Raw genomic sequence first — 115343 nt, forward strand, 5'->3', positions numbered from 1 at the left:
GAGCGGATGGGAAGCGCCATCGTCCTCTGCTTCGACGAACGGCTCAATGGCGGCGTCGAGCGCCGTTACGGGATCGGAAAGGTCCATGATCGTCTTCCGGACAATGCCCTCTGTGGGCGGAAAGTAGCATGCCCCTGCCCTTGCCCTGTGACAGCGGCAAGATCAAGGAAAAAGGCTCATACGCTGCGTTTATCAAGCACCGAACACCGACCATCCCGTCCGGTTGGCCAGCATCTCCAGCGCTAGCGAACCCAGCAGCGAATTGCCGTTGTGATTGAGGCCTGGCGACCAGACGGCCACGGACGCTCGGCCGGGAGCGGCAACCAGAATGCCGCCGCCCACGCCACTCTTGCCGGGAAGACCGACCTTATAGGCAAACTCTCCCGAGCCGTCATAGTGGCCGCAGGTCAGCATCAGCGCGTTGATGCGCCGGGCCCGCTGGCGCGAGACGACCGAGTGTTTCGTCAGCGGATTGCTGCCACCGGCCGCGAGGAACAACCCCGCCTTGGCAAGCTGCCGGCAACTCAATGAAAGCGCGCACTGGTGAAAATAGACGCCCAGCACATGCTCGACTGGATGGTCAAGCTTCCCGAAGGAGCGCATGAAATTGGCCAGCGCGAAGTTCCGGTAACCAGTTGCGGCTTCCGAGCGGGCAACTTCGCCGTCTATGAGAATGTCTTCTTCGTCAGCGAGATAGCGCAGGAAACGCACGACCTCGCCGATCGCTTCTTTAGGCGTATGTCCCGCAAGCACGAGGTCGGTTATCGCGATGGCGCCGGCATTGATGAAGGGATTGCGCGGAATCCCGTGCTCGTGCTCGAGCTGGACAATGGAATTGAAGGCGGAGCCGGACGGCTCTCGCCCGACGCGCGTCCAGATATTCTCGCCATGCTTACCAAGCGCCAGCGTCAGCGTGAACACCTTCGATATGCTCTGGATGGAAAACGGAACGTCAGCATCGCCAACCATATGCACCGCGCCATCGACCGTCATGATCGCCATGCCGAACCGTTTGGGATCGACGCGGGCGAGCTGCGGGATGTAGTCGGCCACCTTGCCCTCGCCCAGCCGCGGCGTTAGTTCGCGGTAGATGTCATCGAGGACGGCTTGCAGATCCAACGGCTGCGTATCGGGCATGATCGTGTCGTCTCCGCAAGGCATTCGAACATAAGAAAAAAGCCGCCCATTTCTGAGCGGCTTTTCCAAATTTCACAAGACTTGAAGCCCTGATTAACGGGAATAGAATTCGACGACCAGGTTCGGTTCCATGATGACAGCGTAAGGAACGTCCGAGAGGGACGGAATACGTGCAAACGTGGCAACCATCTTGTTGTGATCAACTTCGATGTATTCCGGAACGTCGCGTTCAGCCAGCGAAATCGACTCGAGAACCGAAACGAGCTGCTTGGACTTTTCGCGAACTTCGATGACGTCGCCAGCCTTGCAGCGGTACGAACCGATGTTGACGCGAACGCCGTTGACCTTGACGTGGCCATGGTTGACGAACTGACGGGCAGCAAAGACCGTCGGTACGAACTTGGCGCGGTAGACGATCGCGTCGAGACGCGATTCGAGCAGACCGATCAGGTTTTCGGAAGTGTCACCCTTGCGACGGTTGGCTTCGTCGTAGATCGCGCGGAACTGCTTCTCGCGGATGTCGCCGTAGTAGCCCTTCAGCTTCTGCTTGGCGCGCAGCTGCACACCGAAGTCGGAAAGCTTGGACTTGCGGCGCTGGCCGTGCTGGCCCGGGCCGTATTCGCGGCGGTTCACCGGGGACTTCGGACGGCCCCAGATGTTCTCGCCCATACGGCGGTCAATTTTGTACTTGGACGATTCGCGCTTGCTCATCGCATTTCCTTTCAAAAAGTTGCACCGGTTTGTTTCCAAACCGGATGAAGGAAACACGCCCTCCTCTGAACCCGATTTTGCGAGCTCTGACAGGTTTCTCACATTACGCTAACGGAGAAGCCACGGGACATGTCAAATAAAACACCGGGCGTTTCGGCCCGGCGTTGTGGGCGTTGTTAAGGCCAATCGCCGGGAATGTCAATGCCAGACAAACGTATTTGTCCAAACCTTCACCGCGAGAGAAATATCTCGACACGCCGATTGAGGCGACGTGCATTCGTCAACTCGGCACCGGACAACCCCTTTTCCGCTACCAGCGGCTCGCTTACGCCGCGCCCCTCGGCCGAAATAGTCATAGGCTGCCCGCTGGGTTGCGCCAACATCCACGCCCTCACCGCGTCCGCCCGCTCGTGGGAAAGCTTTTGATTGTGATCTTCGCTACTTGTCTCGTCGGTATGGCCGACGATATGCACCCGTCGCGCATGAAACGCCCCAATTCTCCGGAATTCCGCTGCGAGAACCGAAAGCGCATCCGGACGCAATTTTGCGCTATCGACCTCAAATAGTACCGTCGAGCCGATTTCTATCCGCGCTTCCGCCTGTCCCACCTCTGTCGCCAACGCGGACAGACCGCCAACAAAGCCGATACTCATTACAAAATAGAGCGTGAGAAGAATCGCACTTGCAAGAAAGAGCGACATTCGCGTCCATACGAAAGGTTCATTGCCGCCCGATCCATTGAAAAAGTCCTCAGGCGATCGCGGCAGCGGCCCTTGCGGCATGCGCTCTTCAGGCAAGTCCGCGAGATCGCCCTTCAGGACCTTCTTCGACAGGGGATCCAGCCAGAGGCCCTTGATGTGCCGCTCGCCGTCAAGGCCGGTAAAGGTCATGAAGTAGCTGAGAGTGACGTAAACGACCAGTGTGGCGAAGGCCGCAAAACAGGTTGTCAGCGCGACTGGCGTCAAATCCATGCCAATAGGGTCGCGTTGGTGATAGAGATAGATGGCGACGACCACAATGACGGACGCAATCATTGCCCACCACTCCGCAAAGCGCCGCGCCTTCGCGTCAAATGGCGGACTGAAATTCCAGGCGCGGAAAAGAAGCGTGAAGAGCAGGATACCGGTCGCGATGACTGCAAGCACGGTCGTGACAACACTTCGGAATGGACCCACGCTGTTCAGCGCATTTCCAACGTCTCCAAGGATTCCGATAAGCCAGCCCAGCATCGTCGCTCCGCTAGAATAGAGTAGCCGCCGAGCTTGTTCGTTTCCAGGAAACTTCGTGTGTTCCGGTATCGACGACCGCCGGCGGCGTGGCCTTGCGAAAGGTCCAGTAACCGCAATCGAGATTCTGACTGATGCTTCCCGAGGCATCCGTGCGGCCAAGCACGGTCCAATGCGTGCGATGTTGGAAAGTGCCGTCAACGACCACGGACGCAGATGCTGTGCTGAGGGTAAAAAAGATGGACCTGCTGCCGCTGCCCGCCATTCGAAAGCTGGCCGCAGCCAGTTCCACAGACGCCCCGAACAACGAATAGACGCCGTATATGGCATCATCTATGTCCGCGACCAGAAACAGAAACGGGGATCGGTCGATGAGTGCGATCACTTCGGCCCGCCCGAGTTCGGCGGGAATGATCGCTTGGTTATCGAACAGCCAGGGTTGTGGCGCAGTAAAATCAAACAGCGGCCGACTACGACGGTATGTCTTTGGCGTGCCGTCGGGAACAAAAACAGGGACGCCATCAAGATCCCACTTGCGGCAGAGATCAAGAACAGCCTCGATCCGTGCGACTTCCGATATCAACCATGTCTTCAAGAATTCCGGGGCATTCTCCTCAATCGGAAGGTCCCGGGCCTCTTCAAATCCCAAAGAACGGTAGATCTCCCGTAACAAATCCTGGAGAACTTGCGGCAGTTGATCAAACGGCAAGTCGCGTGGCAATTGATCGATCGGCAAACGCCATCGCTCAGTCCCTAGCTTGCGCAGCCTTTGTCCAAGGTCTTCGGTGCCTGCCTCGACGAACATGCCTGCGCCCCCCCCCGAACGTTTTACAAACGGCCAGGATGACTTCGCCACAAAGTGGCCGCCTTGCCAAGGGTGCAACTGGGATATTTAAATGGATTTGCGACGCTTTATTCAGCATCCACTGAAATACCAACCGCATTCGGATCGCCCGGCGCGGTCTCGGCCTGAAGGTCGGGGAACGCGACGATGCGCTTGCCGGAAAAGTCGCTGTGAACGACAATCAGCCCCTGCTCCTCGAAATAGCCGAGCAGGCGACGGGCGCGACGGGCGGAATGGGTGCCATAGGCGCGGGCGATCATTGCGTCTGAGGGGCAGATGAGGCTGCGAAGGGCCGATTGCGCCACCAGCAGAAAAACGCCCTGGAGATCGTCTGTGACATTCCGCGACAGATCGAGCGCGGCTTTCCAGGCCTCGGTGGCGGCGGTCTCGCCATCCACGCCGGAGCGGGCAACAGCCATCTTGCGACGAAAAGCACTGAGCGAGAGCGGAGCACCAGGAACGCGACGGATGCGGCAACGGACGAGGAAGTCCTGGAACAATTCCGCATCTGCCCGGAAAGCTGCATTGGGATTTTCGAGAATTTCACCGAGCAGCCCGTCGAGAAGCGCCTCACGCTCTTCGGCAGGCATCTCCGGCACGGGCGCTCGTGGTTCGCTCGCCATCACCGGTTCCGGTCTCGGCCGCGAGAGCTCGGCGAGGATATCGGCCGCCGGACGCGGTTGCGCGCTCGGGCGTCGCACGATCGGACGAACCAATTCGTCCGGGTCCGGGGTGAAGATCAGATCTTCCACGTCGACCACCGCTTCCGGCAGCGGCGTCAGCTTCGGGCTTGTAGAGCGTGCGGAGGTCTCTACAGCGCCGATCGTCACCGGCAGCGGTCGGCGTGACAAAGCCGGCCCGAGTGCGACGAAGGACCCGCGCTTCAGATCGCGGAACATCTCCGCCGTGCGGCGATCCATACCGAGCAGGTCGGCGGCGCGCGCCATGTCGATGTCGAGGAAGGTGCGTCCCATCAGGAAATTGGAGGCTTCCGCCGCGACGTTCTTGGCAAGCTTGGCCAGACGTTGCGTCGCGATCACGCCCGCCAGCCCGCGTTTACGGCCACGGCACATCAGGTTCGTCATCGCACCGAGAGAGACCTTGCGCGCCTCTTCCGACACATCTCCGGCAACAGACGGCGCGAACATCTGCGCTTCGTCAACCACGACCAGAACCGGATACCAGAACTCGCGATCCGCATCGAACATAGCATTGAGGAAGATGCCGGCATTGCGCATCTGCAGCTCGACATCCAGCCCTTCGAGCGAGAGCACGCATGAAACCCGGTGCTGGCGGATCCGGTTGGCAATTCCGATCAGCTCGGCTTCGGTGCGCTCGCCGTCGATGACGACATGACCGAATTTGTCGGCAAGCGTAACGAAATCACCTTCGGGATCGATGATGCACTGCTGCACCCACGGGGCGGATTGTTCGAGAAGACGACGCAGGAGATGCGATTTTCCGGAGCCGGAATTGCCCTGGACCAGAAGGCGCGTCGCCAGAAGCTCTTCGATATCGAGGGGAACGTTGTCTCCATTGGAGGTCGTTCCCATGTCGATGCCGACTTTCATGTCTACCTCGTTCTGTAATGCCTGGAATCGAAAGGCGCCGCCACGCCTCGAAGGCGAGCCTTACCACGTTTTCTTGACCGTGCGCGGCGCAAGGCAAGAAACCCACAGGTTAGAAGCTCTTTGTTTACCGTACCGTCAGCCCGAAACCCTGCATCAACCGACGGGTTGAAAAATCCGGGGCGCCGGACGTGAAGATCGCCGGGTCCTCGCCGATCAACGGCTCGAAACCTTCCGTCCCCGGCACAAGCCGCCGTGCCTGCCGGGCAATCGCTTCAGCCGGGTCGAGCCAGTCGACCGGCCAGGGCGCAAGCCGGCGGAACACATTGGCCATAAATGGATAATGCGTGCAGGCCAGGACGACAATATCGGTCTTGGCGCCATCCTGCTCTGTGAAGCAGGGGCCGATTTCGGCAAGCACGTCCACATCTTCAACCGCTTCTCCACGAATATAGCTTTCCGCCATGCGCGCCAAATTCTGCGAGCCGACAAGCGTAACGTGACATTGCGAGGCGAAGGATTGAATGAGGTCGCGCGTATAGGCCCGCTTGACCGTGCCAGGGGTTGCCAGAACGGAAACGAGCCCGGAACGTGTCCGCTCGGCAGCTGGTTTTATGGCCGGCACCGTGCCGACGAAACGCATATCCGGGAACGCAGCCCGCAGATCGGCGCCAACCAGCGTAAAGGCCGTGTTGCAGGCGATCACGCAGATTTCGGGATCGTGCTCGGCAAGCAGCTTTGCAAACAGCGCGACGATCCGCTCCTTCAAAGCGGCCTCCTCCCAGCCGCCATAGGGGAAACCCGCATCATCGGCGACATAGATGAAATGCCGCTCGGGCATCAGCACACGCGCCTCGCGCAACACGGTCAGGCCGCCAATGCCGCTATCAAAGACGAGGATGGGTTTCAGGTCAGCTATCGTCACCGGGTTCTTCAATCTGCTGCTCGGTAGAGCGGACATTCTGGCGGGAATCGGCCGGTGCTCCCGCCCCGCGCGGCGCTTCGCGGGTAAACCGGTCGAGAGAGGATATGATGCCGCGAACCAGCCGGATCTCTGATCCCGTAAAGCTCGGCCGCGTCAGCACGGCACGCAGGTTGTCGATCAATTTCGGCTTTTTAGCGATGGGCCTGAAATAGCCGCGAGCCTCCAGCGCATCCTCGACATGGTCGAAGAGCCCCTGCAATTCATCCTTGGTGGCGGGCACCTGCGGCAGGGCTTGGAAGGATGTCTGCTCAAGCGATTCCATGCTTGTCTTCATCCACTCATAGGACATGAGCAGCACCGCCTGCGCCAGATTGAGCGAGGCAAAGGCAGGATTGACGGGAAAGGTCACGATCTCGTCGGCGAGTGCCACTTCCTCGTTGGTGAGGCCAGTGCGCTCGCGACCGAAAAGAATACCGGTGGCCTCACCAGCCTTGAAACGTGTCCGCAGGGTCTCCGTCGCCACGACTGGTGAGCGAACAGGCTTGTAGCCGTAGCGATCCCGCGCCGTCGTCGCATAGACGAAGTTGAGGTCGGCAATGGCTTCCTCTGTCGTATCGTAGACCTTGGCATTGTCAATCACATGATCGGCGCGGCTTGCGGCCGATTTCGCCTTTTCGCTCGGCCAACCATCCCGCGGATTGACGAGGCGCAGTTCGGAAAGCCCGAAATTGGCCATGGCGCGCGCCACCATGCCGATGTTCTCGCCGAGCTGGGGATGAACGAGAATGATCGCCGGTCCTTCGGTGATCAGTTCGCGCCCGCTGTGTGTGCCTGCCATTCCGTCTAGCCTTCAATCTGTGTTTCGCGCTTCCCTCGCATAAATGCGGCCTTTTTGAAAGCAGTTGAGCAAATACGTTACTGCCCGTCCTGTTCCGCGATCGCACGCAGCTCTTCTTTCACTGAACCGGCAGCGCGCGTAATATCATCGATAACCGGGTGGCCTCTTTCTTGCTTGACCATGAAATGCAGCTCCGTTGGCTTCCAATCCGCGTCGCGCTCGCCCAGGCAATGGGTGTTGTCGAAGGTGACGCGGACATCAGCCGTTCCATCAGTTTCGCCGGTAGGCTCCATCTTGAGATCGTTCAGCGTGCAGCTGTCCTGCCCGCTGACGATCACGTCGTAGTCGAACGGCGAATCACCCTCGTCATAAGCCGGAAACTTGGAGGCCGCCCGGTATATGCCGGCGAAATCGGCGCTGTAGATGCGATCGAGACGATCAACGTCGAAATAGTCCTTACCCTCGGTGGGGTTTTCGGACCACCCGTTGACCGCCTCGTCCATGATTTCGCGAACCGGTGGGAGCGGATCGAATGCATGCGCGGCAAAGGCGACCGAGAAGAACAGGGGCAGAAGGGTGCGGTGTTTCATTGATGTCTCCGAATGCGGCGCAAAGCACCGTTGTTGAAGGTGTCTTAGTCCTTTCCATGGCAAAGCGCGAGACGTCGCAACCGCCTCTCGCGAACCCTGCAATGTAGTATCCCGCTAACACCCGCCGGTCCCGGTGACATGGCATTCTTTCCCTGCACGCAACGCGATGGAGGAAACGATGAGCGGCAAGAAAATCCTGATGATCTGCGGCGACTTTGCCGAGGACTACGAAACCATGGTGCCCTTCCAGGCGCTTCTGGCCGTCGGCCACACCGTCCATGCCGTCTGCCCGGGCAAGAAGGCGGGCGACCATATCGCAACGGCGATCCATGACTTCGAGGGCGACCAGACCTATTCGGAAAAACGCGGCCATAATTTCGGGCTGAACGCCAGCTTTGATGAGGTCCACGTGGCGGACTACGACGCATTGGTGATTCCTGGCGGTCGCGCCCCTGAATATCTGCGGCTCAACAACGATGTCATCGCCGCCGTCCGACACTTCTTCGATGCCGGCAAGCCTGTTGCAGCCATCTGCCATGGCGCGCAGCTTCTGGCCGCCGCTGGCGTCCTGAAGGGCCGCACCTGCTCGGCTTATCCAGCCTGCCGCTACGACGTCGAACTCGGCGGCGGCACCTATGCCGAGATCGGCATCGATCAGGCCGTGACGGATGGCAATCTGGTGACGGCCCCGGCATGGCCTGCCCATCCGGCCTGGATCGGCCAGTTCCTGACTGTGCTCGGCACCCGTATCAGCCACGACGTACCGCTCGCTTCGGCGGCCTAAACACCGTCTTGCAAAACCGCACCGAAGGGCGGAGACTTTGCCAGGCAATCCGGGCATCGGACATTCTGGGAGGAATTGATGTGCAGACTGTTTATCGGCGCCGATTCGGCGCTCTGGCACGGTGTCACCCGTTCGGTGCGGATCGACGGCGTCTCGACCAGCATAAGGCTTGAAAGCTTCTTCTGGTCGATCATCGAGGACGTCGCCGATCGCGACCACATGTCGGTCGGCCGTCTGATCGGCCGGCTCTACGTGGAATCACTCGAAGAAGGCCACGCCCTCGAAAATTTCACCTCTTTCCTGCGGGTGTGCTGCGGCCGCTATCTGGCTTTGCAGCTCGATGGGCTGGTGCCGACCGACCGCGCGACAACGATCGCGTCGCTCGATGCGGAAAGCATTCTCGCCCGCGAGGGCCGGCAACGCGAAAAGCGTGCGGAACGCGAATATCCAAGGCTCGCCTCCGGCCATTGAACCGCATCCAAAGCCAAAGTTTCCGCTCAGCCGAAAGTTTAGCGCCGCGACGAACGGTTTCGGCGCTGCCGCGACTTTGCCTCGCGCCAACCGGATGCTATAGGGGCCCAACCCCGGTTCTTTCACCACCATCAAGAGGTTTCGTACATGGCAAAGATCAAGGTCGCCAATCCGGTCGTCGAGCTCGACGGCGACGAGATGACCCGCATCATCTGGCAGTTCATCAAGGAAAAGCTGATCCATCCCTATCTGGACGTTGATCTGGAATACTACGACCTCGGCATGGAAAACCGCGATGCCACCGACGACCAGGTGACCATCGATGCCGCCAACGCCATCAAGAAACACGGCGTCGGCGTCAAGTGCGCGACCATTACCCCGGACGAAGCCCGCGTCGAGGAATTCAAGCTGAAGAAGATGTGGAAGTCGCCGAACGGCACGATCCGCAATATACTCGGCGGTGTCATCTTCCGCGAGCCGATCATCGCCAAGAACGTGCCGCGCCTCGTTCCCGGCTGGACCAAGCCGATCATCGTCGGCCGTCACGCCTTTGGCGACCAGTACCGCGCCACCGACTTCAAGTTTCCCGGCAAAGGCAAGCTGACGATGAAGTTCGTCGGCGAAGACGGCAAGGAAATCGAATACGACGTGTTCGATGCGCCGTCTGCCGGCGTTGCCATGGGCATGTACAACCTCGACGATTCGATCACCGAATTCGCCCGCGCCTCGCTGAACTACGGTTTGCAGCGTAATGTTCCGGTCTATCTCTCGACCAAGAACACCATCCTCAAGGTCTATGATGGCCGCTTCAAGGACATCTTCCAGAAGGTCTATGAGGAAGAGTTCGCAGCCAAGTTCAAAGAAGCCAAGCTCTGGTACGAACACCGCCTGATCGACGACATGGTCGCCTCGGCGCTCAAGTGGTCCGGCGGCTACGTCTGGGCTTGCAAGAACTATGATGGCGACGTGCAGTCCGACATCGTTGCCCAGGGCTTCGGCTCGCTCGGCCTGATGACCTCGGTTCTGATGACCCCGGATGGCAAGACGGTTGAGGCAGAAGCTGCCCACGGTACTGTGACCCGTCACTACCGCCAGCACCAGAAGGGCGAGGAAACCTCGACCAATTCGATCGCCTCGATCTTCGCCTGGACCCGCGGCCTCGCGCACCGCGCCAAGCTCGACGACAACGCCGAGCTCGCCCGCTTTGCCGACACGCTGGAAAAGGTCTGCGTCGAAACTGTCGAATCAGGCTTCATGACCAAGGACCTCGCGCTCCTCATCGGCCCCGATCAGCCGTGGCTCTCCACCACCGGCTTCCTCGACAAGATCGACGAGAACCTGAAGAAGGCCATGGCTGCCTGAGCCACCTTTGACTTGCAGCAAACGGCGGGATTTTTCCCGCCGTTTTCATATCCGAAACCAGAAATGATGGGATGCCCCCGATGACGACCATCCGTCCGCTTGAAACCTCGGACTACGCAAACTGGCTACCGCTCTGGCTGGGTTATCAGCGTTTCTACGAGGTAGTGATCCCCGACGAGACGACGGCTGCGACCTGGGCACGCTTCCATGCCGAAGCCGAGCCGATGCACGCGCTGGGAGCGTTCGATAACGAAAACCAGCTCGTCGGAATCGTTCATGCAATTTTCCATCGTTCTACCTGGCTGCCTAAATGGACCTGCTACCTGCAGGATCTTTATGTGGAAGACAGCCAGCGCGGCCTTGGCGTCGGTGCAGCGCTGATAAATGCCGTCGCCGATCTCGCGCGTGAAAACGGTGCCGGTCGGCTCTACTGGATGACCCATGAAACCAATGCGACTGCGCGGCGGCTCTACGACCAGATCGCCGAACGATCCGGATTTATCCAGTATCGAAAGGCTTTGTAGGCCTCTCCAGCAGATGTGAATTTACAAAGACCGGCAGCCCGCCGGTTTTTTTGTGCACTGCGGAACAAACTCTACTGCGCTGCGTTCGAGAAATGGGAACATCTTTCGCGACCGTAATTTCTGTGCCGATCGATCGCCCTCATCCGATGAACCGACACATGAAGAGATGATGAGCACCAGCACCGAAGAACACCGTCTGCCCCGCATTGCGCTGATTTCAACCCATGGATATGTCGCGGCGGAACCGCCGCTCGGCGCCGCCGATACGGGCGGCCAGGTCGTTTACGTGATCGAGCTTGCTCGAAAACTCGCCCTACTTGGCCATGAGGTCGATGTCTACACGCGCCGTTTCGAGGATCAGCCGGAGTTTGATCAGGTCGATGATCGCGTGCGCGTCATCCGTATTCCCTGCGGTGGGCCTGATTTCATTCCCAAGGAATATCTCTACCAGCACCTGATGGAATGGTGCGAAAATGCCGTCCGCTTTATCCGCAAGAACAACTTCACTTACACGCTGATCAACAGCCACTACTGGGACGCCGGCATCGCCGGCCAGCGGGTTTCCGAGGCGCTGGGCGTCACGCACATCCACACGCCCCATTCACTCGGCCTCTGGAAGAAACGCCAGATGGAGACGGATTATCCAGACAAGGCCGATACATTCGACAAGGAGTTCAACTTCTCCGAACGCATCAAGCACGAACTGATCATCTACCGTTCCTGCAGTATGGTCATCGCCACGACGCCGATCCAGGTCGAGGTTCTGGTCAACGACTACAACCTGCCGCGCGACCGTGTGCACATGATCCCCCCGGGCTATGACGACAACCGTTTCTTCCCGGTCTCCAAGGCGACACGTGCCATGGCACGCCAGCGTTTCGGCTTCGAGGGCAAGGTGGTGATGGCCATGGGCCGCCTTGCGACCAACAAGGGTTACGACCTGCTGATCGACGGTTTTTCCGTTCTGGCCGAGCGCGAGCCTGAAGCGCGACTGCATCTGGCCGTCGGCGGCGAGAACATGGACGAGCAGGAAGCCGGTATCCTCAACGACCTGAAGGCTCGTGTGAAAACGCTCGGAATCGAAGACAAGGTTGTCTTCTCCGGCTTCGTCAGCGACGATGATCTGGCGGATTTCTACCGCGCTGCCGATCTCTTCGTGCTTTCCAGTCGTTACGAACCCTTCGGCATGGCCGCGATCGAGGCGATGGCCAGCGGCACGCCGACGATCATCACCATCCACGGCGGCCTCTTCCGTGCCGTCAGTTATGGCCGCCACGCGCTGTTTGCCGATCCGTTCGATAAATACGATCTTGGCATCACCATGATGAAGCCGCTGAAGCACGAACGGCTGTATGGTCGCTTGTCGCGCATGGGTGCTCACAAGGCGCGCAGCCTCTTTACCTGGACCGGCATTGCCCAGCAGCTCGTTGCCGTCGTTGAGAGACGGCCGATGCCCCAGGCGCTTGACGACAACGAATGGTCGGAACCCTGGACGGACGGCGACTGATGCCTATCCGCCTTCTCTGCTGCGATATCGACGGCACGGTCACAGGTGATGCGGCCGCGGAAGCGCGCTTTCGCGACGCGTGGCTCGGCCTTCCCGCCGATAAGCGACCGCTGTTCGTCGTCAACAGCGGCCGCCTGATCGAAGACCAGCAAGCTTTCCTGCGAACCACGAACCTTCCGGCGCCCGATATCATGATCGGTGGCGTCGGCACTATGTTCTGGGCTATGGACGATGGCGGCCACAGCGAAGCCTTTTCGAGTTTCGTCGGACAGGTTTTCGACACGAAAGCAATCGCAGCAACACTTGCCACGATCAAGGGCATGGAACGGCAGCCGGCGCGCTATCAGCATGCCCATAAGTCGAGCTGGTATCTTCGCAATGCCGAACCTTCCACGCTAAGTGACATCGAAGCGCTGCTGCAGGATGCAGGCCATGAGGTTCGTATCGTCTATTCCAGCGCGCGCGACCTCGATATTCTGCCGCAAGGTGTCGATAAGGGCGCGGCCCTTGCCTGGCTCTGCAAGCGGTTGGATATCGCGCTGAAAGACGTGGTCGTCGCCGGCGACACCGGCAACGACCTGGGCCTTTTCGAGCTGCCCGACGTACGTGGCATCGTCGTCGGCAATGCCCTGCCGGAGCTTAAGGCCATCACCGCGGGGACGCCGCGCTTCTACGCCGCTCGGCAGACTATGGCGGACGGCGTGCTCGAAGGCTTGCAGCATTTCGGTCTTGTCAACGGCTACTCAAGCGGCAGGTGAATGTCGGTAATCAGCTCCGTCGGTGATGTGTCGCGCGGGTTGTTGACGTAGTGCTCAAACATGACGGTGTCGCGCACCGCGCGGCCGGATGCCGGAAGCCAGGTGCCATAGAGCCATTGATAGGCGGCGTGCATGTCTGCATAGGGGCCTTTGTGACGCAATACGGCATAGGTGCCGCCGGCAAGATCGCGTCCTTCCAGGGGAGCTTCAAGCGGTATATCCGTAGCAAGCGTTACGCATGCGAAGGATCGCAGCTTCTCTTCCTCGATCAGATCCGGATCGTCGAGATAAACGCCGATCATCTCCATGTCCGGTCGCGCAAGGTTGCGCGCAAAAAGCGCTCCAAACAGGCTTTCGAAAGCCCGCCCGATTGCCATATAGGAGCCATGATGCGGCACACCCGCGAGCTTGCGGGGCTCCAAAGTCTTGATTGTCACGTCGTACATTGCCTTATCGTCCTTTGCTGTTGTCGATTGGAAGACGGTGTGGCTTCCCTTCTTGCGGTACCGGGCCGGCGGCAGGCCATAAGTCGCCTTGAACAACCGGTTGAAGGACTGGAGGTTGGGAAAGCCTGATCGCCTTGCGATCGACAGGACAGACAGGTCAGTGCGGACAAGATCGCCTGCCGCCCGATGCAGCCGCAAGCGCCGGACAGTCCCCGCCAGCGTCTCGCCATGCACCGCCCGGTAGATCCGGTGCCAGTGATGGGGCGAGAGACAGGCGATCTCCGACACGCGGTCGAGATCGAGGTCCCCATCGAGATGATCGTAGATGTAGGCGGAAACCCGCCGCAGGCGCTGTTCGTATTGGGCCCAGATTGCCTGTTCCGTCATGTCGATCCTCTTCAAGCCGAACGACGGCAGACAACCATACCAGCGTTTGACAAATCCTGCGGAATTGAGGCCCCGCCTGCAATGCCTGATGCCAGAAAGGAGGCGGGCAAAGAAAAACCCGCCGAAAACTCCGGCGGGTCCATGTTCCTCAGGCCAAAAAACGGCCTCGAAATCTCTGGCTTGTCAGCCAGCGATGGCGGCAGCAACAGCCTCGATGGCCGCTTCCGCCTTGTCGCCATCAGGGCCACCGGCCTGCGCCATGTCCGGACGGCCGCCGCCGCCCTTGCCGCCAAGCGCGGCGGAAGCGACACGAACGAGATCGACGGCGCTGTGCTTGGTCGTCAGATCATCGGTGACAGCAACAACGGCGCTCGCCTTACCATCGGCGGAGACACCGACGAAAGTGACGATGCCGGAACCGAGGCTCTGCTTGCCATCATCAGCGAGGCTCTTCAGGTCCTTCGGATCAACGTCGGTGACGACCTTGCCCAGGAACTTGATGCCACCGATATCGCGTGCGGCATCCGCAGATCCGGCCGGACCGCCTCCGCCAAGCGCGAGTTTCTTGCGGGCATCGGCCAGTTCGCGTTCCAGCTTGCGACGCTCATCCATGAGGGCTTCGACGCGGCCGAGAACATCGGCCGGCTGAACCTTCAGGGTGGAGGCAAGTGTCTTCACCCGCTCGTCCTGTTCAGCGAGATAGGCAAGTGCTGCCGGACCGGTCAGGGCCTCGACGCGACGGACGCCTGCACCGACCGCACTTTCGCCAACGACACGCACAAGGCCGATTTCGCCGGTCGCGCCGACATGGGTGCCGCCGCAAAGCTCGACCGAATATGGCCGATTGGCCTTCGATCCGTGTAGCCCCTGCCCCATGGATACGACGCGCACTTCATCGCCGTATTTCTCGCCGAACAGCGCCATTGCGCCCTCGGCGATCGCATCATCGACGCTCATCAAACGCGTCGTTACCGGCGTGTTCTGAACGATGATCTCGTTGGCCATGTCTTCGACAATCTTGAGTTCCGCAGCCGTCATCGGCTTCGGATGGGACACGTCGAAGCGAAGACGCTCCGGTGCTACAAGCGAGCCCTTCTGAGCCACATGGGTGCCGAGCACTTCACGCAACGCTTCGTGGAGCAGATGGGTTGCCGAGTGGTTGGCGCGCAAGCGCGAGCGGCGAGCATGATCGACGACGAGTGCTACGGCATCACCCTTGTTGATCGTGCCGTTTTCAACCACGGCGCTGTGAACGAACAATCCCTCGCCGCGCTTCTGCGTGTCGCTGACCTGGACGCGGGCATGATCGGTGGAGATGACGCCCGTATCGCCCATCTGGCCACCGGACTCGCCGTAGAACGGGGTCTGGTTGAGCACGAGCTGAACCTTGTCACCAGTTGCTGCGCTGTCGACCACCTTGCCATCGCGGACGATCGCCAGGACCACGCCTTCGGCGGTTTCCGTATCGTAACCCAGGAACTCGGTTGCGCCGAGCTTGTCTTTCAGCTCGTACCAGATGGTTTCGGTTGCGGCATCGCCGGAACCGGCCCAGCTCTTGCGCGCCTCCGCCTTCTGCCGCTCCATGGCATCGGTGAAGCTGGTGAGATCAACGCCGATGCCGCGGTTGCGCAGCGCATCCTGCGTCAGATCGAGTGGAAAGCCGTAGGTGTCGTAGAGCTTGAAAGCGGTCTCGCCGTCGAGCGTGTCGCCCTTGTCGAGATCGGCAGTCGCATCGGCGAGCAGGCCAAGACCACGCTCCAGCGTCTTGCGGAAGCGGGTTTCTTCAAGCTTCAGCGTTTCGGAAATCAGTGCTTCAGCGCGCACAAGTTCCGGATAGGCGCGGCCCATCTGGCTGACAAGCGCCGGAAGCAGCTTCCACATCAGCGGTTCACGAGCACCGAGCAGCTCAGCATGGCGCATTGCGCGGCGCATGATGCGGCGCAGGACATAACCACGGCCTTCATTCGACGGCAGCACGCCATCGGCAATCAGGAAAGCGGACGAGCGAAGGTGATCGGCAATGACCCGGTGGCTGGCGCGGCGATCACCCTCGGCCTTGACGCCGGTTGCCTCTTCCGAATCAGCAATGAGGGCACGGAACAGGTCGATATCGTAGTTGTCGTGCTTCCCCTGCAGCAGGGCCGCAACGCGCTCCAGGCCCATGCCGGTATCGATCGATGGGCGCGGCAGCGAAACGCGCTCTTCCTTGGTGATCTGCTCGTACTGCATGAAGACGAGGTTCCAGATCTCGATGAACCGGTCGCCATCCTCATCCGGTGAGCCCGGAGGGCCGCCCCAGATATGATCGCCATGGTCATAGAAGATTTCAGAACAGGGACCGCACGGGCCGGTATCGCCCATCGCCCAGAAGTTGTCGCTGGTCGGAATACGGATGATGCGGTCATCGCTGAAACCCGCGATCTTCTTCCAGAGATCAAAAGCCTCATCGTCCGTATGGTAGACGGTAACCAGCAGGCGTTTGGCATCGATACCGTATTCCTTGGTGATCAGGTTCCAGGCAAGCTCGATCGCCTGTTCCTTGAAATAATCGCCGAAGGAAAAGTTGCCGAGCATTTCGAAGAAGGTGTGGTGGCGGGCGGTGTAACCGACATTGTCGAGATCGTTGTGCTTGCCGCCGGCACGCACGCATTTCTGCGCTGTCGCTGCCGTCGAATAGGGGCGCTGTTCCAGGCCGGTGAAGACATTCTTGAACTGAACCATGCCGGCATTGGTGAACATCAATGTCGGATCGTTGCGCGGAACAAGCGGGCTAGACGCAACAACCTCGTGACCATTCTTCTTGAAGTAGTCGAGGAATGTCGACCGGATTTCGTTCACGCCGCTCATCTTGCGCCCTTTACCTTAGCATCAGCCTGTCCGCGGCCGTCTGGCCGATCCGCGAACCGGAAAACTGTTGAAATCGCGGACAACCGGACATGCCGCCGGTCCTCTACCGCCCTTTTGGAACAACGGCTTTTATCGTTCGCGCAAATCCCTGTCCAGACGGCAAAAGAAAACCGGCCGCCCAGATGAGGCGGCCGGCTGAAAACCATGATCAGGGCTCGATCAATCCGAGGCCTGACTGCTTATGCGAGAGCAGCACCGTCATCGCCATCATCGGATTCCGGTCCGCCATCCTCCAGGAACTTCTCGGCGATCAAGCCGGCATTCTGGCGCAACGACAGCTCGATCTCGCGGGCAGTATCAGGATTGTCGCGCAGGAAGCTCTTGGCATTCTCACGACCCTGACCGAGACGCTGCGAATTGTAGGAGAACCACGCACCGGACTTCTCGACAATGCCAGCCTTGACGCCAAGATCGACCAGTTCGCCCGTCTTGGAGACGCCTTCGCCATACATGATATCGAATTCGACCTGTTTGAAAGGAGGCGCCATCTTGTTCTTGACGACCTTGACGCGCGTCTGGTTGCCGACGACCTCGTCGCGCTCCTTGACCGAGCCGATGCGGCGAATGTCGAGACGCACTGAGGCATAGAACTTCAGCGCATTGCCGCCGGTCGTGGTTTCCGGCGAACCGAACATGACGCCGATCTTCATGCGGATCTGGTTGATGAAGATGACCATGCAGTTGGACTTGGAGATCGAAGCAGTCAGCTTGCGCAGTGCCTGGCTCATCAGGCGCGCCTGAAGGCCCGGCAGGCTGTCGCCCATCTCACCTTCGATTTCAGCGCGCGGGGTCAGGGCTGCAACCGAATCGATGACCAGAACGTCGATTGCGCCCGAGCGCACCAGCGTATCGGTAATTTCAAGTGCCTGTTCGCCCGTGTCCGGCTGAGAGATCAGGAGATTTTCGAGGTCGACGCCAAGCTTGCGCGCATAGACTGGATCAAGTGCATGCTCGGCATCGACGAAGGCGCAGATGCCACCCTTCTTCTGGGATTCGGCAATCGTCTGCAGGGCAAGCGTCGTCTTGCCCGAACTTTCAGGACCGTAGATTTCGATGACGCGGCCCTTGGGAAGGCCGCCGACGCCAAGCGCAATATCCAGGCCAAGAGAGCCCGTCGATACGGTCTCGATCTCGATAATACTGTCTTTTCCACCGAGCTTCATGATCGATCCCTTGCCGAACGACCGTTCGATCTGGGAAAGTGCCGCTTCAAGTGCCTTGCTTTTGTCCACTGATTTATCCTCTACGAGACGCAAAGAGTTTTGTGCCATTCGATCCACCTTTAGGTTATTGGGACTATAGAGGCAATCAAGCCGCCGATGAAAGATATGTACTCTTTTTGTTCTAATATTGCAAGAGACATGTAAGATGCTGTAAAAAAACAATAAAATTGCGAATGTTCTTTAGATGTTCCGCATTGTCGCCCGCGTGCGATTCAATACAGAAAAGACAGGAGACGGGCGCGAACGTCCATTCGAATCGCGACCGGAATGAAATCAGGAAAAAGCATGACATCCCATACCATCACCGTCTTTGGGGGCGCCCATATCGACCGGCGCGGCCGGATCTTTGGCGCAACGGCACCCGGAGCAAGCAATCCAGGCGCATGGTTCGAGGAAGCCGGCGGCGGCGGTTTCAATGCTGCGCGCAATCTTGCCCGCCTCGGCCTTGACGTGCGCATGGTCAGCCCGCGCGGTGGAGATACGGTGGGTGAGACGGTCGCGGCCGCGGCGCTTGCTGCTGGCGTCGATGATCGCCCTTTCATCTTCCTTGATCGCCGCACGCCAAGCTATACCGCGATCATCGAAAACGACGGCAATCTGGTCATCGCCCTTGCCGATATGGAACTCTACAACCTGTTTTCACCCCGCAGGCTGCAGCAGAAAGCATTGCGCGACGCCCTCGGGGAAAGCGATGTCATTCTCACCGACGCGAACCTGCCCGCCGAAACACTCTCAGCATTGACGTTCAAAGCACGAGATCTGGGCAAACTGGTCACCGCGATTGCAATTTCACCGGCAAAGGTCGTGCGCTTTGCACAAAGCCTTGGCCGTCTCGACTTCCTTTTCATGAATGAGGCGGAGGCACGTGCCCTGACCGGCGTTGACGTCAAAGGCGTTGCGGAGTGGCCTGTGCATCTCAAGGCAATAGGCTTGAACGGCGGTGTCATCACCCGCGGCGGACGTTCCGTTGTCGCCTTTGCGGAAAATGAAATCGTGGCGGTGGAACCGCCGCCTCTGGATGCCCTCGGTGATGTCACGGGCGCAGGCGATGCCCTGGCAGCCGGTTTTCTGTTCGGCAGACTGCAGGGAAAATCCCTTGGAGAAAGCCTTAGAACCGGTGTGGCCGCGGCTGGGATTACCGTGGCGTCACCGCTTGCTGTGTCGGAAAACATGACCGCCGACGCACTTCAGGCTGCAATGGGGCTTGTATCTCCCGCGGAAATCCTGTCATGAACCCGCTTTTCTGCGCCGACGCTCGTTTTCGAGTTCTCAGGTCTACCCCAAGCTTTTACGCTTTCGCCCCGGCAGCAGTATTTGAAGAAGCAGATTGCACAAAGGACATCCGATGACCAAGTCCCCTCTCCTGCCGTTGGAATATTCCGACGAAGTCGCGGCCGCAAAGGCTCGCAATGCCCCGATCGTCGCCCTTGAATCGACCATCATCACCCATGGCATGCCCTATCCAGGCAACCTGGAGATGGCACGTAGCGTCGAGGCGATCATTCGGCAAGAAGGCGCTGTTCCCGCGACCATCGCCGTCATTGATGGCGTTCTGCATATCGGGCTCAACGCCGACAAGCTGGAAGCTCTGGCAAAGACGTCAGGTGCAATGAAGGTCTCGCGCGCCGATATCGCCTTTGCGATCGCCGAGCGCCGAACGGGCGCGACCACCGTGGCAGCGACGATGATCGCCGCGGCGCGCGCCGGCATCCGTGTCTTCGCCACTGGCGGCATCGGCGGGGTGCACAGGAAAGCGGAAGAAACCTTTGACATTTCAGCCGATCTTGAAGAGCTTGGCCGCACCGGCGTTATCGTCGTCTGCGCCGGCGCAAAGGCGATCCTAGACATCCCGAAGACGCTTGAAGTTCTGGAAACCCGCGGCGTGCCGGTCGTGACCTATGACAGTGAAATCTTCCCCGCCTTCTGGTCGCGCGATTCGGGACTGAAGAGCCCGCTGATGCTCAACAGCCCCGCCGCCATCGCCAATTTCCAGAAGACGCGCGATTTGCTCGGCATCGATGGCGGCATGCTGATCGCCAATCCGGTGCCGGAGACAAATGAAATCGCCCGCGAGGAAATGGAGATCTACATCAAGCGCGCGCTGGACAATGCCGAGCGGGATGACATCACCGGCAAGGCCGTCACGCCGTACCTGCTCGACAGTATCTTTCATCTGACTGATGGCCGCAGCCTCGAAACCAATATTGCCCTGGTTGAGAACAACGCCCGCCTCGCTGCCGAGATTGCCGTCGCGATGGCATGACATCGACTGGAGCCGTCGGCACAAGCCGGCGGCTCCGGCAACATATCAGGAATCCAGCATCTCCCGCACGGCAACAGCCAGCTGCTTCAGCGAGAATGGTTTCGGAAGAAAGCCGAATTTCGCATCCGCCGGCAGGTTCTTGGCAAAGGCGTCTTCGGCATAGCCTGAAACGAAGATGAACTTCAGATCCGGATAGCTCTTGCGCAATTCGCGCAGCAGGCTGGGGCCGTCCATTTCCGGCATGACCACGTCCGAGACGACGATATCCACCGCCCCGTTCAGCTCTTCCATCACTTCCAGCGCTTCGACGCCGGAGCCTGCCTCGTAGACGGTATAGCCACGGGTCTCGAGCATGCGCTTGCCGCCGCGACGCACGGCCTCCTCGTCCTCCACCAGGAGCACGACAGCGGAATCGCCGGTAAGATCGGTCGGCTCCTGTCGTTCGGGTACGATAGCTGGTGCCGCCGGTGTCTCGTCACCCGCCGCTGCCGGCTCCTCGATATGACGCGGCAGGAGGATGCGGAAGGTCGTTCCCTTGCCGATTTCCGATTCCGGATAGATGTAGCCGCCTGATTGCTGGACGATACCGTAGACCATGGAAAGGCCGAGACCCGTGCCCTTGCCAACTTCCTTGGTCGTGAAGAACGGCTCGAAGATCTTGTCGAGGATTTCCGGCGGAATACCCGTTCCCTCGTCTGCCACTTCGACCATCACGTAGTCGGCCTCCGGCAGATCGCGCCGGTTAAGGGCGGCGATCTCCTCTGCCGGCAGATTGCGTGTGCGCAGGGTGATCTTGCCACCATGCGGCATCGCATCGCGCGCATTGACCGCAAGATTGAGCACGACCTGTTCGAACTGCCCAAGATCGGTCTTCACCGGCCATAGATCGCGCCCGTAGTCGACCTCGAGCTTCACGTTGGTGCCGGTCATCCGATCGACGAGCATGCGCAGATCACCGACCACATCGGTCATGTTCAGCACAGTCGGGCGCATCGTCTGCTTGCGCGAGAACGCCAGCAGCTGGCGCACGAGAACGGCCGCGCGGTTGGCGTTGCGCTTGATCTCCATCAGGTCGGCGAAACTTGCGTCAGATGGGCGCGCCGACAGAAGCAGGTGGTCGGAGGACAGCAGAATCGCCGTCAGTACGTTATTGAAGTCGTGGGCGATGCCGCCCGCCAGGGTGCCGACGGCATTCATCTTCTGCGTCTGGGCCATCTGGGTCTCGAGCGCCTTCTGCTCGGTGATCTCGACGGCATAGACGATTGCCGCCTCCTCAGGCGCCTGGTCACTCTGATCGATGACGGCGTTGACATAAATGCGGAAGTGGCGGGTTTCATCGGTCGGATGCAGTGCATCAATCGGCGCGATGTCGCTCTGGCGATCCTTGGCCGCGGCAAGTGCATCGCGCAAGCGCAGACGCTCGCCTTCGTGGACCACGGCCTCCAGAAGCGCGCCCCGTTCCATATCGTCCTGCGAGACGACGCCCGAGAAAAGCTTAAGGAATGGAGCGTTGGTCCGCAGGATCCGGCCATTGCCATCAACGGATGCGATAGCCATCGGGGTGTTGTTGAAGAAGCGGGTAAAGCGCATTGCGGCGATGGATGCGGATTGATCCGCTTCGTCATCGGTTGCCCGCGCCAGGACGATCGTGCGGCTTTCACCGGGAGCGCCGTCACGAGCGGAAGACACCCGATGCACCATGCGCACGGCGAAACTCTGGCCATTGGCCTTGCGAAGATCGAGATCCAGCGTCTTGGTTTTCTTGAGACCCGGCTCCGCCTGCACCGACTGAACCAGCGCCAGCCCCTCGCCGGCTACGAGATCGGCAATGCTCATCGAACCCGGCTGGAATTTGGTGAGATCAAGCCCGAGCCAATCGGCAAGCGTTGCATTTACATAGAATATCTCGCCCTTCTTGCCGGCTGAGAAAAAGCCCGCCGGCGCATGGTCGAGATAATCGATGGCGTTCTGCAGCTCCTTGAAGAACCGTTCCTGATCATCCCGCTCGGAGGTGATGTCGGAAATCTGCCAGATGTAGAGAGGGTTCTTATCGACGTCCTCTGTCGGCAACACCCGCGCTTTCAGGCGAAACCAGTGTGCGCCGGAACCGGACGGACCGCCACCCGCCTTCAGCGGCTTCATCAGGCGAAATTCCTCATGACCCGCCTTGCCTTCGTGCAGTCCGTTGGTCAGCCGGTAAATCGCTTCGGTTGCCTCACGGTTGCGCGACAGAATGGTTTCGAGCGATTGGATATCGGTAGATTTCGTGGCGCCCGTCAGTGCACCATAGGCCGCGTTGGCATAAACGATGCGGCCTTTGCGGTCGGTTACCAGCGTGCCATCCTGATGGCCGTCCAGGAAGGCGCGGGCCAGATCGTCGGGCCGCGACTGGGGCATTACCTCGATGAAGCCGATGATCGAGGACACCAGGAAGAAAATGCCGACCATCGCCAGCACGCCGAGAATGCCCAGAACGATCTCGTTTTCCAGCTGGTTCTTGAAGACAACGAAGGCTGCAGCGGACACTGTCAGCACGATAGCGAGCAGAATGATCCGCACCACCGTTCCCGGACGGGCACCCCGATCCACTATCGGCATATGATGCTCGCCTGCCTGCCGCAACTTCGTCATAAAAATCCTCATTTGCGCCGGTATCGATGCCGCTTGGAAAGGCGTAGAATCCAGCGCTTCCGTCGCACATTGCCGGTCAGCCGGTTTCAGCGTCCACAATATGCGTCAACGTGCCAGAATCATCTTTAACAGTCACGGCGAATACCACAAAGCGCCTGCGCGAAACCTGCGTGGATCATTCACAGGGAATATGTCGCGGCGAAAACAACCGTAGGCGAAAGACTGCGTGGGATTGCGCATTCAATTTTGGAGAATGGGCCAGCCGCGCTTGTGCCGACCGGAAAAAAGCCTTCAAATAGGTAAGCATGTTTTGAAGGCGTAAGGAGTATGGACATGATCGATGATATCGTTGGTAGCAACGGTAGCCGTTTCATCATTGCCGTGGGCGCGGTGGCCCTGGGGCTGCTTTGCCTTGTCGCGGTTCTCTGGTTCATCCGCAACCGTCCGTCATCCCCCTTCATTCGCGGCGGCAAGAACAGGCAGCCACGGCTTGCCGTCCTTGATGCCGCAGCGGTTGATACCCGCCGTCGGCTGGTGCTGGTGCGACGGGACGATGTCGAGCACCTGATCATGATCGGCGGTCCAACGGATATCGTCATCGAAAGTCGCATCGGCGCATCAGCACCGACGCCCGCGCCTGTTTCCGCGGCAGCGCCGGTCACGGTCGAGACGAGCATACCCGCCACACGCGCCGTTCCTGAACGGCGCCCCCCGGTCAGCCAGCCTGAGCAGAGGCCGCAACCCATAGTCCAGCAAACTCCGCCCCAGGTTTCGGCGATGGGCAGCGTTCTCTACGGTGAAAACTTCGACACACCATCGCAGCCAGTTGCAAGAGCCGCACAACCTGCCCCCCAGCGTCCCCGCGTGGAAACGCCCGTAACTCGCCCCATGCCGACAGCGGAACGTCCGGCGCAGCCCGCCCCCATCCAGCGCCCGCAGGCGACGACAACGGCTGCACCTGAGCTGTCGGTGCAGCATGCCCGAACACCCGAAGATATACTTGATGCAGCCCGCAACCGCGTGCTCTCAACAGGTCAATCGGCACCACAGCAGGCACCGCTCGCCTCTCCCACTCCGGAGAGGACACCGGTTGCCGATTTCGAAAGCATTCTCGACGCCGAAATCTCGGGCGATCTCAGCCGTTTGAGTGTCGGGGGCGACATGCGTGTTGATTCGGAGGTGAAGGGCAGTTCTGCGGCAGCGGCTCGGCAAGACCCGCGGTTCTCGCCAGGTCAACGGGCTGAACCGACGCTTGAAGAAGAAATGAACCGCATGCTTGGCGAGATGTCCGCCGGAGAGAAGCGCTGACCGCCTTAAACGAGCAACGGCGTCTTTCACGCGAAAGCAATCAAATTCGCTTTGGCTAAAACGGTTTGCGATTTAGAGTTTGCCAGGGAAAAGTGGAAACCGGTTTTCCCGAAAAGACGAACGGAAACAAAAGAAACTAGAGGATGTCTGGTTCGATCTGAACCAGACATCCTCTAGCCAGCTGGAAAAGAAAAAGGCGCGGAAAACCCGTGCCTTTAAATTTCGATTGTCCCCGGAGATCACTCGTCCTTGTAGACTTTCTCACGCCGTTCGTGTCGTTCCTGCGCTTCGATGGACAAGGTTGCGATTGGTCTTGCATCGAGGCGCTTGAGGCCGATGGGTTCGCCGGTTTCCTCGCAGTAACCGTATGTCCCTTCGTCCAGTCTTTGCAGAGCAGCGTCGATCTTGGAAATCAACTTCCGCTGACGGTCACGAGCACGAAGCTCGATGGCCCTGTCCGTTTCGGAAGATGCCCTATCGGCGAGATCTGGGTGGTTTGCACTTTCTTCCGCGAGGTGACCCAGGGTTTCCCTGGCCTCCCGAAGAATGTCGTTTTTCCAGGCATTCAACTTTGCTCTGAAATAAGCCCGCTGACTGCCATTCATGAATTCCTCGTCCTCGGAAAGAACGAAGGAACTAAGATCGATCTTCTCACTCAACGCGATTCTCCTGAAGAACATCTCATTGCCGCGGTGTATAGACCTATGAAGGCTCCGTTTCAAGCCTCCCGAAATCTGCATACCAGCTTTTTAATATTGCATAGAACGCAGGCTAACCGGCTAATATTTCAGCAAAATTACAACTGTGTCATTTTATGCGATGACATCGCTTGGGGCCTGCGGTTCCAGGGATCTGCGGTTGTCGACCACCTGTTCTCGCACTCGATTGGCCTTTCCTTGGAAGGGATAATGTCTGCACAAAAAACAGGCATAGCAGTGCGCGGCACGCAGATCAATTTTTTCGGGAATCGGCTATGTCAAAGATATTTCAGTAATATTTCATCTTTTGCAGGGAAAATCCGCCCGAACCCGGGAGGTAAATGCATGTTTCGTCGATTGAGGGCGTTTCTTGCTGTTGACGCAGAAAATCCTGAGCTGATCAGGGCCCAGCAGACAGCCTTTACCCGGCAGATACCGCTGCTCTACGTCATGCTGATGGTCAACGCTGTCGCACTTGCCGCCACGCATTTCCACTACGCCCCTCTTTATCTGACCGTTTATTCGCCTCTCCTGCTCTGCATAGGCTGCTGCATTCGCATTCACGGATGGTGGCTGTCGCGGAGAGAGACCGCAGACCACAATGAGGCGGTCAAACAGCTTCAGAGCATCGTCTATGTCGGCATGGCCATCGGTATCGGTTTCACCGTCTGGTCTCTCTCGCTGTTTCCCTACGGCGACGCCTATACGAAGACACACGTCGCCTTCTTCATGGCAATCACCGTGATCGGCTGCATCTTCTGCCTGATGCATCTGAGAACGGTCGCGCTCGTCATAACAGCAGTCGTGCTGCTGCCATTCACGCTCTTCTTTCTTTGGACAGGACATCCGGTCTTCATCGCGATCGCGACGAACATGGCAATTGTCACGATCCCGCTCGTCTACATCTTGCTGAAGCACTACGACGTTTTTACCGAGCTTATCGAATCCCAGAAGGCGCTTTTGAGCAAGCAGGCGGAAATGCAGGCGCTAAGCGATGAAAACCAGCGCCTGGCGAACATCGACAGCTTGACCGAGCTTCCCAATCGCCGGAATTTTCGCACTGAATTCGTCCGCCGCCTGCAGAATGCATCCGATCAGGGCCGTGGCCTCGCCGTCGGCATCGTCGATCTCGATGGGTTCAAACCGGTCAACGACGCCTTCGGTCATTCGATCGGCGACAAGTTGCTGATGGAAGCGGCCCGCCGCCTGATGGCCTTTTCCGAGTACGGCGTTTTTGCAGCGCGTCTCGGCGGGGATGAGTTCGGCCTTTTGATAGAGGGTGGCGAACGTGACATCGACCTGCGAACTCTTGCGGACCGCATTTGCTACGCACTCCACCAGCCCTATTACATCAAGGGCATCACCGCAAAAGTGTCCGCGTCCCTTGGTCTGGTGAGCTATCCTGAAGGTGGCGACAATGCCGTCCAACTGTTCGAATGCGCCGATTTCGCTCTCTACCATGCCAAGCAGAACGCCCGCGGTCAGGCCGTCATCTTCTCCACCGAACATGCCCATCAGATTACCCGCCGCAGCCGCATTGATCAGGAACTGAAGAATGCCGATCTGGAAAAGGAGCTTTCCGTCCTCTTCCAGCCTTTCGTGGACAGTGAGACGCTGACCATCATCGGCTTCGAGGCACTGGCGCGCTGGGACAACATTGCGCTTGGCCGCGTGACACCGGACATCTTCATTCCTGCCGCCGAACGCAATGGTCTGATGTCTCATCTGACGCTCATTCTGCTGGAGAAGGCGCTCGAGGCCGCCAAACTGTGGCCTGATGGCACACGCCTGTCCTTCAATCTTTCCGCCCGGGACATCGTTTCCCCCTCGACTGTCGATTCCCTCCTGTCGATTATCGCCAAGAGTGGTTTCAATCCCGCCAATCTCGACTTCGAGTTGACGGAGACCTCGGTCATGACCAGCTTCGATCTCGCCAGCACCAATCTGACGCGATTGATGAACAACGGAATAGGCATCGCACTCGATGATTTCGGGACAGGCCAATCGAGCCTCGGCTACGTTCATCGCCTGCCGTTGCGCAAGATCAAGGTGGATCGGAGCTTTATCACCGATATCGACACCAACGGCCTGAGCCGCAACATCATCCGCACCATCGTCGATCTCTGCCGCAATATCGATTGCGTCTGCGTCATCGAAGGCATGGAAACAGAGGAGCAGGTGACCATTCTGCGCACGCTCGGATGCGCGATCATGCAGGGCTATTACTTCGGCCGCCCCATGACCCTGGATGAAACCCTCGTTCGGCTTCAAGACCAGAGGAAAGCCGACGGCGGTAATTTTGCAGCCGCCGTGGCTTGATCTTTTTCAAGCGCCGGACGACAAGACAGCTCGACTGAACGAACCCCTCAGGAGTGTTGGATGCCAGCTGCCTTCCGTCTGTATCTCCTGCGACATGCCCGCGCCGCCTGGGCGCAGCCTGACCAGACGGATTTCGAGCGCACGCTCGACGATGTTGGCTATGCCGATGCCGAAATCGTGGCCGACAAGGCTGCTGACCGGGGTTTTGTACCCGCGCTCGTTCTCTGCTCCACGGCAGAACGCTGTCGCCAGACGATCGAACCGTTTCGCCGTACCATGGGCGAGGAACTCGACATCCAGTTTCTCGACACGCTCTATACCGGCGCCTTCGACGAGTATCACAGCCTGATTTCCGGCAATGGCAATGTCTCTTCATTGATGGTTGTCGGCCACAACCCGGCGATCCAGGAAGTATTCTTCTCGCTGGTTGGCACGACGACCGCCCAGGGCGCAGCTCCCAAAGGCTTTCTGCCAGGAATGCTCGCGATCATCGAATTCGACACTCCGCCGGAAACAACCACGTCGGGGAACGGCAAACTGGCCGCGCTTATTTCAGCCTCATCGTGATCGTACGCCGCAACGTCTTTTTTCGCCGGCATTGCCGTCCTATATCGCCAGGGTAATGTTGAAACTGCCGCAGGACGGCGCTTCCAGGATCGAAAAGCCATTGCCGTCATTTCTGACCCGCCTCGCAGACGATACCCGGATTGCCATCGACAATCTTTCCGACCGCGCCTCCGCTATGGTCAATCCGACCTTGCGACTGGGCGTCACCGGCCTTTCGCGCGCCGGCAAGACCGTCTTCATTACGTCGCTTGTGCACAATCTCCTGAATGGCGGCAGGCTTCCTGTCTTCGAGGCGGTGCGCTCTGGCCGCGTTTCGAAGATCCGGCTCGAGCCGCAGCCAGATGATGCTGTGCCGCGCTTCCAGTACGAGGATCACGTCGCCGCCCTCATCCGCGATCGCCTGTGGCCGGACTCCACCCGTGCGATATCGCAACTGCGCATCAGCCTCGATTATGAAAGTGCCAGCGGCTGGAACCGCATGTTCGGCACAGGCAGGCTGTCGATCGATATCGTCGATTACCCGGGTGAATGGCTGCTCGATCTACCCTTGCTGACCCAGGATTTCAGGGCTTTCAGTCGCAGGACCATGGAACGCGCAACAACCGGCATCCGCGCCGAGCTGTCTGCCGAGTGGCGTGCGCTTGCCGCGACGTTCAATGTCGCCTCATCGGCGCGGGAGGACGATGCGCGGCGACTTGCCGAAACCTTTACCACCTATCTCAGGGCCTGCAAGTCAGACGAGCGCTCGCTTTCCACCCTGCCTCCGGGTCGCTTCCTGATGCCCGGCGATCTGGAAGGTTCGCCGGCATTGACCTTCTCGCCGCTGCCCGATGTGCCGGACACCACCGCGCCGAAGGGGTCGCTGTTTGCGATGATGGAGCGCCGCTACGAGGCCTATCGCACCCATGTTGTCAAACCTTTCTTCCGTGAACATTTCGCGAGGCTCGATCGACAGATCGTGCTGATCGACACGCTGCAAGCGCTGAACCGCGGCCCCGAATCCCTTCTCGATCTGGAAGACGCACTCGGCGACGTGCTCGCCTGCTTCCGCCCCGGAGGAAACTCGTTCTTATCCTCTTTCGTAACCCGGCGGATCGACAAGGTCCTGATCGCCGCCACAAAGGCCGATCACCTGCATCACGAAAGTCACGACCGGTTGGAGCGCATCACCGCGCGGATTGTCGACCGGGCTGTCGAGCGTATCGGAATGTCGGGTGCAGGCCTGGAAGTGATGGCTATCGCCTCCGTCCGCGCCACCCGTGAAGCGACGGTCACCAGCGACGGCCACGTCCTTCCCGTTATCGTCGGCACGCCGATGGCCGGGGAAACCATCAATGGGGAAGTATTTGACGGAGAAAAGAAGACCGCCATCTTCCCGGGCGACCTGCCTGCCGATCCGCAGTCTCTGTTTCAATCCCTGGAGACGCGCCCCGAGGAAAGCCTCGTCCCGCATCTCAACTTCGTTCGCTTCCGTCCGCCGCACATAGAACAGACGGAGGGTGGCCTGAAGCTGTCCGTCCCCCATATCCGGCTCGACAGAGCCATGCAGTTCCTGTTCGGAGACCGGCTGGCATGACCGACGATGATCGCAGACCCAGCCGCAAGCCTGCGGCCTTCGCGGTGGACGATCCGCAAGCCCGCATCGCTCAGCCGGCAAAACCGCGCCTTCCGTCGAGCTTTGACACCGGTATTTCAATAACGCCGGATGCCGACGATCCCTTTCTCGCCGAAACGATTGCACAGGAAGATGCCCTGCTGGAGGAAGCACGCCCTAGACGCAGGCGTTTCTCCTTTGCCAGGCTTGCGATGGGCGCGCTTGGCATTCTCGTATCGCTGGCCATCGGGGTCTGGGTTGACGCGCTGGTTCGCGATCTTTTCACGCGGGCCGACTGGTTGGGCTGGCTTGCCATCGCTGCTGCCGCAACTGCGGTAATCGGCCTCCTGGCCATCGTCGTCAGGGAAACGGCGGGGATTTTTCGCTTGAACGCCGTGCAGGCCCTGAAGCAGGAAGCACAGGAGGCGCGGCATGATGTGTCACCAAAGCCGGCACGCAAGGTCATGGCCCATCTCATCGACCTGCTCGCGGCCAAGCCGGATACGGCGAACGGTCGCGCCCGGCTGGCTCGAACGGAAGGTGAAATCATCGATGGCCCTCATCTGCTTGACCTTGCCGAGCGCGAACTGCTGACGCCCCTCGACCGGCAGGCCAGGAGCCTGATCCTCAATGCCTCGAAGCGAGTCTCGATCGTCACCGCCGTCAGCCCACGCGCCCTCGTCGATCTCGGCTATGTGATCTACGAATCGGCGCGGCTCATTCGCACCATGGCAGACCTCTATGGCGGCCGCCCCGGATCGCTGGGGCTGATCCGGCTGTTTCGCGATGTCGTTGCCCATCTCGCCGTCACTGGCTCCATCGCGGTTGGAGATAGCCTGATGCAGCAGGTGGTCGGGCATGGCATAGCCTCGAAACTCTCCGCCCGTCTTGGCGAAGGCGTGATCAACGGTCTGATGACGGCACGGATCGGAATTGCGGCGATGGACCTTTGCCGGCCCATGCCGTTTCATGCCTTGAAACGCCCGGGAATTGGCGACTTTCTTGCAGATCTGGCACCCGGAGCATCCAGATCATCAGCCACCTCCCCGCAAGGCGATGCCTGAGTAGGCGATCGGTCGGTTGGCTCAGATGCCACCGTACCAGTCGTAGCCGTAGTCCTCCCAGAAACCGCCCTTACCTTTTCCGAAGGGCGAAAGCGTCGACACGAGCTCTATGGAGCGGATATATTTAGCCATCTTGTAGCCGAGCTGCCGCTCGATCCTGACGCGCAACGGCGCACCGTTGGCGATCTGCAGGGGTTGGTCATTGCAGCCATAGGCAAGAATCGTCTGCGGATGGCGGGCATCCACGAGATCGATCGATTCGTAGTAGCCGACATTGCCCGCCAGACCCGCATTCATGCTGTCGAAACAGTGAAACACCACGAAACGTGCTTCGGGTTTCACCTTCGCCTCGTCAAGCAGCTGCGAGAGCTGCAGGCCGGACCACTTGGCGATGCAGCTCCAGCCTTCGACGCAGTCGTGCCGTGTGATCTGGGTACGCGACGGCATGTTTTGCAGTTCCGCCAAGCTGTAGCTCAAGGGTTTCTCGACAAGTCCTTGAACCTGCAGGCGGTAGCTCGCGAAATTGTCGGTTCGATGCGCCAGGTAAGCTTCGTCATTCGGATCGGTAGAGCCGTTCGGTCGTTGCCCCTGGCGGATTTCAGAGGAAGAAAATTCCGGCGCTAGTTTGTCGGCATCGATCAGCATTCGCTGAACCCGGTAGGTCAGGCTGTTTGCGGTCGCCAACACATCGCGCACCGGGCTGCCACCCGACAGAAACCCGTCCAGTGCGTCACAACCGGCAAAGGGTACGGTTGAAGCGGCAATCCCGACCGAGGTCAAAAACCGGCGGCGGTTGAGGGCAAAGCTCTTCATTTGCCGGCTCCCATATCCGTTCTGTGGCCTGAAATGCGATAGCGGCCGGTGATAATCGAGCGCAGCTCATTCAGTGGCCCGGCGGCAACCACCATCGCAATATGCACGACAAAAAACGTGACCAGCAGCAGCATGCAGGCGAAGTGGATCGTTCGCGCAGTCTGGCGTCCACCGAAGATGTCGAGCAGCCAAGGCCAGGCTGCGTTCATTCCCGGAGACATCGTCAATCCCGTCAGGATGATCAGCGGGAAGATAACGAGCAGCACGCCGCCGTAGGAAAGCTTCTGAAGCACGTTGTAGCGTCCGTCGTGGTGAAATCGCAGACGCAGATGATCAAGAATGCTCCTCGGCACGCTGCGCAATTCGCCACCTGTCGGGAGGATATCGCGACGCAGATGACCATTGATGATGCTCGCGAAGAGCCAGAGAAGGAAAACGACGGCGAAGAGCCAGGCAAAGAAGAAGTGAACCACCCTTCCTGTCGCAAGATCCTGATAGGAGGGAACCGTCGCCCATGCAGGAAAACCGCGGTACGACTGCGCTGAATCGGGACCGCTGACGCCCAGCACGCCGGTTGTGTCGAAGCTCTTGCCGAAGACCGTCGTAACGCCCTCTGCATTGCCGGCCGCGTCCCGCATGGCCTTGATCGAAAAGACGTCATTGTCGAACTCGAAGCCGGATTGCGCACCGACATAGAGCGTCGGATGGGCATTGAAAATCTGCAGGCCGCTGAGGAGAAGTAAAAACAGCGCGATCGCCCAACACCAGTGCGTCAGCCGGGTGATAAGCCGGTGCCGCAGGATAACGCTCCCTGCAGCAGAATCACTCTCCAGATTCTCGTTCATCGCCTCGCCTCCCGTGTCAGAAGAGACGTAGCAGGAGGCCGCACAGTTTCAAACGCACATCTTTTTCAACGCCCAGCACGACAGCGTGAGAAGCCTGTGACAGCAAGGGCTTCACAAGGCGCGCGTGAAACATTTCGTGAGTGCCTTAAGTACCCGCAGAAGGCCGCCGGAAACACTCCATTAACCATTCAAGTGCAAATGTTCTTTCACATTCCGGACGTTGACCTTCAAGGATCGTTTATGTTTACGCGCCCTTCTTTGATCGCTCGCGGCACTGCCGCCGCCACGATTGCAGCTCTTTGCCTCAGCGCGTCTCCAGCCTTTTCGGGCAGCCGCGACAAGGCCTTCTTCGAACAGGTCGCCGGCCAATGGAAAGGCCCGGGCGAAATCGTTGCCGGTAAATACAAAGGCACCAAGTTCACCTGCGACCTGACAGGCGACGTGGTCGAAGGCTCCGACGCAGGCATCAAGCTTGATGGCTACTGCCGCGTTGGTGTTTTCAAGCAGCCGATGTCAGCTTTGATCACCCAGAACGGCAAGAGCTATACCGGCAAGTTCCTGGACGGAGCCGAAGGCAAGGGCCTCGACATCATCTCCGGCAACGTCGCCAAGGATAAGGTCGTCGTCGGTATCAATCGTAAGAAGCTGAATGGCGCGATGATCGCCCGTCTTCAGGACCAGAAGACGATGAACATCACCATCTCCGTCAAGGTCGCGGACACGATGGTTCCGGTCATCGGTGTAAGCCTCAATCGTCAGCTCGACGACATCGCTGTCGGATCCATCAAATAAGCCCGAGAGCACTCAACGTTTCAGACAAAAGGCACCGGTCACCCGGTGCCTTTTGCGTTTGAAGCCTAATATTTACGCCACCAGCCGAGGTCATCGTCAGCTACCTCGATGCCGGTCGTGTCGGTGTTCGCAAGCCAATTCGCAACAGTGCATCCCTCGACCTCCAGGCCTGGCGCAAAATCTGCAAGCGGCATCAGCACGAAGCCACGCGCCGTCATCCGTGGATGCGGGATTTCCAGCTGCGTGTCCGATTGCTTGATACCGTCATAGGCGAGGACATCGATATCGATCGTCCGCGGACCCCAGCGCTCCAGACGCTCACGCTTCATGTCCCGCTCGATCGACAGACACGTCTGCAGCAATGCTTCCGGAGACAGTTGCGTCGAAACGGCCGCACAGGCGTTGAAGAACCATGCCTGATCCGTCTTTCCCCATGGGGGCGTGCGGTAAAGTCGCGACACCGCGATGACGTCACAATCCGGTCTGGCGTCCAACAGCACCAATGCGCGGGCGATGGACACCTTCGCATCGCCGATATTGCCGCCAAGCCCCAGTGCTGCCCAGTGGTTCACGCTGTCACGCATGATGCTCGACGGAAACCTCTACATAGTCGAGTACGCCCGGCACGGGCGCGTTCGGCTTGCGGATCGATATCCTGGCACGGCGGATTTGCGGAAAACGCGAACAGAGCGTCGTCGCGACCTCGAGCGCCAATGCCTCGATGAGATAGCGTCGGCGACCTGTGATGATCTTCTCGATCTCGGTGAAGGCAATCCCGTAATGCACCGTATCTTCGATGGAATCATCCACCAGGGCGCTGCCCTGCTCGACGTCCAGTTCCGCGTCGACAAAGAATCGCTGGCCGAGAAACTCCTCCTCGTCGTGAACGCCATGGCGCGCGAAGAAGGCGCAGTTCTTGAGCGTGATCGTGTAGGTCGCTGTCATCGTCCCGTCCCTTGTCTTTTTGCGCTCAGCATAGCATCCGAAACGAGCAGCGCATCCCTGTTGATTGCGACATTGTGTACGCGAAAAACCGCAGCCCCGGAAAGACGCAGGATGGCGGTCGTTGCCGCGGTGGCCGCGTCGCGCTGATCTGCCTCCCGATCCGTAACGGCACCCAAAAAGCGTTTTCGCGACGTACCGGCGAGAATCGGCAGGTTCAACGCAAATAACTCCGGGAAGCGGGCCATTAGCTCCAGATTTTCGGTCGTATCCTTGGCAAAGCCGAACCCGGGGTCGAGCACGATGCGATTGCGATCGACACCCGCCTCCGCCGCGATCTCCAGCGAGCGGTTCAGGAACAGGAACTGATCGTCGATAACGTCGGCCAGCTTCTCCCGGTCACGACCGGTATGCATGATGCAGAGCCCCGCCCCCGTCCTGGCGGCGACAGAGGCGATCTCCGGTTCGCGCTGAAGACCATGGACGTCATTGATGATGTGGGCACCGGCCTCGACCGCGAACCTTGCAGTCTCTGCGCGATAGGTATCGACGGAGAGGATCGCACTGGTCTTCGATGCCAGCGCCTCGATGACCGGCAGGATCCGATCCTGCTCTTCCGCGGCAGAAACCAGTGCGGCACCCGGCCGAGTCGATTCGCCACCGATGTCGAGTATCCCCGCTCCCGCTTCGACACACCGCAAAGCCTGCTGAATTGCATCGTCGGGTTCGTTGTGACGGCCACCATCCGAAAAGGAATCCGGGGTTACATTGATGATTGCCATAAGAACGCCCGTCGGCCCGAGCACCAGGCTCCTGTCGTGGGCAAGCTTCCACGCAAGGGGTAGAAATGGGGCAAACGGTTTGCTGGACATTCCACTCCTGGAGATCGTGCCCGGATCCACGGAAGAATTCTCGGACTTGCTCATTGACATCTCCCTGACCGACAGCCCTACGCCACCGATCTGATGCTATGGTAAAAAAGCGGCATAACCTTCAGTAAAAAAGAACTTTTTGGCCTGTCCGCCGAAGGTGTGGCGCAGGGTTGGCCGGCGATTTGCTGTTGCACTCCGGCTGGCTATGCCCCAAGGTCCTTGCCAGTTCAACTGTGCAGACGTCAATTTTCATGCCGATAGCCCGCATTTCCCTCGCCGCACTTCTCGCCTTCACGATTGTTGCAGGCGACGCCGGCATTTCGCAGGCTGAAACGCTCGTGAGCAAGTCGATTTCCTATTATGCGATTGGCGGCAGAACGGCGGCCGAGCTTGACGAAGCGCTGTCTGCGGGCGGACCTCTGATGAAATCCACCGGCAGTCGGCATCCGGGTGCGACACGCATCAAATTCGGCGGATCGATCACTTATGTGAAGCGCGGCGACCTCTGCGCTGTCGGCAGCGCGAAAGTGACGCTGAACACAAGGCTCATATTGCCGAGGTGGAAAAACAGACGAAAAGCCGGAACGGAACTGGCCCTCGTCTGGGACACGCTGTCGAGCGACATCAAGCGCCATGAAGAACGCCACGCAGAAATCGCCCGCAATCACGCCCGCCAGATGGAAAAGACGTTTCTGGCCCTCAAGCCGCAATCTGATTGCGAGCGTATGCAGGCGAGCGTTGCAAGGGCAAGCGAAGATGCGATCGTCGCGCATGACAAGGATCAGGCGCGTTTCGACAAAGCCGAAGCAGTGAACTTTGACAAACGTATGGTTCGCCTGCTGAAATACCGTCTCGACAGCCTGTCTGCAAAATAACTGACTTTGGTCAGTTCCAGCCTTGTCGATGTAGAGTTAGGCGTCGCGATGAAGCCGCCTGCCAAGGTCGGCAAATCAGTCGCCGCCCATAACCGCAAAACCTTTCGCGGACCTTTCCTGTCAACAGTATGTCATTGGTGAATTCTAGCGATGGAATACACCAGAAAGATGCGCTATTGTTCAATCATCGAAGGAAAGCAAGAGTTCAGACATTTTTCATCGATGGAATGAACCTAATGAGTTTAACGGCCATGATGGTCGCTCGAACCAAAGTATAGTTTCGCGTTAGACTGGCTTTTGCGGGAGCGATTTTCGACCCGCCGACCGCCGCAGCGCCTATTGTGTTCTCCTGGCGTATCTTTACGCAGCAGATGTTCCCTCCCTCATCTGCATGCGATGCGCCCTCCTGGCCTCGCTCGTCCGTTTCGGCAAGCGAGGCTTTTTTTTGCCTTTACGAAAACTCGCAGCCAACCGGCGTTATGCCTGACGTTCCGGAACATGAACGACGAGCCCGTCGAGGCCGTCGTTCATCTTGATCTGGCAGGAGAGCCGCGAGGTTGGCTTCACCTCGTAGGCGAAGTCGAGCATATCCTCTTCCATCGCCTCCGGCGGGCCGACGATCGCTGACCAGGCGTCGTCGATGTAGACATGACAGGTGGCACAGGCACAGGCGCCGCCACATTCGGCTTCAATGCCTGGCACGGAGTTGCGCACGGCGTTTTCCATCACGGTCGAGCCGTTCTGGACGTCGAAGTCATACTGGGTGCCGTCGAAGGCGATGATCTTGAGTTTGGTCATGATGGTTCCGGATGTCTTGTCTCTGCAACCGCGGTCTTTCGCTTCGAAAGTTGATCCGCGGTCGGTTGCTGTGGATCTCGGGCCTTTGGCCCTGCATATACCCTCTGAGCGCAACGCCGGGGTTTGCGGCTCGTGTTGAAGCGCTGATCTTTGAAAAAATTCCGCCCGCGCTTAAAAGAAGCACAGGCAAAACGCGGTGAATGGGCGGAAGTTCTTCCACGAAATGCTTTCGCGCGTCAACTCTGGCAACCGGCAAAACAAAAGAGCTCGTTGCTGCGTGGCGCCGGGCTCTTCGGGCAGGTCGTCAATGGAAGCAGTGTTGTCCTCAGCGGCAGAGCCTGAGGATGAAGAGCTCCGCATCAAGAACCGCGGCACTCAGCAGCGCGATATGGGCAGGCTCGCTCGGATCGCGCTCGACGGCGCCGGCGGCTTCGGCAACAGCAAAGGCACCGATACCGAGAGCCGCTCCCTTTAGACGATGGGCGATTTCGCCGCGCGCACCACCCGTATCCTCGGAGAGGTTTTTCAAAAGCTGGCGGGTTTGACGCGCAAAGAGCTGCAGAACCTCGATCTCCAGAGCCTTGTCACCCATGGTCTGGTTCGACAGGTGCTCAAGATCAATAGCCTTCGACGGCAAAGGACGTGCAGTGTGTGAATTATCAGGTGCTTCGAATGCGATCTGGAGTGCCGCCATGCCAATATTCCCTAGCTTGCTATATCGAGCCGAGAGCCTAAGGGGCATTCCCCAATGTCCGCCGCACGGCCGGCTTTCCTGAACTGAATGCATCTTGTGGAAAGCGGCGATGCTATCTGATTAAAAGCAGGCTGAAAGAAGGCAGATTTTACTCCGTATGGTTAACGTCTCATAAACCACGGAAATCCAAGGCTTTCCAAGTACCGAACATCGCCCTTTTGTTAAGAAATTGTTAGCATTTTAACGATTGAGGCAGCGGCTTAATTGTAAGAAACCAGTGAATGTGTCACTACGGTACGTTGAGAAACCTGTTCATGGCTCTTAGGGGCTTGCAGGACGAAGTGGTTGCTTAAAAGCGCCACGATGCGTGATTGGAATGGGTGCAGGTCAGGGTATTGCGTGGATGCGATCTCGCGTATCTTGCTGTCACCGTCCGGATCCGGAGAATGCCCGATGCAGCCCGCTGCTAAAGGCTCTTCCGGCAGGACAGTTTAGTAACGAGGCGTATCCGCATGGCGACCAACAAGACCACCGAGTCGATCGACGACAAAGCATTTCAGGCGTTGGAAGACGCTCTGAAAATCGACTTTGACGAACTGAAGTCTGCCGTCAGCGACAAGTCTCCGCAGGAGACTTCGCCCCGTTCTGCGACGAGCAGCCAACCGCGCACGGCGCGGCCTGCCAACGAAACCGCAAAGACGAATGAAGCGCCGAGGAGCCTTGCTCCCGAGCCAGCCCTGAAGTCCCCGTCCCTCGCCCCCGCCAACGACGATACCCGCAAATCTCCCGCCGCCGTGCTGCGGTCGCTCGATCTTCGCTCGAGCCGCACCAGCATGCGAGTTGCCGCGCTGGTTTCGCTGCTCTGGGTGCTCGGGGGTCTTGGGGTTGCAAACCTGCTTTACGGCCCTGAAATCTGGCAGATCCGGTCGTTGAACGATCTTGCGGCCATGCCGGGCGCCATCGGCGTCGCGATCTTCATCATCCTGCCGGTGATGCTGTTCTTCTCCTTCGCCCTGATGCTTGCCCGTGCGCACGAACTGCGCAACGCCGCCCGCTCGATGGCAGAAGTCGCCCTTCGTCTCGCAGAGCCCGAAACGGCCGCTTCCGAGCGGATCATGACGGTCGGCCAGGCCGTGCGCCGTGAGGTCTCGGCCATGAACGAAGGCATCGAGCGCACCATTGCGCGCGCCACCGAGCTGGAAACCCTTGTCCATTCGGAAGTGAATGCGCTCGAGCGCAGCTACAGCGACAACGAACTTCGCGTCCGCACCCTCGTTCAGGAACTCGGCCTGGAGCGGGAAGCCATCGTCGGTCATGCCGAGCGCATCCGCTCCTCGATCTCCGGCGCGCATTCCCAGCTCAAGGAAGAGCTGAGCACGGCGAGCGACGAAATTTCGTCACGCCTTGCCACATCAGGCGAAGCCTTCGCCTCGCTTATCGAGACCCGTGCCGCGACGCTCATGGAACGCTCGACAGATGCTGCGCAAACCATCGACGCAATTTTGTCGACCCGGACGGATGCAATGCTTTCCGGCCTCACGACTGCAGGCGTGAAACTCAGCCACGAATTCGATACGCGCCTCGAAACGCTCAGCCAGACGCTTGCCAAGCGCGGCCAGCAGTTGCTCGGTCAGTTCGAAACGCGCGCCTCGACGCTTGATGCCAATACTGAAAAGCTGAATGCCGCTCTCAACGAGCGCGCTCGCCAACTGAACGAAACGCTCATCGCCCGTACCCGCGATCTCAACGAGAGCCTGAACATCGGCCAGCAGGCCATCACCGGCGGTCTCGATGATATCCTCAACTCGCTGAATGCCACGCTCGACGAAAAGGGCGCGAACTTTCGCCAGAGCCTGAAGACGAGCGCCGACGACGCGATCATGGATCTCGACCTGCGCTCTGGCTTCTTCGAAGAAAAGCTTCAGACGACGGTTGGCCAGCTTGCAACAGCATTCGACGGTCGCTTCCACGAATTCGCCTCCGCCTTCGACAAGCGGGCGGGTTTGCTCGACGGTAAACTGACGGAAAGCCTGGCTCGCATCAACGAATCCGTCTCCGGCGGGTCTGATGCCATCGGCGGCATTCTCGACAAGGGCATCGAAAAATTCGAATCCGCCCTCTCCGACCAGTCGCTGACGCTCGCCACGACGCTTGGCACCACGCAGGACTTCATCGAAGAAACGATCACCAGCCGCACGAACGTGCTTGGCGATGCTCTCAGCAACGCGCATCAGAAGATCGATGATGTGCTTGCCGAACGCTCCGTCAGCCTGATGAGCGCTCTGACCGAGGCGCAGGATCGCATTGAAAATGGCTTTGCCAACCGGGCGAGCACACTGGAAACTGCTCTCGGCGAAACCCAGCAACGGATCGGCGAAGCGCAGGATCGCATCTCTCAGACCCTCGACAGCCGCACCAGCGGCTTCATCGACAATCTGCAGGCCATCCACGGGCGCATTGAGGCAACCCTCGTTAATCGCGCCGACGACATCACCAGCGCGATTGCAGCCACCCATCACCGGCTGGACAACACGCTCGCCGAGCGGACGCTCGATCTTTCCACCGTACTCGCAGCGAGCTCGGAAGCCATCGACAGCGCGTTCGAAGGCACGGCCGAGCGGATCGATACGATCATGGCGCATAGGACCGGCGCCCTTTCAAGCGTACTGGCAACGTCCGTCGGCTCCATTGACGCGACGATCGGCGGCACCACTGATCGCCTCGATACCCTGCTCACCGAGCGTCATCACGCTATCGGAGATACCCTGGCAACCTCCGTTGCAGCAATGGAATCGACAATCGGCGGCACGGCCGAACATCTTGGAGCATTGCTGTCCGAAGGACATCGCGCTATCGGCAATACTCTCGGAGCGTCGATAGGTTCCATCGAAACCACCATCGGTGGCACGACGGAACGTCTTGATGCCCTTCTTTCCGAGCGTCACCGCGCACTCGGCGAAACCCTGGAAAGCCATACCCAAAAGCTGGATGGTGCCCTGGCAGAACGCTCGAACGAGATCGCCGGTATCATGGCGTCGCGCGCCAACGAAATGGCGGACACGCTTGTCAGCCGCACGGAAGAGATTGCCGATAACCTTTCCTTCCGGGCGACGGTCATTGCGGAAACCATGGCCGATCGCGTCGGCGATATCGAAAATCACCTCTCAAGCCGCATGGCAGAGGCCGCCGAAAACCTGACTGGCCGCGCCAGCGAGATTGCCGGCGGCATGACCGAAACGACGGCTCGCATTGCTGACCATCTCTCCGATCAGACTGCCCGCATTGCAGAAAATCTCTCAAGCCAGACAGCTCGCATTGCGGAAAACCTGTCGGGCGAGACAACTCGTATTGCAGAAAACCTCTCAGGTCAGACGGCTCGCGTAACGGAAAATCTTTCCGGCCAGGCGTCGGCTCTTGCATCCACCATGCGGGACCATGCAGGCGAAATCGAGCGAACCCTTTCGGAGCGCACCGAACAACTTTCAGGCGCACTCGGCTCTACCCACGAGCAAATCCGCGCGACGCTGGATGAGAGAATTCTTGCGATCAACAGCGCCGTCGACAGCGGCAAGACGCAGCTTTCCGAGTTGCTCGACGATCAGGCCATGTCCATCGCGACAACGCTTGCAACCAGCGCCAGCATGCTCGAAATGACCCTTGATGAACGCCAGGCAGCGCTGGGCGGCGCCATCGACCGCAGCGCCGAAGCGCTGGAACAGCGGGTGCTGTCCAGCACCTCACATCTGACGGGACAGCTCACAGAAACCGCCGATCAGATCGGCCGTGCCGCAGATGCACTCAGCACGCGCATGGACACGTCGCTCTCGGCCATCAACGGCCGGCTGGACGAAACCGGCTCGCGCATCGAGCTCAATCTCGGCTCGCTGGAAGATCGTATCCGCAACAGCATCGGCGGCGTCGATGAGCTTGTCGAAGGCGCAAGCCGCCGTATTGCAGAGACGCTCGAAAGCCGCACGGCAGCCCTCCAGAGCGTCGCCGAAACGACGTCGAGCCGTATCGCTGAAACGCTATCCGAGCGGGTTGCCGAAATCGACAGCGTCAGCGACGCCGCAAGCCGCCGCATTGCTGAAGCCCTCGATAGCCGCACCGTCGAACTCCAGCGCATGGCCGAAGCGACCAGCGCGCGGATTGCAGATACGCTCTCGGACAAGGTTGCCGAACTGGACAGCACGACCAGTAAAGCAAGCCGCCGCATCGCCGATACGCTTTCCGGTCACGCTGCAGAAATCGGCCGCGTCAGCGAAGATGCCGCAAACCGTATCGGAGCAAGCATCGAAGGCGGCACGAACCGCATCGAAGAGCGCCTGGGCACGATGGATCGCGCGCTCAATATCGGTCTCGACAATGTGAGCCGTACGATCGAAGGCAAGGCAGCTGTCTTGGTGACCGGTCTGCGCGGCGCCGTCAGCGACGCCTCCGAAGGCATCGATGCGGAAGCTGCCCGCTCCTCCGCCATGCTGGCAAAGGCCGGCGAAGACTTCGCCCAGGCTTTGGCCGCTCGCCAGACCGACTTCCAGTCCGCGATTGAGCAGACGGCCGCAACAGCCGCTATGCGCAGCGCGGAACTCGCCCGCTCCGTCGGCGCGGCCTCAGACAACGCCGCAGCCCGCATCGCCGATGCCCAATCGCGCCTTTCGGAGCACAGTGCTACCCTGCACCAGAACCTTTCTGATGTTGAAAAAGCGCTGGAAGCGCGCGGCAATGCTATTCGCACAACACTGGATGATCGCACCCGGGAGCTCAACTCGATGCTGTCCGGCCGCGCTTCCGAACTGTCGCGCATCATCGACGAGCAGGCTCGCCCCGTTATCGAGCAATATGCGGAAACCGGGCGCGAAGCAGCGCAGCGCATTTCGAGCGCGGCGCAGGAAAGCGCTGCCCGCCTGCGCGCGGAAAATGCGGCCATGCTCGAAAGCCTGACCAGCCAGACCGGCGAGACGCTGAATGCGATCTCGACCCGCGCCGAAGAAACTGCAGCCGCCATGCGAATGGTCGAAAATCGTCTGCAATCGACGGCTGCCGGCCTGATCGACCAACTGGCTGCCAGCAACACGGCCATTTCGGGCGTGATCGAGCAGGCCAGCGCCAATCTGGGCGCGATGGACAACCAGCTGGAATCGACGACCACGCGCTTCAGCGAATCTGCAGCGCGCGCTTCGGATATCCTGTCGTCCTCCTCCCGCCTGCTGGAAGGCCGTGTCGACAAGCTCGTCACCATTTCCGGGGACACGCTGTCGCAGATCGGCGGTATCGTCGGCCGATTTGAAGACCACTCGAAGGTTTTGGGTCAGGCATCTGATCTTCTGGCTGCTGCCCAGTCCAATCTCGTCAGCACGCTTGAGGAACGTCAGGAAGCCCTGCGTACTCTTTCGGTCGGCCTTGTCAGCCGCTCGGAGGAAATCGAAAAGACGATGCACGCCCTCGAAGGTTTCGTCGATGGAGCATTCCAGCGTGCCGAGGAACGTTCGACCGCAGTTGCCACCAACCTGCGCAGCGGGATTCAAAATTCCTTCCACGATGTTGGCCGCATCCTCACAGAAGCAGAGGAGCGCACGACGTCCGCGGCCCAGGCCATGAGCGCGGCCGTCGTCAAGGCTGGCGAAGATGCCGGCGCTTCCGTTGAAGGTGCCTTCGCCCGGGCGGAAGATCGTTCTCGCGAAGTCTCCGGCAATCTGCGATCAGGTGTTCGCTCGTCGCTTGCAGAAGTCAACAAGACCCTTTCGGAGACGGAAGAGCGCACCCTTAGCGCCGCCGAAGCCATGAGCAACGCCGTTTCCAAGGCCAGCGAAGATGCCGGCCTTGCAATCGAGAGCGCCTTCGTTCGCGCCGAGGAAAAATCCAAGGAAGCAGCGACCCGCCTGCGCGGCAGCGTCGGCGCTTCGGTCTCCGACGTCGATCGCATGCTCACGGAAAGCGGCAAGAAGTCGGATGCCGCAACCGAGGCGATGCGTGAAGGCATCCGTCAGGCCGTCGAGGAGGCCATCGTCCGCTTCAGCGGCGCAACCGACGACATCCGCCGCTCGGCGGGCGAGATCCGCAAGGAACTCGACCTGACGCGTGAAGAGCTGAAGCGCGGTGCCTTCGATCTGCCGGAAGAAGCCAAGGAAAACGCAGCCGTCATGCGGCGCGCTGTTGCCGAGCAGATCAAGGCGCTTCAGGAACTGTCCGACATCATCGGAAAATCTTCCAGCCAGCTTGAAATAGCTCAGCCCGTTGCGTCCCGTGCGACAGCTGTTCATCAACCCGTTTCTCAACCGCGTCCTGCCGCACAGCCGGATATTGCCTCTGTTCTGCGCGACGAGCAGCCTGCCCTGCGTGGCAGCCTTGGCTTGGAAAGCCGCGCTGTAGAGCCCGCACGCGCCCCGCAAACGGCAATTCAACGCCCGGTCGTCCAGGCAGCCCCGCCCCCCCGCCAGCCCCATCAGGCCAGCACCGAGTTGCGCGGCGCAACGGACGAGAACAGCAGCGGCTGGATGCGTGACCTTCTGCGCGGCGCCTCGCGTGAGGACCAGCCCGTCGTTCCCGCGCAGCAGCGCCCGGTAGAGCCTCAGGCAACTCGGGCCGCTGAAAGCCGCAACCCGCGTCATGTGATGGAATCGCTGAACTCGCTGTCCGTCGATATCGCCCGCGCAATCGATCATGATGCTTCGGTCGATCTGTGGCGACGGTATCAGCGCGGCGAGCGTGATGTCTTCACCCGCAGGCTCTACACGCTGAAGGGCCAGCAGACGTTCGACGAGATCAAGCGCAAATACGACCGCGAACCGGAATTCCGCACCGCTGTCGATCGCTACATTGGTGACTTCGAAAAGCTGCTTGCCGACGTCGCCCGCAACGATCGCGACAAGGTGATGACGCAGAACTACCTCACCTCCGATACCGGCAAGGTTTACACCATGCTGGCACATGCGGCGGGCCGCTTTAGCTGACCGACCTGCGGTCCAGACCAAGAGACTAAGCTTCGGTAAACCCCGCTTCGGCGGGGTTTATTTTTGTCCCCCATCGGCGGCTCTCTCGGCTCGACCTCGCAAGACATTCTCCCACGGGGCGCAAGATCAATGCCCTCGCGGTGTCGTCCAGAACGATGTTCATGACCCACCCTCCACCGGAAGCGAGTACAGCGATCCACTGACGTCCGAAAACGACGGAACATCCTGAGGCGACCGGGAGTTGCTCAGGACAAGGAGACTCAACATCATGCAGATACCTCTCGAGCCGATCCCGGAGCCCGCTCCACCCCTGCCGCCGCTTGACCGACCTCATCCTCCACCGGTCCAGGAACCGGAACCCGAGCGCCTGCCGGACGAGACGCCCTGCCGAATCCCGATGAAAGCCCGACCCCACCTCTGCAACTAAATACGCGTGAAATAATGGAAAAGCGCGCCGAGCAGCCAAGTACAGCGTGATGAGAAGAGAACAGCTACGGAGGATTGTGGTGCGGACGACGGGGGTCGAACCCGTACAGCCTAAGGCCGAGGGATTTTAAGTCCCTTGCGTCTACCAGTTTCGCCACGTCCGCAACAAGCAATTTCAATATCTTGGCAGACCCAAAAAGGGAAGGCCTGCCCGACGCGAAAAATGTTGTGGGGACCGGATACCCGTCCGAAATCCCATAATCGCGTGCTCGGACGAAACGACCGCTTCGGTAGAAATAAAATATCAATACGTGCGTCAAGTCTGTTCGTGGCCTATACGTCAGTCAGGTGCATCCTTGAAAAGCGTGATCGCGTGCTCAACCCTTGCCAATTTGCGGTCATTGCCGCTAAAGCAGGGTGAAATTGGGCCTCAGGCCCTGCCTTCTGCATAGTTGTCCATTTTAAAGCCGGAGCCATCGCATGTCTCTTCCCGACAAAGCCTTCCCCGTATCCTGGGATCAGTTTCACCGCGACGCCCGCGCACTCGCCTGGCGCCTCGCAGACAATGGCCGTGAATGGAAGGCCATCGTCTGTATTACGCGAGGCGGTCTGGTTCCAGCCGCCATCGTCTGCCGTGAATTGAACATCCGGCTGATTGAAACCGTCTGCGTCGCCTCCTATCATACCTATGATTCACAAGGTGATATGTACGTTCTCAAAGGAATTTCTGAAGAACTCAAAGCCGATGGCGGCGAAGGCATCCTCATCATCGACGATCTGACCGATACCGGCAAGACGGCCGCCATCGTGCGGGCGATGCTGCCCAGTGCGCATTTCGCGGCAGTCTACGCCAAGCCGAAGGGTCGGCCACAGGTCGATACATTCGTCACTGAAGTCAGCCAGGACACATGGATCTATTTTCCATGGGATATGGGCTTCACCTACCAGGAACCGATCGCCAAGGGTCCACGGGGCTGAGCCATCACCGCGCAATCCTCGGTTCACAAACGCCGTGCCGCCCGGACGGCGCGGCCTCTCCCCAATCCCGTATCGTCAGTCCAACATCGAGTTCGTTCACATTTCCGCGTAAGCTGTCGCTAGAACGCGCTGGGAGGATCGCATACATGATCCGGGCCGTCCTGGCCGCATGCCTTTCCGGCCTCATGGCCGGCCTGATCCCCACATCATCGGTAGCGAATGATCTGCATATTGCGGCCGTGAAAGCCTATATCGACGAAAACGTTATCTCCTGGATCCATGATCCGCGTATCGTGGAGGCGTTGAAAAACAGCAATGCCTATCATCAGTATCTGACGCCCAAGGATATCGACCGGCTCGACGGGCAATGGCGTACTGAGTTTCGCGCAAAATCCAAACCGTTGATCAGCTCGATCCTCAACAACGCCCTTTCCATGATGCTACGAGACAAGCAGGCAAAGGCTGACGGTATTGTCACGGAACTCATGGTGATGGATGCCAAGGGGCTTGCAATCGGCGAAAGCGACATGACTTCGGATTATTGGCAGGGCGACGAGCTGAAATGGCAGAACACCTATCTGGCCGGACCGAACATTACATTCGTCGATCGGGCGGAGAAGGATGATTCGACGCAAATGTTGCAGGCGCAGGCGAGCATGACGATTTCCGATCCGGAAACAGGCCAGCCGATCGGTGCCATCACAGTCGGAGTCAATCTCGACGCCCTCTAAACATGTCGCGCAAAAGTGTGCAGCGGTTTTGCGACAGCGACATGCGTAAAAACAACGAGCTAAAGTGTGGGAAGCTAATCTGAAAGATCGCGACGCGCCTTAGCGCACTGTAAATCCACCCCAGCGCGCTCGTGAAACAGGTCAAGTCTCCACCGCAAGAGCCCTTTATACAATAAAAAAGTCGCTGTGTGTCAAAGCCAGGTTCTTGCTGAGTGTGGCGAAAAGCGTTGAGCCGCCGCTCGCAGAACCATTGAGATCGTAGAATAATTTTCCGGTATCCGTCTCGTAGATGATCCGGTCGGTGGAATCGCCCGCAACGCCGCTCGCGTTCTGGGCAAAAGCGGCGGTTGCAAGGGTTCCCAAGGTCTTCAGGACAGTGAACACTGCATCGTCGAGGTGAATAGTGTCATCTATCACGCTGAAATCCGTGATCTTGTCGACATTGCTGGAGCCCAGTTTGCTATCGAAGACAAAGGTGTCCCTATCCTTGCCACCGGTCAGCGTATCGATACCCAGCCCGCCAAAGAGCGTGTCGTTGCCGGCATCGCCCTTGAGCGTATCGCCACCTTTGTCACCCTTCAGGGTATCCTTGCCATCGCCGCCCCCCAGCGTGTTCATGCCGATATTGCCGACGATGGTGTTTCCGAGACCGTTGCCGGTCCCGTTGATGTTGCCCGTACCCAGCAACGTCAGATTTTCAATGGCGCCGAAACTTGCCAGTGACCGGGTAGTCGTCGAAGTGATCGTATCGATACCGGAAGTGTCGGAAACCGCATCGCTGCCGGAACCAAGAATGTAAGTGTCATCTCCCGAACCACCTATCAGCGTATCGATTCCGCTACCGCCGTCCAGAATGTTTTTGCCGGAGTTGCCGGTGATCGTGTTGGCAAGATTGTTGCCGGTCCCGTTGATGTTGCCGCTTCCCAGCAAGGTCAATTTTTCGACGGCGCCGAAACCTGCCAGTGACCGGGTAACCGTCGAAGTGATCGTGTCTACTCCGGAAGTGTCGGAAATCGTGTCACTATCGGAGCCGAGGACATAGGTGTCGTCACCCGCACCACCTTTCAGCGTGTCGATTCCGCTGCCGCCATCCAGAATGTTTTTACCGGAATTGCCGGTGATCGTGTTGCTGAGACCATTTCCGGTGCCGTTGATGTTGCCGCTTCCCAGCAAGGTCAACTTTTCGATGGCACCGAAACCTGCCAATGACCGGGTAATCGTCGAGGTGATCGTGTCTACGCCGGACGTGTCGGAAACCGTGTCGTTATCGGCCCCCAGGACGTAGATGTCGTCGCCATCGCCACCGATCAGCGCGTCGATATAAGTCCCCCCATCAAGCGTATCATTACCGGCGCCACCATCGAGCGTATCATTACCCGCGCCGCCATAAAGCATATCCTCCCCCGCACCACCGTTCAGGGTATCGTTACCTGCACCTCCTGAATCCATTTCGACAGGCGATGGCAGGACGATGCCGAGCGTATAGGCGGTTCCGTTCGGAAGGACGGTTCCGGGGGGCTCGCCGGCACTCGTGCTGTGATAGACGCCGACCTTCACGAGGTATTGGCCGGGGGTCGTCACGGTGAATGCGATAAAGCTTTTCCAATTGGGATTGACGCTGGTGCTGTCGCCGGGATCTGTGACGGAATCATCGTTATAGGCGATCAGGGTATCGCTGGCATCGTAGAGTTCGATGTAACTCTCCATCGTGCCGTCGATATCGAGTGTCACCTGTCCCGGAGCCTTTACGTCAAACGAAAACCAGTCGTAATTGCCATCTCCCGTCGCGGAGATCGTGACGCTGGGATTGACATCCGAATGCTCGATGTTGGGATCTGAATGCAGACCTATCGCTGCCGTGACGTCTCGGGCGGTCTCTATCGTGCTGTTCGTTACATCCGCGTTCTCCACAAATAATCCGGTGCCGGAATAGGTCGTCGCCGGGGTTCGAAAGTCTCCGTAAAGCGTGTCGTTCCCGCCGTCTCCATTCAGAACGTCGCTATCGCCCCGCCCGACGAGCACGTCGTCACCACCGTTGCCGTTTAACTGGTTCTTGCCGACATTGCCCGCGATCTCATCATTGCCGGAACCGCCTTTGGCATTCTCTATTAGCGAGCGCGGATCACTTCCGAAAAGAAGGGCATTGTAGACATTGCCATTCGCGTAGGCGCCTTCACCGAGATTGGCACGTTGGGTCTGGGAAACCAGCGACCAGCCGCCAGGCGCAAGATCGATGAACGCATTGTCCTTGTAGTTGGAAAAGTCGTAGGTATCTTCCCCGCCGCCATCCCATACCGTCAGAAACAGCCGGTTTGCCGCCGCAGAAACCCCGTCTCCCGGCTTGCCCTGTCCAACGGCATTGACAAACATTTCTCCGGTTGTCGCAGACCAACTATACGTTGTCGCCCCAGAGTTTGTGTCGAAATTCGCGCCATAAAGATGTTGGAGCGCCGCGATGTCGTACATCATCAGCGTCTGGGCATATCCGTAGGTTTCGTTGCTGTATCCCAGGCTGAGCGGATCACCGACATAGCTACGGTAGGTCATGACCGAAAATTCCATGCCATCCCGATCATGGGGAATGGCAAACTCGAAACCATCGATCTCAGTACCCGCATCATGCCCGTGGCTTAGACCAACGGCGTGGCCGAATTCATGGATATGGGTATGCCAGGCATAGCTGCCGAGCAATGGCGTCCGATAATATGCATAGTCATCACCGAACCAGACATCACCACCGGAAGCCCCCTGGCTCAGAAGTGGAAAATCCGCACCCCGGGCTGTCGCCAGGTTCTTTCCACCGAAGAGGTTCGTTTGTCCGATCGTGATATCGGACGCACCCGTCGAACCCGTGGCAAGTGAAATATCGATGTTCGATACCTGGGAAAACGACCCGTAGGTAAACATCGCCGTACCAGTGGCGACAGTTCCTTCGAAAATCGATTGGATCGCATTCTGCTGTTGAACGCTTATTTGCTGAAATCCGTCGATCGCGTAGGGATACGTACTAAAGTCAGTCAGATTATCGGCGAAGCTGTAGGTTATTGGCCCGCTCCACTGCGTGCCATAGAGCACACCATCGATATACTGATTGCCTGTCGGTGTAGAAGAGACTGCAACAGCCATATTCCCCCCAAACATATTCTTTTAATACGGACCGTTGCCTTCCCAAGCGCATAAGATATTTCTGGGCACTGGCTCGCGATTAAATTTAAAATTTTAAAATCATACCCCGAATTTTATCCAACAATATTCTAATATCCAAAAATACTCCAGTAAAAGTCGCGAAAAGGCGTGAAAATGCGGCTGATCGGAAAAACAAAAATGCTACTAATGGTGGGCTTACTTGCAGCGCAACCGCTTAGCGCGCAGGATAGTGACACTCTACCTTTGCCGCGCGATCCTGAGATCGCGATCCACGAGGAGTTCGACATGGCCCTGCGCAGCAACACCCAGCAGGCGTGGCAGCTTTTTATCCGTCGCCACAAAGATCATCTGCTGGCCCGGGAAGCCACCAGACGCCTAAACCAACTTGAGAAGTAAGGCCGTCCCACCCAATCCCCACGCACGCTCAGAGAATCACTTTTTCCCCAGTTCATACTTTTCCGGGCCTGGCCATTGCGGGAGATCGTGATCCTGCCCCTACCCGGCTTTTCACCACTGATTTTTTGGTTTTTCGTTAATTCGATCTTTGAGAAACATGAAACTTTGGGCGGAAACGCCTGATTTTGCTGGGCTCCGTTGCTGTCCCCGTTTTCCACAGCCCCCAGACACAAGATGTAGCGTATAAAATTCCGTCACAAACCACCCCTTGACGGTATGGGACGATTCACGGTTAATGGTTTTCACGTTGCGGCGGCGGCGGAACCGGAAAGTAACGAGGCCGGTTCGTTTCATAAGAGATCGTCAACATACGCCCCCTTCGGTGGATAATCCGCCGGCGGTGACGGTAATTTTTTGTGATCTGCAAAGCCGATGCAACCGGCACAAAAAGCTGGCGTAAAGAAGTTGTTAATACTATATTTAGTGTTTGCAGCCAAAATCAGCACAAGATAAAGGGTCTCCCCGAGAGGGTTTCCCACGACAGAACGGAACCGGAAGCTGGCTGCACAACAGGATGTGCGGCCGGATGGGACTTATTGTGCCGGGCGCCAGGATGTCCGGTTGCGGCAACAAAGGACAAGGGACAGATGAAGATCGAACGTCGTTTCACCAAGCCCGGCCAGTCGGCCTATGCGGAGATCGAATTCCGCAAGGCGGTCAGCGAAATCAAGAACCCGGATGGCTCGATCGTCTTCCGGCTCGCGGATATCGACGTGCCGGCGCAGTTCTCCCAGGTGGCGGCCGACATCCTTGCCCAGAAGTATTTCCGCAAGGCCGGTGTTCCCGCGCGCCTGAAGAAGGTCGAGGAAAATTCCGTTCCCTCGTGGCTGTGGCGCTCCGAAGCCGACGTGGCCGCGATGAAGGAACTTCCCAAGGACGAACAGTACGGCTCCGAGACGGATGCACGCCAGGTTTTCGATCGTCTGGCCGGCACCTGGACCTATTGGGGCTGGAAGGGCGGTTACTTCGCCTCTGAAGACGCAGCCCTCGCCTTCCGTGACGAGCTTGCCTACATGCTGGCTACCCAGCGCGTCGCCCCCAACTCGCCGCAGTGGTTCAACACCGGCCTGCATTGGGCCTATGGCATCGATGGCCCCGGCCAGGGCCACTTCTATGTCGACCCCTTCACCGGCAAGCTGGTAAAGTCCAAGTCGTCCTATGAGCACCCGCAGCCGCATGCCTGCTTCATCCAGTCCGTCGGCGACGACCTCGTCAACGAAGGCGGCATCATGGACCTGTGGGTCCGCGAAGCCCGCCTGTTCAAATACGGCTCCGGTACCGGCTCCAACTTCTCCTATCTGCGCGGCGAAGGCGAAAAGCTTTCGGGCGGCGGCAAGTCCTCCGGCCTGATGTCCTTCCTGAAGATCGGCGACCGCGCTGCCGGCGCCATCAAGTCTGGCGGCACCACCCGCCGCGCGGCCAAGATGGTCGTCGTCGACATCGATCACCCGGATATCGAGGAATACATCAACTGGAAGGTCAAGGAAGAACAGAAGGTGGCAAGCCTCGTCACCGGTTCCAAGATTGTCGCCAAGCACCTGAAGGCGATCATGAAGGCCTGCGTCAATTGCTCTGGTGATAACGACGCCTGCTTCGATCCGAACGAGAACCCTGCCCTGAAGCGCGAAATCCGCGCTGCCAAGAAGGATCAGGTTTCGGAAAATTACATCCAGCGCGTCATCCAGTTCGCCAAGCAGGGCTACAAGGACATCGAGTTCAAGACCTACGACACGGACTGGGATTCGGAAGCCTATCTCACCGTTTCGGGCCAGAACTCCAACAACTCCGTCTCGCTGAAGGACGACTTCCTGCGCGCCGTCGAAGCCGATGGCACCTGGAACCTCACCGCCCGCAAGGACGGCAAGGTCATGAAGACATTGAAGGCCCGCGACCTCTGGGAACAGATTTCCTACGCAGCCTGGGCTTCTGCCGATCCGGGCCTGCATTTCAACACGACCATGAACGACTGGCACACCTCGCCGGCCGCAGGCTCCATTCGTGCATCCAATCCCTGCTCGGAATACATGTTCCTCGACGACACCGCCTGCAACCTTGCTTCGCTGAACCTGCTTCAGTTCAAGGATGCGGCCACGAAGAACATCGATATCGCCGATTACGAACATGCCGTGCGCCTGTGGACGCTGGTTCTCGAAATCTCCGTCATGATGGCGCAGTTCCCGTCGAAGGAAATCGCCGAGCGCTCCTATGAATACCGCACGCTCGGCCTCGGCTACGCCAATATCGGCGGCTTCCTGATGTCCTCCGGCATCCCCTACGATTCGACCGAAGGCCGCGCCATCGCAGGCAGCCTCACCGCCGTCATGACCGGCGTGTCCTATGCGACATCAGCCGAAATCGCCGCCAAGCTCGGCCCCTTCCCGGGCTTCAAGCCGAACCGCGAATCGATGCTGCGCGTCATCCGCAACCATCGCCGCGCCGCCCATGGCGAAACGCAAGGCTATGAAAACCTGTCGGTCAATCCGGTTGCGCTGATCCACAGTGAATGCCCGGATCAGGCTTTGGTCACCCACGCCAAGGCTGCCTGGGACAAGGCGCTGGAACTCGGCGAGAAGCACGGCTACCGCAATGCCCAGGTTTCCGTTATCGCGCCGACCGGCACGATCGGCCTCGTCATGGATTGCGACACGACCGGCATCGAGCCCGATTTCGCGCTGGTGAAGTTCAAGAAGCTCGCCGGCGGCGGCTACTTCAAGATCATCAACCGCGCCGTTCCCGAAGCCCTGCGTACGCTCGGCTATTCGGAAAGCCAGATTGCCGAGATCGAGGCCTATGCCGTCGGTCATGGCAACATCAACCAGGCACCGGCTGTAAACCCCGGCTCGCTGCGCGCCAAGGGCTTTTCCGACGACAAGATCGAGGCGATCAACGCCGCGACCAAGGCTGCCTTCGATATCAAGTTCGTCTTCAACCAGTGGACGCTCGGCGCCGACTTCCTGAAGGGAACGCTGAAGGTCACGGACGAACAGCTCGCAGACATGAGCTTCAACCTGCTGGAGCACATCGGCTTCTCGAAGAAGGACATCGAAGCCGCCAACATCCATGTCTGCGGTGCGATGACGCTGGAAGGCGCTCCGTTCCTTAAAGTCGAGCACCTGCCCGTCTTCGATTGTGCCAACCCCTGCGGCAAGATCGGCAAGCGTTATCTTTCGGTCGAAAGCCACATCCGCATGATGGCGGCTGCCCAGCCGTTCATCTCCGGCGCGATCTCCAAGACGATCAACATGCCGAACGATGCGACCGTGGAAGAGTGCGGCGCGGCCTACATGCTCTCCTGGAAGCTGGCGCTGAAGGCCAACGCGCTCTACCGCGATGGTTCCAAGCTCTCTCAGCCGCTCAACGCTTCGCTGATCGAAGACGAAGACGACGAGGATGCGCTGGAGGATTTCGTCCAGCAGCCGGTTGCGGCCCAAGCTGTAACCGTCACCGAGAAGATCGTCGAGCGCGTGATCGAACGCATCACCCGCGAGCGTGAAAGGCTTCCGAACCGCCGTCAGGGCTATACCCAGAAGGCGATCGTCGGCGGGCACAAGGTCTATCTGCGCACCGGCGAATTCGGCGATGGCCGTATCGGCGAGATCTTCATCGACATGCACAAGGAAGGCGCCGCCTTCCGCGCAATGATGAACAACTTCGCCATCGCCATCTCGCTCGGCCTGCAATATGGCGTGCCGCTGGAAGAATATGTGGAGGCCTTCACCTTCACCAAGTTCGAGCCGGCCGGCATGGTTCAGGGCAACGACGCCATCAAGAACGCGACCTCGATCCTCGACTACGTGTTCCGCGAACTCGCCGTTTCTTACCTGAACCGCAACGATCTCGCCCATGTCGATACGTCGGACTTCACCAACACGGCCCTCGGCAAGGGTATCCAGGAGGGCAAGACCAACCTGATCTCCACCGGCTGGACCCGCGGCCACAAGCCGACCCTCGTTCAGGGCGGCGGGATCGACCGCACCAGCGGCGAACCGAAGGGCTTTGCCGGCTCAGCGCCTGCCAAGGCATCGCCATCCGGCGGCACGGTCACGGTGTTCGCGGGCAGCGCTGCTCGCAAGATCGAAACGACCGTTGCCGTCTCCACCTCTGAAATCGTTGCCTTCAAGCGCGACTACGAGGAACGGGCTGCCGAACTGGCCCAAGAGATCGCCGGTGAGACCGGGGTCGAGACCCCAAGCGAGGTAACCGCCCTCTTCTCCGACAAGGCGGCCGCCGAAGCCGCCGCCGCCAAGTCGGACGCCAAGAAGCTGGAAGCCGAGCGCCGTATCCGCTCGATCGCGCAAGGCTATACCGGCAACATGTGCTCGGAGTGCCAGAACTTCACGATGGTGAGGAACGGGACTTGCGAGAAGTGCGATACGTGCGGAAGCACGAGTGGTTGCAGCTGAGATAGCTGGATAGTCGTTGTTATCTTTCGAAGGCTCGTGGGAAACCACGAGCCTTCGGTTTTGTTATAGACGCGGGAACAGTTCCCCTCACCAACAAAATCTAACACTTAGCTAAAGCTAAGATGTTGATTTTGTATCCTCTCCCACAAGGGGAGAGATAGGGCCTCTCATTCGCCGGTATTTCTGAGTTCGGTTAGAATCGTCAGGCAGATACCGTTCAGGTTCTTCACCACGTCTCGTTCCAGAAGCGTATTGTCCGGAAGCCCTTCGCCCAAAGCAAAGCATCACGAGCAAGATCGCGTGCACACTGCGCATGCTGGAAACCATCCACCTCGACAATCAGCCGTGTTTCGAAACATACGAAGTCGAGGATGAAAGTGTGAAGCGGAACCTGTCGGCGGAATTCGTAACCTCCCAGTTAGCGGTTGCGCAGTGCTTGCCAGAGCAAGTTTTCCGCCAGCGTCGCATCTGTGCGCATATCGCGGGCTCGACTGCGATTGATAAGCGGCGGCGTGTGACGCATAGCGGGTTCCGGTTATTTTCAGAACTGTAACAAATCTCCTCTCACCTGCAATTAATTGGTCGAAGCCAAAACACACAAGTCGCGGCGACGTACCTGTCCCCTTGTGGGAGAGGATACAAAATCAACATCTTAGCGCCAGCTAAGTGTTAGATTTTGTTGGTGAGGGGATTTCTACTGCAAACGCAAAATCCCGCTTCAAGCCCCAACTGGCGGCCTGTGGTCATTGATCTCGATCCAATATCCATCCGGGTCCTGCACATAAATCTGCTGAAACCCGTTGCGATGCACGCCGATCTGGCCGGGATTGCCGGGCCAGTCAGTAAACTCCACGCCAATCTCATTGAGATGTCTGACGAAGGCGTCGAAATCGGCCGTGGACACCGCGACATGGGTATCCTTCGTCACATGTGTCGCGCCAAAATCGCCCTGGATAAGATGGATGGCGTCGCCGCCGCCGATTTCCAGCCATTGCACGCCGGCGCTGCCGCTGCGTTCGATCGGCGAAAAGCCCATGACATTGCGATAAAATGCGGTGCTGCGCTCAACGTCGCGCACCAGCAGTGCGAAATGATCGAGTCCGAACCGGTAGCCCATGCCATCCTCCCCTTAAAGCACACCCGGCAGGGCGGCAGCCCCCCAGTCTATTCCCCGTCGAACGGATCAGCCAGTGCCGCATCCGGGCGGCTGATCGGGTATTTGATGCCGGAGATGCTCGCCGCCAGCTTCTTGGCGCCTTCCTTTTTCAGGAGCGCACGGAAACTCGGATGCATGCCGCCATCCTGATAGGCGCTCATCGTCGTCGTAGTCTGCAAGGCGGCAGTCATGGCAGCGTCGATCCGCTGGTTTTCGGCATTGATCTTGGCAAAGGCCATCGGCTCCAGCTCACGCGCCACCGGCGGACATGCTGCCAGCGGGTCGCTCGGCTCGCCGCCGTCAAATTCCTTGTTGAAGACATAACGACTGCCGCAGACGGAAACCTTCGGCTGGCGCTTCGTTACCTCGAAGCTGTCATAGCCTTCCTTCATCGTGCGCCAGAAGCTCATGTTCGGATCGCCCCGATGCTCGGCCATATTCTGAGCCGTCATGCGGAACGGATAGGCCTGCACCTGGAAACGTTCCTGCCCACTGGTGAGCGCCTTGGAAACGATCGCGTAGATTTCGCCGACGCCCTGGTCGGTCATGGCGTAGCAGCCGGCGGACGAGCAGGCGCCGTGCACCATCAGCGCCTCGCCACTATAGCCGAGGGCCGATTCGAGCCGGTTCGGATAGCCCAGATTGAAGGAGACGTAATATTGCGACTTCGGGTTCAGCATGCCGGCGGAGACATGGTAGAAGCCTTCGGGCGCCTGCCGGTCACCGATCTTGGTCTTCGGCCCGAGCTTGCCGGACCAGCGGCACATCGGATAGGTCTTGAGCAGCGCGTATTGGCCCGACTTGTCCATCTTCCAGACTTCGAGCTCGCTCTCCTGCTTGAAGATGCGCACCAGAACCGGGCTTTCCGGCTTCATGGCCTTCTTCGCCATCTCGGCCACCATCTTCTTCGACAGTGTCGGTGGCGCCTCGGAAAGGTCGTCGAGCGACATGCAGCCGGTAAGGGCTGCGCCGAGCGCCAGCATCGCCAGCGTACGGCGCAGTGCGGTGCGGATCGGTGTCGGCCGGTTTTCGGCACGATGGTGAGCGGTCATGGTTTGCATCGATACTCTATCGGGATAAATCGCGACGAAGTTTTGGCGTTCGTCGGCAGGGATCATAAATGACCAAGCCTGTGCGAGACAATCCGCACTTTTGGTTACCCGCCGGTTAAGAGCTTAGTTTCGCAGTCGAGGTCCTGACCACCAGCGGACCGTCGACCTTGACCGTCATTGGCCGCAGCTTCTTGTGATGCACCGCCATGTCGATCAGCATCTCGGATGCTTTCTGCCCCATCTCATAATTCGGCAGCACCAGCGTCGAGAGCGGCGGATGCGTATAGCGCGCCAGTTCCTGGTCGTCGTAACCCATGACGGAAAGATCTTCGGGCACACGAAGCCCCTTTTCCGCCGCCGCTTCCATCACGCCGATCGCCATCAGGTCATTGCCGCAGAAGATCGCTGTCGGCGGGTTCGGCATCGAGAGAAGATCGAGCCCCGCCTCGTAGCCGCGCAAAGGCAGCCAGTCGCCATCGCGCACGAGGCTTTCGTCAAAGGCAATGTCTGCTGTCGCGAGCGCCTGTTTGTAGCCCTTCAGACGATCGATCGCCGCATCCATCCAGGGCTCGCCATTGATGAAACCGATGCGCTTGTGGCCAAGCGAGGTGAGATGCGCGGTGGCCGCAAAACCACCGGCAACCTCCCCCGGCACAATAGCCATATGCTGCCGAGGCTCGGCGTAACAATTGAGGAGAACCGTCGGAATATTTTTCAGCGGCTCGGGCACATGCACACGGCGTGTGAAAATGGTCGCGTAGATGACCCCGATGATTGTCGGATCGCGCAGCACGGCGCGCAGCACCGCATCCTCCAGATCCGGATTGGAGCGCGTCGCATGGGCAGAAACCAGGAAACCCTGTTCGAAAGCATAGTCACGCGCGCCGTCGAGGCTCACCACCGGATGGGGGCTGGTGGAGATTTCATCGACGATGAAGGCGATCGTGTCCCTCTCTACGGCCACCTGCGAGGGCGGGTCATGGCGGACGCCGGGTAATTTATAACCTATTTTATGAGCAGCCTCCCAAACCTTCGTCTGGGTCTCCTGAGAGATGCGTGAACCTGACATTGCGTTGAGCACCAGGGATACGCTCGACTGGGAAACGCCGGCAATACGGGCAACATCCGTCATTGTCGGCCGGCTGCTCTCAGCGCCTCGCCCTCTCTGACCACCGCGATCGTCCGACTTGCCCATGCGCCATTTCCTCCCCCGGCTTGCTGCGATGCAACCCGATTTATTGCAAGTGCTCATAAAATGACACTTGACTGCTAATATTATTAGCGACAACATTGCCCCATGTGAAGCACTTATCGCTCACTGCCGGTCGAGGAAACCGGAAAATTCGGGAGGAGAAACTGAGATGCCTGCATTCTCACGTCGTACATTCATGCTTGCTGCAACCGCACTTGGCGCCATGACCTTTGCGGGCGCTGCTCTTGCGGAGGTCCCCGCACTTGCCAAGAAGGACACCTACAAGGTCGGCTTCGCGCAGACCGAATCCAACAACCCCTGGCGTATCGCCCAGACCAACAGCATGAAGGCCGAAGCTGAAAAGCGCGGTTACCAGCTGGTTTATACCGACGCCGCCGGTTCTGCCGCAAAGCAGGTCGCCGACGTCAACTCGATGATTGCTCAAGGGGTTGACGTCATCTTCCTCGCACCGCGCGAAGAAAAGCCGCTGATTCCCGCCGTCATGGCCGCCAAGAAGGCCGGCATTCCGGTCATCCTGCTCGACCGCAGCGTCGACCCGTCGCTTGCCAAGGCCGGCGAAGACTACCTGACCTTCATCGGCTCCGACTTCATCCAGGAAGGCCAGCGCGTTGCCGAATGGCTGGCGAAGAACGCCAACGGCAAGTCCAAGATCATCGAGCTCGAAGGCACGACCGGCTCTTCGCCGGCTAACGACCGCAAGAAGGGTTTCGATGAGGCGATCACCGCTGCTGGCGGCTTCGAGATCGTCGCCTCCCAGACCGGCGACTTCGCCCGCGACAAGGGCCGCCAGGTTGCAGAATCCCTGCTCCAGGCGCATCCGGATGCGGACATCATCTATGCCCACAACGACGAAATGGCGATCGGCGCGATCTCGGCGATCGAGGCTGCCGGCAAGGTGCCGGGCAAGGACATCCTCGTGCTCTCGATTGACGGCGGCAAGGAAGCGGTTCAGGCTGTCGTCGATGGCAAGATCGCAGCCGTCGTGGAATGCAACCCGCGCTTCGGGCCCAAGGCCTTCGATACCATGGCAGCCTATGCCAATGGCGACAAGATTGAAGGGAAACTCGTCAATGACGACAAGTTCTACGACAGCACCAATGCTGCAGCGGAACTTGCCAACGCATACTGATCTCCCAAGCTGACTTGAAACCGGCCGGGATGATAAAAGTCCCGGCCGGCATTTTCATTGTGTTTGTATACCTATGAGGCGGAACGGCATGTTGCTGTCCATGCAGGGCATTTCAAAATCATTTTCCGGCATTGCCGCGCTGCAATCGGCATCGCTGGAGATCGCTGAAGGCGAGATCATGGCCCTCGTCGGCCAGAACGGAGCCGGAAAATCCACCCTGATCAAGATCCTGACCGGCGCCTATCAGCGCGACGAAGGCACGATCCGTTTTGAGGGCAAGGATGTGAGCTTTGCCACCCCGGCCGAAAGCCAGGCCGCCGGCATCGCTACCATCTACCAGGAAATCAACCTCGCGCCGCAGCGTTCGGTGGCCGAAAACATCTATCTCTCCCGCGAGCCACGCCGCTTCGGTCTGCTCGACCGCAAGGCGATGCGCGAAGGCGCGGCAAAGGTCCTGAAGGTCTTCAATCTCGATATCGATGTTGACCTGCCGGTGGCGCGCTTCAGTGCCGCGACCCGCCAGATGGTATCGATCGCCCGCGCCGTCACCCAAAATGCCCGCCTGCTGATCATGGACGAACCGACCTCCTCGCTTGATGAGCGCGAGGTGGAAGTGCTGTTCCGCACCATCCGCACGTTGAAGGAAAACGGCGTAGCCGTCGTCTTCATCGGCCATCGTCTCGACGAACTCTATGCGATCTGCGACCGCGTGACGATCATGCGCGATGGCCATACCGTTGCCGTCAGCGCCATGAAGGGCATGCCGAAGATGGAGCTGGTGCGCAACATGCTCGGCCGCGAGCTTGCCGCCTTCGAGGCGCTCGCCCGCGATGCCGGCGCCGATGACGCCCGCCCCGTGCGGCTGGAACTGAAGAATGCTGGCTCGGGCCTCAGGGTCCGCAATGTCGATCTGTCGATCCGTCAGGGCGAAATCTCCGGCCTCGCCGGTCTGCTCGGCTCCGGCCGCACGGAGACGGCCCGCATCATCTTCGGCGTCGACAAGCTTGAGCGAGGTAGCCTGCAGTTCAACGGTAGTGAACGCAACTATTCAGAACCGGCCGCAGCCATCGCCGATGGCATCGGGCTCGTGTCAGAGGATCGCAAGATCGACGGCATCATCCCCGATATGAGCATCCGCGAAAACATGACGCTGGCGCTGCTGCCGAAGCTGAAGAAGGCCGGCATCGTCGATCGCGCACGGCAGGATGAGATTGTCGCGCGCTTCATCCGCTCATTGGGCGTCAAATGTGCCTCTCCGGACCAGCCGATCAAGGAGCTTTCCGGCGGCAACCAGCAGAAGGTGCTGCTCGCCCGCTGGCTCTGCACCGATCCGAGCGTGCTGATCGTCGACGAACCGACCCGCGGCATCGATATCGGCGCGAAGTCCGAAATCCTGAAGCTCCTGCGCGGTCTCGCAGACCAAGGCCTGAGCGTCTTGATGATTTCCTCCGAAATCGAGGAACTGCTGGCTGCCGCCGACCGCGTGACGGTGCTCAGCGACGGCATGTCGGTCGCGGTGCTGCCGCGCCAACAACTTTCCGAACAAACCCTGCTCGCTGCCATGGCCCACCAGGTCGACGGCGCATCCGGTGAACTGGCATGACGATGACCGACACGACCATGAAACCCGCAGCGCCGACCGCCTCCCCTCTGCAACTCGTCAGCCGCTACGGCGTTTTCGTCGCCTTCCTGGCGCTGCTCGTCCTCAACATCGCGGTCACGCCGAATTTCCTGTCGTGGCAGACGCTCAACGTCAACCTGACGCAGGTCGCCACCATCGTCATCGTCGCAACCGGCATGACGCTGGTGATCGCCACCGGCGGCATCGATCTGTCCGTCGGCTCGCTGATGGCGATTTCGGGCGCGCTCGCCCCGATGATCTTCATGGGCAACCTGCTGCCGATCGACAACATGGCGCTCGCCGTCACCCTCGCCTTCATCATCCCGGTTCTGGCCGCCGCCGCCTGCGGCTGGTTCAACGGCTTTCTGGTGACACATTTCCGGATCCAGCCGATCGTCGCGACCCTCGTCTTCTTCATCGCCGGCCGCGGCATCGCGCAGGTGATGACCAATGGCAACCTGCAGGTCTTCAAGAACCCATCCTTCCAGTTCATCGCCATGGGCCATGTTGCTGGCATCCCGGCGCAGGTTGCGCTGATGGTGGTGATCGCCATCCTCGCCTATTGCCTGATCCGCTACACGGTGCTCGGCCGCCAGATCATCGCCGTCGGCGGCAACGAGAAGGCAGCTAGACTGACCGGCATTCCGGTGCGCCGGGTGAAAACCTTCGTCTACGTCATCAGCGGCGCGCTTGCCGGCATTGCCGGCCTGATCGTCGTTGCCCGCAACTCCGCCAGTGACGCCAATCTCGTCGGCATGGGCATGGAACTTGATGCCATCGCCGCCGTCGCCGTCGGCGGCTCGCTCCTGACAGGCGGCCGCGCCAATATCTTCGGCACGCTGATGGGTGCCTTCGTAATCCAGTTGGTGCGCTACACCCTGCTGGCCAACGGCGTGCCGGATGCGGCCGCGCTCGTCGTCAAGGCTGGCCTCATCATCGTCGCCGTTTTCATCCAGCTGCGCGCCGACAGGACGTAAGGAAAAATCATGTCTGCTTTCCTCAAATCCTTCGCTCCGAAATCCTCCGGCGATCTCGCACGCATCGGCGTCATGATCGCGCTTGCCGCGCTGATCCTGTTCGGCGCCCTGCGCTATGACTACTTCCTGTCGCCGTTCAACATCCTGAGCTTCCTGCGCTACAACTCGATGTTTGCGCTGATCGCGCTCGGCATGGCTTTCGTGATCATCACCGGCGGCATCGATCTCTCGGTCGGCGCAGTCGCGGCCCTTGCCAGCGTCGTCTCGGCGCTGCTCTCACCCTACAGCTGGTATGCCGGCCTTGCCGGCGGCATCTGCGCCGGGCTGGCCGTCGGTCTCATCAACGGCGTGGTCATCACCCGCCTGCGCATCCAGCCCTTCATCGCCACGCTGGCGGCGATGCTTGCTGCCAATGGCACTGCCCTGCTGCTGGCCAACAATCAATCGGTCTCCGTCTCCTACGACAGCGGTTTCACCGTCATCGGCCAGGACGATTTCCTCGGCTTCCCCATTCCCGCCTGGATCGCGCTTGGCGCCTATATCCTGGGCTGGATCTTCCTTGAGCGCTCCCGCTCCGGCCGCCATGTGCTGGCAATCGGCGACGGCGAACACACAGCAGCGTTGATGGGCCTCAAGGTCCAGCGCACCCTGCTCGGCGTCTACGCGTTCTCCGGCCTTCTGGCAGGCCTCGCTGGCGTCATCCTCGCCTCCCAGTTCGGCGCGGGGCAACCGACCGAGGGCGTGGGCTGGGAACTCTTCGCCATCGCCTCGGTGGTCGTCGGCGGCACGCTGCTCACAGGCGGCTCCGGATCGGTCGGCGCGACGCTTGCCGGAGCGTTGCTGCTCGGCATGGTGTTCAACGTGCTGAACTTCGAAAACGGCCTCGGCTGGATCTCGCTCTCGGCCTATTGGCAATCAGTCATTCGGGGCCTTTTCCTGCTTGTCGTGGTGGTGTTGCAGGCCCGGCTTACCGCAAGATCGGCAACCTGACACCTCTCGATAATGTGCGACTGAATTGCCGTGCCGGAAGCTGGTGACACCGCCTCGCAGATGTTACAATGGCGGCGTGCAATACCGCTTCGTGCCGGTGATTGCGGGCGGATGATCCGCCTCGGGCCGATGCGGCTTTCTGCCCCTTGGCAAGGAGGAGCCAGCATGTCTTTCATCCAGACACCCGACGCATCATCCAGCGAAAAAGTCGCCAAGATCTATGCCGACGCAGAGGCCGGCTACGGCTATCTGCCGAACATGACCAAGGCCTTCGGCCACCGCCCTGACGTCATGGAGCGATGGAGCGCCCTGCTCGCCACGATCAAGACCCACATGGACCTGCGCCGGTATGAACTGGTGACCCTCGCCGCCGCCAAGGAGCTGAAAAGTTCCTATTGCATGCTGGCCCATGGTTCGGTGCTGATGCGCGAGGTGTTTTCAGCCGATACGGTGCGCAAGATCGCCGAAGATGCCGGAACGGCGCCCATCGACGAGACCGAACGCGCCATCATGCTGTTTGCCGCCAAGGTTGTGCGCGATGCCGCAGCAATCGAGAAAGCCGATGTCGATGCCCTGAAGAAACACGGCCTGGCCGACGCCGAAATCTTCGACATTGTCGCCGCCGCCACTGTGCGCTGCTTCTTCTCCAAGACCCTCGATGCACTCGGCGTAGAGCCGGATTCCGCCTATTCCAGCATGGCGGCCGACCTTCGCAAGGCGCTTGTCATCGGTCGGCCAATAGCAAAGCTCAGCTGAGGAACGACAACCCATCAAACCGAATGCGAAGCAGGAAACCATTGCGATTTTCGTACCTTAGGATAACTTCGGCCGCTCGCAGAATTTCGCGGCCGCAGATTAAACCGCCAGACTAAATATGAGAATCCGGAGCATCGCATGCCACCCTATCGCACGATCTGTATCTACGGCGCCGGCGCCCTCGGCGGCGCCGTTGCAGCCAAACTTGCGTCCATGCAGGGCGGCGATGCCACGATATCGGTTGTTGCTCGCGGCGAACATCTTGATGCAATCCGCAAGGATGGCCTGGACCTTATCGAACACGGTGTCGAGACGCCGCGGAACGTCCGGATCACCGCAACCGACGATCCCAACGACCTGCCTCCCCAGGATCTGGTCATCACCGGGCTGAAGGGGCATCAGCTGACAGACGCCGCGCCCGGCATTGCCCGCCTGCTTAAAGAGAACACGCGCGTGGTGATGATCCTCAACGGCATTCCCTGGTGGTATTTCTACCAGGATGCAGCAAGCGGACATGCCGATCGCCAAATCGAAAGCCTCGATCCGGGCGGCGATCTCTGGCGGCTGATCGGACCGCAGCGCGTGATCGGCTGCGTTGCTCACCAGGGCGGCAGGATTGCAGCGCCCGGAAAGGTTCACCTCACCAATCGCGGCTCCTTCATCCTCGGCGAGCCCACCGGCGAAATCACCCCAGACATCGAGGCGCTTGCAGCACTTTTCTCTGACGCCGGCGTTGAGGTCCGGTTGTCAACGCGTATTCGCGATGACATCTGGAGCAAGCTGATGGGCAACACGTCCTTCAACCCGATCAGTGCGATCACCCGCTTGCCGATGCAGGATATCATGGCCGATCCCGCGCTGACCGAGATGATTAGCCGCATCATGCTGGAGGTGCAGGCCGTCGGCGAAGCGCTGAGTGCGAAAATTGCCATTTCGGTGGAGCAGCGCCTCCAGCAGTCGCGCGCCATTGGGGCAGTAAAAACCTCGATGCTGCAGGATCTCTTGGCAGGAAAGCCGCTGGAAATCGTGCCCATCGTCGGGATCGTCCCGACCTTGGCGCGCCTCGTCGGCATCGCGACCCCGGCCACCGATGCGGTACTGACGCTTGTCACGGCGCTCGACAGGCAGAATCGTTCGGCCTGAGCCGAAAATACCAAATCCGCATTCATCGCCATGCGCGGACCTGTGCGAAATTCAGCAACGCCCTATTCTTGCACTAATGCCTGCTCGCCACCATCTTGAGGGAAGGTACGACGTCGCAATCAAGACACTCCTGTGACGTGCGTCAACACCAAAATTCGCCTGAGGGAGACTGAATGAGCCGCAATCTCTATGACGTTCTGGGCGTCACCCGCGACGCCTCCCAGAAAGACATTCAAAGCGCCTACCGCAAGCTCGCGAAGAAGTATCATCCGGACCTGAACTCCGGCGACAAGCAAGCTGAAGAGCAATTCAAAGCCACGTCCTCGGCCTACGCCCTTCTCGGCGACGAGGACAAGCGCGGGCGTTATGATCGCGGCGAGATCGACGATACTGGCGCGGAGGCTGCACCGCGCAACTTCTATCGCGACTATGCGGGCAATGCCGAGACAGCCGGGCGCTACGAGAGCGCCGGCGGCTTTGCCGATTTCGGCGATCTCGGCGGTGCGGAAGACATCTTCTCGACCTTCTTTTCGCAGCGGGGTCGCAGCCAGAGCCAGGGTCCCATGCGCGGCAGAGACCAGCATTTCTCGATGGAGATCGACCTGCTCGACGCGGTCAATGGCGCCAAGCGGCAAATTACCCTGCCGGAAGGCGGCTCCCTCGACCTTAGCATCCCCGCCGGCACGCGTGACGGCCAGACGCTGCGCCTGCGTGGCAAGGGCAATCGGGGACACAACGGCGCGCCCGCGGGAGATGCCCTGATCGACATCCATGTCCGCCCGCACCCGCTCTTCAAGCTGGATGTCGACGACGTGCGTTACGACGTGCCGATTTCGCTGAGCGAGGCGGTGCTGGGCGCAAAGATCAAGGTTCCGACGATGGACGGTGCCGTCAATGTGTCGATTGGTCCGAACTCCAACACCGGCAAGACACTCCGCCTCAAGGGCAAAGGCCTGCACAAGCGCGACGGCGGCCACGGCGACGCCTATGTGACGCTGAAGATCGTGCTTCCGGGCGAACCGGATGCGAAGCTGACGGCCTTTGTCGAGGAATGGTCGAAAGACCGCAACGACGATCCGCGCAGGGGAATGGGAGGCGGCCTGTGAACAACGGTGAATTTTGCAAGCGGCTTGAGATAGAAACCACGATCCTCGAAGTCTGGATCGAGCGGCGATGGCTGGTCCCGCAGCAAACGTCCGGCCGGCCGGAGTTTGACGAGGCCGAACTGGCACGCGCCCGGCTGATCCAGGATCTGGTTGGCCCCATGGGTGTCAACGACGATGGCGTCGATGTCGCCATGCAACTGCTCGATCAGGTGCACGGGCTTCGTGGCAGGCTCAATCGGCTGGTTGAGGCAGTCCGCCGGCAGGATGCCGAGGTTCAAAAGCGCATTCTTGCGTTGCTTGACGCCGACGATTGAGCACAGTGACACGTATCGATGAAAACAGAAAAGGCGGCCCGAAAGCCGCCTTTTTGGTTAATTCCGAAACCGGAGATCAATGTTCCTTGTTGGAGTAGACCGACTTCTTCGTCAGGTAGATCAGGCCGGTAAAGATCAAAAGGAAGATCATGACCATGAAGCCGGTGCGCTTGCGCTCTTCGAGATGCGGCTCGGCGGCCCACATCAGGAAAGCTGCGACGTCGTGCGAATACTGCTCGACCGTCTGCGGCGAACCGTCGTCATAGGTCACCTGATCGTCCGAAAGCGGCTTTGCCATGGCGAGTGCCTGGGCATTGGCGAAATACGGATTGTAATGCGTGCCTTCAGCCACTTCGACGCCTTCCGGCGGGTCTTGGTAGCCGTTCAGCAGCGCGTGGATATAGTCCGGGCCGCCTTCCTGGTAACCGCCGACGATCGGGATCATGTCGATCAGGAACTGGGGGAAGCCACGCTCGATACCGCGCGCCTTGGCGATCAGCGAAAAGTCCGGCGGAGCAGCGCCGTTGTTGGCGGCAGCGGCTGCTTCCTTGTTCGGGAACGGCGCAGGGAAGTGATCCGAAGGCAGCGCCTTGCGGGTGAACATTTCGCCTTCGGCGTTCGGGCCGTCCTGCACTTCGTAGTTGGCCGCGAAAGTCTTGACCTGACCGTCGGAGTAACCGAGGCCCTCGAGCGTACGGAACGACACGAGGTTCATCGAATGGCAGGCGGAACAGACCTCGGTGTAGACCTTCAGGCCGCGCTGAAGCTGGCCCTTGTCATAGTGACCGAAAGGCCCGGCGAAAGACCACTTTTCCTGCGCCGGATGCTTGATCGGGAAGTGTGGAGTACCGCCGTGCTCTTCGGCGGGGGCACCTTCCTTGTGCTCGCCCGATTCCTGGGCGAACACCATACCTGCACCGAGACCGGCGACGACGGCGAGCGAAAGAATGCCTGTAACAAGCTTTTTCATTGTCTTGGGTTCCTTAATCTTCGCTCTCGACATCACGCAGCCACAGGCTTTTTCTTCGCAGCCTGCTTTTCCAGCACCGCTTCGGTGATGGAGTTGGGGATGCGTTTCGGTGTCTCGATGAGACCGAGGACCGGCATGATCACCAGGAAGAAGCCGAAGTAGTAGAGGGTGCCCAACTGGGACATGATGACGTAGAGGCCTTCAGCCGGACGCGAACCCAGCCAACCCAGGAGGATGGCATTCACGACGAACAGCCAGAAGAACAACTTGTACCAGGGGCGATACACGGCCGAGCGAACCTTGGACGTATCCAGCCAAGGCAGGAAGAACAGGACGATGATAGCTCCGAACATCACCAGAACGCCGCCGAGCTTCGAGTCGATCGGGCCGACATTGAAGGTGATGGCGCGCAGCATCGCGTAGAACGGCAGGTAATACCATTCCGGCACGATGTGAGAAGGCGTCTTCAGCGCATCGGCCGGGATGTAGTTGTCCGGATGGCCGAGGAAGTTCGGCATGTAGAACACGAACCACGCATAGACGAGCAGGAAGACGGAGACGCCAAGCGCATCCTTCAGGGTCGCATAGGGCGTAAAGGGAACGGTATCCGTCTTGGTCTTGACTTCGACGCCGGTCGGATTGGTCTGGCCGACAACATGTAGCGCCCAGATATGCAGGACAACGACGCCGGCGATCATGAAGGGCAGCAGGTAGTGCAGCGAGAAGAAGCGGTTCAGCGTCGGATTATCGACGGCAAAGCCACCGAGCAGGAACTGCTGGATCCACTCGCCGACCCACGGGAAAGCCGAGAAGAAGCCGGTGATGACGGTCGCGCCCCAGAAGGACATCTGCCCCCAGGGCAGAACATAGCCCATGAAGCCGGTTGCCATCATCAGGAGGTAGATGACAACGCCGAGAATCCAGAGGATTTCGCGCGGCGCCTTGTAGGAGCCGTAGTAGAGGCCACGGCCGATATGCAGATAAACGGCGATGAAGAAGAATGACGCGCCGTTGGCATGCATGTAGCGCAAGAGCCAACCGTGGTTGACGTCGCGCATGATCTTTTCGACAGACGTGAAGGCAACGGTGGTTTCGGCCGCATAGTGCATGGCGAGAACCACACCGGTCAGGATCTGAATGATCAGCATGACCGACAGCATGGCGCCGAAGGTGTAGGCATAGTTCAGGTTGCGCGGAACCGGGTATGAAACAAAGCTGTCATGGATGAGCCGTGGCAGCGGCAGACGGGAATCGACCCACTTCTCGATTCCACTCGTCGGCATATAGGTTGAATGATCACCACTCATAATCAGTATTCCCCTCAACCGATCTTGATGACTGTGTCGGATGTGAACGCAAAAGTCGGAACGGCGAGGTTCATCGGCGCAGGTCCCTTACGAACACGGCCGGCCGTATCGTAGTGGGACCCATGACAGGGACAGAACCATCCGCCGAAATCGCCGGCCTGGCCGAGCGGAACGCAGCCGAGATGGGTGCAGGAGCCAATCATGACGATCCAGTTTTCCTTGTCCTTGCCGGCGGAACGATCAACGTCCGTCGCCTGGGCATCGGCAGGAAGGTTGGCGTTACGCGCAACCGGATCCTTCAGGTCGGCAAGCGCTACAGCCTTGGCTTCTTCGACTTCCTTGTCGGTCCGGTTACGGATGAACACCGGCTTGCCGCGCCACTTGGCTGTCAGAGACATGCCGGGCTGCAGGCTCGATACGTCGACCTCGATCGAGGCGAGCGCCAGCGTCGAGGCATCCGGCCGCATCTGGTCGATAAAGGGCCAGGCGACCGCAGCCGCGCCGACGACACCTGCCATACCCGTGGTCAGGTACAGGAAGTCGCGGCGAGTGGGCTCGCCCAGGGTTTCGGTTGTTGTGTCGTGTTCGCTCACGGCTAAACCATCCTCTCACGCAATGTATGCGGAAACCGCACTGTCCCCAGCGTTGATCCGCTCCCTCAAGTGCAGTTGAGCGAAAGAACAGCGCCAAATCAATAAGTCGAGGCGCGATTTGGGTAAAACTTTCATCTTTCCCTCCCCATGCCCCTCAACCGGGCAAAATCCGCAACCTTGAAAAAAGCGCAGATTCCCCGGCAATCCGGCGCGTTCTAAGCTTGATCGCAAGTTATGTCCAGCCTCCGGCCGGAGAGGTGAGCCACAATGTCGCGGGAAAACAGAAGCCAATGTTTACAAACTGCTTTTCCGCGTGAAATGCGCAACACCATAGGCGTTTTCGGCTGTTCTGCTGCGCTCTCGGAAAGCAGGCAAGAGAATCACGCTCCGTGCGGAAACTTCATCGCCGAACGCATACGTCCGAGGCGGATTGTGCCGGCCACGCGAGCAGAACGCCGCTACTCCGCGGCGGCATCCTGGGCGAGAAAACCGCCGGACTGGCGCGCCCAGAGATCCGCATAGAGCCCGCCGCGTGAAATCAGCTGGTGATGTGTCCCATCCTCGATGATCCTGCCGTCTTCCATGACGATGAGGCGGTCAAGCGCCGCGATCGTTGAAAGGCGGTGGGCAATCGCAAGCACCGTCTTTCCCTGCATCAAGCGGTCGAGATTGGACTGGATCGCGGCCTCCACCTCCGAATCGAGTGCGGATGTCGCTTCGTCGAGTATGAGGATCGGCGCATCCTTCAGCATGACCCGGGCAATCGCGATGCGCTGCCTCTGCCCACCCGAAAGCTTCACGCCCCGCTCACCCACGTGGGCATCGAAACCCTTGCGCCCATGCAGATCTTCGAGCCGGTTGATGAAGTCGAGCGCCTCGGCCCTCTTGGCGGCATCCGTCAGTTGCCGCTCGCCGGCATCCGGGCGACCGAAAAGGATATTGTCGCGGATAGAGCGATGAAGCAGAGACGTATCCTGGCTGACAACGCCAATCTGCGCACGCAGTGATTCCTGTGTGACATCAGCGATATCCTGCCCATCGATCAGGATACGGCCACCCTGGATATCATAGAAGCGCAGGAGCAGATTGATCAGCGTCGTCTTGCCCGCACCAGAGCGCCCGACAAGGCCCACCTTTTCGCCCGGCCGGATGGTGAGCGTCAGATTGTCGATGACAGACTGCCCGCGTCCATAATGGAACGAGACGTTTTCGAAGGCGATGCCCGGGTGTTTGACGGTCAACTGCGATGCCCCTTCGCGGTCGACCAGTGCGATCGGCTTGGAGATCGTCTCGGCGGCATTCTGCACCGTACCGATATTGCGCATGATGCCATTGAACTGGACCATCATGCGGCTGAGCAGGAAATTGAGGCGCAAGACGAGGGCCAGCGTGAAGGCAACCGCGCCGGCACTGACAGAACCCAAGAGCCAGAGGTGCACACAAAGCGCTACCATGCTGACGATCATGACGCCCGACAGCAGCGCCATGGAGGCGCGAACGCCGGTAATGAAGCGCGTGAAGCGCAGCAGGCTGTCCTGATAGATTTCGAAACCGCGTCGCATGTAGCGATCATTCTCGTCGTCGCGACCGAAAAGTTTCAGCGTCTGGATGTTGCTGTAGGCATCGACGATGCGACCATTCAGCATCGAGGCCGCCTCTGCCGTCTCACGCGAATGCCTGCGAATGCGCGGCACGAAGAAGCGGGCGAGCACCGAAAAGGCGATGAGCCACATGAGCACGACGACCGCCAGCGAGAAATCGAGCTGGCCAACCAGCACAAGTGTCGTCACCGCATAGATGCCGACGAACCAGACGCTTTCCATGAGCGAGGTCACGACATCGCCCGCTGCCTGCCCGCCCGACCAGACCTTGGTCACGAGTCGTCCGGAAAAATCGTTCTGGAAGAAGGAGACGGATTGGCGCGCCACATGCACATAGGACTGCCAGCGAACCAGATTGTAGAAGCCCGGCGTGATGATTTGCTGGTCCACCAGCGCCATCAGCAAAGCCACAACGAAGCGAACAACGCCGATCAGCACCAGCATGCCGAAGAGTTCCGCGCCATGGCGCTCGAGCAATCCGTTCCAACCATCGGAAGGCTGGATCGTGCCGAGGATATCGACGATACGCCCGACGAACCAAAACAGCGCCGCCTCGATCGCCGCCGACAGGCCGCCGAGTATCAGCATGGCAATGAAAGGCGCCTTTGCCTGGCTGATATAAAACCAGATGAAGGGAACAAGTTTTTCAGGCGGCTGCAGTTTCTCCTTGGGCTCGAAGGGCCGAATCCAGTTTTCGAAATAGGCAAAGAGCGAACGCAGGAGCATGGAACCGATATAGGCTGTTTCGAGAATGTGGCAAATTAAGTTTCTGTCATTCTCGCGGTGAAGGTCCGTCACCGTCAGCCAACTGACAACCCCTGCCGCACCTCTTGCGTCATCCTCGGGTCAGACCCGAGGATCTTCCAGCCTCTCAAAAAATGGAAAGGCTGATGGATGCTCGGCACAAGACCGAGCATGACAGAGGAGAGATTTTCGAATTTCATCCACAGCGTGAGACGGTACCCCGTCACCCTACCTGCTGGTAAAGGCAGAAATCGATCTCGTAGCCGAGCGATGCCGCAAGCGCCATGGTCGAAGGCTTGAGGCGCAGGTTGAAATCATCGACCGCATCAAGATCGACGTAAGCCGCGATACGGATGCTGTGGCAATGCCCGAAGCCGCGCAAGGTGGAGAGTTGCGCAGCATAAGCCTCGACATGACGCGCAGCGAAACCTGCGGCGTCCATGCATTCGCCAAGCTGCGGCGGCTCTGCAAGGAAGCCGCCATTCTTGCCCCAGCAGCATTTCCAGTCAGGATTGATCGCGGCAAAGGCGTCGGAGGCGGCGCTGCGGTCGCCTCCGACCAGGACATCGAACTCGAAGCGGATCGCGTGCATGGCTTCGTCTCCGGCCGGGAAGAGGCGACCTATTCGGCCGCCGCTTCCTTCTCATCCAGCTCATCCTCGTCGTCATCGGCGAGAAAGCCGCCGGACTGGCGCGACCAGAGGTCGGCATAGAGTCCCTTGTGCGATACGAGCTCGGCATGGCTTCCCGTCTCCACGATCCGACCCGAATCGAGGATCACGAGCCGGTCCATCTCCGTCAGCGTCGACAGGCGGTGGGCAATGGCAATTACGGTCTTGCCGGCCATCAGGTCGAAGAGGTTTTCCTGGATCGCTGTCTCGACTTCCGAATCGAGCGCCGAGGTCGCCTCGTCGAGAATCAGGATCGGCGCGTCCTTCAGGAAGACGCGGGCAATCGCGATCCGTTGCCGCTGGCCGCCGGAAAGCTTTACGCCCCGCTCGCCAACCTGCGCGTCGAGCGCCCTGCGCCCCTGATTGTCCTCCAACGACTGGATGAACTCCCAGGCATTGGCACGCTTGGCCGCCGCGATGATGTCCTCATCCGTCGCGTCCGGCCGACCATAGGCGATGTTGTCGCGGATCGAACGATGCAGCAGCGACGTATCCTGTGTCACGACGCCGATCTGGCTGCGCAGGCTGTCCTGGGTAACGCCGGAAATCTCCTGTCCGTCAATCAGGATGCGCCCGGACTCCAGATCGTAGAAGCGCAACAGCAGGTTCATCAGCGTCGTCTTGCCGGCACCCGAGCGCCCGACAAGGCCGATCTTCTCACCCGGTTCGATCTCGAGCGTCAGGTTGTCGATGACGCCCTTGTTCTTGCCGTAGTGGAAGCCGATCTGATCGAACTTGATCTCACCCTTCTTCGCCGCCAGCCTGTCGGCATTCGGTTCGTCGGTGATGTCATGAGCCTTGGTCATCATGCCCATGCCGTCATAGACGGTGCCGATATTCTCAAACAGCGCCGAGACTTCCCACATCACCCACTGCGACATGCCGTTGATTCGCATGGCGAGCGACACCGCAATGGCGATCGAGCCGATCGAGATCGCACTCGTCAGCCAGAGATGGATGCCGAGGCTCGCGATCGAAAACAGCGCGATGCAGTTGTTGGTGTAGACCAGCACATGAAACAGCGTGACCTTGCGCATCTGGCGATGCACCGTCTGCAGGAACGCATCCATGCTGTCCCTGGCGTAAGCCTCCTCGCGGCCGGCGTGGGAGAACAGCTTCACCGTGGCGATATTGGTGTAGCTATCGACCACCCTGCCCGTCATCATCGAGCGCGCATCCGCCTGATCCTTGGCAATCTTGCGCAGGCGCGGAACGAAATAGGCGACGATGCAGATATAGAGCGCCAGCCAAATGACGAGCGGCGCGAGCAACCGCCAGTCGGCAGCCGCCACCACGACCAGCATCGAGATGAAATAGCTGACGACGTAAACAAAAACGTCAAGAATCTTCATCACCGTTTCGCGAACGGCAAGCGAGGTCTGCATCACCTTGGTGGCGACGCGGCCGGCAAACTCGTTGGCAAAGAAGGTCATGCCCTGACGCAGCAGGTAGCGGTGCATCAGCCAGCGCGCGATCATCGGATAGTTGCCGAGCAGCACCTGGTGCATGACCATGGAGCCGAGGGCCACCGCGGAAGGAAGGCCAACCAGCACGATTGCCCCCATCCAGACCAGCCGCGTGCCTTCCGTCTGCAGGAAGGTCGCACGATCGGCCGTTGCCAGCCAGTCGACCAGACTGCCGAGGAATTGGAACAGCGCAACCTCGCCGACGGCGATCAGTGCCGAGCAGATCGACATGACGGCGAGCCACGGCGCTGCCGGCTTGGTATAGTGCCAGCAGAAGGCAAACAGGCCTTCCGGTGGCGCTACCGGCTCCGGTGCCGGATAGGGATTGAGGCGGGATTCAAACCAGCCGAGCATGACGAAGCTCCTCTAACGCACGATCCTTTCCTAAAGGTTGTGCACAACTTGAATGCTGGAGCAACGACGTCGGGCCTTTGCGGCGCGCGGCGCTCCGATGGCGAAGGCGGGAAAACCCGCATTCGAAAGCAACATGTCCGGAGGAAGGGCGAGCAAACGTATCAACGCAGCAGCCGGTTCATCCGGAGCGGCGGTTTCTACGCACGAAACTAACGTAAGGTAAGGCGCGAAACCGATTAGTCCGAAAGGACGGATGCCCAGAGGCGGGCGATCACTGGCAAATTCATTCCGGCCTCCTGTGGTTCGCGTTGACGATGTCCCTTGTTAGCGATTTTTCCCGGATTTCACCAGATCGTCTCTGCCGGAATTTTATGCAAGCCTCACCCGCAGCTTCCGCCTGTTGCCAAATCGGCACAGATTGATTAGGCGCGTCGATGAGTGCCTTGAAATTTGGTGATGAGAGCCCGAAATGTCCACTGACAGCCTCCGTATCGCGCTTTACCAGCCGGATATTCCCGGAAACACCGGAACGATCCTGCGTCTTGCCGCCTGCCTCGGGCTCGGCGTCGATATCATCGAACCGGCCGGATTCGACCTGTCCGATCGCAACATGAAGCGCGCCGGCATGGATTATATCGCGTCGGTCACGCTGACGCGGCACGTCAACTGGGAGCAGTTCGAGAGCTGGCGGAAATCGGAAGGCAGGCGCCTTATCCTCGCCAGCACCAAGGCGGCGGTGACCTATACCACCCTGGCCTTCCAGCCCGGCGATATCCTGCTTTTCGGCCGCGAAAGCGCAGGCGTACCCGATCCTGTCCACGACGCGGCTGATCACCGCGTCATCATCCCGATGGTCGGGGGCCAGAGGTCGCTCAATGTCGCGATGTCTGTGGCAATGATCACCGGAGAAGCCTTGCGTCAGCTCCGCCCGTGACGGTTCATCGCAGGGCGCGACGGGGTCGATCAAAGGATTGCAACCGGAGACCGGCTCAGTCTGCAGTCGGCAGACGCCGCATCGTGAACTCGATCTCGTTACCCTCGAGCGCCCGCCAGCTTTCCACTTCCGTCCAGTAGGCGGCCTTGGGCCAGGTATCGAACCATTCCCGCGCCTTGATGCGAGCCTGCTCGCGGTCCAGTCGGAAAGTTTCGCGCACGAAATAGCCGCCTTCCTTGCGGCCGGCGTCCTGGCGATGACGGGCAATCTGCCGTCGCAGGCCGTCAAGCGGAGGTGCTGCAGGTCGTCTTGCCATACGCCCATCTTTCGCTATGTGAGCACCTCTGAAAGATAATCACGCCCTAAAGCTTTTGCGAGTCGGTAATTTCAGCGATCCCAAGCCGTTTACGGGGCTGCGGCGTTGCCTGGATCCGCAAAAGATCAGAGTGTGCAAAAAACGCGAATCGGCACTTTCCAGCGGGTTCGACACGCCAAAGGATAAAAGTCATGGAAAGACCGGATCTGCCAAAAGGCCTCCCCGCCGATATCGAAGACAAGAAGCTGCGCGCCAAGGCGTGGTTCGAAACCCTGCGCGATACGATCTGCGCCGGCTTCGAGGCGATCGAGGCTGAGCTGACCGGCCCGTTTTCGGATCGCGCTCCCGGCCGGTTTACGGCCAAGGACTGGCAACGCGAGGGCGGCGAAGGCGGCGGCGGACGCATGTCGATGATGGAAGGCCGCGTCTTCGAAAAGGTCGGCGTGCATACATCGACCGTCCACGGCGAGTTCTCGCCGGAGTTCCGCCAGCAGATTCCGGGTGCTGCCGAAGACCCGACCTTCTGGGCCTCGGGCATTTCGCTGATCGCCCATCCGGTCAATCCCAATGTGCCGGCGGTGCATATGAACACCCGCATGGTCGTCACCACCAGCAACTGGTTCGGCGGCGGCGCCGACCTGACACCGGTTCTCGACCGCCGCCGCGTCCAGACCGACCCTGATACCATGCTCTTCCATCGTGGTATGGAGATCACCTGCCGCCGCCATGCCGTGGCAGACTATTCGCACTACAAGGACTGGTGCGACGAGTATTTCTTCCTGAAGCACCGCAACGAAGCACGCGGCGTCGGCGGCATCTTCTTCGACTGGCTGCATTCGGAGGAGGAAAAAGGCGGCTGGGACGCAGATTTCGCCTTCGTCCAGGATGTCGGGAAAGCCTTCAACCTGATCTATCCGAAGCTGGTGCGCACGAATTTCAACACGCCCTGGACAGAAGCTGACCGCGAGGAGCAGTTGGTCCGCCGCGGCCGTTATGTCGAGTTCAACCTGCTCTATGACCGCGGCACGATCTTCGGCCTGAAGACCGGCGGCAATGTCGAGTCGATCCTGTCGTCTCTGCCCCCGCTCGTGCGCTGGCCATAGTAAGCTGCATTTTCAAAAACAGACAAAAACCCGGCCGCCACACAGCCGGGTTTTTTATGGGAATGAAACTGCCGCCTATTCGCAGACCGTGATCTTCCTGATCTTCAGGTTGCCCCACCTGTCGTATTTCTTCACCTTCCTGGTGAAGCAGGGCGGTTCGTAATAGGAGGGTCCATCATAGTAGCCAGCGTCGTAGAAGCCGATGCTGAAGTTGCCGCCGTCGTGATGGTGGCCGTAGCCCCCGATGCCAATGCTGAGGCCACCGGCTTGCGAAGGGGCCGTGAACGAGACGGCGGCAATGGCGACGGCAGCAGCAGAAATAATGAACTTGCGCATTGTGATCTCTCCCTGTTGATTTCCGATGGGCTCCCCTCATCCCGTGATTTGAAGATCTCACATGCCCCGTATATTCGCTGTTTCGAATGGAACATGGCCGAACAAAAGCCCCCGCCGCGCGTTTTGAAGTACCAAGCGGAACGGAACACCGCACTGCTTGCCGAGCAAGGAGGAAGGGTCATGGTTTTCAAGGAACGGACATTCTACGGCAGGGAACCGGAGGACCTTTTTCCGGGCGAGCACGCGGACCTGGAGACGCGTGTCGCAAACTGCCTGACCACCGTTACGGGCCTGGACGCGAGCGACGTAACCGTCGTCGCCAAGGGCAATACGATTATGCTCTCCGGTATCGTTCAGACGCCAGAAGAAATCGATAGGGCAGCGGAAGCTGCCGAAAGCGTTCCCGGCGTGGCCGAAGTGATCAACCGGATTTCGTCGCTGGAGTTCAGATTGCCTTCAGCGTCCAGCTGACGATATCGGCGGAAACCTGCTCGAACGCTGCATCCAGTGCCGCGATGAAGGCGGGGTTGCTCGTGCCGCGAGCCGGAGCCGTCGCGCGGAATACCTTCTGGGCGACAACGGTGCCCGTGCGGTCGTTGAGGATCTTGGCAAAAATCTCGACGACCCCGGTGTCGGCACCTTCCGTCGAAATCTCGAACGAGCGGATGTCGGTGATCACCTGATAGTCGATCGCAAGTCCCTCGCCCGGCTTGCCGACCCCGCCGACTTTTCCGGTATTTTCGAAGGTTTGAACAAGCTTGGCCTGAACCATTTTCGGCAGGCGGTCGCTCCATTGCGACTTGGCGAGATACTGTATTTCGGCGCCGGAAAGGCGAATAACCACCTGGTCGCTGTCGAGCGCTTTCAGGGCTGTTGGCTCGGGGATCAGGATTTGCCGGCTGGTTGCAGCCGGTCCCTCGACCAGCGGCGAAGCTGTAAGTCCATAGGTATCGTTGTTGGCCTTACCGGCGCAGCCGGCGAGCAAGGCTGCAATTGCAATGGCGACGGCAATGCCCGTCGATCCCGCCTTGCGGCCACTCCCCTCACGCGACAATGCCATTCAGAAAATATCCTTCGCCAATCTCACGCAACTTAGTAGCTCGCTTGCGCAAGACAAGCGCAAAAAGCATCCCGCCTAAAGCCCGCGTGCAGTTTGACACCAAGGCATGCAGCCCTGCCACGCTTTTGGGAATACATGATTCGAAAGCCGCAGCAACGCGCAAAGCTGAGGAGCCTCGCACGCGGCGCAGAACGCATGTGGCGCAGGCGCTTTAGTGGCGGGTGCGGCCGTTATACTGCTTGACCGTTTCGCCGCCGAACAGAAGACGCTGGGGATCCTTGTCGAAGGTCGAGATCGTCGTGTCGAGCGTCTGAACCGTCCTGCGCGTCTCGCTGACCAATGCCTCGATGTCTCTCAGGCCCCCACCGGAAAAGCGCTTGAGGTTCTCTCCGATCGGACCGATCTGGGCGTTGAGATTGTCAGCGACCTTGCGGAACGATTCGAGCGTCGCGCGCGCGTCAGCCGAGAGCGAGGGCGCATCCGCATCGCCGAGGAACCCGTCGAGCTTGACGAGAATACCATCGACGCGACTGGATGCAGCATTCAGCTTGTTGGCCATCTGCGTTACGTCGGTGATCGTCTGGTCGATATCCTTCTGGCGGTTCGTGATCGTACCGGCAAAAGCCGAGATCGATGCAGCGGTCTTGCGAACATCGGCACTGGCGGCCGAAACGTCATTGATGACATTCCCGACCTTTTGCGTGTCGATCGCCGCAACAATATTGTCGACGCGGGCAAGGGTCGCATTGGCATTGTCACCGAAGCGCTTGTAGGTATCGACAGTCGTGCGCACCGAAGCCAGTGTTTCGGACACCGTGCCGGACGCCGCCGCCAGATCATCCGACATCTTGGAAACATTGCTGACTATATGGTCGATCTTCTTGGGATCAACGGATTTGACGATGGTTTCCGCTGAAGCCAGCGTCGAATCAAGTCGTTTCGACGCCGCCGTAAGAGATGTCGACAGCGAACTTACACTCTTCAAGAACTCGCCTATTCCATCGGAGTTCTCAGCAAGCGCTTGCGAGAAACGGTCCGCATTGGCGATTGTGCTGGTCAGCGGTCCGCGAACATCCTTCACGAAACCTTCGATCTCGCCGATGGCATTGTTGGCGCGGTCCAGAATCTTGTCGGCGGTCGCCAGCAGGCTGGTTACGCTCGATTGGTCGGCCACAAGATGGGCGCTGCTGCCCTTGTCCAGGGCCGTCTTGAGGATGTTTTCGTCGCCCTTGTTGCCACCGCTGAGCTCGATATAGGCCGCACCCGTCAAGCCCTGAATCTCAAGCGTCGCCTTGGTCGATTTCAGAACCGGCGCCTCGACCGAAACCTGCGTGACAGCAACGGAATAGCGGGGATCGTTGGAATTGATCGCAAGATTGCGCACGGAACCGACGGGAATGCCGTTGAAGCGCACCGGCGAGCCGACGCTCAGGCCGTTGGCGGAGCCTGGAATGCTGATGACCAGTTCCACCATCTCGCCGCTGCGCCCATATTGCGACATCCAGTAGACGAAGCCGAAGGCGGCAAAGATGACCATGACGGTGAAGAACCCGACGATGGTATAATTGGCTTTGGTTTCCATTCCCGACGCTTACCCCGTGGTCCTCTGGACCCTGCTTCAATCCGATTCGGCGCCGCTTGCGCCGCCGCGCCCAGGCTCTCTAGTCCTGCTCGCGAACAATGGAACGTGCCCGCTTGCCGCGGAAATAGGATGTTACCCATTCGTCGTCGCAGGCGAGCATGTCGTCTATCGTACCCTCGACGAGCACCTTCTTCTTTCCCAGTACCGCGATACGATCGCAGACGGAGAAAAGGCTGTCGAGGTCGTGAGTCACCATATACACGGTCAGCCCGAGGGTGTCGCGCAGTTTGGCGATCAGATTATCGAACTCGGCAGCCCCGATCGGGTCAAGCCCCGAGGTCGGTTCGTCGAGAAAAACCAGATCCGGATCGAGCGCAAGCGCGCGCGCAAGCGCCGCCCGCTTGATCATGCCGCCGGAAAGCTCCGACGGATATTTGTCGGCGGCTTCGGGTGCGAGACCGACCATATCGATCTTCAGCCGCGCCAGCTCGTCCATCATCTCCTGGGGCAGGTTCAGATATTCCCGCATCGGCACCTGGATGTTTTCCCGCACCGTCAGCGCCGAAAACAGCGCGCCATGCTGGAAGAGCACGCCAAGGCGGGTATCAAGGACGATGCGTTCCTCGTCGCTCACCTCGTCATATTCCGAGCCGAGGATGGTGATTTTCCCGGACTGCTTGGGCAGCAACCGAAGCACGGTACGCATCAGCACGGACTTGCCGGCCCCGGACGCGCCAACGAAACCGAGAATTTCCCCTCGATAGATGTCGAGATTGAGCTTGTCGAGAACGACATGCGATCCGAAGGCAACCGTCAGATCCTTGACGGACAGGATGACCTCATGCTCGTCGGTCGCAGGTAGCTCGTTCACGCGGTCCTCGGTTTTTTCAGCCTGCTGGGCCTGCATCTCTTGGCGTTCCTCATCCATCAGAAGTCGATCGCCGCGTAGAACATCGCAAACAGGCCATCGACCAGGATCACGACGAAGATCGCCTTTACAACGGATTGCGTCACATGCGCACCGAGCGACTCGGCGCTGCCTCCGACCTTCAGTCCCTCGACGGCGGCAACCACTCCAATGATCAGCGCCATGAACGGCGCCTTGATCATGCCGGCGAGAACAGAGGAGAAATCGACCGCCTCCTGAAGACGCGCCAGGAAGGTCGCAAAGGTAATGCCGGAATAGCTCCAGGTGACGACAGCCGCACCCGACAGGGCGGCAAAATTGGCAATGATCGTCAAAAGCGGCAGAGCGATTGTCAACGCAACGAGCCGCGGGAAAACCAGCACCCCGATCGGGCTCAACCCCATGACCTTCAGCGCGTCGATCTCCTCGCGCATCTTCATGGAGCCGATCTCGGCCGTGATCGCGCTGCCCGACCGGCCTGCGATCATGATTGCCGTCAGCAACACGCCGATTTCGCGCAGCTGCAGGATACCGACGAGATCGACGACGAAAAGCTCGGCGCCAAAATAGCGTAGCTGGAACGCGCCCTGCTGGGCAATGATCGCCCCGATCAGAAACGACATCAGCGTGATGATCGGCACGGCCTGGACGCCCATCCGGTCGATCTGACTGACGATCGCTGCCGGCGAAAGGCCGCTGTGGCGGCCAAGCTTCATCTGCGCGCCGCGCACTGCCGAGCCCAGGATGAAGAGTGCCGCAATCACATCATTCCACGCTGCAGCCATGACCTTGCCGACCGGCGCAAAAACGCGCTCGGCAAGCGAGGGAGCAGGCGCCTGCTCTTCCCTTGGGTCCGGCAGGCTTTTCGGCATGGCCTCAACGAGCTCGATATAGCGCGTCTGGTTGCTGGAAAGCTTGACCTCGCCTTCCTCGCCGCCGAGCTTCTCCACGAAGCGGCGGATCAGCCAGGCGCCTGCGGTGTCCATGGCCGTCACGCCATCGAGATTGATCTCGCTGGCGCCCTGCTCTTTGGCTGCAAGCTTTTCAAGCTGTTGGGCTGCCTCGGGAGCGAAGACATTGCGCCATTCGCCACTGAAGCGGTACACTCGTGGCCCGCCATTCGCCGCCTCATCCAGCGTCACCTCGGCATCTGTGGTCCGTTTGGATTGCGTCACGTCTGTTTGGTCTTCCGCCGCTGGCTGCATTTGATAAAACGTTGACGACTCATAGCCGCTTAGGGTCGATCTGTCACCGATTGATGCTGCTCCGCAAGGCCCGCATCGGGACAGGTCGCCACGGCTGACACCGGCAGGACACAGAACATGGCGCGTACTGTTTCAACCAACATCGAACATTTTCCCATTGCCGGCACCTTCACGATCTCCCGTGGCAGCAAGACGACGGCATCCGTGGTCACCTGCCGCATCACCGAAGATGGCGCAACCGGCATCGGCGAATGCGTACCCTATGGTCGCTACGGCGAAACGCTGGAGAGCGTGCTTTCCCAGATAGAAGCGATTACCCCCGAACTGAAGTCCGGCATCCGCCGCGATGCACTGAACGATCGCATGCCGGCGGGTGCGGCCCGTAACGCCGTCGATTGCGCGCTCTGGGATCTGCAGTCGAAACTGAGCGGCGTCAGCGTCGCAAGCAGGCTCGGCATCAAGACCCCCAAGCCTCTGACAACGGCCTACACCCTCTCCCTCGGCGAGCCCGCGTCCATGGCCGCTCAGGCAGCCATCTGGTCCCATCGCGCACTCCTGAAGGTGAAGGTCGGCACGCCCGACGACCGCGAACGGATCCGCGCCGTGAGAGCCGCTGCCCCCGCCAGCGACATCATTCTCGATGCCAATGAAGGCTGGGCTCCGGAAACGCTTGCCATGCATTTCGAGGTCTGCGCCGAAGCCGGCATTGCCCTGATCGAACAACCGCTTCCCGCCGGAAACGACAGCTTTCTCGCCTCGATCGCCCACCCCGTCCCGGTCTGCGCCGACGAAAGCGTTCACAAGACTTCGGATCTTGCCTCTCTGGTCGATCGCTATGACGCGGTCAATATCAAGCTCGACAAGACGGGTGGACTGACCGAAGGTTTGCGCATGCGCGATGCGGCAAAGGCGCTCGATCTCAAAATCATGATCGGTTGTATGGTCGGAAGCTCGCTCGGCATGGCGCCGGCCGTACTCCTGGCGCAGGGGGCCGATTTCGTCGATCTCGACGGCCCGCTGCTGCTGGCGAAAGATCGCCATCACGGCCTTCACTACGAGGCATCGCTCGTCTATCCGCCGACGGCCGGCCTCTGGGGCTGAATGAACCAGGACGTCAGCGCAAAACAGCAGCCGACAAAGGCGACGACGGACATGGCGTAGAAGCCATCGACACCATACCAGGCATAGAGGTAGCCGGATGCAAAGGTGAAGATCGCCGTGAAGATGCCGGTATAGAAGAAGTAGATGCCCTGTGCCGACGCTTCCTGCTCCTCCGGAACGCGTTCCACCAGCCTGTTTTGCATGCCGGTGTGCATGATCGCGTAGGTGAAGGCGTGAAAGCACTGCAGCAGGAAATAGCCGCCGAAGCCCAGGTCCATCGGAAAGATCAGCCAGCGAACGACCGCAAGGCCGCAGCCTGAAAAGATCATCGTCCAGATGCTGACGCGCCGGATGATCGGCTTTGCGCAAGCAAACATCAGCACCTCGGCAGCAACGCCAGCACTCCATAGAAGCCCGATCTGCGTGCCGGTAAAGCCGATATGCTGCCAGTAGATCGCCGAGAAAGCGAAGAGCATCGCGTGGCTGCCGTTGACCAACGTCACGCCAATCAGCAGCAACTGCAAGTCCAGCTTGCGCAACGTCTTGGGCGTCGGCTCCGTCAGGGTCGTCAGTGTCGAGGGACGTCTGGGACGTCCCACGCGGGGCGCGATGAAGGTCATGCCGATCATCAGCACAAAGCCGACCGCCATCGCCGGCAATACCATGCCGCCACCGAAGAGACCGATCATCTCACCGCCGAGCATGGTCGCACCGATGAAGGCGACCGATCCCCAGACGCGCATGCGGGCATAATCGAAGCCCCAGCGACGAACACCCGTGAGCGCAATTGCCTCGACGATCGGGACATAGGGCGAATAGACCGCGCCCTGCAGCGCATAGATGACCAGCACGTACCAGAAGGCGTGCGAGACGAAGAGGGCCAGTGCCGTCAGCAGGGAGAAGACCGCCGACCAGACCAGCACCTTGGACCGTTCGCCGATCCTGTCGGCAAGCAGCCCCGCAAGTGGTGCGGTGATGACGCGCACGAACATCGGCACCGCCAAGATGATCCCGATTTCGAAATCGCTGAGCGAGAGGGTGCTGAGCCAGACCGGAAAGAACGGCAGGGCGAAACCGTTGACGATCAAAGGCGCGCAGAAGAGCAAGGCGATGCGCGGCACGAAATAGGCGGGCGCATCCTCGCGGTAAGGAAGCTCTGGAGAAGGAATCATGGAGAACCTGACGTTAAGGCCAAGCCTTATCACAGCCCATGCAAGCCTCGCCACAAGGGCATGCTATACCCTGCGAGAATCCGCTACACTGCGACCGATGTGCAACGTCGGATCAGGCGGCCTCGCGTTCGCGCAGCACGTCTGTTATCGACGCAAGCGCAAGTTTGGCCTGCGGGGCCGGCAACCCGACCATCTGGCGCCAGGTGATCAGCTCCATCGTGCCGTCTTCATGCTCGGCAATCGCCGTGCAGCTTTCGACCCAATCGCCGGTGTTGATGTAGCGGATGTCATCCATCTGATCGATAACGGCATGGTGGATATGACCGCAGATGACACCATCGACACCCGTGCGGCGCGCCTCTTCAGCCACGACCTTCTGGAATTCGCCGATGAAGTTGACGGCGTGCTTCACCTGAAGCTTGGCCCAGGCCGAGAACGACCAGTAAGGCAGGCCCAGCCTGCGGCGCACGGCCGAAAGCACGACATTGATGGCGATCGCCGTATCGTAGGCCCAGTCACCGAGATAGGCGAGCACGCGGGCATTGCGCACGACCACATCGAATTCGTCGCCATGCAGCACCAGATACTTGCGACCGTCACCGGCTTCGTGGATGTGGCGATTGGCGACTTCGATGCCGCCGAAGTGGATACCGGGGAAATCGCGGGCGAATTCGTCATGGTTGCCGGGGATGTAGATGATGCGGGTTCCCTTTCGGGCCTTCCGTAACAGCTTCTGGACAACATCGTTGCAGGGTTGCGGCCAGTACCAGCTGCGCTTCAGCCGCCAGCCATCGACGATGTCACCAACGAGGATAATGGTATCGGCGTCATGAACTCTCAGAAAATCGAGGAGGAAATCGGTCTTGGCCGCCTTGGAACCCAAGTGAACATCCGAAATGAACAGCGTCCGGTAGCGGCAGGTGGCGATATCGGTGTCGGTCATGGCTGTCTCGCGTTTTACCTTCCTGTCTTATGACACGTCAAAACCAGACTCGTGTTTCAGGAGAATGACAACGCCTGTGGTCAGCGAAAATCCACGGCTGGGGTTCGACACCATGAGAAGGTGAAAATCGGCCACAAAAAACTGTACGTCGCAGAATTTTCATGAAAAAAGGGCCGCGTCCAACTGATGGGGATTGCAAGAATGACGATGGGTGAAAAGGGCAAGGGCCCGCAGGTTCCAACGAGTGGCGATCTGGATGAGCAGGCTCTGTTCTTCCACCGCTATCCGCGCCCGGGCAAGCTCGAGATCCAGCCCATCAAGCCGCTCGGCAACCAGCGCGACCTGGCGCTTGCCTATTCACCGGGTGTCGCCGCGCCCTGTCTCGCGATCCGCGACAATCCGGAAACGGCCGCGGACTACACCGCGCGCGCCAATCTCGTCGCCGTCGTTTCCAACGGTTCGGCCGTGCTCGGCCTCGGCAATATCGGCCCGCTTGCCTCCAAGCCGGTCATGGAAGGCAAGGCCGTCCTCTTCAAGAAATTCGCCGGCATCGACGTGTTCGACATCGAGATCGACGCGCCGGGCATCGAGCGCATGGTTGATGTCATCTCCGCGCTTGAGCCGACCTTCGGCGGCATCAATCTCGAGGATATCAAGGCCCCGGAATGTTTCGAGGTCGAGCGCCAACTGCGCGACAAAATGCAGATTCCGGTCTTCCACGACGACCAGCACGGCACGGCGATCATCGTCGCAGCCGCAATCCTCAATGGCCTTGAACTGGCCGGCAAGGATATCGCCGCAGCCAAGATTGTGACTTCCGGCGCGGGTGCCGCAGCGCTCGCCTGTCTCAACCTGCTCGTCACCCTCGGTGCCAGACGCGAAAACATCTGGGTCCACGACCTCGAAGGCCTCGTCTATGTCGGCCGCGAAGTGCTGATGGACGAATGGAAATCCGTCTATGCGCAGCCGAGTGATAAACGCGTGCTTGCCGACAGCATCGCCGGCGCCGACGTCTTCCTCGGCCTCTCCGCCGCAGGCGTTCTGAAACCCGAACTTCTCGTTCAGATGGCTGAAAAGCCATTGATCATGGCACTTGCCAATCCGAACCCCGAAATCATGCCGGAAGTTGCCCGCGCCGCCCGCCCCGATGCGATGATTTGCACCGGGCGCTCGGACTTCCCCAACCAGGTCAACAACGTCCTCTGCTTCCCCTACATCTTCCGTGGCGCGCTCGATTGCGGCGCCCGGACGATCAACGAGGAAATGAAGATGGCCGCCGTGCGCGCCATTGCCGCGCTTGCCCGCGAGGAACCTTCCGACGTTGCTGCCCGCGCCTATACCGGCGAGACCCCGATCTTCGGGCCGGATTATCTGATCCCCTCGCCGTTTGACCAGCGGTTGATCCTGCGGATCGCACCAGCCGTGGCCAAGGCTGCCGCCGAGAGCGGTGTCGCTGTTCGCCCCATCACCGATTTCGACGCCTATCTCGACCAGCTCAACCGCTTCGTCTTCCGTTCCGGCTTCATCATGAAGCCGATCTTTGCCGCTGCAAAAAACTCCCCCAAGAACCGCGTGATCTTTGCTGAAGGTGAAGACGAGCGCGTCCTGCGCGCCGCCCAGGTGCTGCTCGAGGAAGGCACTGCTCGCCCGATCCTGATCGGCCGCCCGCAGATCATCGAGACCCGTCTGAAGCGCTACGGCCTGCGTATCCGTCCCGATACCGATTTCGAAGTGGTCAATCCCGAAGGCGACCCCCGCTTCCGTGACTATGTCGATGATTATTTCTCGCTCGTCGGCAGGCTCGGCGTCATCCCCGAAGCCGCCCGCACGATCGTTCGCACCAACCAGACCGTCATCGGCGCACTGGCCCTTCGCCGTGGCGAAGCCGATGCGCTGATCTGCGGTGTTGAAGGCCGCTACAGCCGCCACCTGCGCGACGTGTCGCAGATTATCGGCAAGCGCGAAGGCGTGCTCGACTTCTCGGCCCTCAGCCTGCTGATCTCGCAGCGTGGCGCGACCTTCATGACCGACACCTACGTGACCTTCAATCCGACTGCGGAAGAAATCGCGGAGAAGACGGTGCTGGCTGCCCAGGAAATCCGTCGCTTCGGCATCACACCCCGCGCAGCCCTCGTTTCCCACTCCAATTTCGGATCGCGTGATTCCGAAAGTGCCTTCAAGATGCGCCGCGCGATCGAACTCGTGCGGGAGCTGGCTCCCGATCTGGAGGCCGATGGTGAAATGCACGGAGATTCGGCCATCTCCGAATTCCTGCGCCGCCGCGTCATGCCGAACAGTACGCTGTCAGGCGAAGCCAACCTGCTCGTTTTCCCCAATCTCGATGCCGCCAACATCACGCTGGGCGTCGTCAAGACCATGAGCGAGGGCCTTCATGTCGGTCCGATTCTGCTCGGAACAGCATTGCCTGCCCACATCCTGTCGCCATCGGTGACATCGCGTGGCGTCGTCAATATGGCAGCTCTGGCGGTGGTGGAAGCTTCCCACCCCGCCTGAATCTGTGCCAAAACGAGAGACACCTGTGCCAAAATGAGCATTTGTTACAACTTTAAATTAGTTATTTAGAAAAATTTATTTTAACTGCCGATTGAACTAGACAAGACCAAAAATGGTTTGCATGCTGAAACCCATGAAATAAAAAGGGTGTTCAGCATGACCGACCAACGGGCATACTTTGACTTGCTGGACGTTATGGAAAGCGAGCAACGTGTTGGCTATAAAAGATTTTTCTCCCTTATGCGGAAATCTTTCGACATTGCCAACATGCTCTATCTTGATGCAGACCTGACACCATCAGGCATGAAAATTCATCGCCTGCACTGCACGGCGCCCGAGCAAATCATCAACGACTGGTTGAGTAGAGACTTCTCCCACATCGCACCCGTACTCAATGCCCTTACCAACTCGGTCCGGCCCGTTGACTGGTTGACAGCTCGAAAACTCAACCCACAGGTTGAACCACATCTTTCAGCGGTGGAACGACGCGGCGTGAATATCGTCGGCGTTACTCTGCCGCTCGTCACGCCCATGCGCCGGCTTGCATTTCTGGCTATCCAATCGGCCATGCCAGCGGCAGACTGGCCGCTCTATTGCCGTAGTCACCTGCGTGACTTCCAGCATCTGGCCAATCTCTTCCATGCGGGCGAAATCGAGAACGACGCCCATCACAGCCCGATCATTGAACTCTCCGGCGACCTGCCCGCGGCCCTGACAAACCGCGAAACCGAAGTCCTGGGCTGGGCCGCAGCCGGCAAGAGCTACTGGGAGATCGCCAGGATCCTCGGCATCAGCGAGCGCACGGTCCGCTTCTTCATGACCAACGCCCGCCGGAAGCTCAATGTCGTCTCCAATGCACAGGCGGTCGCCCAGGCCGTTCGCCAGGATCTCATCCCGACCTTCTGAAACGCTCCCTTTCTCATCTCGTCGCCCGACCAATAGAGCCCCGGCAACCGGGGCTCTATTTTGCATGCTTACGTGCATCTGAAACCTGTCGCTACCGACAGTTTTAGCCATCGCCGAAAGCTGACAGCCTGTGCTCCATCCTCAGCAAGGAGCAAGACAATGATCAGGATTTTCAACAGCCGCACTGCAAAGACCAGCCCCCGCGAAATCGATGCCATGTTCAGGCTCCGCAAGCGGGTCTTCCATGATTTCCTGAAATGGGACGTATCGGTCCGGGACGAATGGGAGATCGACAACTACGATGCGGCAAACCCGCTTTATGTGCTCTCCTACTCGGAAACCGGCCGTCTGCGCGGCTCCCTGCGGCTTCTGCCGACGCTCGGCCCCAACATGCTGGACGATACGTTTCCGGTCCTGCTGGACGGAAGTCCGGAAATCCGCAGCGCCTCCGTCTGGGAGTCGAGCCGTTTCTGCATCGATCCCGAGATCTCCCAGGATCGTGCTTCCAATCAGGTTACGGTCGCCGCAGCCGAGTTGATGTGCGGTGTCGGCGAACTCAGCCTCGCCTCCGGGCTCAGCCATATCGTAACCGTAACGGATGTCTTTCTGGAGCGCATGTTCCGCCGCATGGGATGCCCCGGTGAGCGGATCGGCGCACCGCATCGCATTGGTTCCGTCTTTGCCGTTGCGGTCGCCTGGGAGGTCACGGAAGATCTCCTCGAACGCATGAAGGCCGTCGCTACAATCGACGGAACCGTTCTGGAACAGGCCATGTCGCTCGAGACGGCCCGCGCTGCATAAATCGGACCTGCTGGTGGCGGCATTAACATTGTCGCCAGCAGCGCGTTGCGCGACCCGCGAATGCCGTTATTATGCGGGCTTGATCGTCGAGGTGCGGAGAAATCTCTCGGCACGCTCATACTCGCGACAGGTTCAGGCGAAAGACAAACGTGCGGTTACGTTCGGTTCCGATAGCGGTATTTTCCGCCGTGCTCCTGCTTCTCGCAGCGCAGGCCGCCGAAGCCTCGGCCGTGTGCGAGAGGTTGAACGCCAAGCTGACCGACCTGCCGAAAGCAACCATCATCTCGAATGCGAACCTGCGCGACTACGCCGCAGCGATCTCCCGACAGAATCTGGATCTGCGGCAGGCCCGCAGTGAACGACGCCGGGCCGGCTGCAACGCCGGAAGCGTAGTGGTCATCGGTGCGCCACAGGATGATACCTGCGAAGGGCTCGGCACCGCCATCACGCAGATGGAAGCAAACCTCGAAGACTTGAAAGCACGGCGGCAACAACTGGTTTCCGGCGGTGATGATACCCTGCGCCGTCGCCTGCTTGCCGCGCTCGACGTCAATCGCTGTGCCGAAGAACAGGATGAAATCCTGCAGGCGGCGGCTGCCGAGCCGGAATCCCACCGCAATATCCTCAAGGATCTGCCCCCTATCCGGGAAAGCATCCTGTCCGATCAGGCAGAGATGCCGAATTTCGCACTGCCGGGCGACGATTATGGCGGCAGCCTCAGAACCATGTGCGTGCGCACCTGCGACGGCGCTTTCTTTCCGATTTCCTCGAACGCGACGCCTGCGGATTTCCAGCGTGATGCCGAAACCTGCCGCCGCCGCTGCCCAGGCGCGGAAACGGCGCTCTACTACCATGCGCTGACCACCGAAGAGAGCGAGCAGATGATCTCCGCCTCGACCGGCGAGCCCTATATCGACCTGCCGACAGCCTTCGCCTACAAGACCCGCGACCCTGCCGCAGCGAGCCAATGCGGCTGTGCACCGGCGAAAACGGCCAACCAGAGCACGCCACAGCAGGGCTCGATCATTACCATCACCACGGGCGCCCCACAATCCGGGCTGCAGACGAAGTCCGCGACATCGATACCGGAGCGCCCTTATGATCCGCAGGACAAGAAGGTTCGCGTCATCGGCCCCAGCTTCCTGCCCACACAAGAATCCTCGATAGACCTGCATCATCCAGCGGGCCCGGCCTATCAGGAGCAGCAGCCAAACTGAAAACGGATTCAAATCGGGAGATAATTTCCCTATCTGACTGTTTTAAAAGAGAATAATTGGCCGCCACCAAAATCCGCCCAACAAGACGGCCGATTGGGACAACCATCATAAAAAAAGCCTTTTCGTGCAATGTCTTGGCACGGAAGATTCATAAATGAGTTGAACGATTCACCGGCAGAGGTTCATGCCGCCACTTCAGTGACCGTTTTATCTCGAAGAACACAAACCGCGTCGCCATCTTCCGCGACATGCACGCGGTTTCGCCCACCATTCTTGGCCAGATAGAGCGCACGATCCGCGGCAGGGACAATCTCGCGGGGCGTCAAACCATGGTCCGGCGCGAAGGCGACGCCGATACTGCTTCCGACAAACAACAGCTGCCCCTCAAACGCCACCGGGATCTGCGCTTCGATGACGAGAGACTGCGCCAGAGCCGTCGCCTCCTGTCTTGATACGGAGTGATCGAGGATGACGGCAAACTCGTCACCGCCGAGGCGCGCAATGCTGCCGCGCCCGGCAACCTTCGTCGCAAACCGCTCGGCCAGAACCTTGAGAAGCGCGTCACCGGCCGGATGTCCGAAATTGTCATTCACCGCCTTGAACTTGTCGAGGTCGATGCAAAGCAACGTAAAGGGACGTTCGCGAACGCCCAGCACGGCGGCCGCCAGCGCCTGCTCGAAGCCGGCCCGGTTGAGAAGCCCTGTCAGCCGGTCGTGCCTCGCCTGATGGCGGTTCTCCGCTTCGCTCGTCTCGAGCGCCGAAACGACGGAACCGAAACGCAGGGCAATGAAGGTCATGACCAGGGTTGCGAACAGTCCGATGACGATAACGCTCGGAAGCGTTTCGGAGCGAACGAAGCTGCCGGGTCGGCGCGGTGTCCACGCCGCGACCATGCAGGACGGTTCGGTACAATTTCCAAGCGCCACATGGATCGCTCCGTAGGCGAGATCGCGCACGGAGGAAAACTCCAGATGCGAGATGCCGAGTCTCGCCTCCATGTCGTTCATCATGCGCGCCGTAAACGGCTTGACCGTGACCATGAAGATAGGATCATGGCGTGAAGCCGGGATGCGCAGCGAATTCGGGACGACTGCCTGCACGACAACGATGCTCAGCGCCCCATCGACAACACGGATGTCGCTGGCGTGGATTTCGGGAATGGACGCGCGCAACGCATCCGTATCGCGTTCCGGCCGGCTGAGACGCCAGCCGTTTCCATCAGCATGAACATTATCATTGTAGAGACCGTCGGCGCGTTCCAGGAGGTCAGTTGTCCATTTCAGCGTACGGGCGCCCTCGCCGTTGCCCACTTTGGCACCATTCTCGACGGAGAGGATCGGATTACCTGCCCTGTCGGTGAAGATCATCCAGCGGAAACCGAAATCGGCCCACAGCCATTCGGTCATCTCCTCGGCGACAAAAGCGTCATCGACCGTCCCGTCTTCGAGCTGGGCGAATGTCTTGTCCCAGAAGGACAGCTCGGCCTGGTACTGGACAACGGCATCGATCTGGTGCTGAAGCTCGCCGTCGACCAGCTTGCGTTCGGCGGTCAGGCCGAAGCGATCAGCTTCCGTCACGGATCGATCAAGCACGATCGCAAGGCTGGTCACGATCAGAAGCGCAAGCCCGGCACAGGCAGCATGGATCACGAGAGCCGTGCGTCCTGCCTTGGGCCTGTTCTTTGCTGCACCGTCCGAAAGCCCCATGCGACGATCCCTCCTGCGATTCCCGTTTGGGAAAGGCCACAGCACGGCTCGCCGTGCATCGTTGGTCGCCGCCCGCATTCTCATGTCGGGATTCAGCGATCCGACATATATTAGCAATCAAAGCAGAAGTTTCGTTTAAGCAAGCTGGTTGGAAATTGGTTAAAGCCGCCAATTTAAGATTGCGCACATCACCGTTCACACGGGCGCGTAGCGCACGCAAGCGAAGGATTTTGCGTCCGGCGCCCAGTTGGGTACATTGATCGTGCCCTGGCCGCCGAACAGCGGAAACAGCACGCGCGCATTCGAGCCGTCCATGTCCATCAACCGCAACCGGACATTCAGGTCGCGCGGATGATCGAACACATCCCCCTCGTAGGAGATCACCAGCAGGTTTCGTCCATCCGGCGAAGGATGCGGAAACCAGTCGCCGTATTCGCTATCGGTGATACGCTCGACGGCACTGGCGTCAGGGCGAACGCGCCAGATCTGCATGCGCCCAGTGCGGCTGGAGTTGAAATAGATCCATTCACCGTCGGGGCTGTAGTCCGGCCCGTCATTGCGGCCCTCGCCGAAGGTCAGCCGCGTCTCCTCGCCGCCACCGACGCCGATCGTGTAGATATCGAAGACGTCATTGCGGATACCGCAATAGGCAAGCCTCTTCCCGTCCGGCGACCAGCCATGCCAGTAGGACGGTATGTTCGCCGTTACCTGCCGAGGTGTGCCACCGCCGATCGGCAGCGTATAAATCGTCGAGGCCCCATATTCTGTCTTGTCACTGATGACGATCGTTGCACCATCGGGAGAAACCCCGTGATCATTGTTGCAGGTCCGCGCCAACCCGGTGTCGATCTCCACCGGCTCGCCGCCATCCAGCGGCAGGCGATAGAGCAGCCCATCGGCATTGAGGATCAGCGACTGCCCGCCAGCCGTGAAGTTCGGCGCCTCGAAGAGCCTCTCGGTCTGCCAGACGACGCGGCTCTCATTGGTTTCCAGTGAATAGATTTCGACAGAACTGCGCATATTTATCCCCTTGTCAGGCTCGCGCCAATCGCTCCCGCAACACTACCACGCCTGTTTCCTCAGAAGGGCGCAATCGCATCTGGGCGCCATTGCTCGCATGATTCCGCGTCTCGACGAAAGACAGGGATGCAAGCAGTTTGGTGAGTTGGGCAGAACCGTATGCTTTGGGCGAAAAGCCGGGGTTCAAGCGGCGCAAAGCGGTGCCCAGCAGCGAAAGCCCCACCCATCCGTCATCAGCCGGGTTGGACGCACCGACGGCGACGGCAACAATAGAGCGCAAAGCAGCTATCTGCGGGTTGGATTTTTCATTGTCACGCATGATCGCGCCTTTTCCCTCGACTCCGCTCTTCCGGTTTTTTGAGGAGAGCGGCACGAACTTGTCGAAGGCCCCGCGATAGCTGGAATCAGCCTTGTTTTCGCCAATACCGATGACTTTCTTTCCTCGTGCCCGGATGCGCATGGCAAGCGTGGTGAAGTCGCTGTCGGATGTGGCAAGGCAAAAGACGTCAATGTCCTCGAGGTAAAGCAACTCGCTCGCATCTATTGCCAGGAGAAGATCGGCAGCATTCTTTCCATTAACAGGATTGGGTGTCTGTCTGAGGTCCAGGGCAAGACTGGGAGCTGCTGCGATCCAGGGTTTCAGGCTGCCGTTCGAAAAATCTCCATAGACCCGCCTTTCCACAACTTTGCCAAGCATCTCCGCATGGCGAAATATCTCCGCCGCCATCTGACCGGAGATATTTTCCGCATCAACAAGAACCGCGACCTTTGCCTGCGCTTGCATATCATCCTCCATGGCACCGGTATTTGCCGTGAGGTTATGGAGGGTATGGGACACACGCAATGAGTGAAAGAAAATTCCCGTTTCTACGGTTAACCGTATCTCCTACCGATCCCGGAAGCGGTTGGTGATCGGGTAGCGCCGGTCGCGACCGAAATTCTTCTTGGTGATCTTCACGCCCGGTGCCGATTGCCGGCGCTTGTATTCGGCAATGTAGAGCAGATGCTCGATCCGGTGCACTGTCGCCTCGTCATGGCCGCGTGCCACGATCTCGGCCGTGCCCATTTCCTTTTCGACAAGGCACTCCAGAATGTCATCGAGCACCGGATAAGGCGGCAGCGAATCCTGGTCGGTCTGGTTCGGTCGCAACTCGGCAGACGGCGCCTTGTCGATAATATTCCTCGGGATCACCTCACCGGACGGTCCGAGCGCGCCGGTCGGAACCGTCGTGTTGCGCCAGCGCGACAGGCCGTAGACCTGCATCTTGTAGAGATCCTTGATCGGGTTGAAGCCGCCGTTCATGTCGCCATAAAGCGTCGCATAACCCACCGACATCTCCGACTTGTTGCCCGTCGTCACGACCATTGAGCCAAATTTGTTCGAGATCGCCATGAGGATCGTACCGCGCGTACGGCTCTGAAGGTTTTCCTCAGTGATACCGGCTTCCGTTCCCTCGAAAAGCTCCGAAAGCGCACTGGTGAAACCCTCGACGGGCTCCTCAATCGGCACGATGTCATAACGGCAGCCGAGCGCCTTGGCGCATTCCTCGGCATCCTTGAAGGATTCCGACGAGGTGTAGCGATAGGGCAGCATCAGCGTGCGTACCCTCTCCTCGCCCAGGGCATCGACGGCAAGGGCGGCGCAGATCGCCGAGTCGATGCCTCCAGAAAGGCCAAGCACGACGTTTTTGAAGCCGTTCTTGTTCACGTAGTCGCGGAAACCCAGCACGCAGGCCCGGTAATCGGCCTCGTCACGTTCCGGAATCTTGGAAAATGGACCGCCGTCACAGCGCCAGGTTCCATCCTTACGATGCCAGTCAACGACGGCAACCGTCTCTTCGAACTGGCTCATCTGGAAGGCGAGCGTTTTGTCCGCATTGAAGCCGAAGCTCGCGCCGTCGAACACCAGTTCATCCTGTCCACCCAGCTGGTTGGCAAAAACCAGCGGCAGACCGGATTCGATCACCTGGCGCAACACCACCTGATGGCGCACATCAACCTTGCCGCGATAATAGGGCGAGCCGTTCGGCACGAGCAGGATTTCCGCTCCGCTTTCAGCCAAGGTCTCGCAGACGCCGAGATCGTTCCAGATTTCCTCGCAGATCGGAATACCCAGCCGCACGCCGCGGAAATTCACCGGGCCGGGCATGCTGCCTTCGCTAAAGACGCGCTTTTCGTCGAATTCGCCGTAATTCGGCAGGTCGATCTTGTCACGCAGGACGAGGATTTTTCCGTCGTCGAGCACGGCGACCGAATTGTGACGCCCGGCCTCCCCCTGGCGCGGAAAACCGACGACAACGCCAGGACCACCGTCAGCCGTATCGGCGGCAAGCGCCTCGACCGCCGCCTGGCAGGCTTTCAGGAATGCCGGCTTCAGGACGAGATCTTCGGGCGGATAGCCCGAGATGAACAATTCGGTCAGAAGCAGCAGATCCGCTCCCTGGCGGGCCGCATCCGCCCGGGCCTCACGCGCTTTTGCAAGGTTGCCTGCCACATCGCCAACCGTCGGATTGAGCTGTGCAACAGCGATACGAAGCGTCGAGGAAATGGTCTTTTGCGCTGTCATGGACGGGCCTGCCTTGGTTCTGCACATGGATCGCGGTTGAAAACCGCATCCGTTGTTTAGAGCGGTTCACGCGCAAACGGAAGCATTCTGTTGCACCTGGCTCAGCCCGTCAGGCACTTCCCGGCAGGTGCGCATGACGACCAGACGCTGCGAAAGCGACCGATTTTCCGCTGGGTGGGCAGGTGAAAAATTTGGCCAACGACCGCAGTCGGTTGCGGGCACAACTCCCGTGCCGGGTATAGTTTCCTGGGGCCTAGGCAAATTATTCATGTTGCATTCAAGATGACGACTGTATGACAGTTTCAAGAAAGTTTTGTAATATTGGAGTAGGCCTTGGCCAGTTTCGAAACTGTAGTCGGTACCGTAGCCGCGCCGGGTACGGCAGGATTGGCACCGTCCTTTGGGACCGGCAAAGCAAAGGCATGGCGGGCGGCGATCCGCGCAAATGCCCGTCGCGTCGCGCTATCTGTCCCGCTTTCCCTCCTCTTGACGTTTTTGCTCGTCTTTGCGGTCGAATGCATCTCCCGCAACTCCGTCCGCGAAACCGTGCTGTATTTTCTGGATCCGATGCGTCCGGCCTGGACGACAGTCGGCATCTTTCTGCTTGTAGCTCTGACAATCGATGCCCTTTTCGCGCGCCAGCATTTCGCCATCCTGTTTCTGGCGCCGCTTGCGCTCATCCCGGCGCTGATCAGCCACCAGAAGCAGGTCTTTCTTTCAGACCCGCTCTATCCGACGGATTTCCTGTTCGGCCGCCAGATCATGGAGCTGATGCCGGTTCTCGTGCGGGATAGGCCCTGGACGGCCGTTGGCATCGTTATCGGCGCCATCCTCTCGGTCGTGGCGCTCGCCTGGCTCGTGCGCTACGCTTGGCGCCGCTTCCCCAAGCTGTCGCGCAAGCCACGGCTCGTGCGACTGGCGATCAGCCTGCCACTGCTCGCCGGCTTCTACAACATCATGGACTACAACGATTTTTCGTGGCTGCGCGACCGCCTTCGCGTCATCCCGATCATGTGGGACCAGACGGAAAACTATCGCCACAACGGCTTCGCCATGGCCTTTGCCATCAACTTGCCGATGGCAAATGTGACGGCGCCTGCGGGCTATATGCTGAACGCCATCGAGCAGATCCCGGTCAAGCCGGTCCCGGCCGGCACGAGCCATCGCGGCAAGCCGGATGTCATCGTGCTGATGAGCGAGTCCCTTTGGGATCCAACCCGCCTGCCGAACCTGAAGCTCTCCGCCGATCCGATGCCGACGATCCGTGAAATGCAGTCGGGCAACATCTTCTCGCCGGAATTCGGCGGCATGACCGCCAATGTCGAGTTCGAAGCCCTGACCGGCTTCTCGAACGCCTTCTTGCCCTATGGCAGCATTCCGTATCAGCAGTATATCCGCAACCCGATCCCTTCGCTTGCGACCTTCTTCCGGGGCGAAGGTTATGTGGCGCGCGCCGTCCATCCGTTCCAGAAATGGTTCTGGAACCGTAGCGCCGTCTACAAGGCCTTCGGTTTTGAAGACTTCCGCTCGGAAGAAAACCTGCCCCCGATGCAGAAGCGAGGCATCTTCGCCTCGGACGAGTCGCTGACCAAGGAAATCATCCGCCAGGCCGATCAGCTGCGCGATCCCTTCTTCTTCTTCACGGTAACGCTCCAGGGCCACGGCCCCTACGAGGCAAACCGCTATGCGAAGAACACGATCAAGGTCGAAGGCAACCTGCCGGAAGCGGATCGTCAGGTGCTCGAAACCTACGCCCAGGGCGTCAAGGAAGCGGACGTCAGCCTGAAGATGCTGATGGATTGGGCAAAAGAACGCGATCGCGAAACCATCATCGTGATCTTCGGCGATCACCTGCCACCGCTCAACACGGTCTACACCAATACCGGCTTCATGCCCGGCGTCACGGCCTCGCGCAAGGGTCCGCTCGACCAGATGAAGATCCAGCACGAAACCCCGCTTGTCGTCTGGTCGAACAAGACCGGTCCGGTGAAGGATATCGGCACGATCAGCCCCGCTTTCCTGTCCTACAAGATCCTGCAGCAGGGCGGCTTCGAGCATCCCTACTACACCGGCTTCCTCGGCAACGTGTTCGATCGCTACCATATCGTCGACCGCTACATGCTGGTCGGTGCCGATGGCAAGGACAAGGCCAACTGGTCGCGCGAGAAGACTGTCGATCCAACCGTACGCGACTATCGTTTCCTTGAACACGACATGATGTTCGGCAAGCGCTACGGGACCGATCGCTTCTTCCAGTCACACGCCGAGCTCTTCCCCGCACAGCCTGCCATGTAGGGTCAGGCCGGATTAAGATCACTCGAACGCACGAGGCATAACTGCGAAGCTGCCAACCGCCTGTTTCTATTGTAGACAGGTGGTAGCAGTAGCGGAGCAGTCCCATGTCCAATTTTGACGACGTCACCCACACTCTGTTTGGCAAAACCAAGGACGAACTTGGCGACGTCGAGCGTTTTGTCCTTCGCCACGCCAAGGAGCGACGCACGCTTGCCCGCAACGTCAATTCGGAATTCGATTCGACGCAAAGCCCCGGCGATCGCATGTCTGACAGGATCGCCCGTATCGGCGGCTCCTGGGGTTTCATCACCGGCTTCATGGCCTTTCTGGTGTTCTGGGCGGTCCTCAACACGATCATCCTCTCAAGAGAGGCCTTCGACCCCTATCCTTTCATTTTTCTCAATCTCGTCCTGTCTATGATTGCCGCGATCCAGGCGCCAATCATCATGATGTCGCAGAACCGGCAATCCGCGAAGGATCGGCTGAGCGCCAGCAAGGACTACGAGGTCAATCTCAAATCCGAAGTCGAGCTGATCGCCCTCCATCATAAGATCGACACGGTGCTGTTGCGGGAGATCGCCGAGCTTCGTGGCGATGTCGCGCGCCTTCACGAGCAACTTGTGCGCGCTCGTGGAAATCCCGAAAACTGATCGGTTACCACGACTTCCACCGAACCGTTAGAAATCCGAAGGTCATGCGGCCGGTTCTGGTGCAATGACGCGCGCCCGAAATTTCATGCCATGAAGTTTTTTTTCGAACAGATCGAGAGGCTGACACGTTATAGACTTGCCGCATAACGGCAGGCCGGGCAATTTTCGGAAAGCGATTCCGGCACTGAAGCGAACCTAATGCGTCGGCCCGCCGAAATACAATGGACTTCCAGGATCATGATCGTCGCACCATCGCCTGCTCAGCAAAAACAAGCCCGCCCGCTGAGGATTACTCCGGAAACACTGATGGCCCATCCGGCCTATTTTCCCGTCCTCCAGCAATGCGCCCGGCATCTGGTCGGGCTCTACGATCATTTTCCACGCGTGGCCCGCCTTGTGTCGTCGCAGCAGAAATGGCTGCTGAGCCAGGCGGCCTATGCCCTCCACCTTGAGCGCGACCCCAAGGATCCGCTGAGCGGCATCACCGCCTCGCGCCTTCTCGACATCATGGTCAAGTTCGGCGCTGCCAGCCGAAACACGGCGACTGCCTTCCTCGCGGAAATGCTGGCCTACAAGCTGATCCGCGACGTTCCCGGCAACACCAACCGACGCTCGCGCCCCCTGGAGCCCACCGAGGTTAGTGTCGATGCCATGGAAAAATGGTTCCGGGGCCAGATGCACAGCCTCGACCTGCTCGATGAGGGTACACGCGTTGCACAGCTGGATGCAGATCCGACCATCTTCAACCGCGCCCAACCGATTGCCGCGAAACGACTGATCGAAGACATGGTCTGGCGTGACCCCGCGCCTTGCATCGCCTCATTTGTATGGACGGAGAATGGCGGTCTGCTGCTGGATGATTTCATGTCTCGGATCACGACGACGGGCACACGCGAACATCCCTACCGCGCAGACGCTCTCAATTTCTCCGAGCTTTCCATTCACTACGGTCTTTCACGAACCCATATCCGTCGCCTCTTTGCCCGCGCCGAAGCAAATGGCTGGATCGGTCGCGAGGAAAGAACCGGCCGCAAGCGCCAGATCTGGGTCTCAGAGGCCTTTGTCGAGACCTATATGGCGTGGCAGGCCATCAAGCTCTGCGCCCTCGACCAGGCCTTCTTGATTGCCATAGACCAGACGTCCCGGCAACGCCCTGCGAAGCGCCTGTTTCAGCTGGTCGAACCCGCAAACTGAGGCGCATCGTCGGATATCTCGTAGAAATCCGCCTTGTCCGCACAAAAGATGTGAACGCCAATCGTCAGGCCGGATGGCTGATCGAAACTGCCGGCCATGATCGATATATCGTCGCGACCGTCCGCTTTCCAGAAGAGGGCCGATCCGCAAACGCGGCAAAACCCCCGGCCCGCCCCATCGCTGGCGCGGTACAACGTCACATTGTCGGCGCCCTCTACATCAAGTCTGTCATCGCTGACATTCGTCGCGGCATAGTGAAGCCCTGTCTGCCGCCGGCATTGCGAGCAATGACAGGCGACAACCTCACGCAAAACACCACGGGTCTCGAAACGAACCGCGCCGCACCGACAGCCTCCCGTGTGAACCATATCCATAAATCCCCCTCAAAAACAAAAAAACCGGGCCAACATCAAATGTCAGCCCGGCCCTGTCAATTTCATTGGCTTCAATCGTTCAATCAGCGTCGCTGATCAGCCGTTGACCACCATCCGCTTTTCGTCGCGGCCGCCCTTCATGCGCTCGGCCAGCAGGAACGCGAGTTCCAGGGCCTGATCGGCATTGAGGCGCGGATCGCAATGGGTGTGATAACGATCGGCAAGGTCGGCGCCGGAAAGTGCCCGTGCGCCACCGGTGCATTCGGTCACGTCATTTCCCGTCATCTCGATATGGATGCCGCCCGGATGCGTACCTTCCGCGCGGTGGATCTGGAAGAAGCTTTCGACTTCCAACAAAATCCGCTCGAATGGACGGGTCTTGTAGCTGTTGAGCGTGATCGTGTTGCCATGCATCGGATCGCAGGACCAGACGACCTTCTTGCCCTCTTTTTGCACGGCACGGATCAGACGCGGCAGATGCTCGGCAACCTTGTCGTGACCGAAGCGGCAGATCAACGTCAGACGGCCGGCCTCGTTTGCCGGGTTCAGGATATCGATCAGCTCGATCAGACCGTCAGCCGTCATCGACGGTCCACACTTCAGGCCGATCGGGTTCTTGATGCCCCGGCAATATTCGACATGGGCGTGATCAGGCTGACGTGTACGATCGCCGATCCAGATCATATGGCCGGACGTGGCATACCAGTCTCCGGACGTCGAATCGACGCGGGTCAGCGCCTGCTCGTAACCGAGCAACAGTGCCTCGTGGCTGGTGAAGAAATCGGTTTCGCGCAGGCTCGGATTGCTCTCCGGCGTGATGCCGATCGCCTTCATGAAATCCATGGTTTCGGAAATCCGGTCGGCAAGCTTGCGGTAGCGCTCGGCCTGCGGACTATCCTTGACGAAACCAAGCATCCACTGGTGCACGTTGTCGAGGTTGGCATAGCCACCCTGGGCAAAGGCGCGCAACAGGTTCAGCGTCGCGGCAGACTGGCGGTACGCCATGATCTGGCGTTCCGGATCCGGAATACGGGCCTTCTCGTTAAATTCGATGCCGTTGATGATATCGCCGCGGTAGCTTGGCAGCTCGACCTCACCCTGACGCTCGACATTCGACGAACGCGGCTTGGCGAACTGGCCGGCAATACGGCCGATCTTGACGACCGGCTGCTGGGCGCCAAACGTCAGTGCCACGGCCATCTGCAGGAAAGCGCGGAAGAAGTCGCGGATATTATCGGCACCGTGCTCGGCAAAGCTCTCGGCACAGTCGCCGCCCTGCAACAGGAAGCCGCGGCCTTCGGAAACATTGGCAAGTGCGGTCTTCAGGCGACGGGCTTCACCGGCAAAAACCAGCGGCGGATAGGTCGCGAGCTGCGCCTCGGTCGCGGCAAGAGCCGCCAAATCCGGATAGTCCGGTACCTGCTGAATAGGCTTCTGCCGCCAGCTGCTCGGGTTCCAATTCTGCGCCATGATACTCACCTGTTCGTCAACCGGTCTTTGTCGCCGGTATAGGTATCCCAAAGTCCGCGGCTTATAGACCTTGCGGGGCTGCTTGTACAGTCATACGAACTGTTCACAATCGCCGATATCCGGCCCCTTGAACCGCCAGACCTTGCCCCTACAGCCGTTCGCCGTTCTTGATCCGGTAGCTCGGCGTATACATCGTCACCAGCTCTTCCGCGGCAGTCGGATGCACGGCCATGGTGCGATCGAAGACATCCTTCGTCACGCCGGCCTTCAACGAAATGCCCAGAAGCTGGGCCATCTCGCCGGCATCATGGCCGAGGATGTGTGCGCCTATAACCTTGCGATCGGCAGCATTGACGATCAGCTTCATGATCATCCTTTCCGTCCGCCCGGAAAGCGTCGCCTTCATCGGCCGGAACTCGGCGCGATAAACCTCGAGCTCTTCGAATTTACGCCCGGCCTCTTCCTCCGTCAAACCGACAGTACCGATCTCCGGCTGCGAGAAGACGGCCGTCGCGATCAGGTCGTGATCCGGCGATGTCGGGTTGTTGCGATACTCCGTCTCGATAAAGCACATCGCCTCGTGGATCGCGACCGGGGTCAGCTGCACCCGGTTCGTCACGTCACCGAGTGCATATACGCCCGGTGCGCTTGTCCGCGAGAATGCATCGACGACGATGGCGCCCTGCGCATCGACGGTCACGCCGGCCTTTTCCAGCCCGAGCCCCGTGGTGTTTGGAACGCGCCCCAGCGCCAGCATCACCTGATCGACCGTCAGCACGCCGTGGTTCTTGGTCTCGGCAACACGCCGGCCGTCGCCATCAACAGTGATCGATTGCAGTATGTCCTCGCACAAGATCTTGATGCCCTTGGCCTCCATCTCCTTGTGAAGCCCACGGCGCAGATCGTGATCGAAGCGGGAGAGGATTTCCTGGCCGCGGTAGATCAGCGTGGTGTCGACACCGAGACCGTGGAAGATATTGGCGAATTCCACGGCAATATAACCACCGCCGGCGATCAGGATAGATTTCGGCAGCTCCGGCAGATCGAAGGCCTCGTTGGAGGAGATGCAAAACTCGTAGCCCGGAAGGGCCGCATGCGGCGTCGGATGGCCGCCAACGGCAATCACGATGCGCTCGGCGGTAACCGTCCTGTCCTCGCTGACGAGGCGGATGCTGTTTGGTCCGACAAGTTCCGCACGGCTGTTGAAAATCTCCGCGCCGGCATTATCGAGGCCCTTGCGATAGAGCCCTTCAAGCCGGGTGATTTCCTTTTCCTTGGCCGCCGTCAGCGCCTTCCAGTCGAAGCTGCGTTCGCCGACCGTCCAGCCGAACCCCTCGGCGTCTTCGAAGGCTTCGGAGAATTGCGACGCATAGACATAAAGCTTCTTCGGCACGCAGCCACGAATGACGCAGGTCCCGCCGTAGCGGAATTCTTCCGCTATACCAACCTTCTTGCCGAGCGATGCGGCCACGCGACCGCTGCGCACGCCTCCCGAACCGCCACCGATGACGAAGAGGTCGTAATCATAAGAAGCCATGCTCAAAAACTCCCGAACGGGTCAGGCGCAGAACGTGCTGACGCACGAGGCCAGGATGGATGGCGTTCGGTGGGAAATGGCAGGCACGACCGCTCCATTCCGACAGATTGCCGCGCACCTGATATAGGGGCGTAGTTCCACCCTGCAAAGGCCATGGGCGCGATGTGCGACATCTCATCCACACCGCAACTGAAGTAGCCCGGGACCTTTTACATAAGTCCAAAAGAAAAGGGCCGCGCGAAAGACGATCGCGCGGCCCCAAAATATGGTTTTCTGCCGAAATGCTTACTGCGCGGGTTGCTCGGTCGGGGGCGTTGCCGGGCTCTTCGGCACCAGGGTCGCGTCCAGTTCCTTCGAGGTCGCGGCGTTCAGGTCACGGGAGATGCCCGCAGCCCAGATATCGGCTGCCTTCAGCATTTCGCGCGATGCGATCGGACCATTGTTCAGGAGCTTCTTGCCGGCTTCCGAACTGTAGAAGGCGGCGATGGCGTTCAGTTCATCGATCGTGAAGGTCTTGGCATAGATCGCGGCAGCTTCGTGCTCGAGATCGGCGCGGCGGGCGGCCAGTTCCAGTGCCTTGTCATCGACGGTCTTGTTGATCAGATCTTCGTAGTTCGGCGAGGCCTGGATTAGCGACGTCTTCACGCGTGCTGCAAGGTTCGGCAGGATGTTGTCGAAATTGTTGGTAGCGCCAATCGCTGAAATCGCAGCGCGGGCAGCCTTGATCTGCTCGGCGCTGACATCCTGCGCTTTCAGGACAGGCACCATGACGGCAGAAAAAATGACGGCGGTGGCAGCCAGTGTACGGCCAAGGCCTGCGAAATTGATCATGTCTGTAACGCTCCTGTCAGTTAAGACGATGGCCGCATGCCTTGCGCATCCGCGGCCTCCGAAATTTCGTTTCCTGGCCTCGCATCCCGCCGAATTCATCGATCGAGCCGCAACGCCTTGATTCCAGTCTTCGACCCCGCAAGGGTCCATGCAATTTCATCCGTCGAAAGCTCTGGCTTAAGCCCCCAGCTTTCGCGCTCCATCCGGCCCGGCGATGATGGCAAGCGACGCGATGCCGATGAACAACCCGTGTTCGACTACACCTGCGATCGCGTTCAAATCACGCGCCAGCGCATCTGCATCAGGAATACGGCCAAAAGATGCGTCGAGAATAAGATGGCCGCCGTCCGTCCTGAACGGGCCGTCGCCAGAGGCGCGCACGGAAATATCGCCGGTCAATCCATGGCGTGCCGCAAGCTTGTCCACGGCGATCCGCGTCGCCACCAGCCCGAAGGAATTGACCTCTATCGGCAGCTTGAACGCCCCGAGCATATCGACGACCTTGGTCTCGTCGGCAATCACGATCATGCGAGACGAAGCCGTGGCGACGATCTTTTCACGCAGCAGCGCTCCGCCGCCGCCCTTGATCAGCCGAAGCTGCGGATCAACCTCATCGGCGCCGTCGATGGTCAGATCGAGTTCCGGCAGTTCGTCCAGCGACTTCAAGGGAACACCGAGTTCGACACAAAGACGCGCCGTGCGCTCGGATGTCGGAACGCCCTGGATGCGAAATCCGCCCGCAACCTTTTCAGCCAGAAGCCTGACAAACTCCTCGGCCGTCGAGCCCGTGCCGATACCGAGACGCATGCCGTCTTCGACATATTCGAGTGCTGCCTCGGCAGCCTTGATCTTCATTTGGCGGGCGTCCATGCGCCGCGTGCTCCCTGCTAGCAAGAGGAGCGCCACGATCCAGGATCGCGCGCCCCTTTAAAGTCCGATCAGACGTTTACACGGGGCCAGCGGCAAACAAAAGCCCAAAAGAGCCCGCAGATCAAATCCTGGTCATTAGCCGTCTCGTGAAGTCGCGATTGATTTTCTTCATCGCATCCCCTACCCCAATTGCATATATCCTGTGCCCGTTCCGAAAGGTCATTTCTTGTCCGCGTCCGTAGTTGTCTTCGATCTTGACGGAACTCTTGTCGATACCGCCCCCGATCTCGTTGCCAGTCTCAACCATGCCGTCACCCAGGCCGGTCTTCAACCTGTCACCTACCAGGATTTGACGCATCTCGTCGGCCATGGCGCACGCGCCATGATCGAACGCACCTTTGCCTTGCGCGGTGCGACCTTGAGCCCGGCCGATCTGGACTGGCAGATGAAGGAATTCATCGATTTCTACCAGGGTTCGATGCCCGGCGAATCCATGCCTTATCCCGGTCTTCTGGATGCCATGGATCGCCTGTCAGGTGCCGGCTATACGCTCGCCGTTTGCACCAACAAGCTGGAAGGTCTGGCAAAAAGCCTGCTCGACAGCCTGTCGCTCAGTGCGCGCTTTGCGGCCATCACAGGTGGCGATACCTTTCACGTGCGCAAGCCGGATGCCGAACACCTGCTGTCAACCATCCGTCTTGCTGGCGGCACGCCGGAAAAAGCGGTGATGATCGGCGACAGCCTCAATGACATCCTCGTCGCGCGCAACGCAGCTGTTCGATCCATCGGCGTGCCCTTCGGCTATTCGGACGTTTCGATCGAAAGCCTCAGCCCCGATCTGATCATCGCCCATTTCGATGAGCTGACGCCGCAACTGGTTGAAGACCTGATTTCCCGGCAATGAAAAAGGCGGCTCGAAGCCGCCTTTTTCATATGTCTGACCGGATCTTGCGCTATCAGCCCTGTGTCTGTCTCGCCGTACGCGTCGCCTCGAAGGCGCGGCCCATATACATGTCCCGCTCGTAGACGTCGTCGAAATACTGGACCTTGCCGTCCTTGTCGGGCCAGGCCGTGAAATAAGCGACATAGACCGGAATGCGCTGCGGCACCTGAACGCCCTTGTTCTTTCCGCCGGCGATCTGCTTTGCAATGTCATCGACCGTCGTGCCGAGTACGGCTGCAGCCATGCGACGCGGATCCGCCAGACGCACGCAACCGTGGCTCAGCGCACGCTGGTCACGGGCAAAGAAGCTCTTCGACGGCGTGTCGTGCATGTAGATGGCATGACTGTTCGGGAACAGGATCTTCAGCTCACCAAGCGCATTGTCGCTGCTCGGTGGCTGGCGCACGGCAACCGAATTTGTCGAACCGTACCAGTTGACGTCATAGGACGACACCGGCCGGCCGCCGACCTCCACCTGATAGCCAAGCCGATCGAGGTAACCCGGATCGGAGCGAAGCTTCGGCAGCATCTCGTTGATGATGATCGACTGCGGCACGCCCCAGTAGGGATTGAACTCCACGGTCTGGATTTCGTCCTCGAAGAAATAGGTCTGGTTCGACTTCGAGCCGACCACGACGCGCATCGAGAACTGTTCCTTGTTCTGGTCGTGATAGGAGACCGTGAACGCCGGCTGGTTGATGAAGACGTAGCGGCTGCCGAGATCGGCGGGCAGCCAGCGGGCCTGCTCCATGGCGATCACGACCTTGTTGATCCGGTCGGCGGTCGTGTCGCCCCCGGTCAGAAGCCGGATCGAAGCCTTGCCGACGATACCGTCCGGCTTCAGGTTGTTTTCCTTCTGGAAACCTTCGACGAGCGCAACCAGTTCAGGCGTATATTCGGGTGCGCCCTGATAGGTCGCCAGAACGGCCGCGTGTTCGGCCTTCAGGGCATCCGACCCCTTCTGGCGGATACCTTCGATGATGTTGGCGAGTTCCGGATCGGTGTTACCGGGTTTCAGGAGCGTGCCCGGCGCGATCTCGACGCGCGGAACGTTGTCGTTCTTCGCATTGAGGACAGCAAGCTCCTTCTGCAGCGCCTGAAACTCCGGACCGGACGGCGTCAGCGATTTCAGGAAAGCGCCGACATCGTGGCTGGCCGCCAGCACGTTGAGCTTGCCTGCAAGATTGACCGTCTTGCGCTTGAAATCGTGGTAGCCGGAAATCTTGTTCGGATCGACACGACCGCGCACCGTGTCGAGCATGTAGGTGAGCGTTGCGGATGTCAGCTTGATCTCGAAATCGACAAGCGCCTTCTCGCGCGCGTTCACGTCAGCCGCGTCGAAGGTCTCCGAAGGAAGCTCGACTGCATAGTCGTGAGGATTAAGTCCAACGGAGCCGGCATCCGCCAGCACGGCGATGGCCGCCTTGGCCGCGTCGTTTGCGCCCTTGTCCTTGATCCAGATAAAGTTGTCGTGGTTGGCATAATAAGCCTCGACCACCTTTGCCACGTCGCCCGGCGCATAGGCCGTCACGTCCGGCAGGAACTGGCGGGCCTGCGAAAGCGGCGCCATCGCCGAAGAGGCGACGTTCACCACAGAGCCGGTGACGACGGGATCCGTAAGCTTGGCCGTATCGATTCGGCGCAGAGGCTCGGCCTTGTAGGTGTAATAGCGCGGCGAGGTAACCTTCGGAGCAGGGCTCGATGCCTGCTTCTCGGAAGGCTGCTGCACGCCCCGCGGCGGCTGCACCTCTTCAACCACGGGCCTCTTCTTGCGGAACCAATCCATCAGGGTCAGCGCGTTGGCGTGAGGCACTCCGAGGGAGGTAAAGGCACATCCGGTCAAAAGAGTTACGATCGCTGCGGTTTTCATTAATTTCATAGATATAAACGCCTCTGTATCGCTTTGCCGCTTGGGTCGGCTCAGGCACGAATGCCGCGCGGCGATCGTGCTTATCTGCTTATAAGAAAGGATGGTGAATGAAAAGGAAACGCCGCCTCCATTCCCCCTGCAGAAAGCCTCACTTTTGCGTGAAATTTTCAAGCATGATGTAGACGAACAAGCACGGCCAAAAATTTGAATTGGCGAGATAATTTTCCTGCAACCACCTCGATTTCCCGTGCCGGTCCGGTTTGCGCATCTGCCGAGCCGACAAAATCAGTGACCCGATGTGACGCAAACGCCACGGAGAAAGCAGCCGGCGGCCGGGGCGAGGCCGGTGATTCCCCGCGAGCAGGAATTTAAACGATTGTAGGATTGCGGCAGCCGTCGGAACCTCTTTACAACCCCTATCACCTGGGCCAGAGAGATGCCCATCACCAAGGCCAGCGCGGCCGCCGGCTGATCAGCTATTCTGCCCGGCCGCATGAGGAAAGCAGGGATAACGATGACATCGACGCGCACCGAAACAGATACCTTCGGCCCGATTGAAGTAGCAAGCGACCGCTATTGGGGTGCCCAGGCGCAACGCTCGCTCGGCAACTTCAAGATCGGCTGGGAAAAGCAGCCGCTGGCCATCGTGCGTGCGCTCGGTATCGTCAAGCAGGCCGCCGCCCGCGCCAATGTCGCGCTCGGCCGCCTTGACCCGAAGATCGGCGACAGCATTGTTTCGGCGGCACAGGAAGTCATCGACGGCAAGCTCAACGACCATTTCCCGCTCGTCGTCTGGCAGACCGGTTCCGGCACCCAGTCGAACATGAACGCCAATGAAGTGATCTCCAACCGCGCGATCGAACTCATGGGCGGCGTCATGGGCTCCAAGAAGCCGGTGCATCCGAATGATCATGTCAATATGAGCCAGTCGTCGAACGACACCTATCCGACGGCCATGCACATCGCCTGCGCCGAACGGGTTGTCCACGACCTCCTGCCGGCATTGAAGCACCTGCACGCAGCGCTCGAAGCCAAGGTCAAGGCCTTCGATCACATCATCAAGATCGGCCGCACGCACACGCAGGACGCGACGCCGCTGACGCTTGGCCAGGAATTTTCCGGCTATGCCGCGCAGGTCGCCTCCTCCATCAAGCGCATCGAGATGACCCTGCCGGGCCTTTGCGAACTCGCCCAGGGCGGCACGGCGGTCGGCACGGGCCTCAACGCCCCGATCGGCTTTGCCGAGAAGGTCGCCGACGAGATCGCCGCGATCACCGGCATCGCGTTCAAGACCGCCCCGAACAAGTTCGAAGCGCTGGCCGCTCACGATTCCATGGTCTTTTCGCACGGCGCGATCAATTCTGCCGCCGCCGCCCTCTTCAAGATCGCAAACGACATCCGTTTCCTCGGCTCCGGCCCGCGCTCGGGCCTCGGCGAACTGTCGCTGCCGGAAAACGAGCCGGGCTCGTCGATCATGCCGGGCAAGGTCAACCCGACGCAGTGCGAAGCGCTGACCCAGGTCTGCGTCCAGGTCTTCGGCAACAATGCATCGCTCACCTTCGCCGGCAGCCAGGGCCATTTCGAGCTCAACGTCTATAACCCGCTGATGGCCTATAACTTCCTGCAGTCCGTCCAGCTCCTGGCGGATGCGAGCGTCTCCTTCACCGACAATTGCGTCGTCGGCATCGAGGCCCGTGAAGACAACATCAAGGCAGCGCTCGATCGTTCGCTGATGCTGGTCACAGCACTTGCGCCGAAGATCGGTTACGACAACGCCGCCAAGATCGCCAAGACGGCCCACAAGAACGGCACGACCTTGCGTGAAGAAGCAGTCGGCGGCGGTTACGTCACCGACGCGGAATTCGACGAAGTCGTCCGTCCGGAAACAATGATCAGCCCCGCTTGATCATCGGGCGGTGCGAAATCTATTGACGGCCACCGGGGCGCGAAAGCGCCCCTTTTCTTTATGAGAAACATCTAAAACTTTAGCGACCCAGGTGCGTAAACGTTAAGGCTTCTAAAATCTTTTATCCCTAGAAATAACGACGGAGAACAACAAGCACTGAAGGAGTTGCCCGATGCAATCGGCAACCGCGGGCAAAATCCAGATGCCAGATATCGCAGCGCAGGTCACCTATGCGATGCGCATCATGGGCGTCTCACCCATTCCACGCAATTACGAGCTCTATTATGAAGCCTATATCGGCTCCAATCCAAAGCTCACCAAGGAGCTTGCTGCACTCGGCAGCCGTGCTACCCAGGAAGAACTGGACGAGATCGGTGGCCGCTATTTCAGCCACCTGCATCCTGCCGGCATCGACCGCGTGCACAATCAGATGGCACGGGACCTGACAGACCTTCTCTCCCTGCTCAAGGAAGAGCAGTTTGCGCTCGAAAACTACAACCGCGTGCTCGACGAGACCTATCGCAATATTTCGAACAAGAGCAACACCAGCGCAGACCTGCTGCGCCAGGCGGTCGGCATCCTGTCGGAAGCGACCGTCGATACCATGAGCCAGGGCAAGGAGCGCGCTGAAAACGTCTCCATGAAATCCTTCGAGATGGAAGTCATCCGTCAGGAGCTGGACGAGTACAAGCGCATCGCAAACACCGATTCGCTGACGCGCCTTGCCAACCGTCGTGCCTTCGATGAGCGCCTCGCGGCGATCTACAATTCCGAGGCACACGGCTTCACCGGCCTCCTCATCGCCGATATCGATCATTTCAAGAAGATCAACGACAGCTTCGGCCATCCGGTCGGCGACAAGATCCTCGCAACCGTCGGCACGGTCATCCGCGCCAATCTGCGTCGTGACGCCTTCGTTGCCCGCACGGGTGGCGAGGAGTTCGCGATCATCCTGCCCGACAGCAGCCCCGAAGAGAGCCTGCAGGTCGCAGAACGCATCCGTACGTCGCTCTCGACAACGCCCTTCAAGAACTCGAAGTCTGGCGCCAATTACGGCCCGATCACGCTGTCGATCGGCGTTTGCCAGGCGTCTGCTGCCGAAGATCCGGTCGATCTCTACAACAAGGCCGATGTCGCCCTCTATTGCGCCAAGAATGCCGGCCGCAATCGCAGCGTCATGTTCGAGGACGGTATGAAGAAGGATGCCGGCAAGAGCTGGCTGATCTACCGCAAATAAACCGCAGCACGAAGTCTGCAGTTTCAACGATCAAAAACGGGGCTGCTCCTTCTGGGATCAGGCCCGTTGCCTTTTCAGGCCCGGACCGGCTACCACATCGTCTTTGCAGCGCGCTCCGGCCATTCGCGATCATAGGTATCGCTGTCGAAATCTGCCTTGGCAGCCTTCAGCAGGTCGCCGGGTGTCGGCAGCACTTTGGGGTCAGTGAACCGCTCCGGATTCCACAGCTGCGAGCGGATCAATGCACGAGCGCACTGGAAGTAGACCTCCCCGATCGTCACGATTATCACGCTGCGGGGGTTCTTGCCGTCGACGTGAAAAGCCTGAAGCAAGGCTGGATCGACGCTGATAACGGCCGTCCCGTTGATCCGCATCGTCGTGTTGGAGCCGGGAACGAGAAACAGCAGCGCAACGCGCGGATCGCGAACGATATTGGCAAGCGAATCGACCCGGTTGTTGCCGCGCCAGTCAGGCAGCAGCACCGTACGGTCATCGGCGATGCGAACAACCCGCTCGTCGTCGCCACGGGGTGAGCAGTCCAACCCTTCGGGCCCAACGGTAGCCAGGGCAGCAAAGGGCGAAGCTTCGATCATCTTTGCGTATTCGCGCGTCAGCGTCTTGGTCACCTTCACGAGGGATGCTTCGCTGGTGCCGCCATAAAGCGCATTCAGCTCCTCGACGCTGCGAATGATGGTCACCCTTCAGCTCCCTGATTATTCGTCATGTATTCCGTTGTTTGACGGCCCAAGATGACAGGCTGATGACGTCGCATGATCGCCTCAAGGGGTTGTGCGATCAACGGGGTCGCTCGGCTTTGTCCCGGGTCATGCCCTTTTCCGCAAGCGCTGCCTCATAGACCGCAAAGAGCTCATCGCCCTTTTCGCCAAGTTCGCGCAGATAATTCCATGTGAAGATGCCGGTGTCGTGCATGTCGTCGAAACCGATCCGGACAGCGTAGTTGCCAGTCGCCGTCATCGTGAGAATGGCAACGTTGCGCTTTCCGGGAACGGTAACACCCTGCCCCGGCCCATGCCCCTGCACCTCGGCTGAAGGCGACAGGACACGCAACATTTCTGCGGAAAGCTCGAAGGAAGCACCGTCATTGAAGGTCACCGTCAGCCGGTGCCTGTCCTTGGAAACCCGCAACTCCGTCGGCCATACATCGCTCATCCGGCGCCCCTTCCGCATCCCGCATAGACCGGCTGATTCCGGCCCGGCAAGACGCCAGTACCCCAATTCTGCGGATTTGGACAGCATGGAGCCTTTAGCTTCATGACGCGTAACACTCTTTCAGGTTTCCTGATATTGTGACTTGTCAGTCGATCTCCTATGTCGGTTGCTGGCCGTCCGGCTTGCGCCCACACAGGATACTGATTTTATGAAAGTGATGCGATTTCCGATCCGACGCCTTGACGCGGCCGTTCTGTGAACGACATTGTCGTCCAGGGAGTAAATTGGTGAACACGGTAACATTCGACAGGCACGGCGCCGCGCCCCTCAAGGATCTCAGCGCCCCGATGATTGATCCCTTCGGGCGGGCGGTTACCTATCTGCGTGTTTCCGTTACCGATCGCTGCGACTTCCGCTGCACCTATTGCATGGCGGAAAACATGAACTTCCTTCCCAAGAAGGACCTGCTGACGCTTGAGGAACTGGATCGCCTCTGTCGCGCCTTCATCGCCAAGGGCGTGCGCAGGCTGCGCCTGACCGGCGGCGAGCCTCTGGTGCGCAAGAATGTGATGTTCCTGGTGCGCTCGCTGGGGCAGAAGGTGCATTCCGGCGAACTTGACGAATTGACGTTGACGACAAACGGTTCGCAGCTGTCGCGTTTTGCCGCCGAACTCGCCGATTGCGGCGTTCGCCGGATCAACGTTTCCCTCGATACACTCGACCCGGACAAATTCCGCCGCATCACCCGCTGGGGCGAATTGTCGAAGGTACTCGAAGGCATTGATGCTGCTCAGGCCGCCGGCATCCACGTCAAGATCAATGCGGTTGCGCTCAACGGCATCAACGACGGCGAAATTCCGGACATGCTCCGCTGGGCCCATGGCCGCGCCATGGACCTGACCCTGATCGAGACCATGCCGATGGGCGAAATCGACGAGGACCGCACGGACCACTATATGCCGCTCTCGCAGATGCGCGCCCGTCTCGCGGAAGAGTTCACGCTCCGTGACAACGCCTATCGCACCGGCGGCCCCGCCCGCTACCTGACGGTTGAGGAAACCGGCGGCCGCCTTGGCCTCATCACGCCGATGACCCATAATTTCTGCGAAAGCTGCAACCGCGTACGCCTCACCTGCACCGGCACGCTCTACATGTGTCTTGGCCAGAACGACGCCGCCGATCTTCGAACCGCGCTGCGCGCCTCGGAAGACGACGCCTATCTTTCCCGTGTCATCGACGAAGCCATCACCCGCAAGCCCAAGGGCCACGACTTCATCATCGACCGCACCCACAACCGCCCCGCCGTCGCCCGCCACATGAGCGTCACCGGCGGCTGACGCTCCGGAACAAAGTGCAAGGCTGAACGTTCGCATCCATCACCAACGGAGGCGGAACGATGACGGACGCCGTCGAGACATTGGTTCGCAGCAGCTTCGATTGTTACATGACGATGGACCGAAGCCGGATGGAAGCCCTTCTCGCTCCCGATTTCACCTTCACCAGCCCCTATGACGACCATATTGATCGCGCGACCTATTTCGAACGATGCTGGCCGGCGGCTGGCAGCTTCGAATCCCTCGATATCCGCCATCTCGCCATGTTGGGCGACCGCTGCTTCGTGCTTTATGACGGCAAGTCCCACCGCGGAAAACTCTTTCGCAACACCGAACTTTTCACGATCGCCAATAGACGCATCCGCTCTGTCGAGGTCTTCTTCGGCCTGCCACCGGGCGGCCCGGTCCAGAAGGCGTCTGACTGATCTTTCGGTATGCAAAAGGCCTGCGTCGCTGCGCGGCCTTTTCGCTTTGCAAACGATCGAAGCAGCTATTTAAGCAGCATAGCTCCGGCCATAGCCCACCGGCTGAACCCGCGTTCCCGTCTTGAACCGTTCGATCTTCTCGTTGAGCGTATCGACCTGCTGGCGCAGGCCGTGGATTTCGGCCGTGTTTTCCTCGACCATCGCAGCATTCTGCTGGGTCAGCAGTTCGACTTCATGAACCGCCTGGTTGACTTCGTTGAGCCCGCGATACTGGTCTGCAGCAGCGGCCTCGATGTTGCTCACCAGCTGGTGGATCGTCGAGATATGGTCGTTGATGACGGTCAGCGCATTGCCGGTCTCCTGAACCAGCTCGACGCCGCCTCGCACCTGCCGGGCACTGTCGGAAATCAGGCCCTTGATCTCGCGGGCAGCACCGGCGCAGCGCTGCGCCAGTTCGCGAACTTCCTGCGCAACCACGGCAAAGCCGCGCCCCGCCTCACCGGCACGGGCCGCCTCGACGCCGGCGTTCAGTGCCAGCAGGTTGGTCTGGAAGGCGATTTCGTCGATCACGCCGATGATCGTGCTGATCTTTTCGGATGAGCGATTGATCGCCGCCATCGCCTCGATCGCCTTGCTGACGACCTCGCCCGAGTGACGCGCATAACTATGGGTTTCGTCAACAGATACCGTCGTCTTGCGCGCGCTTTCGGCGGTCGAGCGAACGATCTCGGTAAGCTGGCGCAGCGCCCGTGAGCTTTCCTCAAGGGCGGCGGCCTGCTGCTCGGTACGACGGGCGAGATCGTCGGCGGAGGCCGAAAGATTGCCCGTACCACCGGTAATTTCGCCAGTGACGATACGAACATCCGTCAGCGTCGCACGCAGCGCTTCCACGGCGTTGTTGTACGTACGAGCCATCATCACGTAGTCCGCGCCCAGATCCTCCGCCATGCCGGCTTCAAGATTGCCGTCGGCAAGCTGGCCAAGCACGTCGGAGAGTGCGTTCAAAGCCTCGATCTGTTCGGCTTCGATCCGTGCACGTTCGCGGCTGCGCTTGGCCTCCTCTTCGGCTGAAAGCACGCGTGCTGCCTCGGCTTCTTGCTCAAGGCGAACGTTCTCGACAGCATTGTCTCGGAAGACGGCGACCGAGCGCACCATGTCGCCGATTTCGTCGCCGCGGTTGCGGCCCTCAATGGCAACTTCGAGATCGCCATTGGCAAGGCGGGTCATGACTTCGGTCACGCGCTTCAGCGGACCGCGCAGGGTTTCGACCAACATCAAACCGCCGATGATCGCGAGCAACGTACCGGCCACCATGGCGATGATCGAGACATTGGCCGAACGCTGGCTGTCCTTCTTGCCCGCTTCCTGTGCATTGCTGACGAAGCTTTCGAGCGTCTGGCTGGCGATAGCAACGAGATCGAAGGCTTCGGTCTTGCCGCCCTGCCAGCGCTCGCCGACGTCGATCAGCTGGGCAGAACCCGTGCCGATATTGGCGAGCGAAGGCGCAAGCTTGTCGGAGAGATCACGCAGTGCAGCGTTCTTGGCGCCAAGCTGGGAAAGTTTTCTTGCGGTTGCCTTCACCGCGGCGATATCGTCGGTTACGTGTCGACGGCTTTTGGCATCCAGCGCGCGGTGCAATTCGCTGATATGAAAGCGGGTCATGTCTAGACCCTTGAAGGTGTCGTTCATCAGCGAAATCAGCGTCTTCAGCGTGGTCACTTCGGCGTCCATGCCGACGAATCGCTTGGCAGCAGTGTCTGAGTTGACGGCGGCCTGCTTGGCAAAATCCGCTTCGAACTTGCTGAGCTTGCTGAGGGCAGGAATGAACTCGAGCTTCTTGGCTTCGTTGTCTTCGGCGCTTTTAAGCACGTCGCTGATCTTCTGCACTTCGGTCTTCAGCGCCTTGATCTGCTCCTGCACCTTCGGTGAAGCGATATGTTCGGCTTCCTCGATCTGCTTGAGAAGATGCGGCAGGAACGTGATGGCGGCACTGACCTTGGCATCGGCGGTCGCGCCGAGCGTCACAGGCAGACGGAATTTCTTGGTGCGTTCGGCAAGCCCCTGATAGGCGGCGGCATCGAACAGAAGTGCCTTGGCAAAGGCTTCCTTGTCATCCGATTCCTTGCGGATGATATCGACCTGACGATACGCGGCAGTTCCCTGCGCGGTCATGTCGGCCATTGCCGCCTCAAGAGAGGCCGTGACAACGTCGCGTTCGGTCTTGATCGCCCAGAGCTTTTCGGCCCGTGCAAGCATGGCCGGGCCAAGCGCCACCACCGGCTCGATCTTTGCCTTGTCAGCGCTTTCGACGA

The 115343-nt window shown here is 59.6% G+C and carries 97 protein-coding genes and 1 tRNA gene (2 of these 98 running past the window's edge); 44 read left to right on the plus strand and 54 right to left on the minus strand.

Annotation, left to right across the window (positions count from 1 at the left end):
• The 9 genes from ttcA to QO002_RS13080 form a co-directional block, all read right to left on the minus strand.
• Window positions 1–87, minus strand: the beginning of a protein-coding gene (gene ttcA / locus QO002_RS13040; protein ID WP_307230277.1) for a tRNA 2-thiocytidine(32) synthetase TtcA. The gene continues 801 nt to the left of window position 1, outside the view; the window shows 87 of its 888 coding nt (coding positions 1–87); its start codon is at window positions 85–87; its stop codon lies beyond the left edge, outside the window.
• Window positions 88–192: 105 nt separating this feature from the next.
• Window positions 193–1137, minus strand: a complete 945-nt coding sequence (locus QO002_RS13045) for a glutaminase (protein ID WP_307230279.1) — start codon at window positions 1135–1137, stop codon at window positions 193–195.
• A gap of 93 nt (window positions 1138–1230) precedes the next feature.
• A complete protein-coding gene (rpsD, locus tag QO002_RS13050; protein WP_307230281.1) occupies window positions 1231–1848 on the minus strand; it encodes a 30S ribosomal protein S4 in 618 nt (205 codons plus the stop codon).
• Window positions 1849–2078: 230 nt separating this feature from the next.
• On the minus strand, window positions 2079–3077 hold the full coding sequence (locus tag QO002_RS13055) for an OmpA family protein (RefSeq protein WP_307230283.1): 999 nt from the start codon (window positions 3075–3077) through the stop codon (window positions 2079–2081).
• 10 nt (window positions 3078–3087) lie between these two features.
• Window positions 3088–3879 (minus strand): hypothetical protein, encoded by a 792-nt coding sequence (locus tag QO002_RS13060; protein WP_307230285.1) that lies wholly within the window; start codon window positions 3877–3879, stop codon window positions 3088–3090.
• A gap of 107 nt (window positions 3880–3986) precedes the next feature.
• Complete coding sequence (locus QO002_RS13065; RefSeq protein WP_307230287.1) at window positions 3987–5489, minus strand: ATP-binding protein; 1503 nt, start codon at window positions 5487–5489, stop codon at window positions 3987–3989.
• Window positions 5490–5613: 124 nt separating this feature from the next.
• Complete coding sequence (gene murI, locus QO002_RS13070; protein WP_307230289.1) at window positions 5614–6411, minus strand: glutamate racemase; 798 nt, start codon at window positions 6409–6411, stop codon at window positions 5614–5616.
• Entirely contained in the window at window positions 6398–7249 is an 852-nt protein-coding gene (locus QO002_RS13075; protein ID WP_307230291.1) for an RNA methyltransferase, read from the minus strand. The genes murI and QO002_RS13075 overlap by 14 nt, the downstream gene beginning before the upstream one ends.
• A gap of 77 nt (window positions 7250–7326) precedes the next feature.
• A complete protein-coding gene (locus tag QO002_RS13080) occupies window positions 7327–7839 on the minus strand; it encodes a hypothetical protein (protein ID WP_307230293.1) in 513 nt (170 codons plus the stop codon).
• A 178-nt stretch (window positions 7840–8017) separates the two neighbouring features.
• Between QO002_RS13080 and QO002_RS13085 the strand changes: the two genes are divergently transcribed.
• From QO002_RS13085 to QO002_RS13110, 6 genes are all read left to right on the plus strand, one after another.
• Window positions 8018–8623: a DJ-1/PfpI family protein gene (locus tag QO002_RS13085; protein ID WP_307230295.1), complete on the plus strand. Its 606-nt coding sequence runs from the start codon at window positions 8018–8020 to the stop codon at window positions 8621–8623.
• Between the two features lie 78 nt (window positions 8624–8701).
• Window positions 8702–9094, plus strand: a complete 393-nt coding sequence (locus tag QO002_RS13090; protein ID WP_307230297.1) for a ribbon-helix-helix domain-containing protein — start codon at window positions 8702–8704, stop codon at window positions 9092–9094.
• A gap of 147 nt (window positions 9095–9241) precedes the next feature.
• The gene (locus tag QO002_RS13095; RefSeq protein WP_307230299.1) at window positions 9242–10456 is read left to right on the plus strand and encodes an NADP-dependent isocitrate dehydrogenase; all 1215 of its coding nucleotides are present in this window, start codon (window positions 9242–9244) and stop codon (window positions 10454–10456) included.
• 80 nt (window positions 10457–10536) lie between these two features.
• Window positions 10537–10980, plus strand: coding sequence for a GNAT family N-acetyltransferase (locus QO002_RS13100; protein WP_307230300.1), 444 nt, complete (start codon window positions 10537–10539; stop codon window positions 10978–10980).
• Window positions 10981–11149: 169 nt separating this feature from the next.
• Window positions 11150–12487 (plus strand): glycosyltransferase family 4 protein, encoded by a 1338-nt coding sequence (locus QO002_RS13105; RefSeq protein WP_307230302.1) that lies wholly within the window; start codon window positions 11150–11152, stop codon window positions 12485–12487.
• On the plus strand, window positions 12487–13245 hold the full coding sequence (locus QO002_RS13110; protein WP_307230304.1) for an HAD-IIB family hydrolase: 759 nt from the start codon (window positions 12487–12489) through the stop codon (window positions 13243–13245). Before QO002_RS13105 ends, QO002_RS13110 begins: the two co-directional genes overlap by 1 nt.
• On the opposite strand, the gene QO002_RS13115 is transcribed toward QO002_RS13110, so the two are convergent.
• The 3 genes from QO002_RS13115 to recA form a co-directional block, all read right to left on the minus strand.
• Window positions 13227–14078 carry an AraC family transcriptional regulator gene (locus tag QO002_RS13115; protein ID WP_307230306.1) on the minus strand — a complete coding sequence of 284 codons (852 nt, stop codon included), beginning with the start codon at window positions 14076–14078 and terminating at the stop codon, window positions 13227–13229. The genes QO002_RS13110 and QO002_RS13115 overlap by 19 nt on opposite strands.
• Before the next feature lie 183 nt (window positions 14079–14261).
• The gene (alaS, locus tag QO002_RS13120; RefSeq protein ID WP_307230308.1) at window positions 14262–16925 is read right to left on the minus strand and encodes an alanine--tRNA ligase; all 2664 of its coding nucleotides are present in this window, start codon (window positions 16923–16925) and stop codon (window positions 14262–14264) included.
• A 239-nt stretch (window positions 16926–17164) separates the two neighbouring features.
• Window positions 17165–18256: a recombinase RecA gene (gene recA / locus QO002_RS13125; protein WP_307230310.1), complete on the minus strand. Its 1092-nt coding sequence runs from the start codon at window positions 18254–18256 to the stop codon at window positions 17165–17167.
• Window positions 18257–18493: 237 nt separating this feature from the next.
• Here recA and QO002_RS13130 point away from each other — a divergent pair, with 237 nt between their 5' ends.
• Complete coding sequence (locus tag QO002_RS13130) at window positions 18494–19441, plus strand: carbohydrate kinase family protein (protein ID WP_307230312.1); 948 nt, start codon at window positions 18494–18496, stop codon at window positions 19439–19441.
• A 112-nt stretch (window positions 19442–19553) separates the two neighbouring features.
• Window positions 19554–20471 carry a pseudouridine-5'-phosphate glycosidase gene (locus QO002_RS13135; RefSeq protein WP_307230314.1) on the plus strand — a complete coding sequence of 306 codons (918 nt, stop codon included), beginning with the start codon at window positions 19554–19556 and terminating at the stop codon, window positions 20469–20471.
• 45 nt (window positions 20472–20516) lie between these two features.
• Here QO002_RS13135 and cckA read toward each other — a convergent pair whose 3' ends face one another.
• Complete coding sequence (cckA, locus tag QO002_RS13140) at window positions 20517–23102, minus strand: cell cycle histidine kinase CckA (protein WP_307230317.1); 2586 nt, start codon at window positions 23100–23102, stop codon at window positions 20517–20519.
• Between the two features lie 333 nt (window positions 23103–23435).
• Between cckA and QO002_RS13145 the strand changes: the two genes are divergently transcribed.
• Complete coding sequence (locus QO002_RS13145) at window positions 23436–24410, plus strand: flagellar biosynthetic protein FliO (RefSeq protein WP_307230319.1); 975 nt, start codon at window positions 23436–23438, stop codon at window positions 24408–24410.
• 239 nt (window positions 24411–24649) lie between these two features.
• Here the strand turns inward: QO002_RS13145 and dksA are convergent, their stop codons facing one another.
• On the minus strand, window positions 24650–25069 hold the full coding sequence (dksA, locus tag QO002_RS13150; RefSeq protein WP_307230321.1) for an RNA polymerase-binding protein DksA: 420 nt from the start codon (window positions 25067–25069) through the stop codon (window positions 24650–24652).
• Window positions 25070–25453: 384 nt separating this feature from the next.
• Here dksA and QO002_RS13155 point away from each other — a divergent pair, with 384 nt between their 5' ends.
• The 4 genes from QO002_RS13155 (at window position 25454) to QO002_RS13170 (ending at window position 30652) form a co-directional block, all read left to right on the plus strand.
• Window positions 25454–27427: a putative bifunctional diguanylate cyclase/phosphodiesterase gene (locus QO002_RS13155; protein WP_307230323.1), complete on the plus strand. Its 1974-nt coding sequence runs from the start codon at window positions 25454–25456 to the stop codon at window positions 27425–27427.
• A gap of 60 nt (window positions 27428–27487) precedes the next feature.
• Window positions 27488–27994, plus strand: coding sequence for a SixA phosphatase family protein (locus QO002_RS13160; protein ID WP_307230325.1), 507 nt, complete (start codon window positions 27488–27490; stop codon window positions 27992–27994).
• Between the two features lie 100 nt (window positions 27995–28094).
• On the plus strand, window positions 28095–29570 hold the full coding sequence (locus QO002_RS13165) for a YcjX family GTP-binding protein (RefSeq protein ID WP_307230327.1): 1476 nt from the start codon (window positions 28095–28097) through the stop codon (window positions 29568–29570).
• A complete protein-coding gene (locus tag QO002_RS13170; protein ID WP_307230329.1) occupies window positions 29567–30652 on the plus strand; it encodes a YcjF family protein in 1086 nt (361 codons plus the stop codon). The genes QO002_RS13165 and QO002_RS13170 overlap by 4 nt, the downstream gene beginning before the upstream one ends.
• A gap of 21 nt (window positions 30653–30673) precedes the next feature.
• On the opposite strand, the gene QO002_RS13175 is transcribed toward QO002_RS13170, so the two are convergent.
• Together QO002_RS13175 and QO002_RS13180 are read right to left on the minus strand one after the other, a co-directional pair.
• Window positions 30674–31465 (minus strand): molybdopterin-binding protein, encoded by a 792-nt coding sequence (locus tag QO002_RS13175; protein WP_307230332.1) that lies wholly within the window; start codon window positions 31463–31465, stop codon window positions 30674–30676.
• Window positions 31462–32310 (minus strand): cytochrome b/b6 domain-containing protein, encoded by an 849-nt coding sequence (locus QO002_RS13180; RefSeq protein ID WP_307230334.1) that lies wholly within the window; start codon window positions 32308–32310, stop codon window positions 31462–31464. Before QO002_RS13180 ends, QO002_RS13175 begins: the two co-directional genes overlap by 4 nt.
• Before the next feature lie 240 nt (window positions 32311–32550).
• Between QO002_RS13180 and QO002_RS13185 the strand changes: the two genes are divergently transcribed.
• Window positions 32551–33102: a hypothetical protein gene (locus QO002_RS13185; RefSeq protein ID WP_307230336.1), complete on the plus strand. Its 552-nt coding sequence runs from the start codon at window positions 32551–32553 to the stop codon at window positions 33100–33102.
• Between the two features lie 65 nt (window positions 33103–33167).
• Here the strand turns inward: QO002_RS13185 and folK are convergent, their stop codons facing one another.
• The 3 genes from folK to folP are packed head-to-tail and all read right to left on the minus strand — an operon-like array spanning window position 33168 to window position 34916.
• Complete coding sequence (gene folK, locus QO002_RS13190) at window positions 33168–33686, minus strand: 2-amino-4-hydroxy-6-hydroxymethyldihydropteridine diphosphokinase (protein WP_307230338.1); 519 nt, start codon at window positions 33684–33686, stop codon at window positions 33168–33170.
• Window positions 33679–34047, minus strand: coding sequence for a dihydroneopterin aldolase (folB, locus tag QO002_RS13195; protein WP_307230341.1), 369 nt, complete (start codon window positions 34045–34047; stop codon window positions 33679–33681). The genes folK and folB overlap by 8 nt, the downstream gene beginning before the upstream one ends.
• Window positions 34044–34916 carry a dihydropteroate synthase gene (gene folP / locus QO002_RS13200; protein WP_307233364.1) on the minus strand — a complete coding sequence of 291 codons (873 nt, stop codon included), beginning with the start codon at window positions 34914–34916 and terminating at the stop codon, window positions 34044–34046. Before folP ends, folB begins: the two co-directional genes overlap by 4 nt.
• Window positions 34917–35167: 251 nt before the next feature.
• Here folP and QO002_RS13205 point away from each other — a divergent pair, with 251 nt between their 5' ends.
• Window positions 35168–35791: a DUF922 domain-containing Zn-dependent protease gene (locus tag QO002_RS13205; protein ID WP_307230343.1), complete on the plus strand. Its 624-nt coding sequence runs from the start codon at window positions 35168–35170 to the stop codon at window positions 35789–35791.
• Window positions 35792–36268: 477 nt separating this feature from the next.
• On the opposite strand, the gene QO002_RS13210 is transcribed toward QO002_RS13205, so the two are convergent.
• Window positions 36269–36589, minus strand: coding sequence for a 2Fe-2S iron-sulfur cluster-binding protein (locus QO002_RS13210; protein ID WP_307230346.1), 321 nt, complete (start codon window positions 36587–36589; stop codon window positions 36269–36271).
• A gap of 325 nt (window positions 36590–36914) precedes the next feature.
• Window positions 36915–37283 (minus strand): Hpt domain-containing protein, encoded by a 369-nt coding sequence (locus tag QO002_RS13215; protein ID WP_307230348.1) that lies wholly within the window; start codon window positions 37281–37283, stop codon window positions 36915–36917.
• Between the two features lie 512 nt (window positions 37284–37795).
• Here QO002_RS13215 and QO002_RS13220 point away from each other — a divergent pair.
• Window positions 37796–44233 (plus strand): apolipoprotein A-IV repeat region-like domain-containing protein, encoded by a 6438-nt coding sequence (locus QO002_RS13220; RefSeq protein WP_307230349.1) that lies wholly within the window; start codon window positions 37796–37798, stop codon window positions 44231–44233.
• Window positions 44234–44737: 504 nt separating this feature from the next.
• Here QO002_RS13220 and QO002_RS13225 read toward each other — a convergent pair.
• Window positions 44738–44823: transfer RNA gene (locus tag QO002_RS13225), tRNA-Leu, on the minus strand.
• A gap of 316 nt (window positions 44824–45139) precedes the next feature.
• Between QO002_RS13225 and gpt the strand changes: the two genes are divergently transcribed.
• Entirely contained in the window at window positions 45140–45637 is a 498-nt protein-coding gene (gpt, locus tag QO002_RS13230; RefSeq protein WP_307230351.1) for a xanthine phosphoribosyltransferase, read from the plus strand.
• A 146-nt stretch (window positions 45638–45783) separates the two neighbouring features.
• The gene (locus QO002_RS13235; protein ID WP_307230353.1) at window positions 45784–46368 is read left to right on the plus strand and encodes a hypothetical protein; all 585 of its coding nucleotides are present in this window, start codon (window positions 45784–45786) and stop codon (window positions 46366–46368) included.
• A 165-nt stretch (window positions 46369–46533) separates the two neighbouring features.
• Here QO002_RS13235 and QO002_RS13240 read toward each other — a convergent pair whose 3' ends face one another.
• Window positions 46534–49494: a M10 family metallopeptidase C-terminal domain-containing protein gene (locus tag QO002_RS13240; RefSeq protein ID WP_307230355.1), complete on the minus strand. Its 2961-nt coding sequence runs from the start codon at window positions 49492–49494 to the stop codon at window positions 46534–46536.
• A gap of 174 nt (window positions 49495–49668) precedes the next feature.
• On the opposite strand from QO002_RS13240, the gene QO002_RS13245 reads away from it, so the two are divergent.
• Both QO002_RS13245 and QO002_RS13250 read left to right on the plus strand, forming a co-directional pair.
• Entirely contained in the window at window positions 49669–49911 is a 243-nt protein-coding gene (locus QO002_RS13245; protein WP_307230357.1) for a hypothetical protein, read from the plus strand.
• 647 nt (window positions 49912–50558) lie between these two features.
• Window positions 50559–54374: a vitamin B12-dependent ribonucleotide reductase gene (locus tag QO002_RS13250; RefSeq protein ID WP_307230359.1), complete on the plus strand. Its 3816-nt coding sequence runs from the start codon at window positions 50559–50561 to the stop codon at window positions 54372–54374.
• A 226-nt stretch (window positions 54375–54600) separates the two neighbouring features.
• Here the strand turns inward: QO002_RS13250 and QO002_RS13255 are convergent, their stop codons facing one another.
• From QO002_RS13255 to QO002_RS13270, 4 genes are all read right to left on the minus strand, one after another.
• Window positions 54601–54792 (minus strand): endonuclease domain-containing protein, encoded by a 192-nt coding sequence (locus tag QO002_RS13255; protein ID WP_307233366.1) that lies wholly within the window; start codon window positions 54790–54792, stop codon window positions 54601–54603.
• Between the two features lie 300 nt (window positions 54793–55092).
• The gene (locus QO002_RS13260; RefSeq protein ID WP_307230361.1) at window positions 55093–55491 is read right to left on the minus strand and encodes a VOC family protein; all 399 of its coding nucleotides are present in this window, start codon (window positions 55489–55491) and stop codon (window positions 55093–55095) included.
• A 47-nt stretch (window positions 55492–55538) separates the two neighbouring features.
• Window positions 55539–56582, minus strand: a complete 1044-nt coding sequence (locus QO002_RS13265) for a hypothetical protein (protein ID WP_370878487.1) — start codon at window positions 56580–56582, stop codon at window positions 55539–55541.
• Window positions 56583–56697: 115 nt separating this feature from the next.
• Window positions 56698–57714: a LacI family DNA-binding transcriptional regulator gene (locus QO002_RS13270; protein ID WP_370878548.1), complete on the minus strand. Its 1017-nt coding sequence runs from the start codon at window positions 57712–57714 to the stop codon at window positions 56698–56700.
• 229 nt (window positions 57715–57943) lie between these two features.
• Here QO002_RS13270 and QO002_RS13275 point away from each other — a divergent pair, with 229 nt between their 5' ends.
• The 8 genes from QO002_RS13275 to QO002_RS13310 all read left to right on the plus strand — a co-directional run bounded on the left by QO002_RS13275 (window position 57944) and on the right by QO002_RS13310 (window position 65831).
• Window positions 57944–58924: an ABC transporter substrate-binding protein gene (locus QO002_RS13275; protein WP_307230366.1), complete on the plus strand. Its 981-nt coding sequence runs from the start codon at window positions 57944–57946 to the stop codon at window positions 58922–58924.
• Between the two features lie 88 nt (window positions 58925–59012).
• Complete coding sequence (locus tag QO002_RS13280) at window positions 59013–60527, plus strand: sugar ABC transporter ATP-binding protein (protein WP_307230369.1); 1515 nt, start codon at window positions 59013–59015, stop codon at window positions 60525–60527.
• Window positions 60524–61522 (plus strand): ABC transporter permease, encoded by a 999-nt coding sequence (locus tag QO002_RS13285; RefSeq protein ID WP_307230371.1) that lies wholly within the window; start codon window positions 60524–60526, stop codon window positions 61520–61522. The genes QO002_RS13280 and QO002_RS13285 overlap by 4 nt, the downstream gene beginning before the upstream one ends.
• 9 nt (window positions 61523–61531) lie before the next feature.
• Window positions 61532–62512, plus strand: a complete 981-nt coding sequence (locus QO002_RS13290; RefSeq protein WP_307230374.1) for an ABC transporter permease — start codon at window positions 61532–61534, stop codon at window positions 62510–62512.
• A 165-nt stretch (window positions 62513–62677) separates the two neighbouring features.
• Window positions 62678–63268 carry a carboxymuconolactone decarboxylase family protein gene (locus tag QO002_RS13295; protein ID WP_307230376.1) on the plus strand — a complete coding sequence of 197 codons (591 nt, stop codon included), beginning with the start codon at window positions 62678–62680 and terminating at the stop codon, window positions 63266–63268.
• A 138-nt stretch (window positions 63269–63406) separates the two neighbouring features.
• Complete coding sequence (locus QO002_RS13300; protein WP_307230379.1) at window positions 63407–64411, plus strand: ketopantoate reductase family protein; 1005 nt, start codon at window positions 63407–63409, stop codon at window positions 64409–64411.
• A gap of 173 nt (window positions 64412–64584) precedes the next feature.
• Window positions 64585–65517, plus strand: a complete 933-nt coding sequence (locus QO002_RS13305) for a DnaJ C-terminal domain-containing protein (RefSeq protein ID WP_307230381.1) — start codon at window positions 64585–64587, stop codon at window positions 65515–65517.
• Window positions 65514–65831, plus strand: a complete 318-nt coding sequence (locus QO002_RS13310; RefSeq protein WP_307230384.1) for a chaperone modulator CbpM — start codon at window positions 65514–65516, stop codon at window positions 65829–65831. The genes QO002_RS13305 and QO002_RS13310 overlap by 4 nt, the downstream gene beginning before the upstream one ends.
• Before the next feature lie 76 nt (window positions 65832–65907).
• On the opposite strand, the gene QO002_RS13315 is transcribed toward QO002_RS13310, so the two are convergent.
• The 6 genes from QO002_RS13315 to QO002_RS13340 form a co-directional block, all read right to left on the minus strand.
• On the minus strand, window positions 65908–66801 hold the full coding sequence (locus QO002_RS13315; protein WP_307230386.1) for a cytochrome c1: 894 nt from the start codon (window positions 66799–66801) through the stop codon (window positions 65908–65910).
• Between the two features lie 32 nt (window positions 66802–66833).
• On the minus strand, window positions 66834–68108 hold the full coding sequence (locus tag QO002_RS13320; protein ID WP_307230389.1) for a cytochrome b: 1275 nt from the start codon (window positions 68106–68108) through the stop codon (window positions 66834–66836).
• A 14-nt stretch (window positions 68109–68122) separates the two neighbouring features.
• Entirely contained in the window at window positions 68123–68701 is a 579-nt protein-coding gene (gene petA, locus QO002_RS13325) for a ubiquinol-cytochrome c reductase iron-sulfur subunit (RefSeq protein ID WP_307230391.1), read from the minus strand.
• A 458-nt stretch (window positions 68702–69159) separates the two neighbouring features.
• Complete coding sequence (locus QO002_RS13330; protein WP_307233371.1) at window positions 69160–71028, minus strand: ABC transporter ATP-binding protein; 1869 nt, start codon at window positions 71026–71028, stop codon at window positions 69160–69162.
• A 241-nt stretch (window positions 71029–71269) separates the two neighbouring features.
• Window positions 71270–71638 carry a hypothetical protein gene (locus tag QO002_RS13335; protein WP_307230394.1) on the minus strand — a complete coding sequence of 123 codons (369 nt, stop codon included), beginning with the start codon at window positions 71636–71638 and terminating at the stop codon, window positions 71270–71272.
• A 29-nt stretch (window positions 71639–71667) separates the two neighbouring features.
• Window positions 71668–73536: an ABC transporter ATP-binding protein gene (locus QO002_RS13340; protein WP_307230397.1), complete on the minus strand. Its 1869-nt coding sequence runs from the start codon at window positions 73534–73536 to the stop codon at window positions 71668–71670.
• 469 nt (window positions 73537–74005) lie between these two features.
• Here QO002_RS13340 and QO002_RS13345 point away from each other — a divergent pair, with 469 nt between their 5' ends.
• Entirely contained in the window at window positions 74006–74470 is a 465-nt protein-coding gene (locus QO002_RS13345) for a tRNA (cytidine(34)-2'-O)-methyltransferase (RefSeq protein WP_307230399.1), read from the plus strand.
• A 55-nt stretch (window positions 74471–74525) separates the two neighbouring features.
• Here QO002_RS13345 and QO002_RS13350 read toward each other — a convergent pair whose 3' ends face one another.
• The gene (locus tag QO002_RS13350; protein ID WP_307230401.1) at window positions 74526–74786 is read right to left on the minus strand and encodes a hypothetical protein; all 261 of its coding nucleotides are present in this window, start codon (window positions 74784–74786) and stop codon (window positions 74526–74528) included.
• Between the two features lie 191 nt (window positions 74787–74977).
• On the opposite strand from QO002_RS13350, the gene hemF reads away from it, so the two are divergent.
• Window positions 74978–75889: an oxygen-dependent coproporphyrinogen oxidase gene (gene hemF, locus QO002_RS13355; protein WP_307230404.1), complete on the plus strand. Its 912-nt coding sequence runs from the start codon at window positions 74978–74980 to the stop codon at window positions 75887–75889.
• A 75-nt stretch (window positions 75890–75964) separates the two neighbouring features.
• Here the strand turns inward: hemF and QO002_RS13360 are convergent, their stop codons facing one another.
• On the minus strand, window positions 75965–76225 hold the full coding sequence (locus tag QO002_RS13360; protein ID WP_307230406.1) for a hypothetical protein: 261 nt from the start codon (window positions 76223–76225) through the stop codon (window positions 75965–75967).
• Between the two features lie 180 nt (window positions 76226–76405).
• On the opposite strand from QO002_RS13360, the gene QO002_RS13365 reads away from it, so the two are divergent.
• Window positions 76406–76696 (plus strand): BON domain-containing protein, encoded by a 291-nt coding sequence (locus tag QO002_RS13365; protein ID WP_307230408.1) that lies wholly within the window; start codon window positions 76406–76408, stop codon window positions 76694–76696.
• On the opposite strand, the gene QO002_RS13370 is transcribed toward QO002_RS13365, so the two are convergent.
• From QO002_RS13370 to QO002_RS13385, 4 genes are all read right to left on the minus strand, one after another.
• Window positions 76671–77285, minus strand: a complete 615-nt coding sequence (locus QO002_RS13370; RefSeq protein WP_307230410.1) for an ABC-type transport auxiliary lipoprotein family protein — start codon at window positions 77283–77285, stop codon at window positions 76671–76673. The genes QO002_RS13365 and QO002_RS13370 overlap by 26 nt on opposite strands.
• Before the next feature lie 211 nt (window positions 77286–77496).
• Entirely contained in the window at window positions 77497–78867 is a 1371-nt protein-coding gene (locus QO002_RS13375) for an MlaD family protein (RefSeq protein WP_307230412.1), read from the minus strand.
• Between the two features lie 79 nt (window positions 78868–78946).
• Window positions 78947–79795 (minus strand): ABC transporter ATP-binding protein, encoded by an 849-nt coding sequence (locus QO002_RS13380; protein ID WP_370878488.1) that lies wholly within the window; start codon window positions 79793–79795, stop codon window positions 78947–78949.
• Window positions 79795–80949, minus strand: coding sequence for an ABC transporter permease (locus QO002_RS13385; protein ID WP_307230414.1), 1155 nt, complete (start codon window positions 80947–80949; stop codon window positions 79795–79797). Before QO002_RS13385 ends, QO002_RS13380 begins: the two co-directional genes overlap by 1 nt.
• Window positions 80950–81096: 147 nt before the next feature.
• Between QO002_RS13385 and dgcA the strand changes: the two genes are divergently transcribed.
• On the plus strand, window positions 81097–82080 hold the full coding sequence (gene dgcA / locus QO002_RS13390) for an N-acetyl-D-Glu racemase DgcA (RefSeq protein WP_307230415.1): 984 nt from the start codon (window positions 81097–81099) through the stop codon (window positions 82078–82080).
• Here the strand turns inward: dgcA and QO002_RS13395 are convergent.
• A complete protein-coding gene (locus tag QO002_RS13395) occupies window positions 82050–83252 on the minus strand; it encodes an MFS transporter (RefSeq protein ID WP_307230417.1) in 1203 nt (400 codons plus the stop codon). The two genes, dgcA and QO002_RS13395, sit on opposite strands and share 31 nt — an antisense overlap.
• Window positions 83253–83364: 112 nt before the next feature.
• A complete protein-coding gene (locus QO002_RS13400) occupies window positions 83365–84195 on the minus strand; it encodes a UDP-2,3-diacylglucosamine diphosphatase (protein WP_307230419.1) in 831 nt (276 codons plus the stop codon).
• A 201-nt stretch (window positions 84196–84396) separates the two neighbouring features.
• Here QO002_RS13400 and QO002_RS13405 point away from each other — a divergent pair, with 201 nt between their 5' ends.
• From QO002_RS13405 to QO002_RS13420, 4 genes are all read left to right on the plus strand, one after another.
• Window positions 84397–86709 carry an NADP-dependent malic enzyme gene (locus QO002_RS13405; protein WP_307230421.1) on the plus strand — a complete coding sequence of 771 codons (2313 nt, stop codon included), beginning with the start codon at window positions 84397–84399 and terminating at the stop codon, window positions 86707–86709.
• A gap of 156 nt (window positions 86710–86865) precedes the next feature.
• Window positions 86866–87615, plus strand: coding sequence for a helix-turn-helix transcriptional regulator (locus QO002_RS13410; protein WP_307230423.1), 750 nt, complete (start codon window positions 86866–86868; stop codon window positions 87613–87615).
• Window positions 87616–87774: 159 nt separating this feature from the next.
• Entirely contained in the window at window positions 87775–88416 is a 642-nt protein-coding gene (locus tag QO002_RS13415) for an acyl-homoserine-lactone synthase (protein WP_307230425.1), read from the plus strand.
• 149 nt (window positions 88417–88565) lie between these two features.
• Window positions 88566–89633, plus strand: a complete 1068-nt coding sequence (locus QO002_RS13420; protein WP_307230427.1) for a DUF2865 domain-containing protein — start codon at window positions 88566–88568, stop codon at window positions 89631–89633.
• A gap of 182 nt (window positions 89634–89815) precedes the next feature.
• Here the strand turns inward: QO002_RS13420 and QO002_RS13425 are convergent, their stop codons facing one another.
• The 4 genes from QO002_RS13425 to QO002_RS13440 form a co-directional block, all read right to left on the minus strand.
• Window positions 89816–91339, minus strand: coding sequence for a diguanylate cyclase domain-containing protein (locus QO002_RS13425; protein WP_307230430.1), 1524 nt, complete (start codon window positions 91337–91339; stop codon window positions 89816–89818).
• A gap of 195 nt (window positions 91340–91534) precedes the next feature.
• Entirely contained in the window at window positions 91535–92359 is an 825-nt protein-coding gene (locus QO002_RS13430; RefSeq protein WP_307230434.1) for a TolB family protein, read from the minus strand.
• Between the two features lie 13 nt (window positions 92360–92372).
• On the minus strand, window positions 92373–93143 hold the full coding sequence (locus QO002_RS13435) for an NYN domain-containing protein (RefSeq protein WP_307230437.1): 771 nt from the start codon (window positions 93141–93143) through the stop codon (window positions 92373–92375).
• A 102-nt stretch (window positions 93144–93245) separates the two neighbouring features.
• Entirely contained in the window at window positions 93246–94925 is a 1680-nt protein-coding gene (locus tag QO002_RS13440) for an NAD+ synthase (protein ID WP_307230439.1), read from the minus strand.
• A 333-nt stretch (window positions 94926–95258) separates the two neighbouring features.
• On the opposite strand from QO002_RS13440, the gene QO002_RS13445 reads away from it, so the two are divergent.
• From QO002_RS13445 to QO002_RS13455, 3 genes are all read left to right on the plus strand, one after another.
• Window positions 95259–97220 (plus strand): LTA synthase family protein, encoded by a 1962-nt coding sequence (locus QO002_RS13445; protein ID WP_307230441.1) that lies wholly within the window; start codon window positions 95259–95261, stop codon window positions 97218–97220.
• A 104-nt stretch (window positions 97221–97324) separates the two neighbouring features.
• Window positions 97325–97870: a DUF1003 domain-containing protein gene (locus QO002_RS13450; protein WP_307230443.1), complete on the plus strand. Its 546-nt coding sequence runs from the start codon at window positions 97325–97327 to the stop codon at window positions 97868–97870.
• A 306-nt stretch (window positions 97871–98176) separates the two neighbouring features.
• On the plus strand, window positions 98177–99064 hold the full coding sequence (locus QO002_RS13455; protein ID WP_307230445.1) for a helix-turn-helix domain-containing protein: 888 nt from the start codon (window positions 98177–98179) through the stop codon (window positions 99062–99064).
• Here the strand turns inward: QO002_RS13455 and QO002_RS13460 are convergent.
• The 5 genes from QO002_RS13460 to rpiA all read right to left on the minus strand — a co-directional run bounded on the left by QO002_RS13460 (window position 99040) and on the right by rpiA (window position 104146).
• Window positions 99040–99438, minus strand: coding sequence for a GFA family protein (locus QO002_RS13460; protein WP_307230447.1), 399 nt, complete (start codon window positions 99436–99438; stop codon window positions 99040–99042). The genes QO002_RS13455 and QO002_RS13460 overlap by 25 nt on opposite strands.
• Window positions 99439–99534: 96 nt before the next feature.
• Window positions 99535–100908, minus strand: a complete 1374-nt coding sequence (locus QO002_RS13465; RefSeq protein ID WP_307230449.1) for a class II 3-deoxy-7-phosphoheptulonate synthase — start codon at window positions 100906–100908, stop codon at window positions 99535–99537.
• 148 nt (window positions 100909–101056) lie between these two features.
• Window positions 101057–102445: a glutathione-disulfide reductase gene (gene gor / locus QO002_RS13470; protein ID WP_307230451.1), complete on the minus strand. Its 1389-nt coding sequence runs from the start codon at window positions 102443–102445 to the stop codon at window positions 101057–101059.
• 285 nt (window positions 102446–102730) lie between these two features.
• Window positions 102731–103276, minus strand: a complete 546-nt coding sequence (locus QO002_RS13475; RefSeq protein WP_307230453.1) for a DUF2059 domain-containing protein — start codon at window positions 103274–103276, stop codon at window positions 102731–102733.
• A 177-nt stretch (window positions 103277–103453) separates the two neighbouring features.
• The gene (gene rpiA / locus QO002_RS13480) at window positions 103454–104146 is read right to left on the minus strand and encodes a ribose-5-phosphate isomerase RpiA (protein WP_307230455.1); all 693 of its coding nucleotides are present in this window, start codon (window positions 104144–104146) and stop codon (window positions 103454–103456) included.
• 226 nt (window positions 104147–104372) lie between these two features.
• Here rpiA and QO002_RS13485 point away from each other — a divergent pair, with 226 nt between their 5' ends.
• Window positions 104373–105050, plus strand: coding sequence for an HAD family hydrolase (locus QO002_RS13485; protein WP_307230458.1), 678 nt, complete (start codon window positions 104373–104375; stop codon window positions 105048–105050).
• Window positions 105051–105102: 52 nt separating this feature from the next.
• On the opposite strand, the gene QO002_RS13490 is transcribed toward QO002_RS13485, so the two are convergent.
• Window positions 105103–106968, minus strand: a complete 1866-nt coding sequence (locus QO002_RS13490) for a L,D-transpeptidase family protein (RefSeq protein WP_307230460.1) — start codon at window positions 106966–106968, stop codon at window positions 105103–105105.
• Window positions 106969–107452: 484 nt separating this feature from the next.
• Here QO002_RS13490 and fumC point away from each other — a divergent pair, with 484 nt between their 5' ends.
• Both fumC and QO002_RS13500 read left to right on the plus strand, forming a co-directional pair.
• Entirely contained in the window at window positions 107453–108865 is a 1413-nt protein-coding gene (gene fumC, locus QO002_RS13495) for a class II fumarate hydratase (protein WP_307230462.1), read from the plus strand.
• Window positions 108866–109037: 172 nt separating this feature from the next.
• On the plus strand, window positions 109038–110102 hold the full coding sequence (locus QO002_RS13500; RefSeq protein WP_307230464.1) for a GGDEF domain-containing protein: 1065 nt from the start codon (window positions 109038–109040) through the stop codon (window positions 110100–110102).
• An 89-nt stretch (window positions 110103–110191) separates the two neighbouring features.
• On the opposite strand, the gene QO002_RS13505 is transcribed toward QO002_RS13500, so the two are convergent.
• Both QO002_RS13505 and QO002_RS13510 read right to left on the minus strand, forming a co-directional pair.
• Window positions 110192–110800: a pyridoxamine 5'-phosphate oxidase family protein gene (locus QO002_RS13505; RefSeq protein WP_307230466.1), complete on the minus strand. Its 609-nt coding sequence runs from the start codon at window positions 110798–110800 to the stop codon at window positions 110192–110194.
• Window positions 110801–110897: 97 nt separating this feature from the next.
• Window positions 110898–111272, minus strand: a complete 375-nt coding sequence (locus tag QO002_RS13510; RefSeq protein ID WP_307230468.1) for a gamma-butyrobetaine hydroxylase family protein — start codon at window positions 111270–111272, stop codon at window positions 110898–110900.
• 347 nt (window positions 111273–111619) lie between these two features.
• Between QO002_RS13510 and moaA the strand changes: the two genes are divergently transcribed.
• Window positions 111620–112609 carry a GTP 3',8-cyclase MoaA gene (moaA, locus tag QO002_RS13515; protein WP_307233375.1) on the plus strand — a complete coding sequence of 330 codons (990 nt, stop codon included), beginning with the start codon at window positions 111620–111622 and terminating at the stop codon, window positions 112607–112609.
• Between the two features lie 59 nt (window positions 112610–112668).
• Window positions 112669–113031, plus strand: a complete 363-nt coding sequence (locus tag QO002_RS13520) for a nuclear transport factor 2 family protein (RefSeq protein WP_370878489.1) — start codon at window positions 112669–112671, stop codon at window positions 113029–113031.
• Between the two features lie 69 nt (window positions 113032–113100).
• Here QO002_RS13520 and QO002_RS13525 read toward each other — a convergent pair whose 3' ends face one another.
• Window positions 113101–115343 carry the 3' portion of a methyl-accepting chemotaxis protein gene (locus QO002_RS13525; RefSeq protein ID WP_307230470.1) on the minus strand. Its footprint extends 295 nt past the window's final position, so the window shows 2243 of its 2538 coding nt (coding positions 296–2538); its start codon lies off the right edge, out of view — the gene reads right to left on this strand; its stop codon occupies window positions 113101–113103.

Origin of the sequence: Pararhizobium capsulatum DSM 1112, from assembly GCF_030814475.1 — a bacterium.
Taxonomy (GTDB): Bacteria; Pseudomonadota; Alphaproteobacteria; order Rhizobiales; family Rhizobiaceae; genus Pararhizobium; species Pararhizobium capsulatum.

Excerpts from the sequence above, each read along its gene's own strand:
- QO002_RS13045 (WP_307230279.1), bottom strand. The coding sequence starts at position 1,137 with ATGCCCGATACGCAGCCGTTGGATCTGCAAGCCGTCCTCGATGACATC.
- rpsD (WP_307230281.1), bottom strand. The coding sequence starts at position 1,848 with ATGAGCAAGCGCGAATCGTCCAAGTACAAAATTGACCGCCGTATGGGC.
- QO002_RS13055 (WP_307230283.1), bottom strand. The coding sequence starts at position 3,077 with ATGCTGGGCTGGCTTATCGGAATCCTTGGAGACGTTGGAAATGCGCTG.
- QO002_RS13060 (WP_307230285.1), bottom strand. The coding sequence starts at position 3,879 with ATGTTCGTCGAGGCAGGCACCGAAGACCTTGGACAAAGGCTGCGCAAG.
- QO002_RS13065 (WP_307230287.1), bottom strand. The coding sequence starts at position 5,489 with ATGAAAGTCGGCATCGACATGGGAACGACCTCCAATGGAGACAACGTT.
- QO002_RS13075 (WP_307230291.1), bottom strand. The coding sequence starts at position 7,249 with ATGGCAGGCACACACAGCGGGCGCGAACTGATCACCGAAGGACCGGCG.
- QO002_RS13080 (WP_307230293.1), bottom strand. The coding sequence starts at position 7,839 with ATGAAACACCGCACCCTTCTGCCCCTGTTCTTCTCGGTCGCCTTTGCC.
- QO002_RS13085 (WP_307230295.1), top strand. The coding sequence starts at position 8,018 with ATGAGCGGCAAGAAAATCCTGATGATCTGCGGCGACTTTGCCGAGGAC.
- QO002_RS13090 (WP_307230297.1), top strand. The coding sequence starts at position 8,702 with ATGTGCAGACTGTTTATCGGCGCCGATTCGGCGCTCTGGCACGGTGTC.
- QO002_RS13095 (WP_307230299.1), top strand. The coding sequence starts at position 9,242 with ATGGCAAAGATCAAGGTCGCCAATCCGGTCGTCGAGCTCGACGGCGAC.
- QO002_RS13100 (WP_307230300.1), top strand. The coding sequence starts at position 10,537 with ATGACGACCATCCGTCCGCTTGAAACCTCGGACTACGCAAACTGGCTA.
- QO002_RS13105 (WP_307230302.1), top strand. The coding sequence starts at position 11,150 with ATGAGCACCAGCACCGAAGAACACCGTCTGCCCCGCATTGCGCTGATT.
- QO002_RS13110 (WP_307230304.1), top strand. The coding sequence starts at position 12,487 with ATGCCTATCCGCCTTCTCTGCTGCGATATCGACGGCACGGTCACAGGT.
- QO002_RS13115 (WP_307230306.1), bottom strand. The coding sequence starts at position 14,078 with ATGACGGAACAGGCAATCTGGGCCCAATACGAACAGCGCCTGCGGCGG.
- alaS (WP_307230308.1), bottom strand. The coding sequence starts at position 16,925 with ATGAGCGGCGTGAACGAAATCCGGTCGACATTCCTCGACTACTTCAAG.
- recA (WP_307230310.1), bottom strand. The coding sequence starts at position 18,256 with ATGGCACAAAACTCTTTGCGTCTCGTAGAGGATAAATCAGTGGACAAA.
- QO002_RS13130 (WP_307230312.1), top strand. The coding sequence starts at position 18,494 with ATGACATCCCATACCATCACCGTCTTTGGGGGCGCCCATATCGACCGG.
- QO002_RS13135 (WP_307230314.1), top strand. The coding sequence starts at position 19,554 with ATGACCAAGTCCCCTCTCCTGCCGTTGGAATATTCCGACGAAGTCGCG.
- cckA (WP_307230317.1), bottom strand. The coding sequence starts at position 23,102 with ATGACGAAGTTGCGGCAGGCAGGCGAGCATCATATGCCGATAGTGGAT.
- QO002_RS13145 (WP_307230319.1), top strand. The coding sequence starts at position 23,436 with ATGATCGATGATATCGTTGGTAGCAACGGTAGCCGTTTCATCATTGCC.
- QO002_RS13155 (WP_307230323.1), top strand. The coding sequence starts at position 25,454 with ATGTTTCGTCGATTGAGGGCGTTTCTTGCTGTTGACGCAGAAAATCCT.
- QO002_RS13160 (WP_307230325.1), top strand. The coding sequence starts at position 27,488 with ATGCCAGCTGCCTTCCGTCTGTATCTCCTGCGACATGCCCGCGCCGCC.
- QO002_RS13170 (WP_307230329.1), top strand. The coding sequence starts at position 29,567 with ATGACCGACGATGATCGCAGACCCAGCCGCAAGCCTGCGGCCTTCGCG.
- QO002_RS13175 (WP_307230332.1), bottom strand. The coding sequence starts at position 31,465 with ATGAAGAGCTTTGCCCTCAACCGCCGCCGGTTTTTGACCTCGGTCGGG.
- QO002_RS13180 (WP_307230334.1), bottom strand. The coding sequence starts at position 32,310 with ATGAACGAGAATCTGGAGAGTGATTCTGCTGCAGGGAGCGTTATCCTG.
- QO002_RS13185 (WP_307230336.1), top strand. The coding sequence starts at position 32,551 with ATGTTTACGCGCCCTTCTTTGATCGCTCGCGGCACTGCCGCCGCCACG.
- folK (WP_307230338.1), bottom strand. The coding sequence starts at position 33,686 with ATGCGTGACAGCGTGAACCACTGGGCAGCACTGGGGCTTGGCGGCAAT.
- folB (WP_307230341.1), bottom strand. The coding sequence starts at position 34,047 with ATGACAGCGACCTACACGATCACGCTCAAGAACTGCGCCTTCTTCGCG.
- folP (WP_307233364.1), bottom strand. The coding sequence starts at position 34,916 with ATGTCCAGCAAACCGTTTGCCCCATTTCTACCCCTTGCGTGGAAGCTT.
- QO002_RS13205 (WP_307230343.1), top strand. The coding sequence starts at position 35,168 with ATGCCGATAGCCCGCATTTCCCTCGCCGCACTTCTCGCCTTCACGATT.
- QO002_RS13210 (WP_307230346.1), bottom strand. The coding sequence starts at position 36,589 with ATGACCAAACTCAAGATCATCGCCTTCGACGGCACCCAGTATGACTTC.
- QO002_RS13215 (WP_307230348.1), bottom strand. The coding sequence starts at position 37,283 with ATGGCGGCACTCCAGATCGCATTCGAAGCACCTGATAATTCACACACT.
- QO002_RS13220 (WP_307230349.1), top strand. The coding sequence starts at position 37,796 with ATGGCGACCAACAAGACCACCGAGTCGATCGACGACAAAGCATTTCAG.
- gpt (WP_307230351.1), top strand. The coding sequence starts at position 45,140 with ATGTCTCTTCCCGACAAAGCCTTCCCCGTATCCTGGGATCAGTTTCAC.
- QO002_RS13235 (WP_307230353.1), top strand. The coding sequence starts at position 45,784 with ATGATCCGGGCCGTCCTGGCCGCATGCCTTTCCGGCCTCATGGCCGGC.
- QO002_RS13240 (WP_307230355.1), bottom strand. The coding sequence starts at position 49,494 with ATGGCTGTTGCAGTCTCTTCTACACCGACAGGCAATCAGTATATCGAT.
- QO002_RS13245 (WP_307230357.1), top strand. The coding sequence starts at position 49,669 with ATGCGGCTGATCGGAAAAACAAAAATGCTACTAATGGTGGGCTTACTT.
- QO002_RS13250 (WP_307230359.1), top strand. The coding sequence starts at position 50,559 with ATGAAGATCGAACGTCGTTTCACCAAGCCCGGCCAGTCGGCCTATGCG.
- QO002_RS13260 (WP_307230361.1), bottom strand. The coding sequence starts at position 55,491 with ATGGGCTACCGGTTCGGACTCGATCATTTCGCACTGCTGGTGCGCGAC.
- QO002_RS13265 (WP_370878487.1), bottom strand. The coding sequence starts at position 56,582 with ATGACCGCTCACCATCGTGCCGAAAACCGGCCGACACCGATCCGCACC.
- QO002_RS13270 (WP_370878548.1), bottom strand. The coding sequence starts at position 57,714 with ATGACGGATGTTGCCCGTATTGCCGGCGTTTCCCAGTCGAGCGTATCC.
- QO002_RS13275 (WP_307230366.1), top strand. The coding sequence starts at position 57,944 with ATGCCTGCATTCTCACGTCGTACATTCATGCTTGCTGCAACCGCACTT.
- QO002_RS13280 (WP_307230369.1), top strand. The coding sequence starts at position 59,013 with ATGTTGCTGTCCATGCAGGGCATTTCAAAATCATTTTCCGGCATTGCC.
- QO002_RS13285 (WP_307230371.1), top strand. The coding sequence starts at position 60,524 with ATGACGATGACCGACACGACCATGAAACCCGCAGCGCCGACCGCCTCC.
- QO002_RS13290 (WP_307230374.1), top strand. The coding sequence starts at position 61,532 with ATGTCTGCTTTCCTCAAATCCTTCGCTCCGAAATCCTCCGGCGATCTC.
- QO002_RS13295 (WP_307230376.1), top strand. The coding sequence starts at position 62,678 with ATGTCTTTCATCCAGACACCCGACGCATCATCCAGCGAAAAAGTCGCC.
- QO002_RS13300 (WP_307230379.1), top strand. The coding sequence starts at position 63,407 with ATGCCACCCTATCGCACGATCTGTATCTACGGCGCCGGCGCCCTCGGC.
- QO002_RS13305 (WP_307230381.1), top strand. The coding sequence starts at position 64,585 with ATGAGCCGCAATCTCTATGACGTTCTGGGCGTCACCCGCGACGCCTCC.
- QO002_RS13315 (WP_307230386.1), bottom strand. The coding sequence starts at position 66,801 with ATGAAAAAGCTTGTTACAGGCATTCTTTCGCTCGCCGTCGTCGCCGGT.
- QO002_RS13320 (WP_307230389.1), bottom strand. The coding sequence starts at position 68,108 with ATGAGTGGTGATCATTCAACCTATATGCCGACGAGTGGAATCGAGAAG.
- QO002_RS13330 (WP_307233371.1), bottom strand. The coding sequence starts at position 71,028 with ATGCTCCTGCGTTCGCTCTTTGCCTATTTCGAAAACTGGATTCGGCCC.
- QO002_RS13335 (WP_307230394.1), bottom strand. The coding sequence starts at position 71,638 with ATGCACGCGATCCGCTTCGAGTTCGATGTCCTGGTCGGAGGCGACCGC.
- QO002_RS13340 (WP_307230397.1), bottom strand. The coding sequence starts at position 73,536 with ATGCTCGGCTGGTTTGAATCCCGCCTCAATCCCTATCCGGCACCGGAG.
- QO002_RS13345 (WP_307230399.1), top strand. The coding sequence starts at position 74,006 with ATGTCCACTGACAGCCTCCGTATCGCGCTTTACCAGCCGGATATTCCC.
- QO002_RS13350 (WP_307230401.1), bottom strand. The coding sequence starts at position 74,786 with ATGGCAAGACGACCTGCAGCACCTCCGCTTGACGGCCTGCGACGGCAG.
- hemF (WP_307230404.1), top strand. The coding sequence starts at position 74,978 with ATGGAAAGACCGGATCTGCCAAAAGGCCTCCCCGCCGATATCGAAGAC.
- QO002_RS13360 (WP_307230406.1), bottom strand. The coding sequence starts at position 76,225 with ATGCGCAAGTTCATTATTTCTGCTGCTGCCGTCGCCATTGCCGCCGTC.
- QO002_RS13365 (WP_307230408.1), top strand. The coding sequence starts at position 76,406 with ATGGTTTTCAAGGAACGGACATTCTACGGCAGGGAACCGGAGGACCTT.
- QO002_RS13370 (WP_307230410.1), bottom strand. The coding sequence starts at position 77,285 with ATGGCATTGTCGCGTGAGGGGAGTGGCCGCAAGGCGGGATCGACGGGC.
- QO002_RS13375 (WP_307230412.1), bottom strand. The coding sequence starts at position 78,867 with ATGGAAACCAAAGCCAATTATACCATCGTCGGGTTCTTCACCGTCATG.
- QO002_RS13380 (WP_370878488.1), bottom strand. The coding sequence starts at position 79,795 with ATGGATGAGGAACGCCAAGAGATGCAGGCCCAGCAGGCTGAAAAAACC.
- dgcA (WP_307230415.1), top strand. The coding sequence starts at position 81,097 with ATGGCGCGTACTGTTTCAACCAACATCGAACATTTTCCCATTGCCGGC.
- QO002_RS13395 (WP_307230417.1), bottom strand. The coding sequence starts at position 83,252 with ATGATTCCTTCTCCAGAGCTTCCTTACCGCGAGGATGCGCCCGCCTAT.
- QO002_RS13400 (WP_307230419.1), bottom strand. The coding sequence starts at position 84,195 with ATGACCGACACCGATATCGCCACCTGCCGCTACCGGACGCTGTTCATT.
- QO002_RS13405 (WP_307230421.1), top strand. The coding sequence starts at position 84,397 with ATGACGATGGGTGAAAAGGGCAAGGGCCCGCAGGTTCCAACGAGTGGC.
- QO002_RS13410 (WP_307230423.1), top strand. The coding sequence starts at position 86,866 with ATGACCGACCAACGGGCATACTTTGACTTGCTGGACGTTATGGAAAGC.
- QO002_RS13415 (WP_307230425.1), top strand. The coding sequence starts at position 87,775 with ATGATCAGGATTTTCAACAGCCGCACTGCAAAGACCAGCCCCCGCGAA.
- QO002_RS13425 (WP_307230430.1), bottom strand. The coding sequence starts at position 91,339 with ATGGGGCTTTCGGACGGTGCAGCAAAGAACAGGCCCAAGGCAGGACGC.
- QO002_RS13430 (WP_307230434.1), bottom strand. The coding sequence starts at position 92,359 with ATGCGCAGTTCTGTCGAAATCTATTCACTGGAAACCAATGAGAGCCGC.
- QO002_RS13435 (WP_307230437.1), bottom strand. The coding sequence starts at position 93,143 with ATGCAAGCGCAGGCAAAGGTCGCGGTTCTTGTTGATGCGGAAAATATC.
- QO002_RS13440 (WP_307230439.1), bottom strand. The coding sequence starts at position 94,925 with ATGACAGCGCAAAAGACCATTTCCTCGACGCTTCGTATCGCTGTTGCA.
- QO002_RS13450 (WP_307230443.1), top strand. The coding sequence starts at position 97,325 with ATGTCCAATTTTGACGACGTCACCCACACTCTGTTTGGCAAAACCAAG.
- QO002_RS13455 (WP_307230445.1), top strand. The coding sequence starts at position 98,177 with ATGGCCCATCCGGCCTATTTTCCCGTCCTCCAGCAATGCGCCCGGCAT.
- QO002_RS13460 (WP_307230447.1), bottom strand. The coding sequence starts at position 99,438 with ATGGATATGGTTCACACGGGAGGCTGTCGGTGCGGCGCGGTTCGTTTC.
- QO002_RS13465 (WP_307230449.1), bottom strand. The coding sequence starts at position 100,908 with ATGGCGCAGAATTGGAACCCGAGCAGCTGGCGGCAGAAGCCTATTCAG.
- gor (WP_307230451.1), bottom strand. The coding sequence starts at position 102,445 with ATGGCTTCTTATGATTACGACCTCTTCGTCATCGGTGGCGGTTCGGGA.
- QO002_RS13475 (WP_307230453.1), bottom strand. The coding sequence starts at position 103,276 with ATGATCAATTTCGCAGGCCTTGGCCGTACACTGGCTGCCACCGCCGTC.
- rpiA (WP_307230455.1), bottom strand. The coding sequence starts at position 104,146 with ATGGACGCCCGCCAAATGAAGATCAAGGCTGCCGAGGCAGCACTCGAA.
- QO002_RS13490 (WP_307230460.1), bottom strand. The coding sequence starts at position 106,968 with ATGAAATTAATGAAAACCGCAGCGATCGTAACTCTTTTGACCGGATGT.
- fumC (WP_307230462.1), top strand. The coding sequence starts at position 107,453 with ATGAGGAAAGCAGGGATAACGATGACATCGACGCGCACCGAAACAGAT.
- QO002_RS13500 (WP_307230464.1), top strand. The coding sequence starts at position 109,038 with ATGCAATCGGCAACCGCGGGCAAAATCCAGATGCCAGATATCGCAGCG.
- QO002_RS13510 (WP_307230468.1), bottom strand. The coding sequence starts at position 111,272 with ATGAGCGATGTATGGCCGACGGAGTTGCGGGTTTCCAAGGACAGGCAC.
- moaA (WP_307233375.1), top strand. The coding sequence starts at position 111,620 with ATGATTGATCCCTTCGGGCGGGCGGTTACCTATCTGCGTGTTTCCGTT.
- QO002_RS13520 (WP_370878489.1), top strand. The coding sequence starts at position 112,669 with ATGACGGACGCCGTCGAGACATTGGTTCGCAGCAGCTTCGATTGTTAC.